Source organism: Gordonia ajococcus (assembly GCF_012974285.1).
In the GTDB taxonomy this organism is placed as follows: Bacteria; Actinomycetota; Actinomycetes; order Mycobacteriales; family Mycobacteriaceae; genus Gordonia; species Gordonia amicalis.
Map to the genome: position 1 here is coordinate 2,243,374 of NZ_CP052884.1, position 115,343 is coordinate 2,358,716.

Annotated in this window: 107 protein-coding genes, 3 pseudogenes and 1 riboswitch (1 of these 111 running past the window's edge); of the genes and pseudogenes, 45 read left to right on the plus strand and 65 right to left on the minus strand. The window is 67.5% G+C overall.

What is annotated here, in order from left to right:
* The 4 genes from GAA2_RS10190 to GAA2_RS10205 form a co-directional block, all read right to left on the minus strand.
* On the minus strand, positions 1-890 hold the 5' portion of the coding sequence (locus GAA2_RS10190) for a cation diffusion facilitator family transporter (RefSeq protein ID WP_024497440.1). 184 nt of this gene lie to the left of the window's left edge; only the first 890 of its 1,074 coding nucleotides appear in the window; its start codon is at positions 888-890; its stop codon lies off the left edge, out of view.
* A gap of 3 nt (positions 891-893) precedes the next feature.
* Entirely contained in the window at positions 894-1,292 is a 399-nt protein-coding gene (locus GAA2_RS10195) for an ArsR/SmtB family transcription factor (RefSeq protein WP_024497441.1), read from the minus strand.
* 25 nt (positions 1,293-1,317) lie between these two features.
* A complete protein-coding gene (locus GAA2_RS10200; RefSeq protein WP_024497442.1) occupies positions 1,318-2,370 on the minus strand; it encodes a fused (3R)-hydroxyacyl-ACP dehydratase subunits HadA/HadB in 1,053 nt (350 codons plus the stop codon).
* Between the two features lie 81 nt (positions 2,371-2,451).
* Entirely contained in the window at positions 2,452-3,723 is a 1,272-nt protein-coding gene (locus tag GAA2_RS10205; RefSeq protein ID WP_191834941.1) for an oxygenase MpaB family protein, read from the minus strand.
* A 139-nt stretch (positions 3,724-3,862) separates the two neighbouring features.
* On the opposite strand from GAA2_RS10205, the gene GAA2_RS10210 reads away from it, so the two are divergent.
* The gene (locus GAA2_RS10210; protein ID WP_159405969.1) at positions 3,863-4,504 is read left to right on the plus strand and encodes an MBL fold metallo-hydrolase; all 642 of its coding nucleotides are present in this window, start codon (positions 3,863-3,865) and stop codon (positions 4,502-4,504) included.
* A gap of 5 nt (positions 4,505-4,509) precedes the next feature.
* Here GAA2_RS10210 and poxB read toward each other — a convergent pair whose 3' ends face one another.
* Positions 4,510-6,246 (minus strand): ubiquinone-dependent pyruvate dehydrogenase, encoded by a 1,737-nt coding sequence (poxB, locus tag GAA2_RS10215; RefSeq protein WP_159405968.1) that lies wholly within the window; start codon positions 6,244-6,246, stop codon positions 4,510-4,512.
* Positions 6,247-6,442: 196 nt separating this feature from the next.
* On the opposite strand from poxB, the pseudogene GAA2_RS23150 reads away from it, so the two are divergent.
* Positions 6,443-6,752, plus strand: a pseudogene (locus tag GAA2_RS23150) (LLM class flavin-dependent oxidoreductase); the annotation flags it as partial.
* 116 nt (positions 6,753-6,868) lie between these two features.
* On the plus strand, positions 6,869-7,288 hold the full coding sequence (locus GAA2_RS10220; RefSeq protein ID WP_024497447.1) for a hypothetical protein: 420 nt from the start codon (positions 6,869-6,871) through the stop codon (positions 7,286-7,288).
* An 84-nt stretch (positions 7,289-7,372) separates the two neighbouring features.
* Here GAA2_RS10220 and GAA2_RS10225 read toward each other — a convergent pair whose 3' ends face one another.
* Positions 7,373-8,227 (minus strand): SDR family NAD(P)-dependent oxidoreductase, encoded by an 855-nt coding sequence (locus GAA2_RS10225; RefSeq protein ID WP_159405967.1) that lies wholly within the window; start codon positions 8,225-8,227, stop codon positions 7,373-7,375.
* A gap of 167 nt (positions 8,228-8,394) precedes the next feature.
* Here GAA2_RS10225 and GAA2_RS10230 point away from each other — a divergent pair, with 167 nt between their 5' ends.
* Entirely contained in the window at positions 8,395-9,276 is an 882-nt protein-coding gene (locus GAA2_RS10230; protein WP_159405966.1) for a helix-turn-helix domain-containing protein, read from the plus strand.
* Here the strand turns inward: GAA2_RS10230 and GAA2_RS10235 are convergent.
* A complete protein-coding gene (locus tag GAA2_RS10235) occupies positions 9,234-9,857 on the minus strand; it encodes a maleylpyruvate isomerase family mycothiol-dependent enzyme (protein WP_024497450.1) in 624 nt (207 codons plus the stop codon). The genes GAA2_RS10230 and GAA2_RS10235 overlap by 43 nt on opposite strands.
* Positions 9,858-9,929: 72 nt before the next feature.
* Between GAA2_RS10235 and GAA2_RS10240 the strand changes: the two genes are divergently transcribed.
* Complete coding sequence (locus GAA2_RS10240) at positions 9,930-10,367, plus strand: MarR family winged helix-turn-helix transcriptional regulator (RefSeq protein WP_159405965.1); 438 nt, start codon at positions 9,930-9,932, stop codon at positions 10,365-10,367.
* Here GAA2_RS10240 and GAA2_RS10245 read toward each other — a convergent pair.
* From GAA2_RS10245 to GAA2_RS10295, 11 genes are all read right to left on the minus strand, one after another.
* The gene (locus GAA2_RS10245; RefSeq protein WP_024497452.1) at positions 10,358-10,984 is read right to left on the minus strand and encodes a GyrI-like domain-containing protein; all 627 of its coding nucleotides are present in this window, start codon (positions 10,982-10,984) and stop codon (positions 10,358-10,360) included. The two genes, GAA2_RS10240 and GAA2_RS10245, sit on opposite strands and share 10 nt — an antisense overlap.
* A gap of 22 nt (positions 10,985-11,006) precedes the next feature.
* On the minus strand, positions 11,007-11,810 hold the full coding sequence (locus GAA2_RS10250; protein ID WP_191834942.1) for an ABC transporter permease: 804 nt from the start codon (positions 11,808-11,810) through the stop codon (positions 11,007-11,009).
* Positions 11,807-12,793, minus strand: coding sequence for a daunorubicin resistance protein DrrA family ABC transporter ATP-binding protein (locus GAA2_RS10255; RefSeq protein WP_024497454.1), 987 nt, complete (start codon positions 12,791-12,793; stop codon positions 11,807-11,809). The genes GAA2_RS10250 and GAA2_RS10255 overlap by 4 nt, the downstream gene beginning before the upstream one ends.
* A complete protein-coding gene (locus tag GAA2_RS10260; protein ID WP_024497455.1) occupies positions 12,790-13,302 on the minus strand; it encodes a GbsR/MarR family transcriptional regulator in 513 nt (170 codons plus the stop codon). Before GAA2_RS10260 ends, GAA2_RS10255 begins: the two co-directional genes overlap by 4 nt.
* A gap of 429 nt (positions 13,303-13,731) precedes the next feature.
* Positions 13,732-14,217 carry a PPOX class F420-dependent oxidoreductase gene (locus GAA2_RS10265; RefSeq protein WP_024497456.1) on the minus strand — a complete coding sequence of 162 codons (486 nt, stop codon included), beginning with the start codon at positions 14,215-14,217 and terminating at the stop codon, positions 13,732-13,734.
* 22 nt (positions 14,218-14,239) lie between these two features.
* Positions 14,240-15,415, minus strand: coding sequence for a serine hydrolase domain-containing protein (locus tag GAA2_RS10270; RefSeq protein WP_024497457.1), 1,176 nt, complete (start codon positions 15,413-15,415; stop codon positions 14,240-14,242).
* An 81-nt stretch (positions 15,416-15,496) separates the two neighbouring features.
* The gene (locus GAA2_RS10275; protein ID WP_024497458.1) at positions 15,497-16,801 is read right to left on the minus strand and encodes a polysaccharide pyruvyl transferase family protein; all 1,305 of its coding nucleotides are present in this window, start codon (positions 16,799-16,801) and stop codon (positions 15,497-15,499) included.
* Positions 16,802-16,864: 63 nt separating this feature from the next.
* Complete coding sequence (locus GAA2_RS10280; RefSeq protein ID WP_024497459.1) at positions 16,865-18,496, minus strand: FAD-dependent monooxygenase; 1,632 nt, start codon at positions 18,494-18,496, stop codon at positions 16,865-16,867.
* A gap of 151 nt (positions 18,497-18,647) precedes the next feature.
* The gene (locus GAA2_RS10285; RefSeq protein WP_024497460.1) at positions 18,648-19,043 is read right to left on the minus strand and encodes a hypothetical protein; all 396 of its coding nucleotides are present in this window, start codon (positions 19,041-19,043) and stop codon (positions 18,648-18,650) included.
* A gap of 61 nt (positions 19,044-19,104) precedes the next feature.
* Positions 19,105-20,532: an FAD-binding oxidoreductase gene (locus tag GAA2_RS10290; RefSeq protein WP_024497461.1), complete on the minus strand. Its 1,428-nt coding sequence runs from the start codon at positions 20,530-20,532 to the stop codon at positions 19,105-19,107.
* A gap of 123 nt (positions 20,533-20,655) precedes the next feature.
* Positions 20,656-23,877 (minus strand): BTAD domain-containing putative transcriptional regulator, encoded by a 3,222-nt coding sequence (locus GAA2_RS10295; RefSeq protein ID WP_159405963.1) that lies wholly within the window; start codon positions 23,875-23,877, stop codon positions 20,656-20,658.
* A gap of 76 nt (positions 23,878-23,953) precedes the next feature.
* On the opposite strand from GAA2_RS10295, the gene GAA2_RS10300 reads away from it, so the two are divergent.
* Entirely contained in the window at positions 23,954-24,517 is a 564-nt protein-coding gene (locus GAA2_RS10300; protein ID WP_024497463.1) for a mismatch-specific DNA-glycosylase, read from the plus strand.
* Between the two features lie 63 nt (positions 24,518-24,580).
* Here GAA2_RS10300 and GAA2_RS10305 read toward each other — a convergent pair whose 3' ends face one another.
* The 4 genes from GAA2_RS10305 to GAA2_RS10320 are packed head-to-tail and all read right to left on the minus strand — an operon-like array spanning position 24,581 to position 27,121.
* A complete protein-coding gene (locus GAA2_RS10305) occupies positions 24,581-24,877 on the minus strand; it encodes a DUF503 domain-containing protein (RefSeq protein WP_024497464.1) in 297 nt (98 codons plus the stop codon).
* A 10-nt stretch (positions 24,878-24,887) separates the two neighbouring features.
* Positions 24,888-25,718: a polyphosphate kinase 2 gene (gene ppk2 / locus GAA2_RS10310; protein ID WP_024497465.1), complete on the minus strand. Its 831-nt coding sequence runs from the start codon at positions 25,716-25,718 to the stop codon at positions 24,888-24,890.
* Positions 25,719-25,745: 27 nt separating this feature from the next.
* Positions 25,746-26,729, minus strand: a complete 984-nt coding sequence (locus GAA2_RS10315; protein WP_024497466.1) for a malate dehydrogenase — start codon at positions 26,727-26,729, stop codon at positions 25,746-25,748.
* A complete protein-coding gene (locus GAA2_RS10320) occupies positions 26,726-27,121 on the minus strand; it encodes an META domain-containing protein (protein WP_024497467.1) in 396 nt (131 codons plus the stop codon). Before GAA2_RS10320 ends, GAA2_RS10315 begins: the two co-directional genes overlap by 4 nt.
* A gap of 149 nt (positions 27,122-27,270) precedes the next feature.
* Here GAA2_RS10320 and GAA2_RS10325 point away from each other — a divergent pair, with 149 nt between their 5' ends.
* Entirely contained in the window at positions 27,271-28,506 is a 1,236-nt protein-coding gene (locus GAA2_RS10325; RefSeq protein ID WP_024497468.1) for a hypothetical protein, read from the plus strand.
* 3 nt (positions 28,507-28,509) lie between these two features.
* Here GAA2_RS10325 and GAA2_RS10330 read toward each other — a convergent pair whose 3' ends face one another.
* Positions 28,510-30,048 (minus strand): hypothetical protein, encoded by a 1,539-nt coding sequence (locus GAA2_RS10330; protein WP_024497469.1) that lies wholly within the window; start codon positions 30,046-30,048, stop codon positions 28,510-28,512.
* Between the two features lie 181 nt (positions 30,049-30,229).
* On the opposite strand from GAA2_RS10330, the gene secA2 reads away from it, so the two are divergent.
* The 8 genes from secA2 to gcvP all read left to right on the plus strand — a co-directional run bounded on the left by secA2 (position 30,230) and on the right by gcvP (position 39,951).
* Complete coding sequence (gene secA2 / locus GAA2_RS10335; protein ID WP_159405962.1) at positions 30,230-32,569, plus strand: accessory Sec system translocase SecA2; 2,340 nt, start codon at positions 30,230-30,232, stop codon at positions 32,567-32,569.
* Positions 32,566-33,195, plus strand: a complete 630-nt coding sequence (locus GAA2_RS10340) for a CDP-alcohol phosphatidyltransferase family protein (protein ID WP_024497471.1) — start codon at positions 32,566-32,568, stop codon at positions 33,193-33,195. The genes secA2 and GAA2_RS10340 overlap by 4 nt, the downstream gene beginning before the upstream one ends.
* A gap of 20 nt (positions 33,196-33,215) precedes the next feature.
* Positions 33,216-33,620, plus strand: a complete 405-nt coding sequence (gene gcvH / locus GAA2_RS10345; RefSeq protein WP_024497472.1) for a glycine cleavage system protein GcvH — start codon at positions 33,216-33,218, stop codon at positions 33,618-33,620.
* A 349-nt stretch (positions 33,621-33,969) separates the two neighbouring features.
* Complete coding sequence (garA, locus tag GAA2_RS10350; RefSeq protein WP_005199386.1) at positions 33,970-34,422, plus strand: glycogen accumulation regulator GarA; 453 nt, start codon at positions 33,970-33,972, stop codon at positions 34,420-34,422.
* A 42-nt stretch (positions 34,423-34,464) separates the two neighbouring features.
* Positions 34,465-35,151, plus strand: a complete 687-nt coding sequence (locus tag GAA2_RS10355) for a MerR family transcriptional regulator (protein WP_024497474.1) — start codon at positions 34,465-34,467, stop codon at positions 35,149-35,151.
* Positions 35,152-35,308: 157 nt separating this feature from the next.
* The gene (locus GAA2_RS10360; protein WP_159405961.1) at positions 35,309-35,821 is read left to right on the plus strand and encodes a bifunctional nuclease family protein; all 513 of its coding nucleotides are present in this window, start codon (positions 35,309-35,311) and stop codon (positions 35,819-35,821) included.
* Between the two features lie 253 nt (positions 35,822-36,074).
* A complete protein-coding gene (locus GAA2_RS10365) occupies positions 36,075-36,716 on the plus strand; it encodes a MerR family transcriptional regulator (RefSeq protein WP_006435497.1) in 642 nt (213 codons plus the stop codon).
* A gap of 99 nt (positions 36,717-36,815) precedes the next feature.
* Positions 36,816-36,911: riboswitch (glycine riboswitch) on the plus strand.
* Positions 36,912-37,080: 169 nt separating this feature from the next.
* Positions 37,081-39,951, plus strand: coding sequence for an aminomethyl-transferring glycine dehydrogenase (gene gcvP, locus GAA2_RS10370; protein ID WP_159405960.1), 2,871 nt, complete (start codon positions 37,081-37,083; stop codon positions 39,949-39,951).
* Between the two features lie 198 nt (positions 39,952-40,149).
* Here gcvP and GAA2_RS10375 read toward each other — a convergent pair whose 3' ends face one another.
* The 9 genes from GAA2_RS10375 to GAA2_RS10415 form a co-directional block, all read right to left on the minus strand.
* Positions 40,150-41,382, minus strand: a complete 1,233-nt coding sequence (locus tag GAA2_RS10375; RefSeq protein ID WP_159405959.1) for a hypothetical protein — start codon at positions 41,380-41,382, stop codon at positions 40,150-40,152.
* Between the two features lie 133 nt (positions 41,383-41,515).
* Complete coding sequence (locus GAA2_RS10380) at positions 41,516-43,708, minus strand: malate synthase G (protein ID WP_159405958.1); 2,193 nt, start codon at positions 43,706-43,708, stop codon at positions 41,516-41,518.
* Between the two features lie 74 nt (positions 43,709-43,782).
* A complete protein-coding gene (locus GAA2_RS10385; protein WP_159405957.1) occupies positions 43,783-44,691 on the minus strand; it encodes a 3-methyladenine DNA glycosylase in 909 nt (302 codons plus the stop codon).
* On the minus strand, positions 44,688-45,761 hold the full coding sequence (locus GAA2_RS10390; protein WP_024497480.1) for a hemolysin family protein: 1,074 nt from the start codon (positions 45,759-45,761) through the stop codon (positions 44,688-44,690). The genes GAA2_RS10385 and GAA2_RS10390 overlap by 4 nt, the downstream gene beginning before the upstream one ends.
* Entirely contained in the window at positions 45,754-47,175 is a 1,422-nt protein-coding gene (locus GAA2_RS10395; RefSeq protein ID WP_159405955.1) for a hemolysin family protein, read from the minus strand. Before GAA2_RS10395 ends, GAA2_RS10390 begins: the two co-directional genes overlap by 8 nt.
* Before the next feature lies 1 nt (position 47,176).
* Positions 47,177-48,610, minus strand: coding sequence for a GuaB1 family IMP dehydrogenase-related protein (locus GAA2_RS10400; protein ID WP_024497482.1), 1,434 nt, complete (start codon positions 48,608-48,610; stop codon positions 47,177-47,179).
* Between the two features lie 16 nt (positions 48,611-48,626).
* The gene (gene gndA, locus GAA2_RS10405) at positions 48,627-50,084 is read right to left on the minus strand and encodes an NADP-dependent phosphogluconate dehydrogenase (protein WP_024497483.1); all 1,458 of its coding nucleotides are present in this window, start codon (positions 50,082-50,084) and stop codon (positions 48,627-48,629) included.
* Between the two features lie 109 nt (positions 50,085-50,193).
* The gene (locus GAA2_RS10410) at positions 50,194-51,144 is read right to left on the minus strand and encodes a M56 family metallopeptidase (protein ID WP_159405954.1); all 951 of its coding nucleotides are present in this window, start codon (positions 51,142-51,144) and stop codon (positions 50,194-50,196) included.
* Between the two features lie 47 nt (positions 51,145-51,191).
* On the minus strand, positions 51,192-51,590 hold the full coding sequence (locus GAA2_RS10415; protein ID WP_024497485.1) for a BlaI/MecI/CopY family transcriptional regulator: 399 nt from the start codon (positions 51,588-51,590) through the stop codon (positions 51,192-51,194).
* A gap of 319 nt (positions 51,591-51,909) precedes the next feature.
* Between GAA2_RS10415 and GAA2_RS10420 the strand changes: the two genes are divergently transcribed.
* The 7 genes from GAA2_RS10420 (at position 51,910) to GAA2_RS10450 (ending at position 57,125) form a co-directional block, all read left to right on the plus strand.
* Positions 51,910-52,332: a PaaI family thioesterase gene (locus GAA2_RS10420; protein ID WP_006435508.1), complete on the plus strand. Its 423-nt coding sequence runs from the start codon at positions 51,910-51,912 to the stop codon at positions 52,330-52,332.
* A 173-nt stretch (positions 52,333-52,505) separates the two neighbouring features.
* Positions 52,506-52,808 (plus strand): urease subunit gamma, encoded by a 303-nt coding sequence (locus GAA2_RS10425; protein WP_006435509.1) that lies wholly within the window; start codon positions 52,506-52,508, stop codon positions 52,806-52,808.
* 44 nt (positions 52,809-52,852) lie between these two features.
* The gene (locus GAA2_RS10430) at positions 52,853-53,245 is read left to right on the plus strand and encodes an urease subunit beta (RefSeq protein WP_024497487.1); all 393 of its coding nucleotides are present in this window, start codon (positions 52,853-52,855) and stop codon (positions 53,243-53,245) included.
* 1 nt (position 53,246) lies between these two features.
* Positions 53,247-54,965, plus strand: a complete 1,719-nt coding sequence (locus GAA2_RS10435) for an urease subunit alpha (RefSeq protein ID WP_159405953.1) — start codon at positions 53,247-53,249, stop codon at positions 54,963-54,965.
* Positions 54,965-55,639, plus strand: a complete 675-nt coding sequence (locus tag GAA2_RS10440; protein ID WP_159405952.1) for an urease accessory protein UreF — start codon at positions 54,965-54,967, stop codon at positions 55,637-55,639. Before GAA2_RS10435 ends, GAA2_RS10440 begins: the two co-directional genes overlap by 1 nt.
* 53 nt (positions 55,640-55,692) lie before the next feature.
* Positions 55,693-56,379, plus strand: coding sequence for an urease accessory protein UreG (gene ureG / locus GAA2_RS10445; protein ID WP_006435513.1), 687 nt, complete (start codon positions 55,693-55,695; stop codon positions 56,377-56,379).
* A gap of 2 nt (positions 56,380-56,381) precedes the next feature.
* Entirely contained in the window at positions 56,382-57,125 is a 744-nt protein-coding gene (locus GAA2_RS10450; protein WP_159406170.1) for an urease accessory protein UreD, read from the plus strand.
* A gap of 36 nt (positions 57,126-57,161) precedes the next feature.
* Here the strand turns inward: GAA2_RS10450 and GAA2_RS10455 are convergent, their stop codons facing one another.
* Both GAA2_RS10455 and GAA2_RS10460 read right to left on the minus strand, forming a co-directional pair.
* Positions 57,162-58,703: an NAD(P)/FAD-dependent oxidoreductase gene (locus GAA2_RS10455; RefSeq protein WP_159406171.1), complete on the minus strand. Its 1,542-nt coding sequence runs from the start codon at positions 58,701-58,703 to the stop codon at positions 57,162-57,164.
* A gap of 216 nt (positions 58,704-58,919) precedes the next feature.
* Positions 58,920-59,528, minus strand: a complete 609-nt coding sequence (locus GAA2_RS10460) for a GNAT family N-acetyltransferase (protein ID WP_159406172.1) — start codon at positions 59,526-59,528, stop codon at positions 58,920-58,922.
* Positions 59,529-59,618: 90 nt separating this feature from the next.
* On the opposite strand from GAA2_RS10460, the gene GAA2_RS10465 reads away from it, so the two are divergent.
* The 4 genes from GAA2_RS10465 to recD are packed head-to-tail and all read left to right on the plus strand — an operon-like array spanning position 59,619 to position 68,883.
* Entirely contained in the window at positions 59,619-60,095 is a 477-nt protein-coding gene (locus tag GAA2_RS10465; RefSeq protein WP_035760182.1) for an acyl-CoA thioesterase, read from the plus strand.
* 24 nt (positions 60,096-60,119) lie between these two features.
* Complete coding sequence (gene recC / locus GAA2_RS10470; protein ID WP_159406173.1) at positions 60,120-63,566, plus strand: exodeoxyribonuclease V subunit gamma; 3,447 nt, start codon at positions 60,120-60,122, stop codon at positions 63,564-63,566.
* Positions 63,563-67,015: a UvrD-helicase domain-containing protein gene (locus tag GAA2_RS10475; RefSeq protein WP_159406174.1), complete on the plus strand. Its 3,453-nt coding sequence runs from the start codon at positions 63,563-63,565 to the stop codon at positions 67,013-67,015. Before recC ends, GAA2_RS10475 begins: the two co-directional genes overlap by 4 nt.
* Positions 67,012-68,883 (plus strand): exodeoxyribonuclease V subunit alpha, encoded by a 1,872-nt coding sequence (gene recD, locus GAA2_RS10480; RefSeq protein WP_159406175.1) that lies wholly within the window; start codon positions 67,012-67,014, stop codon positions 68,881-68,883. The genes GAA2_RS10475 and recD overlap by 4 nt, the downstream gene beginning before the upstream one ends.
* Before the next feature lie 122 nt (positions 68,884-69,005).
* On the opposite strand, the gene GAA2_RS10485 is transcribed toward recD, so the two are convergent.
* Entirely contained in the window at positions 69,006-69,761 is a 756-nt protein-coding gene (locus GAA2_RS10485; RefSeq protein ID WP_024497497.1) for a PIG-L family deacetylase, read from the minus strand.
* 211 nt (positions 69,762-69,972) lie between these two features.
* Between GAA2_RS10485 and htpG the strand changes: the two genes are divergently transcribed.
* Positions 69,973-71,958: a molecular chaperone HtpG gene (htpG, locus tag GAA2_RS10490; RefSeq protein ID WP_159406176.1), complete on the plus strand. Its 1,986-nt coding sequence runs from the start codon at positions 69,973-69,975 to the stop codon at positions 71,956-71,958.
* A 34-nt stretch (positions 71,959-71,992) separates the two neighbouring features.
* On the plus strand, positions 71,993-72,976 hold the full coding sequence (locus GAA2_RS10495) for a hypothetical protein (RefSeq protein WP_159406177.1): 984 nt from the start codon (positions 71,993-71,995) through the stop codon (positions 72,974-72,976).
* A 14-nt stretch (positions 72,977-72,990) separates the two neighbouring features.
* On the opposite strand, the gene GAA2_RS10500 is transcribed toward GAA2_RS10495, so the two are convergent.
* A complete protein-coding gene (locus tag GAA2_RS10500; protein WP_024497500.1) occupies positions 72,991-73,467 on the minus strand; it encodes a nitroreductase family deazaflavin-dependent oxidoreductase in 477 nt (158 codons plus the stop codon).
* A gap of 99 nt (positions 73,468-73,566) precedes the next feature.
* On the opposite strand from GAA2_RS10500, the gene GAA2_RS10505 reads away from it, so the two are divergent.
* The gene (locus GAA2_RS10505; RefSeq protein WP_159406178.1) at positions 73,567-74,496 is read left to right on the plus strand and encodes an N-acetylglucosamine kinase; all 930 of its coding nucleotides are present in this window, start codon (positions 73,567-73,569) and stop codon (positions 74,494-74,496) included.
* 31 nt (positions 74,497-74,527) lie between these two features.
* On the opposite strand, the gene GAA2_RS10510 is transcribed toward GAA2_RS10505, so the two are convergent.
* On the minus strand, positions 74,528-75,370 hold the full coding sequence (locus GAA2_RS10510; RefSeq protein WP_159406179.1) for a crotonase/enoyl-CoA hydratase family protein: 843 nt from the start codon (positions 75,368-75,370) through the stop codon (positions 74,528-74,530).
* Between the two features lie 71 nt (positions 75,371-75,441).
* Between GAA2_RS10510 and GAA2_RS10515 the strand changes: the two genes are divergently transcribed.
* On the plus strand, positions 75,442-76,101 hold the full coding sequence (locus GAA2_RS10515) for a PaaI family thioesterase (protein WP_159406180.1): 660 nt from the start codon (positions 75,442-75,444) through the stop codon (positions 76,099-76,101).
* Between the two features lie 23 nt (positions 76,102-76,124).
* On the opposite strand, the gene GAA2_RS10520 is transcribed toward GAA2_RS10515, so the two are convergent.
* The 4 genes from GAA2_RS10520 to GAA2_RS10535 all read right to left on the minus strand — a co-directional run bounded on the left by GAA2_RS10520 (position 76,125) and on the right by GAA2_RS10535 (position 80,771).
* Positions 76,125-76,679 (minus strand): dihydrofolate reductase family protein, encoded by a 555-nt coding sequence (locus GAA2_RS10520; protein ID WP_159406181.1) that lies wholly within the window; start codon positions 76,677-76,679, stop codon positions 76,125-76,127.
* Entirely contained in the window at positions 76,679-77,677 is a 999-nt protein-coding gene (locus GAA2_RS10525; protein ID WP_410471359.1) for a helix-turn-helix domain-containing protein, read from the minus strand. Before GAA2_RS10525 ends, GAA2_RS10520 begins: the two co-directional genes overlap by 1 nt.
* 75 nt (positions 77,678-77,752) lie before the next feature.
* Positions 77,753-79,507: an alpha/beta hydrolase gene (locus GAA2_RS10530; protein ID WP_159406182.1), complete on the minus strand. Its 1,755-nt coding sequence runs from the start codon at positions 79,505-79,507 to the stop codon at positions 77,753-77,755.
* A gap of 163 nt (positions 79,508-79,670) precedes the next feature.
* A complete protein-coding gene (locus GAA2_RS10535) occupies positions 79,671-80,771 on the minus strand; it encodes a diacylglycerol kinase (RefSeq protein WP_159406183.1) in 1,101 nt (366 codons plus the stop codon).
* 134 nt (positions 80,772-80,905) lie between these two features.
* Here GAA2_RS10535 and GAA2_RS10540 point away from each other — a divergent pair, with 134 nt between their 5' ends.
* Positions 80,906-81,640 (plus strand): glucose 1-dehydrogenase, encoded by a 735-nt coding sequence (locus GAA2_RS10540; RefSeq protein ID WP_024497508.1) that lies wholly within the window; start codon positions 80,906-80,908, stop codon positions 81,638-81,640.
* Here the strand turns inward: GAA2_RS10540 and GAA2_RS10545 are convergent.
* The gene (locus tag GAA2_RS10545) at positions 81,615-82,583 is read right to left on the minus strand and encodes an arsenic resistance protein (protein ID WP_191834943.1); all 969 of its coding nucleotides are present in this window, start codon (positions 82,581-82,583) and stop codon (positions 81,615-81,617) included. The genes GAA2_RS10540 and GAA2_RS10545 overlap by 26 nt on opposite strands.
* A gap of 67 nt (positions 82,584-82,650) precedes the next feature.
* On the opposite strand from GAA2_RS10545, the gene GAA2_RS10550 reads away from it, so the two are divergent.
* On the plus strand, positions 82,651-83,361 hold the full coding sequence (locus tag GAA2_RS10550) for a CPBP family intramembrane glutamic endopeptidase (protein WP_024497510.1): 711 nt from the start codon (positions 82,651-82,653) through the stop codon (positions 83,359-83,361).
* 10 nt (positions 83,362-83,371) lie between these two features.
* Here the strand turns inward: GAA2_RS10550 and upp are convergent, their stop codons facing one another.
* The 5 genes from upp to GAA2_RS10575 form a co-directional block, all read right to left on the minus strand.
* Positions 83,372-84,001 carry a uracil phosphoribosyltransferase gene (upp, locus tag GAA2_RS10555; protein WP_159406185.1) on the minus strand — a complete coding sequence of 210 codons (630 nt, stop codon included), beginning with the start codon at positions 83,999-84,001 and terminating at the stop codon, positions 83,372-83,374.
* Positions 84,002-84,021: 20 nt separating this feature from the next.
* Positions 84,022-85,278 carry a URC4/urg3 family protein gene (locus GAA2_RS10560; protein WP_159406186.1) on the minus strand — a complete coding sequence of 419 codons (1,257 nt, stop codon included), beginning with the start codon at positions 85,276-85,278 and terminating at the stop codon, positions 84,022-84,024.
* Positions 85,275-86,525 carry a GTP cyclohydrolase II gene (locus GAA2_RS10565; protein WP_159406187.1) on the minus strand — a complete coding sequence of 417 codons (1,251 nt, stop codon included), beginning with the start codon at positions 86,523-86,525 and terminating at the stop codon, positions 85,275-85,277. The genes GAA2_RS10560 and GAA2_RS10565 overlap by 4 nt, the downstream gene beginning before the upstream one ends.
* 189 nt (positions 86,526-86,714) lie before the next feature.
* Positions 86,715-88,928, minus strand: a complete 2,214-nt coding sequence (katG, locus tag GAA2_RS10570) for a catalase/peroxidase HPI (RefSeq protein ID WP_159406188.1) — start codon at positions 88,926-88,928, stop codon at positions 86,715-86,717.
* A gap of 143 nt (positions 88,929-89,071) precedes the next feature.
* Positions 89,072-89,491: a Fur family transcriptional regulator gene (locus GAA2_RS10575; protein WP_006357517.1), complete on the minus strand. Its 420-nt coding sequence runs from the start codon at positions 89,489-89,491 to the stop codon at positions 89,072-89,074.
* A 128-nt stretch (positions 89,492-89,619) separates the two neighbouring features.
* On the opposite strand from GAA2_RS10575, the gene GAA2_RS10580 reads away from it, so the two are divergent.
* Positions 89,620-90,531, plus strand: coding sequence for a hypothetical protein (locus GAA2_RS10580; RefSeq protein ID WP_024497515.1), 912 nt, complete (start codon positions 89,620-89,622; stop codon positions 90,529-90,531).
* A 45-nt stretch (positions 90,532-90,576) separates the two neighbouring features.
* Here the strand turns inward: GAA2_RS10580 and GAA2_RS10585 are convergent, their stop codons facing one another.
* Positions 90,577-91,131: a DUF4334 domain-containing protein gene (locus tag GAA2_RS10585; RefSeq protein WP_006357519.1), complete on the minus strand. Its 555-nt coding sequence runs from the start codon at positions 91,129-91,131 to the stop codon at positions 90,577-90,579.
* A gap of 49 nt (positions 91,132-91,180) precedes the next feature.
* Positions 91,181-92,086, minus strand: a complete 906-nt coding sequence (locus GAA2_RS10590) for a hypothetical protein (protein ID WP_159406189.1) — start codon at positions 92,084-92,086, stop codon at positions 91,181-91,183.
* A gap of 105 nt (positions 92,087-92,191) precedes the next feature.
* Here GAA2_RS10590 and GAA2_RS10595 point away from each other — a divergent pair, with 105 nt between their 5' ends.
* Both GAA2_RS10595 and GAA2_RS10600 read left to right on the plus strand, forming a co-directional pair.
* Positions 92,192-92,623 (plus strand): PPOX class F420-dependent oxidoreductase, encoded by a 432-nt coding sequence (locus GAA2_RS10595; protein ID WP_006357521.1) that lies wholly within the window; start codon positions 92,192-92,194, stop codon positions 92,621-92,623.
* 64 nt (positions 92,624-92,687) lie between these two features.
* A complete protein-coding gene (locus GAA2_RS10600; protein ID WP_159406190.1) occupies positions 92,688-93,125 on the plus strand; it encodes a VOC family protein in 438 nt (145 codons plus the stop codon).
* 25 nt (positions 93,126-93,150) lie between these two features.
* On the opposite strand, the gene GAA2_RS10605 is transcribed toward GAA2_RS10600, so the two are convergent.
* Positions 93,151-94,809 carry an alkaline phosphatase D family protein gene (locus tag GAA2_RS10605; RefSeq protein ID WP_024497518.1) on the minus strand — a complete coding sequence of 553 codons (1,659 nt, stop codon included), beginning with the start codon at positions 94,807-94,809 and terminating at the stop codon, positions 93,151-93,153.
* Positions 94,810-94,861: 52 nt separating this feature from the next.
* Here GAA2_RS10605 and GAA2_RS10610 point away from each other — a divergent pair.
* Positions 94,862-95,092, plus strand: a pseudogene (locus tag GAA2_RS10610) (DNA alkylation repair protein); the annotation flags it as partial.
* A 236-nt stretch (positions 95,093-95,328) separates the two neighbouring features.
* Positions 95,329-96,072, plus strand: coding sequence for a DUF2332 family protein (locus GAA2_RS10615; RefSeq protein ID WP_394854769.1), 744 nt, complete (start codon positions 95,329-95,331; stop codon positions 96,070-96,072).
* Here the strand turns inward: GAA2_RS10615 and GAA2_RS10620 are convergent.
* Positions 95,986-97,254, minus strand: coding sequence for an MFS transporter (locus tag GAA2_RS10620; RefSeq protein ID WP_024497521.1), 1,269 nt, complete (start codon positions 97,252-97,254; stop codon positions 95,986-95,988). The genes GAA2_RS10615 and GAA2_RS10620 overlap by 87 nt on opposite strands.
* A gap of 24 nt (positions 97,255-97,278) precedes the next feature.
* Between GAA2_RS10620 and GAA2_RS10625 the strand changes: the two genes are divergently transcribed.
* Positions 97,279-97,878 (plus strand): TetR/AcrR family transcriptional regulator, encoded by a 600-nt coding sequence (locus tag GAA2_RS10625; RefSeq protein ID WP_024497522.1) that lies wholly within the window; start codon positions 97,279-97,281, stop codon positions 97,876-97,878.
* Between the two features lie 78 nt (positions 97,879-97,956).
* Here GAA2_RS10625 and GAA2_RS10630 read toward each other — a convergent pair.
* From GAA2_RS10630 to GAA2_RS10650, 5 genes and pseudogenes are all read right to left on the minus strand, one after another.
* Positions 97,957-98,314: pseudogene (locus GAA2_RS10630) on the minus strand (hypothetical protein); the annotation flags it as partial.
* Positions 98,315-98,442: 128 nt separating this feature from the next.
* Complete coding sequence (gene gdhA, locus GAA2_RS10635; protein ID WP_024497524.1) at positions 98,443-99,801, minus strand: NADP-specific glutamate dehydrogenase; 1,359 nt, start codon at positions 99,799-99,801, stop codon at positions 98,443-98,445.
* Positions 99,802-99,885: 84 nt separating this feature from the next.
* Positions 99,886-100,491 carry a hypothetical protein gene (locus tag GAA2_RS10640; RefSeq protein ID WP_024497525.1) on the minus strand — a complete coding sequence of 202 codons (606 nt, stop codon included), beginning with the start codon at positions 100,489-100,491 and terminating at the stop codon, positions 99,886-99,888.
* Positions 100,492-100,539: 48 nt separating this feature from the next.
* Entirely contained in the window at positions 100,540-101,025 is a 486-nt protein-coding gene (locus tag GAA2_RS10645) for a GreA/GreB family elongation factor (RefSeq protein WP_159406191.1), read from the minus strand.
* 45 nt (positions 101,026-101,070) lie between these two features.
* Positions 101,071-101,418, minus strand: coding sequence for a hypothetical protein (locus tag GAA2_RS10650; RefSeq protein ID WP_232512991.1), 348 nt, complete (start codon positions 101,416-101,418; stop codon positions 101,071-101,073).
* Between the two features lie 508 nt (positions 101,419-101,926).
* Between GAA2_RS10650 and GAA2_RS10655 the strand changes: the two genes are divergently transcribed.
* Positions 101,927-102,373 carry a hypothetical protein gene (locus tag GAA2_RS10655; protein WP_232512990.1) on the plus strand — a complete coding sequence of 149 codons (447 nt, stop codon included), beginning with the start codon at positions 101,927-101,929 and terminating at the stop codon, positions 102,371-102,373.
* Positions 102,374-102,428: 55 nt separating this feature from the next.
* Here GAA2_RS10655 and GAA2_RS10660 read toward each other — a convergent pair whose 3' ends face one another.
* Positions 102,429-103,430, minus strand: a complete 1,002-nt coding sequence (locus GAA2_RS10660; protein WP_024497529.1) for an alpha/beta hydrolase — start codon at positions 103,428-103,430, stop codon at positions 102,429-102,431.
* A gap of 299 nt (positions 103,431-103,729) precedes the next feature.
* Here GAA2_RS10660 and GAA2_RS10665 point away from each other — a divergent pair, with 299 nt between their 5' ends.
* Positions 103,730-105,106 (plus strand): NAD-dependent succinate-semialdehyde dehydrogenase, encoded by a 1,377-nt coding sequence (locus tag GAA2_RS10665; protein WP_024497530.1) that lies wholly within the window; start codon positions 103,730-103,732, stop codon positions 105,104-105,106.
* 20 nt (positions 105,107-105,126) lie between these two features.
* Here GAA2_RS10665 and GAA2_RS10670 read toward each other — a convergent pair whose 3' ends face one another.
* A complete protein-coding gene (locus GAA2_RS10670) occupies positions 105,127-105,600 on the minus strand; it encodes a winged helix-turn-helix transcriptional regulator (RefSeq protein WP_024497531.1) in 474 nt (157 codons plus the stop codon).
* A gap of 124 nt (positions 105,601-105,724) precedes the next feature.
* Between GAA2_RS10670 and GAA2_RS10675 the strand changes: the two genes are divergently transcribed.
* Positions 105,725-106,897: an acetyl-CoA C-acyltransferase gene (locus tag GAA2_RS10675; RefSeq protein ID WP_024497532.1), complete on the plus strand. Its 1,173-nt coding sequence runs from the start codon at positions 105,725-105,727 to the stop codon at positions 106,895-106,897.
* Positions 106,898-106,919: 22 nt separating this feature from the next.
* Here the strand turns inward: GAA2_RS10675 and GAA2_RS10680 are convergent, their stop codons facing one another.
* A complete protein-coding gene (locus GAA2_RS10680) occupies positions 106,920-107,666 on the minus strand; it encodes an MBL fold metallo-hydrolase (protein WP_159406192.1) in 747 nt (248 codons plus the stop codon).
* A 40-nt stretch (positions 107,667-107,706) separates the two neighbouring features.
* Positions 107,707-107,856, minus strand: coding sequence for a hypothetical protein (locus tag GAA2_RS10685; protein WP_232512989.1), 150 nt, complete (start codon positions 107,854-107,856; stop codon positions 107,707-107,709).
* 310 nt (positions 107,857-108,166) lie between these two features.
* Here GAA2_RS10685 and GAA2_RS10690 point away from each other — a divergent pair, with 310 nt between their 5' ends.
* Positions 108,167-109,030, plus strand: a complete 864-nt coding sequence (locus tag GAA2_RS10690) for a sulfurtransferase (protein ID WP_024497534.1) — start codon at positions 108,167-108,169, stop codon at positions 109,028-109,030.
* Positions 109,031-109,251: 221 nt separating this feature from the next.
* Positions 109,252-109,743, plus strand: a complete 492-nt coding sequence (locus tag GAA2_RS10695) for a GyrI-like domain-containing protein (protein WP_024497535.1) — start codon at positions 109,252-109,254, stop codon at positions 109,741-109,743.
* Here the strand turns inward: GAA2_RS10695 and GAA2_RS10700 are convergent.
* From GAA2_RS10700 to GAA2_RS10720, 5 genes are all read right to left on the minus strand, one after another.
* Entirely contained in the window at positions 109,641-110,570 is a 930-nt protein-coding gene (locus tag GAA2_RS10700) for a cytochrome c oxidase assembly protein (protein WP_159406193.1), read from the minus strand. The genes GAA2_RS10695 and GAA2_RS10700 overlap by 103 nt on opposite strands.
* On the minus strand, positions 110,567-111,106 hold the full coding sequence (locus GAA2_RS10705; RefSeq protein WP_191834944.1) for a DUF2243 domain-containing protein: 540 nt from the start codon (positions 111,104-111,106) through the stop codon (positions 110,567-110,569). The genes GAA2_RS10700 and GAA2_RS10705 overlap by 4 nt, the downstream gene beginning before the upstream one ends.
* A 70-nt stretch (positions 111,107-111,176) precedes the next feature.
* Entirely contained in the window at positions 111,177-111,338 is a 162-nt protein-coding gene (locus tag GAA2_RS10710; RefSeq protein ID WP_159406194.1) for a GMC oxidoreductase, read from the minus strand.
* 428 nt (positions 111,339-111,766) lie between these two features.
* Complete coding sequence (locus GAA2_RS10715) at positions 111,767-112,705, minus strand: IS3 family transposase (protein ID WP_094601264.1); 939 nt, start codon at positions 112,703-112,705, stop codon at positions 111,767-111,769.
* Positions 112,702-112,992: a transposase gene (locus GAA2_RS10720; RefSeq protein ID WP_005195137.1), complete on the minus strand. Its 291-nt coding sequence runs from the start codon at positions 112,990-112,992 to the stop codon at positions 112,702-112,704. The genes GAA2_RS10715 and GAA2_RS10720 overlap by 4 nt, the downstream gene beginning before the upstream one ends.
* On the opposite strand from GAA2_RS10720, the gene istA reads away from it, so the two are divergent.
* Complete coding sequence (gene istA / locus GAA2_RS10725) at positions 112,951-114,552, plus strand: IS21 family transposase (RefSeq protein WP_316249318.1); 1,602 nt, start codon at positions 112,951-112,953, stop codon at positions 114,550-114,552. The two genes, GAA2_RS10720 and istA, sit on opposite strands and share 42 nt — an antisense overlap.
* 5 nt (positions 114,553-114,557) lie before the next feature.
* Positions 114,558-115,337 carry an IS21-like element helper ATPase IstB gene (istB, locus tag GAA2_RS10730; protein WP_024498877.1) on the plus strand — a complete coding sequence of 260 codons (780 nt, stop codon included), beginning with the start codon at positions 114,558-114,560 and terminating at the stop codon, positions 115,335-115,337.
* Positions 115,338-115,343: the final 6 nt, after the last annotated feature.

Here is a 115,343-nt window from a genome sequence, read left to right on the forward strand (position 1 = left end):
GCATGGAGTCGATGTCCGATCCAGCGCATTCGGATACTACGGACGGCCAGCACCCCCGGACGTTCGGCGAGGGTCTTCTCGGCGGTCTCGACGAGGTCGGGATCCACGCCGTCGAGCAGACGGCGGAAGACGTCGCGCACCGCGGTGCGCAGAACCGCGAGGATGGCGACGGTGATCAGCAGCCCGACGATCGGATCGGCGAGCGGAATCCCGACAGCCACGCCGCCCGCGGAGAGCAGCACGGCGAGGGACGTGAAACCGTCTGTGCGCGCGTGGAGTCCGTCGGCGACGAGGGCGGCCGAACCGATGCGTCTGCCGACTCGAATGCGGTACAGCGCCACCCACTCGTTGCCGATGAAGCCGACGAGACCGGCAAGCGCCACCCAACCGACGTGTTCGATGGGTCGGGGATCGAGGAGCCGTCCCACGGCCTCGTATCCGGCGATGAACGCCGACAGGGCGATCATCGCGACGACGAACAGTCCGGCCAGGTCCTCGACGCGTCCGAACCCGTAGGTGTAGCGCCGAGTGGCCGACCGGGTGCCCAGGGCGAAAGCGATCCAGAGCGGTACCGCGGTGAGGGCGTCGGAGAAGTTGTGAATCGTGTCGGCAGCCAGCGCGATCGAGCCCGAGGCAGCGACGATCCCGGCCTGTGCGACAGCGGTGACGCCGAGGACCAGCAGGCTGATCTTCACTGCGCGGATGCCTGCCTTCGAGGACTCCAGTGCGGAGTCGACGCTGTCGGCCGCGTCGTGGGAATGCGGCGCGAAGATCTCGGCGACGATTCCCCGGAAGCCGTGCCGGTGCGCATGGTCGTGGTGATGCGGATGGCGGTGCGCGTGATCGTCAGGGTGGTCGTGCCGATGGGGGGCGCGAGGCAGATGCGTCATCTCTCACGCCTCCCGGGCCGGTCCCGGATCGACGGCGCGAAGTGCGGGATCGCCGCGATGGTGTGGGGGTACACCCGGGCCGGCGTGTTCGGCGTTGAACACCGCATCGGTGACGAGACGCTGGACGTGCTCGTTCTCGAGACTGTAGAAGATCGTGGTCCCGGCGCGGCGGGTGCGGACGAGCCGCGCCATCCGGAGCTTGGCGAGATGTTGCGACACGGAGGGCCCGGGCTTGCCGACCGCGTCCGCGAGTTCACTGACCGACATCTCGGTGCCGGACAGTGCCCACAGCAGTTGGATGCGGGTCGGGTCGGCAAGCATCCGGAAGACCTCGACCACCAGCCGCGCCTGATCCTCCGCGATGGGAGAGCGCGCGACCGGTGAATGCTTATCTGCATTCATATGCAGATAGTAGCGCTCTGATCGGTCAGGCGAAACGGATGTTCATGGTCGCGAGACCGAACACCTTCCGGCCACCCGATTTCGCGACGATGATGACGACACCGGACCTGGTCTCGGGGTCCAGCGACTTGATGCGTCCGCTGAATTCGATCTCGCCGCCGTCGGACGCCGAGACGGGAACGGTCTGGGAGAGCCGCACCGAGTAGCGGGTGACCGCGCCGGGATCGCCGGACCACGAGGCGACGAAGGCCGCGCCGAGACCCATCGTGAGCATCCCGTGTGCGATGACGTCGGGCAGCCCCGCGAGCTTGGCGACCGCCTCGTCCCAGTGGATGGGGTTGGCGTCGCCGGCGACACCTCCGTAGTTGACCAGGTCGCCGCGGGAGATGCGGACGGTGTGCATCGGCAGTTCGTCGCCCACCGAGAGCTCGTCGAAGGAGCGCGCGCCGGACGGACGGCTCGCGCCGTCGGCGACGCGGATCTCACCCTCGGGCCGGACGGTCTTCTCGTACAGGTGGTGGGTGTCCTCGTGGCTGAAGATGTTGACGTCGTGCATCATCACCTTGCGCACCGCGGGGCCGAGAGTCGGATCGACCTCGTCGGCGGTGACCCCGACAACCGTGGTGTGCATCGTGTGCACCTTCTCGCCGGCGGCGTCGGTCATGGTGTTGGTCACGGTGATCAGCTCACGGCCGGCGACCTTGCGCACGCTCGACAGTTCGACGTCGGTGACGAGCTCGTCCCCGGCCACGATCGGCCGGTGCTGCTCGAAGACCTGCTCGGTCTGCACGTAGGTGTCGTAGCCGACGATCACGGACTCAAACAGCTCCCGGTTCGCGGCCATCGCCGGGATGGAGGTGAACGTCAGCGGTGCGACGAGTCCCGAGTATCCAAGGGCAGCAGCGGCTTCCGGCTCCCAGTGGGCAGGGTGGTAGTCCTGGACCGCGCGGGCGTATTCGCGGACCTTCTCGCGTCCCACCTCGTAGGAGCCGTCGAGGACGTAGTAGTGGCCGACGCGCGTCTCGAGGTCGGGCGCCTCACCGGCTGCCGTCGGTTCCGTGATCGGGGGTTGGGTCATTTCGACAACGCTAATCGCGCGGGTTCCGCAGGCAAAACCGTGGCATCCTCCGGTCCCGCGCTCTACGACACGGCCTGGACGTCAGCGTCGCAGCCCCTTGCCGTGGGCGAACTCCGCCGGGCGCCCCGAGGACTGCCAGCGGTGCCAATTCTCCCGGTGGCGACACATCACCTTCTCGTGCAGTCGGCGGAACGTCGGGGAGACCCGGCGCAGTGTCTCGATGAGCGTCACGGCGGGCAGTCGCAACAGGATCAGCGCGAGACCCGGGACCGGATTGGGCATGTCGTAGCGAAAGCGCGTCGTCGGCATCATGTAGATCGTCGAGTACGCGGCGTACATCATGGCGTTGTACTTGCCGCGGATGCGCTCGAGGCCCTTCGCGTTCGCGCCGGCGAACGCAGCCGGGAACGACTCGATGAGTTCGGCGCCTTCCGCACCCGCGTCGTAGCTGCGGGTCGTGTTGACGAAGGCCAACAGTCGTAGCGAGTCGGCGATGGTCTCGGGGAACCACTGGGTGCGCACGCCGAGCAGATGCCCGAGGTAGCGCTGATAGTGCAACAGCACCCGGATCTCGCGAGGCGTGGTCTGGACGCCGGTCAGCCACAGTGCCGACGCGGGCACGACGCTGCCGCCGAGCAGGGTCAGCAGCTGATACGACTGACTGATCGGCTCGCCCCATCGCTCCACGTCCCATTCGGGGTGCTTGGCGACGGTGCGTCGAACCCACACATGCATCACTCGGACCCGCATCGCCGTCGCCCGTCCGGCCGACCCCGGGGTCAGCAGCGCGCCGGGCTGGGAGACGTCGATCCAGAACCGGGACGTCTCCAGGAATCGGCGTAGCGCGTTGTCGCCGGCGTATCCGCCGGCCAGTGACAGCGGCTTGGCAACCGCGGCTTCCGTGTACATCTCGAGCGTGATCCCGCCGGCGACACTGAACAGGCCGGTGCCCCAGCGACGCCAGATCTCCTCGCCCTCCGCGATGAGCTCCGGGTCGACCCAGTCGGGAACCGTCTCGAATTCCTCGAACAGTTCGACCAGCGCCGGCGGGGGGTTCTCGATGCTGTCGAGCCCGTCGGTGAGTGCTTTGTCCAGCAGCGCCCGGGCGGCCTCCGGGCCGAGCGTGCCGTAGACCTCGTCGACGAACCGCTCGGCCACCGGGTCGGTGCGAAACATGTCCTCGGCGAAGGTGCGCAGCTGCTCGGGCTCGGGGTAGAGGTCCTTACCCGTCGCCCTCCGGACAAGGGCGCGTGCGCGCTGCAGTCGGCGGTTGGACGTCGCGGCGTCGTAGGTGACGGCGCTCGGGAAGGCGGGATCGTCGTCGGTCGAGCGACCCGACAGCACTGCGGACACGGGAACCCCCAAGTATTGAGACGAATTCCCTCATGTGTATCACCCGTCGGGTGGAAGGTGCACGCCGCCTCCTTGACCTCGAGTGCACTTGAAGTTGCACCGTGGGTGGAAGTGACCGCCCTCACCGAGGAGAACCCCGATGCGACAGGTGCTACCCGACCTCTGGGAGACCGCCACCGACAATCCATTCCCCGGCCTCACCACGCATGCCTACCTGTGGACGTCGGACCGCAACGCGTTGTTCTACTCGGTGGCGTCCGACGCCGAGTTCGCCGACTTGGAAAAGCTGGGTGGCGTCGATGACCAGTACCTGTCCCATCACGATGAGGCCGGACCGATGCTCGGCCGCATCGAGGACCGGTTCGGGGCGACGCTGCACGCTCCCGCCCCCGAGGTCGGCCGGATCGGCCGGTATGCGCGCGTGGACATAGCGCTCGCCGAAAGGTACGTCGACGACAACGGTGTCGAGGTGATCCCGACACCCGGGCACACACCCGGCAGCACGTGCTACCTCGTGCCGGGTGACGACGGCCTCCGGTACCTGTTCACCGGGGACACCCTGTACCTGAGCGAATCCGGCGAATGGACGGCCGGATATCTGCCGAGTTTCAGCAACGCACACACTCTTGCGGAGAGCCTGCGTCTGCTGGCGACACTGACCGTCGATGTGGTGATCTCGAGTGCGTACGCCGGGGATTCAGCGGTGAATCACATTGTCGCCCAGGAATGGCCGGATCACATCGATCAGGCTCTCACCGGACTCTCGGCCGCGCAGCGTTAGGGCGGTCAGTCGAACAGCCGCCGGAAGACGTTGGTCTCCGCCAGATCGACCAGTTCGTCCCCACGACCGGACAGCACGGTACGCAGGGCGTAGAGGGTGAAGCCCTTGGCCTGGGCGGCGGTGATGGTCGGTGGGATCGACAGTTCCTGACGGGCCGTCGTCACGTCGAGCAGCGCCGGGCCATCGTGGGCGAGGAAGTCGTCGACGGCGCCGGCGAGGTCGTCGGCCTGCTCGACCTTGCGTCCGCGGATGCCGACGGATTCGGCGAGCTTCGCGAAGTCGGGGTTCTCCAGATCGGTGCCGTAGTTGACGAATCCGGCTGCCTTCATCTCCACCTCGACGAAGTTCAGCGACGAGTTGTTGAAGACGACGATCTTCACCGGCAGCTCGTTCTGGGTGATGGTGAGCAACTCCCCGAGCAGCATCGCCAGCCCGCCGTCGCCGGCCAGGGCGATGATCTGTCGCCGAGGGAATGCCGTCTGCGCGCCGATCGCCTGCGAGACCGCATTCGCCATCGACCCGTGGGTGAACGAGCCGATCAGTCGGCGGGACCCGTTCATGGTCAGGTACCGCGCGGCCCACACGACGGGCGAACCGACGTCGGGGATGAAGACGGCATCCGCGCTTGCCTTTTCGCTGATGAGTCGGGTGAGGTACTGCGGGTGGATCGGGGACCGGTTGCGGTCGTTGTCGGCCAGGTCGTCCAGGCGTCGACGCGCCTTTGTGTAGTGGGCGAGTGAGGTCGTCAGGTGTTCGGGATCGCGGTCGGCCGAGATCAGCGGGAGCAGTGCGCGCACCGTGTCGCCGACATCGCCGACCAGCGGCACGTCGACCGGACAGCGTCGACCGATCTGTTCGCCACGGATGTCGACCTGGATGATGGTCGCCTTGGACGGATAGAACTGCGGATACGGGAAGTCGGTCCCCAGCATGAGAAGGGTGTCGCACTTCTCGATCGCGCGATACCCCGACGAAAAGCCCAGCAGGCCGGTCATGCCCACGTCGTAGGGGTTGTCGTATTCGATGAACTCCTTGCCGCGCAACGCATGCACGATCGGTGCCTGCAACGCGTGGGCGAGTCCGACGACCTCGTCGTGAGAGCCCTGGACACCGGCACCCGCGAGGATCGTGACCCGCCGAGCGGCGTTCAGAGTGTCTGCGGTGCGGGTCAACTCCGCGTCGGTGGGACGGACCACCCGTGGTACCTGCCGGATCGGGGCGCCCGCACGACGTTTGGGGCACGGTTTGAGGAACAGCTCGCCGGGGATCACCAGAACGGCCACGTCGCGTCGTTCGACCGCCGTGCGCAATGCGACGTCGAGCAGCCGGGGCATCTGCTCGGGGGTGCTGACCATCTCGCAGAAGGCGCTGCACTCGCGGAAGAGCTGTTCGGGATGGGTTTCCTGGAAGTAGCCGCTGCCGATCTCGGGTCCGGGGATGTGGGCCGCGATCGCGAGGACCGGCACGCGGCTGCGGTGAGCGTCGAAGAGCCCGTTGATCAGGTGGAGATTGCCGGGGCCGCAACTGCCCACGCACACCGCGAGTTCGCCGGTGAGTGCGGCTTCGGCGGAGGCTGCGAACGCAGCCGCTTCCTCGTGCCGGACGTGTTGCCAGGTGATGGCCTCGGTGGTGCGCAGGGCGTCGGTGAGACCGTTGAGTGAATCACCCGGAAGCCCGTGCACACGCTGCACTCCGGCACGGTCGAGCTCTTCGACAATCCTCTCGGCGACTGTTGTCGGCATGGTGATCCGTTCGGTCGAGTCGGTGTGCACCCGACTATAGACGCGACTCGAACGGCACCGACCTCGTCGAACTTTCGCGCACCATGATTCTCGGTGACCGGTGGTATCGCCGGTGACACAATCTGTCCATGCCGCAGCGTGGTGAACCACTGCAGAATCTCGGCTTCCTGACTATCGGACGATTCGACGAGAACGGGGTCTGGAGAATCCGCTGCGGTTGGCCGAAGATCTCGCCACCGTCGACCTACTCAGTGACGGACGAATCAATTCCGGAGTCTCCGTGGGTGTTCCGATGCGGTACGACGACTTCACGAGGTCGCTGTACCCGGAAACCCATGACGTCGAGAACTTCTCCAAGATCGGGTCGTCGGCTCCTGGACAACCTGCGCGGCGAACCCGTCAGCGGCTTCGAGGGCACCGTCGGCATCGAGCAGTACTCCCGTCGCGTGCAACCTCATTCACCGGGCCTAGGGCCCGGACCTGTGGATGTCTGGCCGGGCTGTGGATGGCGTCGTCGGCCACGGCGCTGATTGTCGGGGCCGTTCGTCACCGTGGGTCGCACCACGCCGGGCGGCGTGGGCCTCGCGTTCTGCGAGGTGGTTTCGACACATCGGAGTCGCTCATGAAAGTCCTGACCGCCACCGCATCCGGTGCCACCCGGCACGATGACTTCTGCCACGCCGTCGAAGGCGAGATCGTGCTGCCGTCGTGGGTGGTGTGCGATTCCCGGACCTGCGGATGCGACCGCGCGTTCGGCGGACTCAACTCCCACCGGGCCACCACGACGATCATGGTCCGCGATCTGGAACTGACCGTCGAGGACCTCACGACAGCCACCTTTGGATATCTCGAGTCCGCGGGATGGGCGGAACTGCTGAGGGCCGACGCAGACGCCGGCGATTCGACCGATCCGGTCGCGGCATACGCCTTGGAGCTCCTGGTGCCGACGCTGGTGCTGGCTGCGCAGCTCGATCCCGGGACCATCATCCGGGTCGCCTACAACCGCCGAGCCGACGCGTGGGAGTACGCCCTGGCGAGCTGATCGTCCGGACTTCTCGCCGGCCGAGTCTGCTTCGGTGATGCGACTTCGATCGAGGTCGCATCACCGATGCGGAGTCGCATGGACTCAGTCCTGGTGATCGGAGGTCACCGCGAGCTCCTTCGCGGCGTCGAACTCGGTACGCAGCGCCTCCAGTCGGGCGTCGGCGAACTCGAGGGAGTCCGATCCCAACAACTGATGAAGTGGCGCGCTGCCCTCGACGGCGACGGTGATGATCGCCGACGCGGCGCGGCCCGGAGCGCCGAGCTGGGTGCCGGGCATCGCCTGGTGCGCCTGGGTCATCTCGCGGATGGCGGGGTAGGCGTCGACCGTGGACTCCGGCAGGCCCAGCGACGTGGGGCGCAGGAAGTCGGTCCGCATGTAGCCGGGTTCGATCAGGTTGACGGCGATGTCGAAGTCCGAGACCTCGGCGGCCAGCGACTCGGTCAGCCCCTCCAGCGCGAACTTGCCGGCGCAGTACAGGCCCCAACCGGGGAACGTCGTCAGGCCCAGGATCGACGACACGTTGATGATGTGGCCGCGGCGGCGTGCCCGCATCTGCGGGAGCGCGGCACGTAGTACGTTCCAGACCCCGAAGATCTGGACGTCGAACATCTCGCGGGCCTCGGCGTCGGTCACTTCCTCGACCGCGGCGAGGAAGCCGTAGCCCGCGTTGTTCACGACCACGTCGATGCCGCCGAAGCGTTCCTCGGTGGCCGCGACCGCGGCCTTGACGTCGGCCTCGTCCGCGAGCGAGACCTCCAGCGGGAGAAGACGGCTCGTGTCGACATCGGCCAGGGCCCCGGTCAGCCGACCGGCGGAGCGGGTGGTGGCCGCGACGTTGTCGCCGCGCTGCAGCAGCTGGGTGACCAGCTCCAGGCCGAGGCCGCGCGAGGCGCCGGTGACGAACCAGGTTGCCGGACGATCGGTGGGGTAGCTCATGATTGTCTCCTGTGGGGTCGCGGTCCGTCAGTCGAACCGGTGACACCAGAATCCCGCGCCGAAAGGCACTGTGGGAAGGCATAACTGACCATTCCGGACCCAGGATCGGCCAACCTAGGACTGCAAGACCCAGGCACGGCCCACCTCGGACGCGCATGATGGTGGTCATGACCGATCTGAATCGAGAACTCGCGGACTTCCTCCGCCGTGCTCGTGCCGGGCGCGACCCTCAGGAGGCCGGACTCCCCGACGACGGGCGGGTCCGGCGCGTCAAGGGTTTGCGGCGCGAAGAGGTGGCCCTGCTGGCCGGGGTGTCCACCGACTACTACACGAGGCTGGAACAGGGGCGGCGCATCGTGCCGTCGACGCAGGTCAGCGACGCGATCTCGCAGGCGCTCGGGCTCGACGACGTGGGCCGCACCCATCTGCACGACCTCGTCTCGTCGACGCGGGCGCCGCGGGCGGCGGCCCGATCCCGGTCGGCGGCGCAGCGCGTCCGCCCCGCACTTCGCCGGCTCCTCGATTCGCTCGACGCACATCCCGCGCTGGTCCTCGGCCGCCGGACCGAGGTGTTGGCGGCCAACCGGATGGCGTGCGCGTTGTTCGCCGACTTCGAACGCATGCCCGGACGTGAACGGAACTATGCACGCTGGATACTGCTCTCCGACGACGCGCGCTACCTGTTCGTCGACTGGGAGTTGCAGGCCCGCAACGCCGTCGAGAGTCTTCGCCTCGAAGCCGGACGGTCACCGGAGGATCGCGACGTCGTCGAACTGGTCGGGGAGTTGTCGGTGTCGAGCCCGGAGTTCCGGCAGTGGTGGTCGGAGCATCAGGTCCATCAGCGCACCTTCGGTTCCAAGCGGTTGGTGCACCCGGTCGTCGGCGAACTCACCGTCGACTACGAGACCTTCGTGTTGCCCGGCGACAGCGACCAGGCGCTGTATCTCTACACGACGGAGCCGGAATCGCCGTCCCGTCAGGCGATCTCGATCCTTGCGAGCTGGAGTCAGCCGGCGCGGGAACCGGAGTCCGAACCGTCCGAGGGATGAAGGGAACTCGCCGGGACCCGCCCGCTGAAGCACATCAGCACCTCACGGATCGGCGCTTCGACGACCCGCCCCGACCCGGCCACGAAGTCGACGTCGGTGGCCACAAAACGTAGACCCCGATTGTGGCGACGGGCGAAGAAGGGAAATGTCATGTCCCAGATCTCCTGTGCCGCGGCTGCTGCGGCGTCGACCGGCATCGGACGATCGATCCCGAGCGGAACGGTGATGTCCTGGCCGTGCAGCAGGGAGTCGATGAGGGGTGCTCGCTCGTTGGTCCCGAACGGATGGCGACGTGACCCGACCATCGCACGCAGTTTCTGCGCCGCTTCGGGTGGGGTCGTCCGGTCGCGGATCGCCATGTTGCGGATCATCGTGTTGAAGCGGAAGCCGTATCGGATGGCTTCGGGGATCACCTGACGCGCGTCGGCGTGCGATTGCGTGAGGTGCACCGCGACGTCGCGCACGGTCCAGCCTGCGCACAGGGACGGCGTGCCGAGCTGCTCGTCGGAGAGGGATTCGATCAGTGCGGCCAGGTCGATTCGCTGTTCGTCGACGTGGTTCCAGAGAGTGTCACTGTCCATGACGTGCTCCCGTTACGAATTGGTCAGGATGCCTGACCATATTAGTCAGGGTTCCGTACTAAAGTCAATGGCATGACCGACGAACGGCCGGCCCTCGGCGTCCTGATGTTCGTGGCCCACCGGTCCATCGAACGGCGGGTGATGGCGCGTCTCGCCGACGCCGGGGCCGACGACATCACCCTCGCGCAGAGTCGGGTGGTGCAGAGGCTCGCACCCGAGCCGATGCGCCTGACAGATCTTGCCGAACAGGCGGGCGTCACCAAGCAGACCGCCGGTGGCATCGTCGATCAGCTCGAGGCCGCGGGGTACCTGATGCGGGTGCCGGATCCGTCGGATCGTCGGGCACGGCTGGTGACCCTCAGCGACCGCGGCGTCGAGTTGTGTGAGATCGCCGCGCGGGAGGTCGACGCCATCGAGCTGGAGTGGCGAGATCAGCTGGGCGCCGACGACTATGCGGCGCTGGAGAGATCGCTGATCCGCCTGCGGGAGATCACCGATCCCTACCGGTGAGTCCTCTCGACCGGCTGGCGCAGGATCGTACGGAGCTTCGCCGGTGCCACCTTGCGGAAGTCGCTGAAGTAGATCTCATGGTGGTGCCCACTCATGCGTAGGTCATTGGCGGGGATGAACTCCTCGTGCATGCGATTCAGGACGGGTGCCTCGTCGTCGAAGGAACCGAGGTGCAGGGTCTGTACGCAGAGTCCCTCGTCGAGGGTCGCGGTGCGAAGGTCGTCGAGCCGGGGCGGTGGCTTCTTCGTGCCGACCGTCTCGATCACCGAGGCGATCATGTCGTCGGTCAGCCACGACGGAACCATGATCATGAGTGTCCAGCTCCACCTGGTTTTGTCGCGCGCCCCGGTGAACAACTCCATGTCGTCGGCCCACCATCGGCCTTCAAGGGGCGGCACCACATAGTCGCGACCGAGTCCGCGGCTGCTGGCGAACTTGAGCTTGTAGGCGACCGGATACAGGGTCTCGATCGCAGCGGCGAAGTCGGGGGAGTCGTTGGGGTCGCCCTGGCCGTCGATCATCAGGTATCGCATGGAGGGGACTTCGAGGATGCGGAACTCGCCGCGTCTGGCCTGATAGGAGTCGAGTGTCTTCTTGAAGTCGACCTTGTCGCTCACAGGGTTCCGCTCCGGTTGTCGGCTAGGAGGTGATGGCTCGCCGTTCATAGGTGCGCAGGGCGAGTCCGTAGGATACCGCGCCGATGCCCAGGCTCCAGGCAATTGCCGCGATCACGCTGCCGGTGGGAACCGTTGCGGCGGTGAGAGCTCCACGGAGGACCTCGATGACCGGGGTGAACGGCTGGTACTCGGCGAATTGCTTGACCCCGACGGGCAAGGAGTCGGCGGGAACGAAACCGGTGCTGAGAAACGGCATGATCGTCAGGAACATCGGCGAGTTGCTGGCGGTCTCCACGGTGTCCGCGGCGAGGCCCAGGTAGATCGCCAGCCAGATCAGGGCGACCGAGAACATGACCGTGATACCCAGTGCGCCAAGCCATCCGAGGGGGTCCACGGTGGGGCGGAAGCCGAGGGCGATCGCCACCGCGAGGACGATCGCGATGCTGAACAAGGCTTGGATGAGGCTGGCGAGGACATGCCCGACGAGCACGGAGGATCGTCCGATGTCCATGGTGCGGAACCGGTTGATGATCCCCGATGTCATGTCCATCGCGACCACGATCGCCGATCCCTGCACCGCGGACGCGATCGTCACGAGGATGATGCCGGGAATGACGTAGTCGAGGTACGCGGCGCGGCCGGTGGCTCCGGTGGATGTGGTCATCCCGGCGCCGAGCTGGCCGCCGAAGACGAAGACGAACAGCAGCAGGAACACGACCGGCAGGCCGACCAGCATGATGGTCAACGACGGGTACTTGACGAGCCGTCGGAGATTGCGGCGCAGCATGACCCGCGAGTCGGTCACGGGGTAGGTCAACGCGGTCATGACGCGGCTCCCGAGGTGTTGCTGTCGTTCTCGACGGCGTCCGCCGGTGCCGACCCGGTGAGGGCGAAGAACACGTCGTCGAGGGTTGCGGTGTGGACGTGGACGTCGGCCACCTCGACGTCGGCGGCGTCGAGGAGGTTGAGCGTCGTGCGGATGGTGGAAACGGTGTCGTCGGTGGCGATGTCGAGCCGACGGGACTCGACGATCGGCCGGGCGGAGGGGAGCAGCCGCCCGGCGGAGTCGAAGGCGTCGTCGTCGGCGAACGTGAGGCGCACCTCGGAATCGTGCACCCGTTTCTTCAGTTCCGCCGCGGTGCCCTCGGCGACGATGTGACCGTGGTCGAGCACCGCGATGCGGTCGGCGAGCTGGTCGGCCTCCTCGAGGTACTGGGTGGTGAGGAAGATCGTGACCCCGCCGGCGGCGAGGCCGGTGATGATGTCCCACAGCACCCGTCGGCTGCGCGGGTCGAGTCCGGTCGTCGGCTCGTCGAGGAAGATGACGCGCGGTGTGGAGACGAGCGTCATCGCCAGGTCGAGGCGGCGACGCATACCGCCGGAATAGGTCGACACCGCACGGTCCGCAGCGCCCACGAGATCGAACTGTTCGAGCAGATCGTCCGCACGACGTCGACCAGCGGCGCGTCCGAGGTGGCGGAGATCGGCCATCAGGGTCAGATTCTCGCGGCCGCTGAACAGGTCGTCGATGGCGACATACTGGCCGGTGACGCCGATCATCGAGCGCACCGCGCGGGCCGCTGCCACGGTGTCGTGGCCGTCGATGGTCACGGTGCCGGAATCGGCCGGGAACAGCGTCGAGGCGATGCTCACCGTGGTCGTCTTGCCCGAACCGTTGGGGCCGAGCAGCGCGGTCACCGACCCGGCCGGGACGGTCAGGTCGATACCATCCAGAACCTTTTGCTCGCCATAGCTTTTCGTGAGTCCGCGGATGCAGATCTCGGCGCCCGCGGTGCGGCTGAGGGTCATGCGCTCGGCCCTTCTGACGGAGAAGCGGGGATCTCGCCGGCCGCGATCAACACCTCGCGTTCCTTTTGCCACTCGGCGTACAACGCCGGGATCCGATTGGTGAGGAACTCGGTGAACGCCGCGATCTCGCTGAGGACCGCGCGACGCTCCGGAGGTGCGTCGCGAAGGACGTCGAGTCCCTCTCGTGCGAGTGCCCCCAGTTCTTCGTATTCGGCATTGTCCATCCCGAGGCCACGTGCCGAGGTGATGTCGATCGAGATGCGGTCCATCCGTTCCCCGGCGGTGCGCGTCCGCATCACCTGGCCCACGGATTCCAGCGTGGCGATGGCGTTGGCGATCGCCGAGCGGCTCGCGAGCAGGGCGTCGCTCAGCTCGGCGATCGTCGGGGCAGGCGAATCGCACACCGCCAGATAACCGAGGACGCGTCCGACCATCGGCGGGTAGCTGTAACGACGCGCGCAGAATCGCGCCATGTGATCGGCGAACGTCAGTTGCGCGTCGAGTGCCATACGTCACAGTGTGCGCGCATGACTGAGATGACACAAATCTGTGTCATCTGATCGCCCTTTTCTGAGGAATCGGTCTGTCGGACTTCATTTCGACGTAGCGACTTCGATCGAGGTCGCAACGTCGAAACGAGGTCTGGAAGTGGAAGTGCCAATTTTCGCGTAACCCGTTGCCGCACAACCCCTGGTCACCCCGTCTGTGGATGGACATCTGTTCTTGTCGGTGATCGGGTCTACATTGGGGTTACCGACGCCCCGAGTGATCACCGGGGACGACGCCCCCTCCACCAACCGGCTTGCCAACAAGCACGCACGCCGGCGGGCAGAACGTGCCCGCAACAAGATGCAGAGCCTCACCGACCAGGCAGACCCGCCGCCGTTCTGACGGGTCACGTGTCCTGCGTCGTCGCGCGTGAGTCGTCGAACTCGAGCTCAGCTGTCCTGCGCGTCCAGCTTCGCCGCGACGTCGGCGGGGAAGCCGCCAGAGGCGATCGGGCCCCATCGTGTCGGGGTGATGCGGATCAGCGACTTGCCCTGCATGCGCATCGCGGCACGGTACTCGTCCCAGTCCGGATGTTCGCCAGAGATGCTGCGGAAGTAGTCGACGAGGGCGTCCTCGGCCTCGGGCATGTCCAGGACCTCCGCGTCTCCGTCGACCTGGACCCAGGCGCCGTTGAACTCGTCGGACAGCACGACGACGCTCGCCACCGGGGTGGAGCGGAGGTTCGTCGCCTTCGCGCGACCCGGATAGGTCGAGATCACGATGCGGCCGTCGGCATCGACGCCGCCGGTCACCGGCGACAGCTGCGGGCTGCCGTTCGATCGGACGGTGCTCAGGATCATCTTGTGACGGGGCCGGATGAAGTCCAGCAGTCCGGCACGGTCGACGGCATCGGCTTTCGCAACGGTTCTGGCCATGCCGACGACCTTACGCCGACGTCTACGTCGGCAGTGCGGCGATCAACCCGGCGAGGATCGCCGACACCGGTGGTTCCTGCTTGCCGTCGACGGTGATGTCGTCGTCACTGTTCACCAGGATGATGATGGTCGTGTCGGAATCGTAGTTGTGGAACAGCGACGAGTTGAAGCCCGGGAAATCGCCGTCGTGGCCCCACCAGCCGTCCCGGTCGCCGATACCGATGCCATACCCGGCGGTGGCGGTGTTCGGCGGCGGAGACGTGAGGATCGAGTCGCGACGCAACTGCTGGGTGGACGGGTTGAGCACCGCCCGACCGGTGAAGAGGGCATCGCCCCAGCGCTGCAGATCGTCGAGGGTCGAGATCACCGCGCCCGCGGTGAAGGCGAAGGACGGATTCCAGTCGGTGGAGTCGACGGTCTTTCCGGCCGGCTGACCCTGGCTGGTCACGCCGTCGACGTGGGGATCGGGAATGTCGACGGATCCGCCCGGCCAGGACGAGTCGTCCATGCCCAGCGGGCCGAAGATCCGTTCGTCGAAGACGTCGCGGATCGGTTGCCGCAGGACCCTCTCGATGAGGAGCCCCAGCAGCACGTAGTTGGTGTTCGAGTACTGCCAGCCGTCCCCGGGCGCGAAGGCCGGTGGCAACGTCTTCGAGGCGTCGACGAGTTCGGTTGGCGCCCAGTCATATCCGGGATCGGAGAAGAATCTCTGCGTGAAGGTGTCGGACAGGGTGTACGACGGGATGCCACTGGTCATGTCTGCGACCTGACGAACGGTGGCGTTCCCGTTCGGGGCGTCGGGGATGTACTTGCTGATCGGATCATCGAGCGAGACCCGCGCGTCCTGGACGAGTTGCAGCAGGATCGTCGCGGTCATCGTCTTGGTGAGCGAACCGATACGGGTGTGATCGGACGCGGTGATCGGCCGATCCCGTCCCTTGACAGCCGTGCCGGCCGTTCCCGTCCAGATACCCGACGGTGAGATGACGCGAGCGATGACGCCGGGGAAGCCGCCGGCGGACTGGAGGTCGTCGAGCACCTTCTGGAACGCGGCGCTGCTCTCGGCCGACACAGATGAGGGGGTGCCCGACCCGTCGGAAGCCGTCTGGGACGGCGAGCAGGCGGCGAGGCCGAGCACCGCTATCACGCCGAACACCAGGACTCGTAGGACAGCGGGGCGCACGGGCCGACGGATCATCCCGTGATGATCGCTCGCCGACGACTGGAACAGCCAGTCCATCTCGGTATCTGGCGCAGAATTCGCGCTGTCCGGTTTACCTCAGACCCGATGCGCGAAGAGAGCCGCCACCGGATAGATGTCGAGTGCGGTGGCGACCTTGGCCTCGATGGCCCGTTGCCGCTGCATCGTCCCGAAACCGCCGGCGGTGGGCCGGTCGGGGATCGTGTCTCCCGAATCGACGACACTCCAGGACGATCCGGCCTCGACGAGGGAACGGTGCTTGATCGAGTAGTAGACCCGCATCGGCACGACCGCGACGCCCGGGTCCCCGGCGGCAGCCGCCATCAGGTGGGGGTGGAATCGCGTGCTGATCCAGGTGTTGCCCTGCCCTGCGGGCAGCCCCTCGAGCCAGACGTCACGAAAACTGAGGATGCGTGCGCCGTCGAGTCGGGACCCGAGACGGAACGGGACCTCGTAGTCGTGTCCCGGGATTCCCTCGACGACGGTGACCCCCGTTCCCGGTACCTCCCAGGCGTCGAGGGTGTCGTGCACGAACCCGGCGAGCGCCTCCGCGCCGGTTCCGTGTGAGCCGGTGAACTTCTCGGTGAGGTCCGATTGCAGGCACAGCACCACACCGTGACCGTGACCCGGTGCGTCGGCGGCCGTCTCGTCGCGGTAGATCGCCGGTTGCGGACGGTTGAGTGCGAGCCAGGCGTCGTCCCCGGAGTTCCGCACGCCCACGACCCCATCGAGCGCCTGCGCCGACGGCGTGTCACGCACATCGACGATGTCGAAGGTGCCCAGCGCCGTGGCCAGGGCGGTCCACGCAGGTTCGGCGACGGTGGGCACCAGTCCCTGCCCGGTGGCCACGGCCCTCGCTCCCGATCTGCCCGATACCGCGGCGGCCCCCACGAACAGCGAAACATGATGCGGCCACACGGTGTTCACGTATCCGCCGCCGAGCAGGTGGATGGTGGTCGCCGTGTGGAGGAGGTCGATACCGGCGCTCAGCCGCGGTGCCAGGCCGGAGTCGAGGACAGCCCGGCCGACCCACGCCCACGGGGCGTCGGGTTCGATGCCGGCGGCGTGGTTCGTGAGTTGCCAGAGCGTGTCGACGACGCGCAGGTTCGGGTGCGCGTCGCCCATCAAGGCGGTCGCCGGCCCGGGGTTGTGGCAGTCCAGGATCACCGTCGCGTGGGGACGGATGCGCGTGAGGTGGCGCAGCCAGGTGCGCGCGATGAGTTCGTCGCCGTAGTTGGGGTATCCGGTCGGTGCGATCAGGTAGATGACCTCGCCGGAGCCCAGGGCGCGTCCGACGTAGGACTCAGCGGCTCGGCGTCGTGTCGATGCCCCCACGCGGCTCGCCAGCCCGCGAAGTCGCGGCACCTGCCCCCATTCCCTCATGGTGAGAGATTACGGCGGCGGGGCGGCGGCGCGACTCGGCGCTTCGCGAGAGGCGATCCCGGTTCACGCGAATGTGGCGCGGAGGTACGCGAGGACCGCGGCGGTGTCGTCGAGCGGGCCGCGGTAACCGAGATAGCCATCCGGGCGGATGACGAAGGCCGTCGAACCGTCCGGCCGATATCCGGCGGCGAAGAGGCCTTCGGTGTCGCGGAGCAAGGGCAGGTCGGTGCTGCCGACCTGCGCGGTCGGTGCCGCCACCACGTGTACGGTCATGTGCCCGCGTGCCGCCGCGGTGATCTCCGCGGCCAGGCCTTCGAGCACGGCGACGTCCTCGGCACCCGAGGTCGCGTCGGCGTACAACACGAGCGAGTGGTCGACGCCGCCCAGCAAGGAGAACAGCCGGAGCGGGTGATTCACCGATTCGCGACCGAGTCCTGCGGCGTCCGGAGCCCGTTCCCCTGCCCGCGGTGCCGACGGCGTGCTGGGGACCGTCGAACCCGCGGTGATCGGGCTGTCGGCGTAGGAGATCAGCAACTGGGCTTCGCGGCGCGTCACGAAGTCGACGTCGGTGGAATCGGTGCCGATGCCCTCCCGAGCGTCGCGGACGGTACGGCCGACGACCTCCTCACCGACCGGTCGTCGTTCCAGGTCATAGCTGTCGAGCAGGCCGGGTGCCGCGACGCCATCGACGGCCAGCGCCAGCTTCCACGCGAGGTTGTGGGCGTCCTGCACACCGGTGTTCATTCCCTGAGCGCCGGTGGGCGGATGGATGTGCGCGGCATCGCCGGCCACGAACACCCTTCCGCGACCGTAGGAATCGACGATCCGATGGCTGATGCGGAACACCGACGACCAGCGCATGTCCGACACGGTGGCGGGTTCGGGCGACAACCGGTCGACGACGGCCTGGATGTGGGACAGCTCGGGCGTGCGGGTGCCCTCGAAACCATGCGCGACACCGTCCCCGCCGGAGGTCTCGCCGATCGCGAGTTCGTCGGGCACGAGCATCGACATGCGATACCGTCCGCGGCCCGGTAGCGGGATGCACACCAGCAGGTCGTCGGTTGTGCCGTCGTCGGCCTGATGCATCGCGCGGATCGCGTAACCACGGGGCATCGACCAGTCCACGGCCACGTCGCCCAGCATGTACTGCTCGGCAAATGCACCGCCCTCGAAGCTCAGACCGAGACCCTTGCGAACCGTGCTGTGCGCGCCGTCGGCGCCGATCAGATATGACGCGCGGACCTGGGTCTCGCCACCGTCCGCCTCGGCCAGCGTGACGGTGACGCCGTCGACGTCCTGCTCGAACGCCGACACCCGCACGCCGCGTTCGATCTCGGCATCGAGGTCGGTGAGCCGGTCTCGCAGGACGCGCTCGGTGGCATATTGCGGCAGCAGGTGGAAGCGAAAGGGAACATCGTCCGGCGTGGACAGGTCGATCCGTGACACCTCAGAACCATTGACGAACACCAACTGCCCGCGCATCTCCATACCCGCGTCCAGGATCGGCTCGAGCACCCCGATGCCCTCGAACACCTCGAGGGTCCGTGGCTGAATCCCAACGGCCTTCGCGTAGTGGGGAGGGTCGAGAAGGGGGTCGACGATCCGGACCCGGACCCCTCGCCGGCGGAGTTCGATGGCAGCGGTCAGACCGATCGGGCCCGCGCCCGCGACCAGTACGTCTACGTCATTCACACCGAACCCCTTTCGTCGGTCGGCGAGTGCCGACACTCGCAGGCATTATTCGCCGTGCGGCCGAACTCGGGCGTGGGACTGGGAAAACGCGGCACACCTTCGATTCTCGGCACTGCATTGTCGGATGTCCGGCACCGCGGGCCGACCGGGATCAGCGCGGGATCGACGACGGTCCGAGGGTCTCGGCCCCCAGCGCGGTGACCCGCGCGCGGAGTTCGCGGTCGGCGGTGACGACCACTCGACGACGGTCGGGGTGCCGGCCCACGACGTCGACGATCATGTCGTCGCCGACCGCCGGCGCCTCCACCACCGTGACCCCGGGGACCGATGCGATCCCCCGAGCCCTGCCCTCGACGACGAGCATGATCGCGAGCGGACCGGTCAACGCCTCGATACCCGGGGCAGCGAGTTCAGCGAGACGATCCCGCAACCGCTCCGCCGCACCCCGACGGTCTCGCCACCATCCGTCCGGCACCGATCCGACGACATTCGCACCGTCCACGACGAGCAGCGGGATGTCGAGGTGCGACGGCGTCGGGTCGGTCATGACCCCATCAGTCCACGGATCGGCGTGGTTGCGCAACCCCCGTCGGCCGACTGCCCGGGTGTCAGACGATGTCGCCGTGGCAGAACCTGTCGTGCGGGTCGAGCGTCGCCTTGATCTCCAGGAGCCGACGACGGTGCTCGACGCTGTAGGACTCCGCGGCGCGGCCGGCGCGTTCGGCTCCCGACGTGAAGTTCAGGTACGTCGCACCCGTGACATAGGGCGCGAGCTCGGTGCGGGTGACGCGCAGCGTCGATTCGACGGCCAGCGCCACATGGGGATCGGGGACGATCGAGATGAGTTCGAGGAGGAACCGTCCGGAGCGTGCCCGATCGTTCGCCGCCCGGGCGGCTCCGCGCGCGATTGCGCCGCCGGCGTGGCGGATCTCGGCGGAGACGATGAGCGGTGCCGAACCCGGTGCCGGCCGGCTGCGTCCGGCGATGACGTCGATCGCCTCGTCCTGCAGGTCGTCGAACCATTCGGTGGTGACCATGACCGGCATCGGTTCGGTGGGGTCCATGCTGATCGCGTCCGCTGCCGCGAACGGCATCTCGTCCCACAGGTCGACGAGGGGTGTCCGCCAGTCCCGCCACTCGTCGACGATCGCGCGGCCGGCGGCGGTGTCACCGGACCAGCAGCCACGCAACACCGCAAAACTGCCGCCGCGCAACGGTTCCGGAACGTCGTCGGTGGGGGGGAGATTCAGGATGGTGACCGCCGAGGTCAGTTCCTCGCGCTGGGCCGGTGCCCAGTCCCGGAACCGGCGCATGATCTCCTCGGCCTCGGCGACCGGGTAGAACAGGTTGCCCGCGTACACGGTCGCGACGTCGGCGAGGGCGATCTCCATCGAGGTGACGACGCCGAGGCTGCCGGCTCCACCGCCCTTCAGCGCCCAGAAGATGTGCGGGAAACTCGCGTCGCTGACGCGGATCGGGGTGCCGTCGGGGGTCACGAGATCGAAGGCGCGCACTGCGTCCGACCCCAGACCGAAGCGGCGTCCGAGCCAGCCGAAACCGCCGCCGAGGGTGTAGCCGACCGCGCCGACGATGCTCGCCGAACCCATCAGGGGTGCGAGTCCGTACGGGACCGCGGCGTCGAGGACCATCTTCCAGGTGGCGCCGGCGGCGACCCGGGCGGTCCGCGCGATGGGGTCGACGGCCACCGACGTGAGGCGGGACGTGTTGATGAGGAGACCGCCGTCGGCCGGTACGCCGGTCCCGTGACCGGTTGCCTGGACCGTGACCCGCAGATCTTCCTCGGCGGCGAACCGCACGGCTTCGACCACGTCGAAGTGGTTGGCCGGGATCGCGATCACCGATGGTCGGTGGATGACGAGCCGGTTGAAGCCGGCGCGGGCCTCGCGGAAACCCGCATCTCCGGGGCCGAGTACCTCGCCGGCGATCCGGTGGCGCAACTGTGCGAGCACCGAGGTGCGGGTGCGGACGATCAACCGTTCGGGTCGGCCGGTCGGTGAGGTGGGTGTCGGGGTCATTCGGTGAGTCCTCGGGTGTGGCCGGCTCGGCCGGCGCGGGCGTTCTCTGGTCTCCGGTCGGCCCGGATTCGCAGACCAGATTTCCCGACGGGGCTTGGAGGCGACTTGAGGCGGACTTGGGCCTCACGCCGACGAGGACACGCCCCACTCTGCGGCGAGCGCGTCGATCCGCCCGACCAGGGCTTGTGCCTCTTGGACCATCGCGACGTCCCGAGCGCGTCCGAGCGTCGCGCCGAACACCGATGCCGGCCGCCCGTTGGCGTACTCGTAGCGGGCGCGGACGAGAAGACGGTGCGCGTCCCCGTAGCGCTCGCCGGTCCGCTCGGCGAAGTCGTCTGCCTGGTCCAGGAGGGCGGCCGCGTCGGTCAGCTTGCCCGCGGTGACCAGTACCTCGGCGTGCAATCCGAGCCAGAATCCCTCACCGGTGCGCGGAGGGTCCGCACTGCCGGGTTCGCCGGTTGCGGGTCCGCCGGTGTCCAGCTGATCGATTCGGACCAGGGCGTCGTCGAGATCACCGGTCATCGCGCGCGCCCACCAGTACATGCGTTCGCCGCCGCGACGCAGATATGCGAGCGGACCCGGACCCTCGGAGTCGATGATCTGTCCGGCGTCGAGCGCCCACTCCGCGTCACCGATCATCGCCGCCGCGCCGACCGCGAAGATCGCCGTACCCAACCGCGATCTGGGATCCGGGCGGGCATCGGACATGGTCGCGAACAGGCCGCGGCCGGTATCACCGCCGACGTGGATCGTCGCCGCCCAGATCCGGAAGCCGCGTGCCATCGTCAGTTGGTCGTCGCGGAGCCCGTCGACGTCATCGAGGGGACCGTAGGTGTCCAGGATGCGATGAGCCGCACCGAAATTGCCGCGCGTGAACTCGTCGATCCCGGCCACCTGCATGCCGAGGTGAACGACCACGGCGTCGTCCGACCGTTCGGCACGCGCACGTAGGTCGTTCGCGAGCCGGTGCCCCGTGCGTACGTCGGCGACCTGGATGTGCGCGGCGCAACGTGCGTAGTCGAGGGCGGCCAGCAGTCGCCGGTCGTCGAGTGCGGTCGCCAGTGTGCGGGCGCGTTCCTGGAGGTCGGGGTCGGCGGCGAAGTACCCGTGAGTGGAGACCTCACCCGCGAGCTGGGTGGCGATCGCCCGCAGTTCGGCCTGCTGATCCCCGGTGGCCCGCGCCAGCGTCGACGCATCGCCGAAATGGCGTTTCGCGCCGTCGAAATCGTAGGTGCGCAGAGCGATGTCGCCCGCCGTCAGAAGGGCGCTGGTCGTGCGCTCACGGTCGGCGAGGGGACCTGCCGACCACAGGTGGCGAGCGACCCGGGTGACCGCGTGCGGTGACGAATTGCCGGCCAGGGCGTCGGCGATGGCCAGGTGGATGCGTCGGGCGCGCATCGAGGGGATCGCGTCGGCGATCGCCTCACGGATGATGTCGTGGCTGAAACTGAATCCGAACGGATCGTCGGGTCCGAGATCGATGACCCCGGCGGCGGAGGCGGCTTCGAGGGTGTCGAGCGCGTGGTCGACCGGCCGTCCGGCTGCGGTCGCGAGCAACACCAGATCCACCCGGGTGCCGATGAGCGCCGCGATGTCGAGGAGTTCGGTTGTCTCCGTGGACAGTCCGAGCAGCCTTTGACGCACCACGTCGCGCACGCCGGACGGCACGGCGTTACCCGCGATCGACCCCTGGGCGGCGAGGATGCGGGCCAGTTCGCGGACGAAGAAAGCGTTACCGCCGGTGCGCCGCTCGATCGAGCTCACCGTAGCGACCTCCGGCCACTGCTGGGTCTCGCGGCGGATCAGCTCGGAGATGTCGTCTCCGCGGAGTGGACCGACCTGGATACGGCGGTGTTCGGGCAGCCGGGCCAACGTCGCCAGTGTCGAGGCGACGACCGGCCGGTGGGTCGGCGACCGCAGGGAGGCGAAGAACGTGACGCCCGGGGTCCTTCGAGAAGTCATGTGCGCGAAGAGTTCCAGTGAGGCACCGTCTGCCCACTGGAGGTCGTCGAGGACGATGATCAGCTTCGAGGTCTCGGCGACGCCGTCGAGGAGATCGGCGGCCTGATCGTAGAACTGGAAACGTGCTGCGGCGTCGGGCATCTGGCGCGGTGGCGGGATGACGTTGACGCCCTCGGTGACCATACGGCCGAGTGAGCTGTCCAGGAGCCGCTCACGGTCGGCCGGATCGAGCTGGGGGAGGACCGTGCCGAGGATCTGGACCCACGGCCACATCGACGGTGCCGCGGGATCGTCCACGCACCGACCCCACAGCACCCGCAGGTCGGCGGCACCGGCCGCACGACGGCCGGCTTCGTCGATCAGGGCCGTCTTGCCCGCTCCGGGTTCGCCTTCCACCACGACGACCCCACCGTGTCCGGTCATCGAGGCGAGTACGGCGCGGTGCAGCGCGGCCAGTTCGTCGGTGCGCCCGACGAGCGATGGCGCATCGTCCGCGGGGTCGAGGGGATCGGCTTCGGGCGTCCGATTCTCCGCGTCGTCGCTCGCCGGATGCTCGACGACGCCGCTGCCGGCTCGCTCGCTCATGGTGATCGCCGCGCGCGGTGCGGTCGGCGCGTCGAGATGTGGGGCGTGGTCGAGGATGTCGCGTTCCAGTTCGCGGAGTCTCGGTCCGGGGTCGACGCCGATCTCGTCGGCGAGGATGCGGCGCGCATTGGCGATCGCCCCGAGGGCATCGGACTGCCGCCCGAGTCGGTACAGCGCGGTGGCGAGCAGGACCCAGAGGCCTTCGTCGAGCGGCGATCGTTCGACGGCGCTGTCGAGTTCGGTGACCAGGAGCCGATGGTCCCCGGCAGCCATCCGCGCCTCGAAAGACATCTCCCGCGCCGCGCCGAGCATGCGGTCGAGATGATCGGCGGCCTCGTCGCGGAACGCCAGCCCCTCGAATTCCGGGAGAAGGGGACGGTAGGAGTCGAGGACCTCCTGCAGGATCGGGGCCGCGGCGGCGGTGTCGCCGTGCTGCATCAGGGTCCGCGCCGAGGTCAGGTCGGTGGTCAGACGCCGCAGGTCGACCTGTTCAGGCTCCGTCGGGAGGCTGTAGCCGGTGCCGTGGGTGAGCAGCACGGTCGAGGGACTGCGCGGTTTGCGGTCGGGTTCGAGGGCCTTGCGGAGCCCCGAGATGTAAGACTGCAGGGACACTTCGGCACGGTCGGGCGGCGAGTCGCCCCAGATTCCCTCGATCAGCCGATCTGCACGCAGCGGCGCGCCCTCCGCCAGCACGAGCTGCGCGAGTGTGGCACGTTGCTTGCGGGTGCCGAGTTCGACGGGATCGGAACCGATCTGAGCACCGAGCCCGCCCAAGACCGTGTACGAGAGTCCGAGCATCAGCGTGAGTGTAATGGTCTGGACACCTCTGGCGCGGGGTTGTCGGTCTCGAAGGCCGGCCGTTTAGCCTCGGGGGATGGGATTCACCAGGGCCGAACTCCTCGAATACCGGGACCGCACCGTCGAGGACCTGGTCGGTGACGGTTGCCGGTTACTGTTCGTCGGCATCAACCCGGGACTGTGGACCGCCGCCACCGGAGCTCACTTCGCGCGGCCCGGAAATCGCTTCTACCCGGCACTGGCACGCGCCGGGATCGTCGACCGGGTGATCGACGCGTCGCGCGGCATGTCCGAGGCCGACGCCGAACTGCTGACCAGACGGGGGATCGGCATCACCAACGTCGTTGCCCGGGCCACCGCAACCGCCGCAGAACTCACGGTCGACGAGTTGCGGGACGGTGGTCGTCGGCTTCGGGCGCGCGTGCGGGAGATCGGGCCCCGGGTGGTGGCGGTCGCCGGGATCACCGCCTATCGCAGTGCCTTCGGGCGGCGAGACGCGGTGACCGGCCGCCAGGAAGAGACCTGGGACGGGGCGCAGCTCTGGGTGGTTCCGAACCCCAGCGGACTCAATGCGCACGAGACCGTCGACTCGCTGGCCGCTGCGTACCGGGAGGCGGCGGTCGCGGCCGGCGTGGTGTGAGCAGAGCACCCTGGAAAAGGGAGCGCTTTCCGGCTGTGGCTTCCGCCGGGATGTAGTTCGGTCTCAGAGGTCTTCGGAATTGAGAATCCGGCGGCGCATCGACAAGAGTTCGACCTCGGGATGGTTGGCGGCGGATCTCTCGACCGCGTCGAGCACATCGACGACGTGCGTCCGGTCGGCCGCCACCACGCTCGTGCCGATCATCGCGCGCCGATGCATGTCGAGGTGCCCGACCTCGGCCACCGAGACCGCGAACCGTCGGCGTAGTTCGGCGACGATCGGCCGGACGATGGAACGCTTCTGCTTCAGCGAGTGCACATCACCGAGGCGATAGTCGAACTCGGCGAACCCGATCCACATCAGAACCCGATCAATGGTCGGTGCGGATCAGCGTCGCCACGTGGTCGGGCACGTACTTGGACAGGGAACGCGGCGGCCGGTGGTAGTTGCCCGTCTCGACCGGCTTCTTCGGCAACGTCACCTGCGGACGGGGCACCTCGCCGTAGTCGATGCTGTCGAGCAGATGCGCGATCATGTTGAGCCGCGCGTGCTTCTTCACGTCGGATTCGACGACATACCAGGGGCTCAGCGCAGTGTCGGTGTGCACCATCATCTCGTCCTTGGCGCGCGAGTAGTCTTCCCAGCGGTAGACCGACTCGAGATCCATCGGACTCAACTTCCATTGCCGCACGGGATCTTTCATGCGCTGGCGGAACCGCTTGAGCTGTTCGTCGTCGGAGACGGAGAACCAGTACTTGCGCAGGATGATGCCGTCGTCGATCAGCATCTGCTCGAAGATCGGCGTCTGCCGCAGGAACCGTGTGTGTTCCTCGGGCGTGCAGAAACCCATGACCTTCTCGACTCCGGCACGGTTGTACCAGGACCGGTCGAACAGCACGATCTCGCCGGGCGCCGGCAGATGCGCGACATAACGCTGGTAGTACCACTGCCCGCGTTCGCGGTCGGTGGGTGCCGGAAGCGCAGCGACCCGCGCGATGCGAGGACTCAGATACTGGCTGATCCGCTTGATGGTGCCGCCCTTGCCCGCGGCGTCGCGTCCCTCGAAGACCACCACCACGCGAGTGCCGGTCTCACGCACCCATTCCTGGAGTTTGACCAACTCGGTCTGCAGCCGGAACAACTCCGCCTCGTAGACCTCGTCGGCGATCTTCTCAGGTTTCCGCGTGTCCTTCTTGGCCATGGGAAGAGAGTACGGGCTGCTGACCGGTCAAGGGGTCAGAGCGGCATCGCGTTCGGCTTCGAGTTCGACGATCGACGCGTCGATCCGGGCGCGCGAGAACTCGTTGATGTCGAGCCCTTCGACGATCTCCCACTCGCCGGCGACCGATCGCACCGGGAACGAGCAGACGATGCCCTCGGGCACGCCGTACACGCCGGGCGATGGCAGTGCGGTGGACGTCCAGTCGTCGGCAGGGGTCCCCAATACCCAGTCGTGGACGTGGTCGATCGTCGCGTTGGCCGCCGACGCCGCCGACGACGATCCGCGTGCCTCGAGAATCGCGGTGCCGCGGCGGGCCACGGTCGGGATGAACTCGTCGACGAGCCACTCGCGGTCGGCGGCGAGATCGGCGCCGCTTCGCCTGCCGACACGAGCGTGGAAGATGTCGGGGTACTGCGTCGCCGAGTGGTTGCCCCAGATGGTGACCCGGCTGATCTCGCCGACCTCGACCCCGGCCCGGTGGGAGAGTTGGGCGATCGCGCGGTTGTGGTCGAGACGGGTGAGCGCGGTGAATCGCTGCGGCGGCACCTCGGGTGCGTGTGCCGAGGCGACCGCGGCGTTGGTGTTGGCGGGATTGCCCACCACGATCACCCGGATGTCGTCGGCGGCAACCTCGTTGATGGCCGCGCCCTGCACGGCGAAGATGTCGGAGTTCGCCGCGAGCAGATCAGCGCGTTCCATGCCCTTGGACCGTGGACGAGCACCGATGAGCAGCGCGAAACCAGCGCCGTCGAACGCCTTTCGCGGATCGTCGAAGACGTCGACCGACTTCAGCAGACCGAAGGCGCCGTCGTCGAGTTCCATCGCGGTGCCCACGGCGGCGGGAACCGCCTGGGGTAACTCGAGGAGCCGGAGGGCGATGGGCTGGTCGTGACCAAGCATCGCGCCGGCGGCGATGCGGAACACGCTGGCATATCCGATGCTCCCGGCCGCACCGGTCACCGTGACGACCGCCGGTGTGGAGGTGCTCACGAGTACTTTTCCATCAGCAGGACCTGGGTGCCCTCTGCGGTGAGCACGAGCGCGTGGCCCACCGAATACCAGGTGAGGGGTTCCTTCGTGAACGTGTTGATCCAGTCGTCGGCGCCCGAGCGGGGACCGGGGCACGCCATCATCGTCGAGGCGAGCGAGGCGAGGCGCAGGACCGAACCGTCGACCGTCATCTCGCCGACGTGCCGGTTGCATCCGGCGAACAGTGAGATGCGGTTGGCGGCGGGGAAGGTCACCTGCAGCGGCCCTCCGCCCGGGATCTGGGGGCCGGTGACCGCTGTGGACGAGTACGACTTGCCGACAAATGGTGGAGTTGCCGGCGCGGCGACACCCGGGCCGGCGCTGAATGCGCCGATACCTGACACGAACAACACCGCGCTGACCACCGCGACAATGCGTAAGCTGATGCGATGGTCGCGGGCTGGGTGGAGTACGCGTGCCGTCTGACGGCGATACCCGGAGCTCACGATCCTTACGGTAGCCGACCGGATGGGGGATGCGATATGGCCTTCGGGGGTGAGATGTGGTTCCGGTAACGTGCCGGACCGAGTATCTGACGGCCCGCCATCACCGTTCCGCGAGCGCCGCGTGGATCGTGATGATGGTCGCGCTGGTCGGGCTCGTAGGGCTCAACATCGCCGGCGTCGACGGTCTGGTCATCTCGGCAGTGGTCGCCGGACTGCTGGCCTTGTCTCTGTTCGCCGCGGCGTACGGCCGACTGGGCAAGCGGGGGGCGGTGCTGCTGACCGTCGACGACGACACCGTGTACTTCGGCGACGAGGACCGCACGCTGGTGTCCTACCCGCTGACCGCACTACGATCCTTCGCGATCGGTGGTCCGGCGGACGACACCTCGCCGATGGCCGGACAGCGGGCCCAGCACCTCACCGTCTTCGGGCAGAAATACCTCGAACTGACCTTCGCGCGTGAGCAGCCGCGCGTCGGCACGGGGGTGGACGAAGATCTCGACTCCGACTTCTGGAGGGTCGCGATCATCGAGGGCGATCCGGCGGCCGCTGTCGTCATCGATCGACTGAAACAGTATGCGCCACAATGTGTTTCGACCCAGAAGGGTTCGACGCAGAAGAGTTCGACGCAGAAGAGTTCGACGCGACCGAGAGCTGCCGCCGAGCAGCGGGAGAAGGTGTCGGTGGCGTCGGTGTCGCCTGACCACGACGCCTCGTCCGACGACCACTCACCCGTCGATCTGCGCCGCCCCCGTATCGCCGACGCCGGATCGGATGAGGCCGCGCAGCGGTTGTGGGAGGAGGCGACCCGGCGCCACGACGAGATCCTCGGCGTCTACGGCAGCTACGAACTCGACCCGGCGCTGCTGCTGAGGTATCCGGCCGTCACGGATGTGACCGTCGAACAGACCCAGACCTTCCATCTCGCGCTCGACGAGGCCACCGCGCTGCGCACCGACGCCTACCCGGGCAACCGCGGTCGCGCCGACGCCTACCAGCAATCCGTCGCCGCGCTCCGGCGGGCGTGGATCGCGTGCGAGAAGCACGGACGACGCATCGGGGCCGGTTATCTCGAACCCGCCGACCGGGATGCCCTCGACACCGCCCTCAAGCTGTACAAACACGCCGAGGCCAGCAGCACGCCCGCCGAGCAGGCGACCTATTACGGTCGCGTCCGCGACATCGTCACCACGATGTCCGATCGCGGGGTCCTTCATCCGCCGGAGGCTGCGGTCGCCGAATTGCATGCCGTCACGCGGCGCGCACTGGAGGCAGGTACGCCGCAGGTGTGAGCGTCAGTAGTGCGCGGCTTTGATGAGTTCTCCGTCGAGTGTGTACATGCCCTTCGATGCTTCGACCCGGGCCATCTCGATGCGGACCACGTGACCCGGGGCGTCGTCGAGCAGAGGCTCGGACACATCCATGGCGACGGCCCCGCGATCGTATTCGGGAACCGAGCCGCGCTTCATCGCGTCGTCGCGAACGCGGTCGAACAGCTGCGGTGAGATCCCGTCGAAGTCGAAGCCGTCGGGCCGGTGGCGCCCCACCCTGTCCGTGACCTCCGGGAACTTCCCGGGCGCGATCACCACCTGTCCGCTGCGGGTCGGGGTCGTGTACCGGATCAGGACACCGCCGCTGTTCTGGATGCTGCTGGCGCTGATGATCGGGGTGTTGTCGGCGATGCCGCGGATCACGAACTCGTCGAGGACAGGTGCGTCCGGCGCGATGCCGGCGAGCGACAGTGCGTCGCGGGCGATCGTGAAGGCGGTGTCGAAATCCGCAGGGTCGAAGAACTCCGCGACGGTTCCGTCGGTGTGGGCCTCGATCTCGACGTCGCGGACGAAGGCGTCTCCGGGGTCGAAGGTGCCGGTGATGACCACCGGCTCGTTCGGCGCGGGTCGTTGGATCTGCACCCGGTCGAGTTCTGTCTCGGCCACCGCGGGGGAGACCTCCGCCGACATCGAGTGGGTGATGTCACCGAGCGAGCCGGGATTGATGGTCGCGGCGTCGAAGGTCTTGTCCGCCCGGTCCATGTTGGGCACCGCCGACGCGTTGGAACCGCCGTCCCAGACGTTGATGCTCGTCGCGCGGCCGTTCGTGGGATCGAACACGATCGCCTGGTCGGAGGACGAGTCGAGGTTGTAGTTCAGGCGCAACACGTTTCGGGTGGCATCGGGCCCCAGCCGGTCGACGATCTCGTCCAGGAGCCGCTGGTGGCGCTCGGCGAGTGCGGCCTCGTTCTCGTCCGCATCTCCGTCCACGGCCGAACCGAACGACGGGAACGAGGGGCCGGAGATCTTCCAGCTCCCGGCGACGCCGAACAGCAGGGCGAGAGCGACCAGCAGTGTCACCGCGGGGTAGATGACCGCCCACCGGCCGGGATGGTCGTCGAACTCCGGGGTGTCGGTCTGGTCGCGGGGCGGCAGTTGATCGGGTGCGAGTGTCGTGAACGGGCTCGATACCAGCGCCTGGAAGTGGCCCTTGCCCATGGAGGTGATCCACCGCGCCTCGTAGGAGGTGTCATTCGGCGGGCTGACGGTGGCGGTGACCATCGTGGGCTGCAGGTCGTCGGCGCCGAGACTGCTGCGGGTCAGTGCCTCGACCTCGATCTGCGGGGCGTCCCGGGTGACACCGCGCCGGAACTCCGTCAGTTCGGACACCCGCGACGCGCGCGGACCGATCGCGATACCCAGGAAGACCAGCGGAACGCCGATGGACAGAGCGACCCACCAGGCGTTGAACGCGCCGAGACCGACGCCGGTCGCCAGCACCAGCCCGGCCAGAACGGCCCGGACCAGACGCAGGCGTGTCCTGTTCGGGAAGGTCACGCTCATCGGCCGTCCTAGGGTCGGGGAAGCAGAGGGCGAAATGCGGGCGGGGCAGAACAGGTGGACCGATCATAATGTCGGCGACCCCGCTCTACCAGGGGCCGCGTACCGTTGTTGCTGACCTGACGGGGCCGAGTGGCGCGACGGGTCGTGTAGTGGCCGGGAAACGATCAGGAGAAGTGTTTCGGTGGGAAAGCTGACCAACAGCATGTGGCGACTTCTGGGTGCCCAGTCGACTCGCAATCAGTCGAAGTCGCTGAGTGTGATCAAGGAGGCCGAAGCCCACACCGATTGGGCAGCCGAACTCGACGACGACGCCTTCGTCGGCGAGGCCGAGAAGCTCGACCTCGGGGCGAAGGCCGGCGACCGGGCCAAGTTCCTGGCGCTCGTCCGCGAGGCCGCGGATCGCTCGATCGGACTGCGCCCCTTCGATGTTCAGCTGCAGGGCGCGCTGCGTCTCCTCGAAGGCGACATCGTCGAGATGGCCACCGGTGAGGGCAAGACACTCGCCGGCGCCATCGCGGCGATCGGGCATGTGCTCGAAGGCCATCAGGTCCATGTCATCTCCGTCAACGACTACCTCGCCACCCGCGACGCGGAGTGGATGAAGCCGCTCTTCGCCGTCTTCGGCATTGCGGTGCATGCCATTTCGGAGAGCTCCAGCCGCGAGGAGCGTCGACGCGCCTACGCCGGCGACGTCACCTACGGCTCGGTCAACGAGATCGGATTCGACGTCCTCCGCGACCAGCTGGCCCTGTCCGAGGCCGACCTCGTCTCGCCCAAGCCGGACGTGGCGATCATCGACGAGGCCGACTCGGTGCTCGTCGACGAGGCGCTCGTGCCGCTCGTGCTGGCCGGATCGACCGAGACCGAGGTTCCCGACCAGGCCATCCACGACGTGGTGTCGCGGATGAAGAAGAAGCACTACGAGGTCGACGCCGAGGGCCGCAACGTGACGCTCACCGACGAGGGGGCGGCCTTCGTCGAGGAGGAGCTCGGCGGGATCGACCTCTACAGCGAGGAACACGTCGGGTCCACGCTCGTGCACGTCAGCATCGCGATGCACGCGCACTATCTGCTCGAGCGCGACATCCACTACATCGTCCGCGACGGCGGCGTCCACCTGATCAACGCCTCGCGTGGTCGGGTGGCGCAGCTGCAGCGCTGGCCGGACGGCGTCCAGGCGGCCGTCGAACTCAAGGAGGGTCTCGCCCAGACCGACTCGGGCGAGGTCATCGACACCATCACCGTGCAGGCGCTCATCGGTCGCTACCCCAAGGTGTGCGGTATGACCGGTACCGCACTCGCGGCCGGCGAACAGTTCCGGCAGTTCTACGACCTGCGGGTGTCGCAGATCCCGCCGAACACCGAGAACATCCGTACCGATCTGCCCGACCGGGTCTACGACACCAAGGCCAACAAGGTCGAGGCGATCGTGGCCTACGTCAAGGAGATCCACGAGACCGGACAGCCGGTCCTCATCGGCACCCACGACGTCGCCGAGTCCGAGGAACTCGCCTACTTCCTCGAGAAGGCCGGCGTGTCGTCGGTGGTCCTCAATGCCAAGAACGACGCGCAGGAGGCGAAGATCATCGCCGAGGCCGGCGCGCGTGATGCCGTGACGGTGTCCACTCAGATGGCCGGCCGCGGTACCGACATCCGGCTGGGCGGCTCGGCCGACGACTCCGCGGCCCGCGACGCGGTCGTCGAACTCGGCGGTCTGTGCGTGGTCGGTACCGGACGACACGACACCGAGCGGCTCGACAGTCAGCTGCGGGGTCGCGCGGGCCGTCAGGGCGACCCGGGTACGTCGGTCTTCTTCTCCAGCCTCGAGGATCCGGTCGTCACCAAGAACCTCGCGTTCAAGCGCGATCCGGTGTCGCCCAACGACGACGGTTCGATGGGCAGCAAGGGCATCGACCTCATCGAGCAGGCGCAGCGGATCGCCGAGGGCGTCCGCCTGGAATTGCACGCCAACACCTGGCGATACAACAAGCTCGTCAATCAGCAACGCGACATCATCGTCGGCCGACGCATGAAGATCCTGACCTCCGACACCGCGCTCGAGGAATTGTCCGAACTCGAACCGGAGCGGTACGCCGAACTGACGGGGGAGAAGTCCCCGGCGGAGACCGACGACGAGGTCGCCGTCGAGTCGGTGCCGCGTGACGTGCTCGGCCAGGCGGCGCGGGAGATCGTGCTCTACCACCTCGACCGTGCGTGGGCGGACCATCTCGCCTTCGTCTCCGATGTCCGGGCGAGCATCCACCTGCGGTCGCTAGGCAAGGAGAGCCCGCTCGACGAGTTCCACCGGATGATCCTCGCCGAGTTCGCCGACCTGCCCGCGCAAGCGCTGGAGAAGGCGCGGGAGACGTTCCGCGAGGCGAAGATCACCGCCGACGGCGTCGATCTCGGATCGTCGGATCTGCACCGTTCGACGACGACATGGACGTACATGGTCCACGACAACCTCTTCTCCTCGGGCGGGGCGAAGACGCTGCAGGGCATCATCGGGATCTTCCGGTGACCGAGCCGGAGGCGGCCCCCGCGCCGGCTCCGGACCGGATCGTGACCGTGCCGAACGCGCTCAGCGTGCTCCGGCTCGTCCTCATCCCGGTCTTCGTGTGGTTGCTGCTCGTCGAGAAGTCCGACGGGTGGGCATTCGCGGTCCTGATGTTCTCGGGATTCTCGGACTGGGCCGACGGGAAGCTGGCTCGACTGCTCGATCAGTCGTCGCGGATCGGGGCCCTGCTGGACCCGGCGGCCGACCGGCTCTACATCGTCATCATCCCGCTGGCGTTCGGCGTGCGTGAGTTCCTGCCGTGGTGGCTCATCGGTGTCATCGTCGGCCGGGATGTGCTGTTGTTCGCCACGGCGCCGTTGCTGCGTACTCGCGGTGTGCTGGCACTGCCGGTGCTCTACATCGGCAAGGCCGCGACCTTCGCGCTGATGAGTGCGTTCCCGTGGCTGCTTGCCGGACAGCTCGATTCGGTCGTCGGCGACATCGCGTACCCGGTCGGGTGGGCGTTCATGATCTGGGGCGTGGGGCTCTACCTGTGGTCCTTCGTCCTGTACTGGTATCAGACGATCCTGGTGATGCGACACATGCCGTCGCGCCGTCAGGCCGACACCTCGTCAGACAGTAGAGTCTGACGGGAACGAGAGGGGCTCATGTGACCGACAGCAAAGTGCCAGAGGACCTGCGCTACACCGCAGAGCACGAGTGGATCGAGAAGACCGGGCCGACGACCGTGCGCGTGGGCATCACGGACTTCGCGCAGGATGCGCTCGGTGACGTGGTGTTCGTGCAGTTGCCCGACACCGGGGCGGAGGTCACCGTCGGCGAGTCCTTCGCCGAGGTGGAATCGACCAAGAGTGTCTCCGACATCTTCGGGCCGCTGACCGGTACCGTCAGCGCGGTCAACGACGCACTGGACGCCTCGCCCGAACTGGTCAATTCGGACCCGTACGGCGAGGGCTGGCTGGTGGAGATCGAGGCCGCCGACGAGGCGACCCTCGAGGAGCAACTGGGAGATGGTCTCGACGCCGCGGGCTACCGCGCCGTCATCGAAGGGTAGGACATCCCGCCGATACCACCCGGTGGCTCTGATCGACCTGGCTGATCGCCCCGGTGACGATATGATCGACCGTGCCGGAGTCGACTCGCTCGCCGGTGCGATCGACATGACCGGTACGGTTACGGCAGTGGGAATGAGGCGTGACGTGAGCGGACTTCGCGATCATGCACCGAGATCTACCCGTCCGCACACGTCATGTAGATTCAACCGGCCATCGTGGCGAGAGCCGATTCCGAACCGACGCGAGACCGCGATCGGGACCGGAGACGTGGACGGCCGGACAGTGCGGTTGGCCGAACAGTGCGGTGTGCACTGACAGTGCGATTGCACTGACGACGACGAAGGAGAAGTGGTGAGCGAAAACGACAGGGACTTCGAGGCGCCGGTGGAGACCACCTCGGTGTTCCGGGAAGAGTTCATCAATGAACTCGATGCCGGGACCAGCACCTCGAGTGAGCCGGCCGAGACGGGAGTCGAGCGACTCGCTCCCGGGACCGCGCTGCTTGTCGTGAAGCGGGGGCCCAACGCGGGATCGCGGTTCCTCCTCGACCAGCCGACGACCTCAGCGGGTCGGCATCCCGACAGCGACATCTTCCTCGACGATGTGACGGTCAGCCGTCGTCACGCCGAATTCCGACTCGGCGACAACGAGTTTCAGGTGGTCGACGTGGGCAGCCTCAACGGCACCTACGTCAACCGGGAACCCGTCGACACCGCATCGCTGAGCAACGGCGACGAAGTCCAGATCGGCAAATTCCGTCTGGTCTTCCTGAGCGGTCCGCGCGACGAAGCAGACGCCTGAGAAGTCGTGACGGCGTCCACGGCCCCTCGCGGCGAGGGATCGATGTCGATCGGCACGGTCCTCGCCCAGTTGCGTGATGACTTTCCCGACATCACGATTTCCAAGATCCGGTTCCTGGAATCGGAGGGTCTGGTGACCCCGGAGCGGGCGCCGTCCGGCTATCGGCGATTCAGCGAAGCCGACTGTGAACGGTTGCGCTTCGTGCTGACCGCCCAGCGGGACCGGTATCTCCCGCTGAAGGTCATCAAGGAACAACTCGATGCGATCGACAACGGGAACGGCGGCTTCGGTTCCGGCGGGACCGTGGCGTTGTCCACGGCTCGCGGCACCGTGGCCCCCGCAACCGATTTCGGTGCGCGTGCCGGTCGGGTGTCCCGGGAGTCGCTGATCGAACGGACCGGCGTCGACTCGGCGTTCGTGACCGAACTGCAGCGAAACGGGCTGCTGATCCCGGGCCCGGCCGGGTTCTTCGACGAGGATGCCGTGCGCCTCGTCGAAGCGGCCGCGGCACTGGCCAGCTATGGCCTCGAGACACGCCATCTTCGTGCCTTCAAGGTGTCCGCGGACCGGGAAGCCGGCCTGGTCGCCCAGATCGCCAACCCCATCGCCAAGGGCAAGGGGACCGGTGCCCGGGACCGTGCCGAAGAACTCGTTCGCGAGATCGCGGCGCTGTCGGTGACCCTGCACACGCAGTTGGTCAAGGCCGCCGTCCGCGACGTGCTCGACTGAACACTTTCTCGACCAGCGCACTCCGGCCTCCTCGGTGTCCGCATCGGGCCGAAGTGATCGTGCCGCCCAGCAGCGAGTCGGCCGCCGTGTGTCGCCTGAGCGGTGTAGCGTCGAGGTCATCAATCGATCGCCCTACGAGGCGTCTGGGAGGTGCGAGATGAGCGAGATGCGTGTGGTGGGCATCAGGGTCGAGCCCCCGCAGAGTCAGCCCGTGCTCCTGCTCCGCGAGATCGACGGCGAGCGGTACCTGCCGATCTGGATCGGACAGAGTGAGGCTGCGTCAATTGCCCTGCGTCAGAAGGGAATCGAGCCGCCGCGCCCGCTGACCCATGATCTGATCGTCAATCTCATCAGGGAGTTCGGCCAGACGCTCCTCGAGGTGCGCATCGTCGACATGCAGGAGGGCACCTTCTACGCCGAGATGATCTTCTCGGGCGATCTCCGCGTGTCCGCGCGGCCGTCGGATTCCATCGCCGTCGCGATGCGTGCCGAGGTGCCGATCATCGCCGACGAGGAGGTCCTCGCCGAGGCCGGCCTGCTGATCCCGGAGGAAGAACCCGAGGACGCCACCGCCGAGCCGGTCGACGAGACCAAAGAGGACGAGGTCGAGAAGTTCAAGGAGTTCCTCGACAACGTCTCGCCCGACGACTTCAAGGCCAGCGGCGCCTGAGCTGTCCGTGGTCACGGAACGGCAACCGATAGGTCACCGTTTGTCTCAATCTCAACTTGAGGTTGAGCCTCATGGCGCGTCGCGTTGATCCGGTGTCCCCCGCGGCATAGCGTCAATCCCGACATCGCGCACCATTCAGGGGCCGATGAAGATGTGATCGGCTGACCCGAGCAGGGCCTGGACCGCGTACTGTAGACGTGGATGTCAGGCATGTGATGCGGCATCCGGTCCGAGCTCTGCAAGGGAGACAGAAGTGGGCGATCGTCCGGTCGACAGTGAAGTGACGTCGAGCGACCCGTCACCCGACCACGCTGTGACCGATCGTCCCGCGGGTCCCACCCAGGGCAGTCTCGAGGAGATCGCACCCGGGCTCTTCCCCGACGACACCGTTCCCGACGAACTGGTCGGCTACCGCGTGCCGAGTGCCTGCCAGATCGCCGGCATCACCTACCGCCAGCTCGACTACTGGGCCCGTACCTCGCTGGTCGTCCCGTCGATCCGCGGCGCCGCGGGCTCGGGTAGCCAGCGCCTGTACTCGTTCAAGGACATCCTCGTCCTCAAGATCGTGAAGCGACTCCTCGACACCGGCATCTCGCTGCAGAACATCCGTGTCGCCGTCGACCACCTCCGGAAGCGCGGGGTCGAGGACCTGGCCAAGATCACCCTGTTCTCCGACGGCACCACCGTCTACGAGTGCACGTCGGCCGAAGAGGTCGTCGACCTCCTACAGGGTGGACAGGGCGTCTTCGGCATCGCGGTCAGCGGCGCGATGCGCGAACTCACCGGCACCATCGCCGACTTCCCGGGGGAGCGGGCCGACGGGGGTATCAGCGAGACGGCACCCGAGGACGAACTCGCCGCTCGCCGCAAGAATCGCACCCGCCGTACCGGCTAGCATCCGCACTCTGCCCGCACCCCGCCACGTGATCCTCACGACTCTCGCGATGTCGTCTGGACCAACGGGACGTGGAACTGCGTAGACTGGTGCGCGCGTCGCTACGCCACGGGAGAGCGTCACCGAACACAGGTGACCGCCGAAGGAGCAATACCTCTCCGTCAAACTCTCAGGCACCCGGACCGTGGTGGTGACGGCGTCTCTGGAAAGTGACGATTCGTCGTCCGCCCACGGTGAAAGGTCGTCACGCAACCGCGTGACACCGAATCTCTCAGGCGTCGTCCGGCCCCGGCCGGTGACATGACAGAGGGGGAGGGCGAGCCTGCCGGCACCGAGCCGGCGCCTGCGAGAGGTTGCCCTCACCATGCCCTCAGCCGACACGTCGTCAGCGCCAGTCACCTTCGTGGACCGCCATGTCGGTCCCGACCCCGACGAGACGCAGCGCATGCTCTCGGTGATCGGTGTGTCGTCGCTCGATGAACTCGCCCATCGCGTCATCCCCGCGGTCATCGCGGATGAACTCGACTCGAACGTGCTGGGGGCTCTGCCCAGCCCGCAGAGTGAGAGTGAGGTCCTGGTTGAGCTCAGCGGTCTCGCCGCCCAGAACACCGTGGCCCGTTCGATGATCGGTCTCGGCTACTACGGCACCCACACGCCCGGCGTCATCCTCCGCAACGTCCTGGAGAACCCGGCCTGGTACACGGCGTACACGCCCTACCAGCCGGAGATCAGTCAGGGACGCCTCGAGGCCCTGCTGAACTTCCAGACCATGGTCGCCGATCTCACCGGGATGGAGGTGGCGAACGCGTCGATGCTCGACGAGGCCACCGCGGCGGCCGAGGCCATGACACTGCTGCGCCGCGCCGGCAAGTCGAAGTCGTCGCGCATCGTCGTCGACGCCGATCTCTTCCCGCAGACCCGCGCGGTGATCGAGACCCGCGCGGAGCCGCTCGGCATCGAGGTCGTCGAGGCATCGCTGCATCCGGAGCTGCCGAACCAGGGGCTTCCCGAAGGCGACTTCTTCGGTGTGATCCTGCAGGTTCCAGGTGCTTCGGGTCGGATCGTCGACGCCGCGCCGATCATCGCCGCCGCACACGAGCGCGGTGCACTGGTGGCGGTCGGCGGCGACCTGCTCGCGCTGACGCTGATCACGCCGCCGGGGGACCAGGGAGCCGACGCCTGCTTCGGCACCACCCAGCGTTTCGGCGTTCCCATGGGCTTCGGTGGTCCGCACGCCGGTTACCTGGCGGTCGGTTCGAAGCACGCCCGCCAGCTGCCGGGCCGTCTGGTCGGCATCTCCAAGGACGCCGACGGCAACCTCGCCTATCGCCTCGCCCTGCAGACCCGTGAACAGCACATCCGGCGGGAGAAGGCCACCAGCAACATCTGCACCGCGCAGGTCCTGCTGGCCGTGATGGCGGCCATGTACGCGTCGTACCACGGGCCGGACGGGCTCCGGGCCATTGCGCGCCGCACCCACGACGCCGCGGTTCGTCTGGCGAATTCGCTTGCGGCGGGCGGCTTCTCGGTCACGCACGCCTCGTTCTTCGATACCATCGAGGTCCGCGCCACGGGGCAGGCCGACGTGATCGTCGCCCGGGCTCGTCGTGAGGGCATCGACGTGCGCCGCGTCGACGCCGACACCGTCTCGATCGCCTGCGACGAGACCACCACGGAGGCCGACCTCGAGGGTGTGTTGCGTGCCTTCGACGCCGCCGGTGTGCAGCCCCTCGATTTCGCGCAGCCGATCGAGAACCGCACCAGCGAGTACCTCACCCATCCCGCATTCAACCGGTACCGCACCGAGACCGCGATGCTGCGCTATCTGCGCGCTCTGTCCGACAAGGACATCGCGCTCGACCGCAGCATGATCCCGCTCGGTTCCTGCACGATGAAGCTCAACGCGACCACCGAGATGGAACCCATCACGTGGCCCGGGTTCGCCGGACTCCACCCGTTCGCGCCGGTCGAGGACACCGTGGGCATCCGCGAGCTGATCTCCACGCTCGAGGGCTGGCTCGTCGCCGTCACCGGCTACGACCGGGTGAGTCTGCAGCCGAACGCGGGTTCGCAGGGCGAGTTCGCCGGACTGCTCGCGATCCGCGGCTACCACCGGAGCCGGGGGGATCTCGACCGTGACGTCTGCCTGATCCCGTCGAGCGCCCACGGCACCAACGCCGCGTCGGCGGTCATGGCGGGCATGCGCGTCGTGGTGGTCGGCTGCCGGCAGAACGGCGACGTCGATCTCGAGGATCTGCGCGCGAAGATCGCCGCGAACGAGGGCCGGATCGCCGCCATCATGATCACCTACCCGTCCACGCACGGCGTGTTCGAACACGACATCCGCGAGGTCTGCGGCGCGGTCCACGACGCCGGCGGACAGGTCTACGTCGACGGCGCCAACCTCAACGCACTGGTGGGCGTGGCACGTCCGGGTCACTTCGGCGGCGATGTCAGCCACCTGAACCTGCACAAGACCTTCTGCATTCCGCACGGTGGCGGCGGACCGGGCGTGGGTCCGGTGGCGGTGCGCGAGCATCTCGCTCCGTTCCTGCCCGGACACCCGCTCGCCGACGAACTTCCGGGCACGGCGACCATCGCCGCGGCACCGTACGGTTCGGCGACGATCCTGCCGATCACCTACGCCTACATCGCCATGATGGGTGCGGCCGGTCTGCGCCGGGCGACACTGACGGCCATCACCGCCGCCAACTACGTCGCCAAGCGACTCCGGGACCACTTCCCGGTGCTTTACACCGGTGAGGGCGGTTTCGTCGCCCACGAGTGCATCCTGGACCTGCGCACGATCACCAAGGAGACCGGCGTCACCGTCGACGACGTGGCAAAGCGCTTGGCCGACTACGGTTTCCACGCTCCGACAATGAGCTTCCCAGTGGCCGGAACCCTGATGGTCGAGCCGACCGAAAGCGAGAACCTCGACGAGATCGACGCCTTCTGCGACGCCATGATCGCCATCCGGGAAGAGATCGACCGGGTGGGCAGCGGCGAGTGGCCGGTCGACGACAACCCGTTGCGCGGTGCGCCGCACACCGCCGAGGCGCTGGTGGGCGAGTGGGACCATCCGTACTCGCGGGAGGTCGCGGTCTACCCGCAGGGACTGCCGTCGGCGGGCGCCCGCGCGAAGGTCTGGCCCTCGGTGCGTCGCATCGACGGCGTCTACGGCGATCGGAACCTGGTGTGCAGCTGTCCCCCGATCGAGGCCTACAGCAGCTGATCGCTCCGGTCGACGAGTCGGTGGGTGGCGCGGCGACGAGCGCGATCCCTGCTCGTTGAGTAGGTGAGGAGCGCAGCGACGAGCGCGATCCCTGCTCGTTGACTAGGTGCGGAGCGCAGCGACGAGCGCGATCCCTGCTCGTTGAGTAGGTGAGGAGCGCAGCGACGAGCCGTATCGAAACGACTCGAGCCATCCGGTCTATCCGCCGGCGGTTCCCGAAGGCGCCGGCGAGACCGCAGAACTCGCCGGCAGACTCGTGGGTCCGTAGACCACGCGGTTGATCGCGACGATCGCGCCGTTCTCCGGTGTGGGCATCGGATCAGGGGTACGCGGGAAGGTGACCGTCGCGGTGGCTGCCGGCATCGGGGCGTCGCCGCGGAATCCGAGTTCGGTGAGCAGCTTCAGCTGCTCGGGCTGCGACGCGTAGGCGATGAACTCCGCCACCGCATCAGCCGCCACGTCACTCACCTCCGGCCCGGAGAGACGGATGATCGGGTAGTCCGCGATCGGCGTCGGTCCGCCCGGTATCACCTCGGCCAGACGCGCCGGATCGTCGGACTTGGTCATCTGGAAAAGTCGCTGTTCGGTGATCGGGACGACGTGGATCTCGCTCTTGGCCGGGTCGGCGGCGTTGGCGATCGCGGTCGCCGCGCCCTGCGGGGTGCCGTCGGGGGAGAGCGGTGCGCCGTTGAGCATCGCCTTCACACTCGACGTCACACGCGGTGATTCCGCGTCGGCCGTGGTCAGGGGGCCGGTCGTGCGCGTCACGCGGGTGGCGACGGCCTGCGCCGCGAGCGCGCTCGCGTCGGATTGGGCGCCGACCGGCATGGCCATGCGCAGTGCCCCCCAGCCCTGCAGGCCGAACTCGGTGAGCGAGGCGTCGCGTCGTTGCAGGGTCGGGATCTGGGACCAGTCGAGCTGGTCGCCGGCGGCCCGGGCGAATTCCGGCGAGACCGCGAGGACCACCGGGGTCGAGACGAGCGATCGGTTGCTGCCCTCGATCAGATCGGGTTGGGCCGAGGCCAGGTCTGCCGACCACACCGAGGACTGCGGTACCCACGCGGCCGGGTACGCGCCCATCGATTCGGCTTCCCAGGTACCGGTGAGGCCGTCGAGGGTGATCTTCGCGTCACCGGGACGGACTGCGACGGTGATGCAATGGTCGCGGACCACGGGCTTGGTGTCGGCGAAGGCGGTCGCGATCGCGGCGAGACCGGGCGCGATGTCGGGATCGGCGACGATCGGAACCGACGCGGCACCCTCGACACACTGGGCGGCCGCGTCGTCGGCCTGTCGGTTGATGCGGTCGCCGAGGTCCTGCCAGGCCACCACGATGGCGGCGACGAGCAGGATCGAGAGCAGTGCGAATACGACACCTCGGCTGACGCCACGGTTGCGGATGCTCTCCCCGCGGTTCCGATGATGTGCCAACGCCGATGCCCTCCCTGCCGTGTGCGCCGGGATCGGGTTTTCCCCGGTCGATGTCCAGCGCAGGGTACGACGATACGCCGTGCCGGTCCACCGGGGACCGGCACGGTCGTATCAGTGCGTCGTGACCGCGGTGTCAGCCGGCCGCGTTGGCGGCCTTGTACTCGCGACGGCGGCGGTGCAGGATCGGCTCGGTGTAGCCGCTGGGCTGCGTCGTGCCCTCGAGGATCAGCTCCTTGGCCGCCTGGAAGGCGATGTTGGAGTCGAAGTCGGGAGCCATCGGACGGTAGGCGCTGTCGCCGGCGTTCTGGCGGTCGACGACGGGAGCCATCCGCTCGAGCGAGGCGACGATGTCGGCCTCGCTGACGATGCCGTGGCGCAGCCAGTTCGCCAGCAGCTGGCTGGAGATACGCAGCGTGGCGCGGTCCTCCATCAGGGCGACATCGTGGATGTCGGGCACCTTCGAGCAGCCGACACCGTGATCGATCCAGCGGACCACATAGCCCAGGATCGACTGGCAGTTGTTGTCGAGCTCCTGCTGCTTCTCCTCGTCGGACCAGTCGGTCTTCGCCGCCAGCGGCACCGTGAGGATGTCGTCGACCGTGGCCGGATCGCGCTTGGCGATCTCGTCCTGACGCTCGAAGACGTCGACCTGGTGGTAGTGCAGCGCGTGCAGGGTTGCAGCGGTCGGCGAGGGCACCCACGCGGTGGTGGCACCGGCCTTGGGGTGACCGATCTTCTGCTCGAGCATGTCGGCCATCAGGTCCGGCATGGCCCACATGCCCTTACCGATCTGTGCCTTGTGCTGGAGTCCCGCGTGCAAGCCGGTGTCGACGTTGAAGTCCTCATACGCCGCGATCCACTTCTGCTGCTTCATCTCGGCCTTGCGGACCATCGCACCGGCCTCCATGGAGGTGTGGATCTCGTCGCCGGTGCGGTCGAGGAAGCCGGTGTTGATGAAGACGACGCGCTCGGAGGCGGCCTTGATACACGCCTTCAGGTTCACCGTCGTACGGCGTTCCTCGTCCATGATGCCGACTTTGAGGGTGTTCTCGGGCAGGCCGAGGACCTTCTCGACGCGGCCGAACAGCTCGACGGTGAACGCGACCTCGTCGGGGCCGTGCATCTTCGGCTTCACGATGTAGACCGAGCCGGTCCGCGAGTTCTGGAGGCCCTCACTGCTCATGCCGTGGATACCGATCAGCGAGGTGACCAGGCCGTCGAGGATGCCCTCGGGGACCTCGTTGCCCTCGGCGTCGAGGATCGCGTCGTTGGTCATCAGGTGACCGACGTTGCGGACGAACAGCAGCGAGCGGCCGTGGAGGTCGAAGGTGGTGCCGTCGGGGGCCGTGTACTCGCGGTTGCCGTTGAGCACGCGGGTGAAGGTCTTGCCCCCCTTGGTGACCTCTTCGGCGAGATCGCCCTTGTTCAGGCCCAGCCAGTTTCGGTAACCGGTGACCTTGTCCTCGGCGTCGACCGCGGCGACCGAGTCCTCGAAGTCCATGATCGTGGTGATCGCCGACTCGACGACGACATCCTTGATGCCGGCCGGATCGGTGGAACCGATCGGCGACGCCGGATCGATCTCGATGTCGAGGTGAAGGCCGTTGTTGCGCAGCAGGATCGAGGACGGCGAACCGGCGTCTCCGCGGTAGCCGACGAAGGCGGCCGGATCGGCCAGCGTCGAGGTGGCGCCCCCGTCGAGGGTCACCTGAAGGGCGCCGTCCTGAACGGCGAACGATCGCACGTCGGTGTAGCTGCACTGTTCGAGCGGAACGGCCTTGTCCAGGAAGTCCTTCGCGTAGGCGATGACCTTGTCGCCACGGACCTTGTTGTACGACGACCCCTTCTCGGCGCCGTCGGTCTCCGGGATCGCGTCGGTGCCGTACAGGGCGTCGTAGAGCGAACCCCAGCGGGCGTTCGACGCGTTGAGCGCGAAGCGCGCGTTGAGAACCGGGACCACGAGCTGCGGCCCGGCGGTCTCGGCGATCTCGCGGTCGACGTTGCCGGTGGTGATCTGGAAGTCCGCGGGCACCTCGGCGAGATAGCCGATCTCGGTGAGGAACGACTTGTAGGCGTCGAAGTCGGCGGTGCCGGGCTTCAGATCCGCGTCCTTGTGGTCACGGTGCCACCCGTCGATCTTGGTCTGGAGATCGTCGCGGACGGCGAGCAGCTCGCGGTTGCGCGGGGCGAGGTCGGCGATCACCGATGCGGCACCCGACCAGAAGGCGTCGGTCTCTACACCGGTGCCGGGCAGCGCCTCGTTGTTGATGAAGTCGTACAGGACGGAAGCGACCTGCAACCCGTTGACGGTGATCCGGTCCGACATGATTGCCTTTCTCGAGCGAATGAAGACACATCTATGCTACTCGCCGGTAACGCCGAACCGTACAGGCGTCCTGTTTAGGCGTGGCGCGCGATCCCGGCCAGGTGCGTACACCGTCGTAACACCTCCGCGCGGAGTTGTGTTCCGGCATCGGCGATGGCCGATTGCTCGCGGACGTACTCTGCTCGTCCGGCCGGTGTCTCGATCGGGACCGGCTCGTAGCCGAGGTCACGCAGATCGTAGGGGCTGGCCCGCATGTCGAGGTCCCGAGCGCGTAAGGCCAACTCGAAGCAGTCGACCGTCAGGCCGGCGGGCAGCAGTGGCGCCAGAGTGAAGCAGTGGCGATAGAGATCCATGGTGGCGTGCAAGCAGCCCGGCTGTTCGTGGTCGATCTGCGACGCGCGGCTCAGCTGGTTCTCGTTGCGCGGCCGGGCCGGCTCGGTGAAGAAGCGGAAGGCGTCGAAGTGTGTGCAGCGCAACGGCATCTGCTCGACGACGCGGTCGGTGCCCGCCCGGCCCAGCCGAAGTGGGACGTCGTGCCGGGCCTCGTCGGTGCGGTAGACCATCGCCCACTCGTGAAGTCCGAAGCATCCGAACCGAGCCGGGCGCGCGGCAGTGGCGCCGAGGAGGTCCACGGTGGCCCGTAAGGCGTCTCGACGGCGCCGGACATAGTCGAGACCCACGTGCACGCCGGACTCGGTGCGTTCGTAGCCGCGCAACGGCAGGAACTCGTCGGCGTCCTGGAGGACGACACCGAAGCCCGGATGCCAGCGCAGAACATGCGAGGGACGCGCTGAGTAGTAGGTGAACAGGAAGTCGATGACCGGGTGTTTGACGCCCTTGCGACGGGCGTCCAGATAGGGACCGATGAGCGCGTCGACACGGCGGCGGTGGTCGTCGCGTCGCGCGCGCCATTCCTGCCCGGTCAGTCGCTCCTTCTCGTTCGACCCGTCCTGCTGGTCCGGGTGCACGGTCACGGCGGTCATACGCGGTGGGTCTCGTCCCGGACGTTGCCGACGAACTCCTCGACGAGGTCGGCGAGCGGGACGATGCCGATGGTCCGGCCGTTGTCATCGACGACGGCGCCCAGATGCGAACTCGTGCGGCGCAGCACGGTCGTCGCCTCGTCGAGGGGCGTGGTCGAGGCGATGACCGGCAGCGGCCGGATCTTGTCGACACCGATGATGGTGTCTGGGCCGATGTGCTCGTCGAGAATCTCGTCGAGGACGTCTTTCAGGTGCAGATAGCCGGTGAAGGTGCCGTCCGGTCCGCGGACCGGGAAGCGGGAGAAGCCGGTCTCGCTGACGGCCTTCTCGACGGCGCCGAGCGTGGGCCCGATGCCGCCGGTCGCCGACACCTGAACCTTGACGCTGCGCATCTTGTCGAGGGGGATCATCACCTCGGTGACGGTACGGCCGATGGACTGCAGGGCCCGGGTCAGGCGCTCGTGTTCCTCGGCGTCGATGAGTCCCTCCTGCTTGGACTCGCCGAGCATCTGCGCCAGCTCGCCCAACGACACCGTGGACTCGAGTTCGTCCTTGGGCTCGACGCGCATCAGCCGCAGCGAGATGTTGGCGGTCCAGTTGTAGAAGGAGATCAACGGACGCACCAGACGGATGAACATCAGATGCACCGGGACCAGCAGCATGGCCGCCGATTCGGGTCCGGCGAGTGCGATGTTCTTCGGCACCATCTCGCCGAGCAGGATGTGCAGCACGACCACCAGGGACAGGGCGATGGCGAAGGAGATCGGGTGCAGCAGGGCGTGCGGCACGTGGGCGAGTTCCAGTGGCTTCTCGACGAGGTGGGCGACCGCCGGTTCGCCGACGCGGCCGAGCAGGATCGAGCAGATCGTGATGCCCAGCTGCGCCCCGGCCAGCATCAGCGACAGGTGTTCACCGGCTCGGATGACGGTCCGTGCACGACTCTTTCCGCTCTCGGCCAACGCCTCGAGGCGGTCGCGGCGCGCCGAGATCAGCGAGAACTCGGCACCGACGAAGAAGGCGTTGCCCGCCAGCAGCGCGAAGGCCAGCACGACCGCCCAGAGGTCACCCATCGGCGTCCTCCGGATGTCGTGGCTCGTCTCCGAGGGGCTCGCCGGACGGGGCCGGACGCAGTGCGACTACGTCGACTCGACGGCCGTCCATCTGGGCGACGGTGGCCCGCCAGGTGATGTCGTCGCGCGCCTCGGGCATCTCGGGTGAGCCGTCGCCGTCGCCGACGGGGGAGCGGCGCGGCAGGTCGACGAGGTCGTCGACAGTGGGAATGCGTCCGAGGCAGTACATGATCAGGCCGCCGAGGGTGTCATAGGGTCCGTCGGGAGCGTGGTAGCCGGTCGCGTCGTAGAGTTCGTCGATCCGCAGCAGCCCGGCACACAGGTAGCCGTTGCCGTCGATCGGGACGACATCCGCGCGTTCGTAGTCGTGCTCGTCGGTGACGTCGCCGAGGATCTCTTCGATGAGGTCCTCGGTGGTGACGATCCCGGCGGTACCGCCGTATTCGTCGATGACGACGCACAGTTCCATACCGTCGGCGCGGATGCGTTCCATCAGGGCGTCCCCGTCGAGGCTGGCGGGTACCCGCGGGACGCTGCGCGCGATCGACGTGACCCGGGTCGTGGCCTGGCGTTCGGGCGGGACGGTGAAGGCCTGCTTGATGTGGACCACGCCGACGAGATCGTCGAGATCTCCGTCGACGACGACCGGGAAGCGCGAGTGACCGGTACGCGACGAGGCCATCACGAGGTCGCGCACGGTGTCGTCGCGGTCGAGGGTGTCGATGGTGACGCGGGGGGTCATCAGGTCTTCGGCGGTGAGCTCGCCGAAACGCAGAGATCGGTCCACGAGCGTCGCGGTCTGCTCGTCGAGCGCGCCGCGCCGCGCTGAGTTGCGGACCAGGGACACCAGCTCCTGCGGTGAGCGGGCCGAGGCGAGTTCGTCGGTGGGTTCGACGCCGAGTCGGCGGACGACCCAGTTGGCGGTGCCGTTGAGTCCGTTGATCGCCCAGCGGAAGACAGCGGAGAAGGCGGTCATCGGACCGGACGTGGCGCGGGCGACGGCCAGCGACTTCGCGATCGCGAGGTTCTTCGGGATCAGCTCGCCCAGGACCATCGACAACGATGTGGCGATGACGAGCGCGAGGATGAGCGAGGTCGCCGAGGCGACCGACTCGCTCACCCCGGCCGCGGCCAGCGGTGGCTTGAAGATGCGGGCGAGGACGGGTTCGGCGATGTAGCCGGTGATCAGCGTGGTGATCGTGATGCCGAGCTGGGCGCCCGACAACTGAAACGACAGCGTCGAATGCGCGCGCTGCACGAGGCGGGAGCGACGGTCTCCGCGTTTGGCGACATCGGCGGAGATGGTGGATCGTTCGAGGGCGGTCAGGGAGAACTCGGCCGCGACGAACAGCGCGGTGCCCAGGGTCAGGGCGATGAACCCGACCAGGCTCGCGACGAGCAGCAGGACCCCCACGTCACCACCCGCCCGGCAGGGGACGCCCTTCGGCGAAGCCGGCGGGCGACTGGATCCCGAGGACGACCTTGTCGTGCAGCTCCCGCAGGTTTCGGGCCCCGGTGTACGTGGCGGTGCTGCGGATCCCGGAACAGATGTGGTCGATGAGGTCCTCGACGCCCGGGCGATCGGGATCGAGTCGAATACGCGATGTCGAGATGCCCTCCTCGAAGAGACTCCTGCGGGCGCGGTCGTACGGACTGTCGCCGGAGGTCCGGGCGGCCACGGCGCGTTTCGACGCCATGCCGAAACTCACCTTGTACGGACCGAGTTCGTCCTCGTGGAGGTCACCGGGCGATTCGTGCGTGCCCGCGAACCACGAGCCGACCATCACGTTCGACGCACCGGCCGCCAGCGCGAGGGCGACGTCCCGCGGATGACGGACACCGCCGTCGGCCCACACCGACGCTCCGTGACTCGCTGCGACACCGGCGCATTCGGCGACGGCGGAGAACTGCGGACGGCCCACACCGGTCATCATCCGGGTGGTGCACATCGCGCCCGGACCGACACCGACCTTGACGATCGACGCGCCCGCGGCGAGGAGGTCGAGGGTGCCCTCCGCCGAGACCACGTTGCCCGCTGCGATCGGGACCCCGAGTCCCGCGTCGGCCACCGACTTCAGTGCGCTGAGCATCTTCTCCTGATGGCCGTGAGCGGTGTCGATGACCAGGAGGTCGGCGCCGGCGGCGGCGAGCGCGCGGGCCTTGCCGGCCACGTCGCCGTTGATCCCGACGGCGGCGGCGATCCGCAGCGCGCCGGTGTCGTCGACGTTCGGCTCGTAGATCGCGTGGCGCAGAGCACCCACGCGGTTCAGGACCCCGGCCAGTCTGCCGTCCGCATCCACGAGCACTGCCACGCCGAGGTGGAGGTCGCCGAGCGCGTCGAACACCTCGCGGGGCGGGGTGTCGACGGGCAGGGTGACGATGTCGGGGTCGAGTACGTCGCGTACCCGGGTGAAACGGTCGACGTCGCGGCACCGTCTCTCGGTCACGACGCCGACCGGATGTCCGTCGTCGACCACGACCGCCACCCCGTGGGATCGCTTCGGGATCAACGCGATCGCATCGGTCACCGAGTCCGACCGGGTGAGCGTGACCGGGGTGTCGGCCACGAGGTGCCGTGATTTCACGAAGGCGATCGAAGCCGCGGCGGCCTCGATGGGGAGGTCCTGAGGGAGGACCACGAGTCCGCCGCGGCGCGCGACCGTCTCGGCCATGCGCTTGCCCGCGACCGCGGTCATGTTCGCCACGACGAGTGGGATGGTGGTCCCACTCCCGTCCGAGGTCGACAGATCGACATCGAATCGCGAACTGACCTCCGACCTGCTGGGGACGATGAAGACATCGTCGTAGGTCAGGTCGTGGGTCGGTCGATGGCCTTCGATGAATCGCACCGGTTCTCGCAGGCTCCTATTCGGTCACTTCCGAGCGGTCGCCGCTCCACAGCGTGTGGAAGGTGCCTTCCTTGTCCACGCGCTGGTAGGTGTGCGCACCGAAGAAGTCGCGCAGACCCTGGGTGAGAGCGGCCGGCAGGCGCTCGGCGCGCAGGCCGTCGTAGTAGGACAGTGACGATGCGAAGGCCGGCACCGGGATGCCGAGCAGCGTCGCGGTCGAGACGACGCGTCGCCAGCTGTCGATGCCCACCTCGACCGCCTCGCGGAAGTAGGGGGCCAGCAGCAGGCTGGGCAGGTCCGGATCCTCGTGGTAGGCCTCGCGGATGCGGTTGAGGAACTGCGCCCGGATGATGCAGCCGCCGCGCCAGATGGTCGCCAGCGAACCGCGGTCGACGTTCCAGCCGTATTCGGCGCTGCCTGCGGCGATCTGATCGAAGCCCTGTGCGTAGGCGACGACCTTCGAGGCGTAGAGGGCGGTCTTGATGTCGTTGATGAACTGCGCCTTGTCGGTGGGCGAGGCACCGAGGTTGCCCGACGACAGGCCGCGGGCCGCGACACGCTGATCGGTGGCGCTCGACAGTGCGCGGGCGAACACGGCCTCGGCGATGCCGGTGGTCGGGATCCCCAGGTCCAGTGCGGACTTCACGGTCCAGCGGCCGGTGCCCTTCTGGCCGGCGGCGTCGACGATCACGTCGACGAGGGGCTTGCCGGTCTCGGCGTCGACCTGGCTGAGCACCTCGGCGGTGATCTCGATCAGGTAGCTCTCGAGTTCGGTGCCGTTCCACTCACGGAAGACGTCGGCGATCTCGGAGACTGGCATGTCGAGGGCTTTGCGCATCAGGTCGTAGGCCTCACCGATGAGCTGCATGTCGGCGTACTCGATGCCGTTGTGGACCATCTTGACGAAGTGGCCGCTGCCGTCGGGGCCGATGTGGGTGCAGCACGGTTCGCCGTCGACCTGGGCGGCGATCGACTCGAGCAACGGGCCGAGCGATTCGTAGGACTCGGCGGGACCGCCGGGCATGATCGACGGGCCGTTGAGCGCGCCCTCCTCGCCGCCGGAGATGCCGGCGCCGACGAAGTTCAGTCCCCGGGCCGACATCGCGGCCTCGCGGCGGATGGTGTCGGTGTAGAGCGCGTTTCCGCCGTCGATGATGATGTCGCCCGGCTCCATCGCATCGGCGAGCTCGTTGATGACCGCGTCGGTGGCGTCGCCCGCCTTGACCATGATCAGGACGCGGCGCGGACGCTCGAGTGCGGCGACGAATTCGGCGACCGTCTCGGTGCGGATGAATTCGCCGTCGCTGCCGTGGTTCTCGAGCAGTGCATCGGTCTTGGCGACGCTGCGGTTGTGCAGCGCGACCGTGTACCCGTGACGGGCGAAGTTACGCGCGATGTTCGAACCCATGACGGCCAGACCGGTGACGCCGATCTGAGCTTTCCCGGACGGTGACGATCCCTCGACGTTGTTCATGCCCGACAGCCTATTGCCTCACGATCCGATCCGGCGATCTGCCTCACCTTTGGTGTATGCCCGGACGATGTTCACAGCAGTCGTCCAGAGCGCGGAGAGCGGACCGCTCTCACAACGCCGACATCAGGCGATTGAGTTCGGTGAGCCACGGGATCGCGACCGCGAGGGTCGGCAGGACCAGGATGCCGGCAGCGGTGACGTAGGCGCCGACCGCGATCCAGCGGGCGGGGCGGTCGTCGCGCAGACGGTGGACACGGGTGAGCGTGGTGGGTCCGCCGACGGCCATCGCGCCGCGAGGAGCGACCGCGTCGGCGCAGGCGACGAGTGCGCGTCCGAGGGTCGTCGGCGCGGTGGCGCGAACGGCCTGATCGTCGGCGAGCGCTTCGACGAGCAGTTCGGCGGCGCCGAGGGCGGAACTGGACCGGACGAACCGCGGGAAGGCCTCGTGCAGGGCGATGAACGCCTCGAGGACGAGGTCGTGGCGTGCGCGCAGGTGAGCCCGCTCGTGGGCGATGACGGCGATGAGCTCGTCGCGGGTCAGGCGATGGACGACGCCTTCGCTGACGACGACGCGTTGCCTCAGGCCGGGGAGGCAGTAGGCGAGCGGCTGCTCGACGTCGATCATCCGGACGTCGCGGGCGTAGAGCGGATCATCGGCGTCGGTCCGGTCGCAGCGATCGAGGATGTCGATCAGCTGGCGGTGGGCTTTGCGGCGGGCGCGGGTGCGCAGCCCGACGCGAATGGTCGTGTAGAAGAGGCGGGCGCCGACCAGCAGGGTGAGGACGAAGACACCTACGCAGGTCAGCCACAGGGGGAGGCCGAGGCGTTCCATCTCGTGCAGCGGATGTGTCGTCGGTGTGCCGTCGGCGCCGATCACCAGGAGGTTGGCCGCGATCGCCAGGCCACAGCTGAACGCCGACAACACGGCGGCGAGAGCGATGGCCTGCCACAGCGTCATCGCCGGGCGCGGGGCTCTGATCGGCCATCGTGCCCGGGACAGTGCCTCGGGTACAGGGCCGGCGAGCACCAAGCTGACGATGCCGAAGAGCAGGGCGGTCATCCGGTGGGCTTCCTCAAAGGGTGGGCTGTTGGGGGTGTGCCGCGAATCTAACCGGTCTCGCCGGTTCCTCGTGCGGCTTCGAGTTCATCGAGGGCCTCGCGGAGTGCGGCGGCCTCATCTGCGCCGACCCGGCCGACGAAGGACACGAGCGCGGCGTGCCGTGACCCCGGTGCGTCGGCCTCGCTGAGCGCGTCGACCATCAGGTTCGCGACCAGGTCCTCACGGGGGTGCGTCGGAACGTACTTGTGCGCGCGGTCGTCGCGGATCTGGGTCACGAGGTTCTTCTTCGCCAGCCGCTGCAGCACGGTCATCACCGTCGTGTAGGCGAGTGACCGATCCCGCGACAGTTCGGCATGTACCTGCCGCACGGTCTTCGGTTCGGATCCGGCCCACAACGTGTCCATCACCGCGCGCTCGAGGTCGCCTAGCCCAGTCATCTTTCGCATTTTACTGCTGTGCCTCCCGTTGTGTGTCTCTCGGCTCGCGTCTTCACCCGATCGACGCGTCCGCGCCGGCGATCGCGCCTCTCACGTGGCTTTTCACCACAGCCCTTGACACGTTGGTAAGGCTAGCCTACATTAAGTGACGTCGGACCGCGCGAGAGTCCTGAGGGCTGCAGAGACCCCCGGTCGACGCCACGGAAGGTCCCGCATCTCGACGAGGTGCGGGGCCTTCCGGTTTCTCTGAGGAGAGAACGCCGGCCCCGGCATCCGTGTTCCCGGGGCGGTATCGCCAACGGCGCGGAGCCGTGTCAGTGTTGACGCCATGACTGCGAACAGTGCGGACGAGATCCTCCAGAGCTCCTTCGGCAAGGGACTCGACGGCGTGCTCGGACTCGAGGTCGTCGAGGCCGGGCCGGACCGGATCGTCGCGACGATGGAGATCACCGAGAGTCACCATCAGCCGTTCGGGATCGTCCACGGCGGTGTCTACTGCGCGATCGGCGAGAGCGTCGCGAGCATGAGCGGGTTCTTCTGGCTGCAGGAGACGGGTATCGGGGGCACGGCGGTCGGGGTCAACAACAACACCGACTTCCTGCGGTCGGTGAGCTCGGGAACGGTCACCGCGACCTCGACGCCGATCCACCGCGGCCGGCGCCAGCAGCTGTGGGCTGTCGACATGGTCGACCAGGACGGCACGTTGCTCGCCAGGACGCAGGTGCGACTCCAGAACATCGAGGCCCGCTGACAGGTTTGCTGACCACGTCCCGGTGACGGCGGTCTCACCGCCGGAGGGCTGACCCGCGGCGTTCCGGGCGGCGGATCGGCGTCGGCGAGCCGTGGCCACGCCGACGTGGCAGGATGTCTCCACTGCCATCGACCACGACCTCCCGGGTCGGCGATCTGCGAGGAGCGATCTCGGTGCGACTGTCGCCGCATGAACAAGAACGGCTGTTGATCTCGTATGCGGCCGAACTCGCGCGACGACGGCAGGCCCGCGGACTCAGGCTCAACCATCCCGAAGCGGTTGCGCTCATCACCGACCACGTCCTCGAGGGTGCCCGCGACGGTCGATCGGTGGCCGAGCTCATGACCTCCGGTCGTGAGGTGCTCGGACGCGACGACGTGATGGACGGCGTGCCCGAGATGCTGCACGACGTCCAGGTCGAGGCGACGTTCCCCGACGGCACCAAGCTGGTGACCGTCCACGACCCGATCGTCTGACCGCTGCTCCGCCAACCGATCCGAGCTGCTGAAGAGAGACCGAGATGTCGGGTACGCCACCCACCGCAACACGCTCCTCACTCGTCCCGGGTGAGGTGATCCCCGCCGAGGGCACGATCGAGCTGAACGCCGGCGCCGACACCGTCGAGTTGACTGTGGTCAACACCGGCGACCGCCCGGTCCAGGTCGGGAGCCATGTGCACTTCCCGCAGTCCAATCCCGCGCTCGACTTCGACCGAGCGCTCGCGCACGGACGACGCCTCGATATCCCTGCCGGTACCGCAGTGCGGTTCGAACCGGGTATCGAGATGACCGTCGGCCTCGTCCCGCTCGGGGGAACCCGTGAGGTGTACGGGATCTCGCTGGATCCGCCGGGCGAATGCGGACCGGTGGGTGCTCCCGCTCCCATGACGGATCGCGCCGACGGGAGCAAGTGACATGGCAACACTCGGCCGCGATCGCTACGCGCAGCTCTTCGGTCCGACGACCGGCGACCTGATCCGCCTCGCCGACACCGATCTGCTCATCGAGGTCACCGATGACCTCTCGGGCGGCCCCGGGCGCGCCGGTGAGGAAGCAGTCTTCGGTGGTGGCAAGGTGATCCGCGAATCGATGGGCCAGAGCCGTGCGACCCGCGCCGACGGTTCACCCGACACGATCATCACCGGCGTCGTGGTCCTCGATCACTGGGGAATCATCAAGGCGGACCTGGGAATTCGCGACGGACGCATCGTCGCGCTGGGTAAAGCGGGAAACCCCGACACGATGGACGGCGTCCACCCCGGCCTCGTCATCGGACCCTCGACGGAGATCATCGCCGGCAACGGCAAGATCGTCACCGCAGGTGCCATCGACTGCCACGTGCACTTCATCTGCCCGCAGATCATGGACGAAGCACTCGGCAACGGCATCACGACGATGATCGGCGGGGGGACGGGCCCGGCCGAGGGGAGCAAGGCCACCACCGTCACCCCGGGTGCCTGGCATCTCGCGTCGATCCTCGCCGCTACGGACCACTGGCCGATGAACATCGCGCTGCTCGGCAAGGGCAACACGGTCAGCGCGGCCGCGATGCACGAACAGATCCGGGCGGGCGCTTCGGGTTTCAAACTGCACGAGGACTGGGGGAGCACACCGGCCGCGATCGACGCGTGTCTGCGGGTGGCCGAGGAGACCGGGGTGCAGGTCGCCCTGCACTCCGACACGCTCAACGAAGCGGGCTTCGTGGAGAGCACGCTCGGCGCGATCGCCGGCCGCAGCATCCACGCGTATCACACCGAGGGCGCCGGCGGTGGCCATGCGCCGGACATCATCACGGTCGCGGCATATGCGAATGTGCTTCCGTCGTCGACCAATCCGACGCGGCCGCACACCGTGAACACCCTCGACGAGCACCTCGACATGCTGATGGTGTGTCATCACCTCAACCCCACGGTGCCGGAGGATCTGGCGTTCGCGGAGAGCCGGATCCGGCCGTCCACCATCGCCGCCGAGGATCTGCTGCACGACCTGGGCGCGATCTCGATGATCGGTTCGGACTCGCAGGCGATGGGCCGTGTCGGCGAGGTGGTCTTGCGCACCTGGCAGACCGCCCACGTCATGAAACGCAAGCGCGGTGCGCTGCCCGGAGACGGTCGCGCCGACAACAACCGGGCCCGGCGGTACATCGCCAAGTACACGATCTGCCCGGCCGTCGCGCACGGCTTCGACGACGAGATCGGGTCGGTGGAGGTCGGCAAGCTCGCCGACCTCGTGCTCTGGGACCCCGCGTTTTTCGGCGTCCGGCCCGATCTGGTGATCAAGGGCGGTGCGATCGCGTGGGCGGCGATGGGTGACGCGAACGCGTCGATTCCCACGCCGCAACCGGTCCTGCCGCGTCCGATGTTCGGTGCCGCACCGAAACTGGCGGCCGCCACGTCGGTGAATTTCGTCGCCCCCGGCGCGGACCCCGACCTCGCCGAGCGGATCGGTGTCGATCGCCGACTGGTCCCGGTCAAGAACACCCGCGGGGTCGGCAAGGCCGACATGGTCAACAACGACGCGTGCCCGACGATCGAGGTCGATCCCGACACGTTCACGGTGAAGGTCGACGGCGAGGTGTGGGATGCCGAGCCGGTGTCCGAACTGCCGATGGCACAGCGGTACTTCCTGTTCTGATGTCCGACCGTTCGGAATCGTCCCCGTCCTCGCCCGCACACGCGCCGCTGGCGATGATGCTGGCGCTCGCCGACTCCCGGCTTCCCGTCGGCGGGCACGTGCACTCCGGTGGCGTCGAACAGGCGATCGCCGACGGATTCATCCGCACGGCAACGGATCTGGCGTACTTCCTGTATCGCAGGGTCACCACGAGCGGTCTCGTGGCGGCGTCGGTCGCCGCTGCGGTCGCCGATGGGGCACTGGAAGTCGGTGCGGCGCAACGTGAGGTGAATGCACGCACCCCGTCGGCCGCAGCCCGCAAGGCGTCGCTCGCGCAGGGCCGGGGAATGGTCCGGCTTGCGCGCCGCATGTTTCCCGACCACGACTGGACGGTGCACCGGCCGGCCACACATCTGCCGGTCATCAGCGGATCGATCGGCGCCGCGTCGTCCCTGTCCGGATTCCACACCGCACTGATTCTCGTCTACACGACGATGAGCGGCTCGGCGACCGCCGGCCAGCGCCTGCTCGCCCTCGATCCGGCGGATGTCTCGATCATGATCGCCGACCTCGGTGCCGAATGCGAACGAGTCGCGGCCGAGGCCGCCGTGGGGCTTGCGGACCTGTCCGACCCGGTCCTCGACATCTTCGCCGAACGCCATGAGCGACAATCGATGCCGCTCTTCATGTCCTGAAAATCCGGGTCTACCGGAAATCGTCCTGAAGCCCCGACCGAGAGGAGTCGACGATGCCCCCGCATCTCATCGACGGGCAGCCCCACAGCCACGACCACGACCGTCCCCGCCGGAAGCGTGAACCCGGTGAGGCGCTGCGCATCGGCGTCGGCGGCCCCGTCGGATCCGGGAAGACCGCACTGGTCGCCGCGCTCTGCCGCCAGCTGCGCGACGAGCTGTCGGTCGCGGTGCTGACCAACGACATCTACACGACCGAGGACGCGGACTTTCTGCGCCGCAACGCGGTCCTGCCCGACGAGCGGATAACCGCGGTCCAGACGGGGGGGTGCCCGCACACCGCGATCCGCGACGACATCACCGCCAATCTCGACGCCATCGACGACCTCGTCGAGGCGAATCCGCCGCTCGATCTGATCCTGGTCGAGTCCGGTGGCGACAATCTCACGGCGACGTTCTCGACGGGCCTCATCGACGTCCAGATCTTCGTGATCGACGTGGCCGGTGGCGACAAGGTGCCCCGCAAGGGCGGTCCGGGCGTCACGTTCTCGGATCTGCTGGTGATCAACAAAACCGATCTGGCCGAGCGCGTGAACGCCGACCTCGACGTCATGCGGCGCGATGCGGACAAGGTACGCGAGGGACGTCCGACGGCGATGATCTCACTGACCGACGATCCGGCGGCCACCGACGTGCTGGCCTGGGTCCGCGAGCAGCTCGCGGCACCCGTGACGACCGGCTAGCGATGCGTACCGACGTCGAGATCACCGCGACCGCCGACCGCGGTGTGCGGCACCGCGCGACCGGTGGTCTCGCCGTCCGGGTGACCGCACCCGGCCACGTGCAGTTGATCGGTACCGCAGCGACGCCGCTGGGTGGCGACGAGATCGCGGTCCGCATCAGGGTGGAGCCCGGCGCACATCTGAGCGTGGGCACCGTCGCCGCCACGATCGCGCTGCCTGCCCGGGACCGCGCGGATTCCCGGGCCCGGTGGGAGATCGAGGTGGGTGCGGGCGGTCGTCTGCGTCTCGATCCGCAGCCGACCGTGGTGGCCGGCGGCGCGGTCCACACTTCCGACGTCGTCGTCGAGATCGAGCCGACCGGGATTCTCGATCTGTACGAGCACGTGCAGATCGGCCGGGCTGTCCAGATCGACCGGGCGACGATCACGGATCTCGACCGGATCGACCGCGACCGAACCGGCTCCTGGACCGGTGGCCTACGGGTGACGGTCGGCGGTGAGGTCTGGCTGGCACATCGGGTCATGCTGGGCGCGTCGACACCCGCCGCCGCGATCGGTCATCGTGCGATGAGCAACGTCTTCCGTTTCCCGGATGACCGCCCGGAAGCCGTGCATCCGAGCGAGTTCGCGGCTCGGCTGCGCCTGGCCGGGGAAGCCACACTCACCAGCGCACTCGGCACGTCGGTGACGGCCACGCGCCGCCTGACCGACGCTCTCGACACCGCAGCGCTGGTCCCCAACGGTTAGGGGACCAGCGCTGCGGTAGGTCTGTCTGCCCGGGCCTCAGCTGGCCTCGGCTTCGGACTCCTTGCCTGCAGGATCCTTGCCGGCGGCGTCCTTGCCCTCGGTGGGCACCGAGCCGGATGCGTCGGTGGCCTTCGAGTCCACGGTCCCCGTGTCGGTCTTCGCGGCCTCGGCGTCGGGTCCGGCTCCGTTGCTCTCCGCGGCCTGCTTCTCCAATGCCGACAACTGTCCGATCGCGGTGCGAGCGTAGACCTGCTGTTCGGTGACGGCGAGCTGCGAGCGGCCGCGGGTGGTGAACGCGAAGAACCAGTTGATCAGCGTGTTCAGCCGGTTGCGGAAGCCCACCAGGTAAACGAGGTGCAGCGCGAGCCAGCCCAGCCACGCGAAGTAGCCCTCGGTCTCGAAGGGCTTCTTGAAGCCCGGGATCGGGACCTGCATCACCGCGGAGTACCGCGAGATGGTCGCCATCGAACCCTTGTCCCAGTAGCTGAACGGCTTGCGCTGGTCCGGCGTCTGGCCCTTGAGCTCGGCCTTGATCGCATCGGCGGCGTAGCGACCACCCTGGATCGCACCCTGTGCGACACCGGGCACGCCGTCGACGGCCATCATGTCGCCGACCACGAAGACCTCGGGGTGACCCGGGATCGTCAGGTCCGGTCCGACCTTCACCCGGCCCGCGCGGTCGAGTTCGACACCGGACTGTTCGGCGAGTTGCTGGCCGAGCGGGCTGGCCTGGACACCGGCCGACCACACCTTGCACTGCGACTCGATGCGACGGGTGGTGCCGTCTTTTTCCTTGACGACCAGACCGTCGTAGTCGACGTCCACGACCATCGCGTTGAGCTGGATCTCCACGCCCATCTTCTCGAGACGGGCCGCGGCCTTCCCGCCGAGCTTGGGGCCGAACGGCGGCAGCACGGCGGGGGCCGCGTCGAGAAGGATGACGCGGGCCTCGGTGGGGTCGATGTTGCGGAAGGCGCCCTTGAGGGTCTTGTCGCTCATCTCCGCGATCTGCCCGGCGAGTTCGACACCGGTCGGACCGGCACCGACGACCACGAAGGTCAGCAGCTTGGCGCGTTCGGCGGGGTCATGGGACAGCTCGGCCTGCTCGAAGGCGCCGAGGATTCGTCCGCGGAGCTCGAGCGCGTGGTCGATGGTCTTCATGCCCGGTGCGTACTCGGCGAAGTGGTCGTTGCCGAAGTACGACTGATCGGCGCCGGCCGCGACGATCAGGTCGTCGTAAGGGGTGACCGTGATGCGTTCGAGCAGTCGCGAGGTGACCGTCTTGGCCTCGAGGTCGATGTCGAACACGTCGCCCATCAGCACGGAGGTGTTCTTCTGTTTGCGCAGCACGACGCGGGTCGCCGGGGCGATCTCACCTTCGGCGACGATGCCCGTGGCGACCTGGTAGAGCATCGGCTGGAAGAGATGGTGGGTGGTCTTGGCGATCAGCGTCACGTCGACGTCGGCCTTCGCCAGACGCTGGGCGGCGAACAATCCGCCGAAGCCGGAGCCGATGATGACCACTTTCCTGCGGTCGGTGGCCGCTACAGCGGGGGCCTGGACGGCGGGGCTGCTCATCTCCAGACATCTCCTTCTCGCTCGTTGGGGGACGATTGTGCTTCGGCGCCGTGCAGGGTCCGTGTCGTCACGTGACCGAACCGCGTCGGGCGACGGTCGAGGCAAAACCGTACTTGCCCACAACGGTAGTCAATGATGCGCGACCCGGCGCGACCAGGACGGTGCAGCCGGGCCGGTAGCCGAGGTCACGTTCGGTCGGCCGAGCCCGCCTCACCGTCATGCGGTGAGGTCACCCGCCGATGACCAGCGCAGAGATCGTCGCTGCCACTCGGCCAGGAGGATCTGATACTCCACCTCGTACCGGTCGGGACCGAGGTGCAGCGGATGCGGGGTCATGCCGGAATCGTCGGTTTCGTCGCCCACATGTATTGCCGACAGTGTCATGCCGAGCTTCTCCATGACCCGCCGTGAGGGGGTGTTGCCCGCGACCGTGCTCGCGAAGACACGTTCGGTCGCGAGGTGGTCGAAGGCGAAGGCCATGAGGGCGAACGCGGCCTCGGTGGCCAGACCGCGTCCCCAGACCGTCCGGCGGATGCGGTAGCTCAACTCGAGTTCGGGGCGACGACTGTGTCGCGGGGTGCGCAACGACGCCCAGCCGAGGAACGCACCGGTCGCCGGGTCGCACAGCACCCACGTGCCGGTTCCGTACAGACGCCGCTCCGACTCGGCGCGCGGAAGGACCCAGTCCTCGATGACCGTCCGCGGGGTCGGTGTGCCGCCGCTCACGAAGCGCATGACCTCGGGGTCGCTGTCGAGGTGGACGAGGTCGTCGATGTCCATCGCGGACACCGGGCGCAGACGTGCCCGTGCCGTGTCGATGTTCACCCGAGGCCCCTCACTTTCGGCGATCCGGGCGCGATTCTACGGTCTCGACACGGTCGGCACCGCAGTTCACGGTGCGCGTGTCCCGCCGTTATGGTTGCTGCCGTGGCTTCTGAATCCCCGGCACCGGACTATGTTCTCGAGATCCCCGTCCATCTGCGGTGGGGTGACATGGACATCAACAACCACATCAACAACGTGCAGATCTCGCGCCTGTTCGAGGAGGCGCGTGTCCGGTCGTTCCATGAGTGGATACCGGACCGTCCGCGGGACTTCTCCTTCCTCGTCGCACGCCAGGACGTCGAGTTCTCGGCGCCCGTGCACTACTCGACGCACCCCGTCCTGGTGCGTTCCTGCGTCGGCCGGATCGGCCGTTCGTCGTTCGTGATGGCACTCCGCCTGTACGACAAGGAAGGGGTCCTGTGCGCCACGGCCGAGACGACGATGGTCGTCGTGGATCCGGCGGCGGGTCGGCCGGCGCCGATACCCGACGACCTACGGGACGTCCTGACCGCGGCCCTCGGCGAGCCGGCGCGGTTCCATGCGCCACGCACCGCCACCGCGAACTGACCCCGGACCCCCGGGCCTGACCGGATGCTGATCCTTCACCGCGCCGAGCGCACCGATACGTTGGCCGAGGCGTTGGCCGACGTCCTCTCGACACCGCTCGACGATCCGATGCGTACCGAGATCGTGTCGGTCCCGGCGGCCGGTGTCGAACGCTGGCTCGCACAGCACCTCGCCCGCCGACTCGGTTCTGGTGCGGGACTGTCGGACGGCATCGCCGCCAACATCGACTTCACCGGTCCCGGACGGCTGGCCGACGCCATCTCGACCGCGGTGCTCGCCGGTGACCGGTTCACGGCCGACACCCCGTTGTCGGCCGTGAACCCCTGGCGCGCAACGGAATTGACCTGGCCAGTGCTCCGGATTCTCGACGAACGGATCGACGACCCCGATCTGACGGTGATCGCCCGTCACATCGGTGCGGGTGACGCCGAGTCGCCCCGGGTCGGACGCCGCTATGCGACGGCACGCCACCTGGCCGAATTGTTCGAGCGATACGGACGTTCCCGACCGTCGATGATCGCCGGCTGGGCCGCCGGGGACGACCTCGACGGCGCGGGTGCTCCGTTGCGCGACGACCTCGCCTGGCAGGCGGGGTTCTGGCGCGCGGTGGGTGCCGAGATCGGGCAGCCGCATCCGGCGGAGGTCCTCGGCGAGGTGTGTGAGCGCCTGCGCACCGATCCCGGCGCCGCCGACCTCCCCGGCCGGTTGTCCGTGTTCGGCCCGACGCGGATCACCGAGTCGTTCCGGAACATCATCTCCGCGGTGAGCGCGCACCACGATGTCCACCTGTTCGTCCCGCACCCGAGTCCCCGTCTGTGGGAGGAGCTCCGAGCCATCGGCGGAGGAGTGTCCGCGGCGACCTCGACGGTGGGTGTCCCGCCCCGGCGGCGCGGGCGCCCGGTACCCGAACTCCGGAATCCGTTGCTGGCCGGGCTGTCCCGCGATCTCCAGGAACTGCAATTGCGTCTGGGGGATGTCGTCGACCGGGACGTCCACCATCCGCCGGCCACCCCGCTGCCCGACACGCTGCTCGGCGCCCTGCAGGCGGGTATCCGCGACGACGCAGGGGCCCGCGACGACACCGGAGTGTCCCCGCCTGCCGAATGCGCCGACGACGGGTCGGTCGAGGTCCACGCGTGCCACGGTCCGGAACGGCAGATCGAGGTGCTCCGGGACCGACTGCTGCACCTCTTCGCCGACGACCCGACCCTCGAACCCCGTGACGTCCTGATCATGTGCCCCGACGTGGAGACCTTCGCGCCCCTCATCCGAGGTGCCTTCGGGCAGGCCGGATTGCCGCATCCCGCTTTCGATCTGCGCGTCCGCCTCGCCGACCGCGGCGTGCGTCAGGTGAACCCGGTCATCGACACCGTCGTCGGCGTCGTCGAACTCGCGGCCGGTCGGGTGACCGCGGGCGACGTCCTCGATCTGCTCGGGGCCGAACCCGTCCGGACACGTTTCGCGATGACCGACGACGACCTGGACCTGGTCCGGGAATGGCTGGGCCACAGCAATGTCCGCTGGGGACTCGGAACCGCGGAACGTGCGCGGTTCGGTCTCGAACGTTTCCGGCAGGGCACCTTCGACGCGGGTCTCGACCGCATCGCCCTCGGTGTGGTCGCCGAGGAGACCGACGACGAATGGCTCGGCACCGCCCTGCCACTCGCCGGTGTGGAGAGTACCGGTATCGACCTCGTCGGCCGGCTCGACGAATTCCTCGACCGGCTCGGCCGAGTCCTCGCGGACCTGACCACGACCGCGCCCGCCCACCGTTGGGCCGAGACCCTCGTCGAGGCCGTCGGATCGCTCACCGCGACCGCTCCCGCCGACGATTGGCAACGAGCACAGGCCATCCGGATGCTCGAGGACGCCTTCGGCACCACCGAGGAGGTCCTGCGTCTCGCCGACGTGCGTGACCTGTTGTCGGCCCTGATCGCCGGGCGACCCACGCGATCCAATTTCCGGACCGGTGAGCTCACCGTATGCACCATGGTGCCGATGCGTTCGGTGCCCCACCGGGTCATCGTGCTGCTCGGCATCGACGCCGAGGTCTTCCCGCGCGTGCAGCGTATCGACGGGGACGACGTGCTCGGTGTCGATCCGCTGGTGGGCGAACGCAATCCGCGCGACGAGGACCGCCAGTGCTTCCTCGACGCGATCGGTGCGGCGCAGGACAACCTGCTCGTCTTCTACAGCGGAGCCGACCCGGTGTCGGGCCGGCACATCCCGCCCGCCGTGGTGGTCAGCGAACTGATCGACACCGTCGACGGTCTCACCGGTTCGGACCGGCCGACGATCGTCCGGCGGCACTCACTGCACCGCTTCGACGCCCGCAACTTCGTGGACGGGGGTGTTCGCGGTATCGCCGGACCGTTCAGCCACGACGCCTCGCTTCTGGCCGGGGCGACGGCCCTGCGCGGACCGGCCGATCCGGTCGTCCCGTCCGCCCGGGAGATCCTCCCCGCACCCGAGCCGACCCTTGAACTCGCCGACATCGACCTCGCGTCGCTCATCGACTTCCACGTCGATCCGATCACCGCCTTCGTCCGGCAACGCCTGGGCGCCCGGATACCCGACGACGAGACACCTCACGACGACCAGCTCGACGTCGAACTCGACCCACTCGACAAGTGGGGGATCGGCGACCGTTTCCTCACCCGGATGCTGGCCGGGGTTTCCATCGTGGACTGTGAAGCTGCTGAACTGCGCCGTGGGACGCTGCCGCCCTTCGCCTTCGGTACCCGGGAGCTGGCGGCCATCTCGCGAGCGGTCACGCGGCTGCACGGCGTCGTGGCGCCACTGCGTCCGGGATCGCCGGAAACCCTCGACATCCTCGTGACACTGCCCGACGGACGGCGCGTGCACGGCACCGTCGGCGAGGTGTTCACCGCCGACGACGGACAGGCCCGGCTGGTCCGCGCGACGTACTCGCGCCTCAAGGCGAAACAGCAACTGAGCGCCTGGATCACGCTGCTCGCGGTCGCGGCGGCCGCGACCCAGGGCAACGCCGGCGCGGGGAAGGTCGGGTCCGCGGTGTCCGTCGGTCGCGCCGCCCGTGGGGGTGGAACCACCACGCTCACCCTTCGACGCCCGGAGGATCCGGTGCCGCTCCTCGACCAGCTCGTCCGCTTACGGGACGAAGGTCTGCGCCGTCCGCTGCCGTTGCCGCTGGAACCCGCGTTCACGTTCGTCGACAACGACGGTCCCGGTCGCCGGAGCCACTGGGCCCTCAACAGCGCGCGCAAGGTGTTCGACGACACCTTCGGTCCCCGCCACGATCGCTACCTCAAACTGGCCTTCGGCGGCGACGTCCTGACCGACGTCGAGTTCGACGCCCTGCTCGAGGAGCGGGCACCGGCCGACCGCGCCCTCGGCGGGGTGGAATTGGCCGTGGCAGAGGACGAGCCGCTGTTCAGCGGACTCGCCCGGGCGGTGTGGGTCCCCGTCGGACAGCACCGGGAGGGCTCATGAGACGTCCGGAGACCTTCGACATCACCGCCGAACTCCCGGAACACACCACCGTGCTCGAGGCGAGCGCCGGGACGGGCAAGACGTACGCGATCGTGGGACTCGCGGCACGGTATCTCGCCGACGGTGTGCCGATCGCGGAGATGCTGCTCGTCACGTTCAGCCGGGCGGCGACAGCCGAACTGCGCGAACGGATGCGGGCGCGTGTGCGGGAACTGCTCGACGCCCTGGCCGATCCCGCGGAGGTCCTGTCCGGCTCCGCTCAGGCAGGCGACGCGTTGTTGCGGCAGTTGGCGAGCGGCACACCCGGGGAGGTCCTCGCGCGCCGACGGAATCTCGCCCGCGCACTGAGTGACTTCGATGCGTCCACGATCGCCACCACCCACACGTTCTGCAACCGGATGCTGGAGGCGCTGGGATTCCTCGGCGAACGGGAACTCGTCTACTCCATCGTCGAAGAGGTCGACGAACTCACCGAGGAGGTCGCGCTCGATCTCTACCTGCGCGGTTTCTGGGCCAGTGACGCACCGGAATTCAGCTTCGCCGACGCACGGGAGATCGCGCGCGACGCGGTGCGTCAGGCGACGGTCGAACTCGCACCGGACACGAGCGAGCCGTCCGGGGGGTCGGCCGCCGACGACGTCGCGGCACGCCGGGTCAGCTTCGCCAAGGCGGTCCGGCAACACGTCGAGACCCGCAAACGGGACGCCCGCGTCCGTACCTACGACGACCTCCAGGCGATCCTGCACCGCATCGTCAACGATCCGGTGGTGGGCGACCGTGCCTGCCAACGGATCCGCGACACGTTCACCGTGGTGCTGGTCGACGAGTTCCAGGACACCGATCCGTTGCAGTGGGACATCCTGCGCCGCTGCTTCCACGGCCACCGCCGGATGATCCTCGTCGGCGATCCGAAGCAGTCCATCTACGGTTTCCGCGGTGCCGAGGTGCTGAGCTATCTCGCGGCGGTGTCGTCGGCCGACACACTCCGGGCGCTCGACGTGAACCGCCGGTCGGACGGCGCACTCGTCGAAGCACTGCAGCACCTTTACGGCGAAGCGACCCTGGGGCATCCGGACATCGTTGCGCGTCCCGTCCGGGCCGCATTCGCCGGCAGCCGGCTCGAGGGCCGCCCGCCGCTGCGGCTCCGAGCGTTTCTCCGCGGCGACTTCACGTCTCTCAACTCGTTCAACCTCCCGGGTGTCAAGGAGGTGCGATCGCGCATCGCCGCCGATGTCGCCGACGACATTGCGACCGCGCTGGCGCGGGGAGACCGGATCGACATCGACGGGGTGTCCCGGCCGGTCGATCCCGGGGACATCGCGATCCTGGTGCGGCTCAACAGCACGATCGAACCGCTGCAGGCCGAACTCGCCGAACGAGGCATCAACTCGGTGATCGGGTCGGGCATCAACGTCTTCTCGACCTCGGCCGCCCAGCACTGGCTGTGGGTCCTGCGCGCCGTCGAACAGCCGTCACGCCCCGACCGGGTGCGGATGGCCGCACTGACCACGCTCTTCGGCTGGTCCACCGAACGGGTCGCGACCGCCACCGAGCCGGAGGTCGCCGAACTCGGTGCCGAACTGTCCATGCTCGCCAGGGTTTTCGCGCAGGGCGGATTCGCCGCGATGGCCCAACGACTGTTCGACGCGCATGAGGTGGCCGCCCGGGTTCTCACCGTCGAGAACGGGGAACGAACCCTCACCGATCTCATCCAGGTGTCGGCGTTGTGCAACAAACATGTGGTCGAGACCGGCGAGGGACTGAGCGCGCTCGTCGAGTGGCTGACCGAGCGGATCGCCGACACCTCGTCACGCCGGCGCTACGAGGATCAGAGTCGTCGTCTCGACCGCGACACCCAGGCCGTCCAGATCATGACCGTGCACGCGAGCAAGGGGCTGCAGTTCCCGATCGTGTACGTGCCCTACGGGTGGGACGGCACGTGGGTCAACGATCGCGGGAACATCACCTACCACGACGAATCGGGGACCCGTCGGCTCGATGTGGGAGGACAGCAGGCACCGGATCGTGCCGCCCGACGCCGACGTTATGCCGACGAGGTCGCGGGGGAGGACCTGCGGCTGCTCTACGTCGCGCTCACCCGCGCCCAGTCACAGGTCGTCGCCTGGTGGGCGCCGTCGCGGAACACCACGACCGGACCACTGCACCGGTTGATCTTCGGACGCGAGAACGCGGTGCGGTCGTCGACCGGAGAACCGGAATGGACGGTTGCCGGGGAGGTGCCCATTCCGGAGGCCGACGTCGACTGTGTGGGTGTTCTGCGCACCCTCACCGAACGTGATCCCGCGATCTCTGTCGAACCGGCCGGCCGGCTCGATGCGGATGTCGTGGCGCCACCCGCCGGCGACGGGGAGGGTGCTGATGCTCTGGGCATCGCGCACTTCGATCGCCGGATAGACCAGGACTGGCGTCGAACCTCGTATTCGGCACTCACCGCCGACGTCGCGCATGGTGCGCACGGTGCACCCGGAGGGCCGCCGACCTCCGTCGTGGAGACCGGCAGCGAACCCGACGACGAGGTGACCGACATCCTCGACGACGAGCCGATCGCCCGGCCGGACGACGTGGTCGACGACGCCGGAACCGATTCGGACGCACGTCGTCCGGGGATGGCATCGCTGATGAACGGGCTACCGTTCGGCGCGGCCTTCGGCACCCTGGTCCACGAGGTCCTCGAGTACGTCGACACCTCTGCGCCCGACATCGAAGCGCATGTCCGGGAACTGTGTTCTCGGGAGCTCGGCGCGCTGTCCGGTGACATCGACCCTGACCGGCTCGTCGCCGCGCTGGTCGGCGTGCTCACCACACCTCTCGGTTTCGGGGATCTGTGGAGCATCGATCCGCGTGATCGCCTCGCCGAACTCGATTTCGAACTGCCGCTCGGCCCCGCGGACGAGCGGACATCCGGCGGGGGAACGACGCTCGGGCGCCTCGCCGATCTGATGGAATTGCATCTGCCGGAATCGGATCCGCTGCGAGTGTACGCCACGCACCTGCGCGCGGTGCCCGGTCGGCGTCTTCGTGGTTTCCTCACCGGCAGTATCGACTCGGTGCTGCGGATCCCCGACGGCCGTTACGTGATCGTCGACTACAAGACCAACCGCATCCGCCCGGGCGACCTCGTGGTCGAGGACTTCGACGCCGAGGCGATGGCCGGTGAGATGATCGCCGCCCACTATCCGTTGCAGGCGATGTTGTACTCGGTTGCGCTGCACCGGTATCTGAGGTGGCGGTTGCCCGGTTACGACCCGGATCGTCACCTCGGTCCGGTGCAGTACCACTTCGTGCGCGGCATGGCCGGACCGGACACTCCGCCCGGATGCGGTGTCTTCGAATGGGTGCTGCCCAGCGGTCTCGTCGCCGGCCTGTCCGACGCACTGGCCGGGGTGGAGCCGAACGCGTCCGCCGGAACCGGGGGGAGAGGTCGATGAGCACACCCGATGTCCAGCACGTCGATTCGGCGACCGGCACCCTGGCCGACTGGAACGCCGCGGGCCTCCTTGCCGCCGCGGATCTGCACATCACCGACCGGTTGATCCGGATGTGCGCTGAACCGGTGTCCGTGGAGGCCCGACTCGGCGCCGCCCTCGCCGTTCGGGCCGTGCGCCTGGGCTCCACCTGCCTAGCCCTGGACCGCATCGGCGAACTGACGACGGGGGACACCGCCGAGGTCGAGATGCCCTCGCCTCGTGATGTTCTGGACGCGCTGGTCGCAAGCCCACTCGTCACCGGCAGCGCGGCCGGACCGTTGCGCCCGCTGGTGGTCCGGGATTCCGTCGACGGACCACTCGTCTACTTGCAGAAGTACTTCCGGCAGGAACAGACGATCCGGGAGATCCTCGACCGGCGGGCCCGGACATCACCCGCCGTCGATACGGAGGCGCTCGGCGAGGCCATCGCGACGGTCTACTCCTCGCCCGACGACGGCGCCCTGCAGAAGCTGGCCGCTGCGGTGGCGGCGACGCGCTGGACGACGGTCCTCGCCGGCGGTCCGGGAACGGGCAAGACGTACACCGTCGCCCGCATCCTCGCCGTCCTCGACCGTCTCCAAGGACCGGGTCTGCGCATCGGGCTGTGTGCACCCACCGGACGCGCGGCGGCACAGCTGCAGGCCTCGGTCGAGTCCGAGTCCACCCTGCCGGTCACGGCTCACGCGGTCACCCTGCATTCGCTGCTCGGCTGGCGCCCCGGCTCGAACCCCCGGTACGGGCGCGGGCGCACGCTGCCCCACGACGTCATCGTCGTCGACGAGACGTCGATGCTGTCGATGACCGCGATGAGCCGGCTGCTCGACGCCGTCCGCCCCGATGCCCGTGTCGTGTTCGTCGGCGATCCCCACCAGCTGGCCTCGGTGGAGGCGGGTGCGGTGCTCGCCGACCTCGTCGAACGGACCGACCTGCCGGACACCGGGGCCGAGGATGTGCCGCTGACGACACCGACGCAGGCGTTCGATGCGGTGGGCCTCGATCCCGCCGCCGAGGACCTCGATCCCGACGACGTGGCGCGGCTGGCCGACGGCGTCATCACCTTGCGCACGCAGTTCCGGTTCGGCGGCGGCATCTCGCAGGTCGCGGCCGCCGTCAACGCGGGCGATCCCGACGCGGTCCTCGAACTCGTCACCTCGCCGGACATCGACGATGTCGAACTGGTGGCGCCCGACGAACTCGACGACGTGGCCGGCGACATCCTGGCCTGGGGTCGGGATCTGCGCGCGGCCGCCCGGAAGGGTGATGCGACCGGTGCCCTGGACGCGCTCGACAGTCATCGGGTCCTGTGCGCGCACCGCGAGGGTTCGTGGGGTGTGCGCGGATGGACCACGCGCATCACCGACTGGCTGGGGACCACCGAGGCCGAGCACACGGGTTGGTATGTGGGACAACCAATCCTGGTGACGGCGAACGATCGCCAGACCGCCACCTTCAACGGCGACACAGGTGTGGTGATCGTCGATCCGGACTCGGATGCGCAGACGTCGAATCGATCCGGTTCGCCGGAAGCGATCCGGGTGGCGTTCCGCCGGGGCGGCGAAACCCGGCTGCTCCACCCGACCCAACTCGCCGACGTCGTTTCGGTCCATGCGATGACCATCCACCGCAGCCAGGGCAGCCAGTTCGATCGAGTGACCGTCGTGCTCCCGCCGGCCGGCTCGGAGCTCCTGACCCGCGAACTCCTGTACACCGCCATCACCCGCGCCCGAAGTCGCGTGCGCATCGTCGGAACCGCCGAGGTCCTCGCGGCGGCCGTCAACCGACGCGTGCAACGCGCCAGCGGGTTACGCTCCGCGGTCACCGCGATCTAACCGTGAAACCCTCGGATTGATCCCTGAGGTGCGAGCGAAGCGACATCGAACTGCTCCCTGAGGTGCGAGCGAAGCGACATCGAACTGCTCCCTGAGGTGCGAGCGAAGCGAGCCTCGACGGGTCAGAACAGGTCACATCCACCCGGGACGAGATCGCGGCGCTGATAGCACTCGACGCCGAGCAACCTGTCCTGAAGCTCCTCGGGGAGCGACATGAATCCCGCGATCGCGCGACTGCGGGCGATCTCCGACCGGTGTGCGACGACACCCGCCTTCTTGCGTGCCGCCAGGTCGGACACGTCGACGACCACGTCGATCTCGGAATCGGGTGTACCGGGTAGTTGTTCGCGAGGGATCTCGGGGAACAGGCTCGGTGCGAGCAGGTCCATCATCCATTCGGGGATCGTGGCGAAGTACAGGGACCGGACCCGCCAGGCCGGCCCGGCCCGGTGATAGAGCTTCGTCGAGGCGGCGGCGTCCGCGGCGGCACAGGCCAGACGGTGGGCGTGGACGTGGTCGGGGTGTCCGTAGATGCCGAGAGCGTCGTAGGTGACGACGATGTCCGGCTGGAGTTCACGGATGTGCTTGGTGAGTGCCCGGACCTGGTCGTCGAACGACGCGGCACACAGCCGTGGGGCGTCGGGAGCCGACTCGGGCCGGCGGTCGTCGGCGTAGCCGAGCATGATCGGCGGGCGCGGCATGCCGAGGATGTCGACGGCGTCGGTCAGCTCCCGGTGCCGGATCGTGCCCTCCGCCCAGGTGCACATCACGAGGTCCGCCTCGCCGCCGGAGTCGACGTGACGGGCGGTGAGTCCGCCGGTCCACAGTGACTCGTCGTCGGGGTGTGCGTGCACCAGCAGCAGTCGAGGCGTACCCATCCACCTGGCTTCCTGATCGTTCCCCGCGTGTGATGCCTCTCGGGCACCATCCGCAACGGGGGTAGTCGGTCCCCGACCCAGGGTAGCCACACCGGCGCTCGGTAAAGTCGGTGTCCGTCACGACGTGTCGTCGCGTCGGGCCTGTGCCCGGCGCCGGACGCGTGCCACCGAAACCACACGAACACGCGAGAACAGAACATGGAGGTCTGCGATGAGCGCTGCGCCCGAAGTTCACGAGTTCCAGGCGGAGACCCGGCAGCTGCTGGATCTCATGGTCCACTCGATCTACTCCAACAAGGACAGCTTCCTGCGTGAGCTGATCTCGAACGCATCCGATGCGCTCGACAAGCTGCGCCTGGAGTCGTTGCTGGACAAGGACCTCGACGTCGACACGTCCGACCTGCACATCACGCTCACCCCGGACTCGGACGCGCGCACCCTCGTGGTCGCCGACAACGGCATCGGCATGACGCGCGACGAGGTCGTCGGACTCATCGGCACCCTGGCCCGATCGGGCACCGCCGAACTACGCCGATCGCTCGCCGAGGCCCGCGAGAAGGGCGTCTCCGACGCCGCCGCCGAGGAACTCATCGGACAGTTCGGCATCGGCTTCTACTCGACGTTCATGGTCGCCGACAAGGTCAGCCTGGTGACGCGCAAGGCCGGCGAGACCACCGGTACCCGCTGGGAGTCGACCGGTGACGGCACCTACACGATCGACGACGTGCCGGACGCGCCGCAGGGCACCTCGGTCACGCTGGCACTGAAGCCGGTCGACACCGAGGACCACCTGTACGACTACGCCGACAAGTCCAAGCTGCGTCAGCTGGTCAAGCGCTACTCCGACTTCATCGCGTGGCCGATCCGCATGGACGTCGAGAAGACGGTCCCGGTCGAGACGCCCGACTCCGACACCGAGTCCGACGAGGACAAGACCCCCGAGACCAAGACGGTCGTCGAGACGGAGACCATCAACTCGATGAAGGCCCTGTGGGCCAAGTCGCGTTCGGAGGTGTCCGACGAGGAGTACCAGGAGTTCTACCGGCACGTGTCCCACGCCTGGGATGCGCCGCTGGAGACCATCACCCTGCAGGCCGAGGGCACCTTCGAGTACCAGGCGCTGCTGTTCATCCCGACGCAGCCGCCGTTCGACCTGTTCATGCGCGACAGCAAGGTCGGCATCCACCTGTACGTCAAGCGCGTGTTCATCATGGACGACTGCGCCGAGCTGATGCCGGAGTACCTGCGCTTCGTCAAGGGCGTCGTCGACGCCGCGGACCTCTCGCTCAACGTGTCGCGCGAGATCCTGCAGCAGGACCGGCAGATCCGCGCGATCCGTCGTCGCCTCACCAAGAAGGTGATCTCGACGGTCACCGAGATGCGCGACAGTCGGCCCGACGACTACCGCACCTTCTGGGACGGCTTCGGCCGCGTGTTCAAGGAAGGCCTCGTCAACGATCCGGACAACCGCGACGCACTGCTCAAGGCGTCGTCGTTCGCGAGCACCCACTCGGAGGAGGAACTGACGACGCTGGCCGACTACATCGGCCGGATGAAGAGCGGCCAGGACACGATCTACTACATGACCGGCGAGTCCCGGCAGCAGATCGTCAACTCCCCACACATGGAGGCGTTCCGCGCCAAGGGGATCGAGGTGCTCGTCCTCTCCGATCCGGTCGACGAGATGTGGGTGTCGGCCGGTGCCGAGTTCGACGGCAAGCCGTTCCAGTCGATCGCCAAGGGCGCGGTCGATCTCGGCGCCGACGACGAGGAGTCCGACGACACGTCGAAGGAGGAGCAGAACAAGGCCTACGCCGACCTGCTGTCGTGGCTGACCACCACTCTGTCCGACGACGTCAGCGAGACCCGGTTGTCGTCGCGGCTGACCGAATCGCCGGCCTGCCTGGTGGGGGACACGTTCTCGATGTCGCCGCAGCTGGAGAAGCTGTACCGGGCATCGGGACAGCAGTTCCCGAAGTCCAAGCGTGCGCTCGAGCTCAACCCCGATCATCCGCTGGTGGAAGCGCTCAACAAGGCCTACGCCGCCGGGGACCACGACAAGCTGGTCCCGACCGCGAAGCTCGTCTACGGCATGGCCGTGATCGCCGAGGGCGGCGAACTCGAGGATCCGGCGGAGTTCGCGAAGCTGCTCGCGGGCAGCCTGACCGAGTCGTTCGGGGCCGGATCGGATTCCTGATCGGGTTCCCGACGCACCGGACCGGTCGCCCGGAATGAATCGCCGAAGGTGGACGATCACCGTCGGCGTCGGGGCGCTGATCCTCGCCGTGGTGCTGGTGTCCGCTCTCCTCGTGGGGCTTTCCCGCGAGGACGAGCGGGCCCGCACCCCGGAGGACGCCGTCCGCACCTATCTGACTGCGCTCGCCGACGCCGACGCGTCGGCGGCCCTCGCCGTCATCGACCCACGCCCGGACACCCGGTTCCTCACCGACGGGGTCCTGCGGCAGCAGCGAACCGAAGCGCCGATCACCGACATCGAGGTCGACGATCCGGGGGAGTCCGGACGGAGTGTCCAGGCGCGGTATCGCCTCGGGTCACGTGACGTCGACATCCCGGTGAAGGTGAGGCGGGCCGGGGACGGCTGGGCGGTCGTCGACGGTGCGGTGGAGGTGCGCATCGAGTCGCTGTTCATGCCGAGCCCGAGGCTGTTCGGGGCTCAGGTCAAGGCAGGCGACACAGTCTTCCTCTTCCCCGGGCCCCAGCGTTGGGGTTCACGCGACGTCGACTTCGTCGGACACACCGTCGAGGCCGCGCCGTTCGGTCCGCATGAACCGATGTCGGTCCGGGTGGTGGCCGAGCTCAGTCCCACCGGCGTCTCGGCGGTGAGCGATGCGGTCTCGGCACAGCTCAGCCGGTGCGCCGCGTCGACCCGGTCCGATGCCGGTGCCGACGTGCCCGGATGCACGCAGCGACTATTCCGGTCTGCGGTGGACGGCAGCGTGCGGTGGACCGCTCCGCGCGACCTGTCGGGCCTGCGGTATCTGCTCCGGCGGCCGGCTCCGGGGGCCGACTCGGCACCGGACGAGAAAGATCTGGGCACGGTCGACGTCGCCGGTGCCGTCGAGTGGCGGGTGGCCTACACCCCGGCTTTCGACCGGACCGGACCCCGCGTCGAGACGACCGACACCCAATACCTGGTGGGGAGCGTCGACCTCACCGCCGGCACACCGACGTTCACCGCCGAACCGGCCACCTGACCTCGCCGGCTTGCCTATCCGGCCGGCGCCGGCCGCAACCGGAAGACCGGGATCCGACGTTCGGTGCGCTTCTCGTAGAGGTCGAAGTTCGGCCACACCGTACGCAGCTTCTGCCACGCCGCGTCGCGGTCGGCCCCGTCCAGTTCGGTCGGAACGGCGACGGAAACCTTTCCGCCGACGACGATCTCGATCGTGTCGGCGGCGCGGAGGTTGTACACCCATGCGGGCATCTTCGGCCCGCCGAAGTATGAGCCGGCGATCAGCCAGTCCTCGCCGTCGGGCACGGCGAGAAGTTGTGTGGTCCGCAGCTCGCCGGTCTTGCGACCAGCCACGCGGATGGTGATGTTCGGGAGATCGGCGATGTCGAGCAGGGTCATCCGATTGCCGGTGACGGTCTGAATGGCGTTGTCGCCCACCACGATCTGCGGGAGAAAACGAGGCATCCAGGGGATCGATCCGATCTTGATCGCAAGCCTGCGCCGCACCTTCATCCGCCTAGTGTGACATGACACCGTCCCCGGGTCGGCACGTTGCCCGGGGCACCGTGGTGAACCGACACGTCCGTGTCGTCCTCCGATAGCGTGCACATCATGGGCGGTCACATGGCGGGACGTATTCTGGTCGACGGCGGACAGACGGGAATGCGTCTGCGGATCGAGACGCCCGGCGGAAGCGACGACCGCGAACTCGGGCCGATTCGTACGGACCGGCCGGTCGTCGAACAGATCGGGGAGGCCGTCGGTGACGCCGGGATACCGCAGGGCACGTGGTCGCTGGCCGCAGGGGTCTCCGGACTCACACCGCAAGCGGCGAGGCCGTCGGCATTGCTCGCCGCGGTCGCCGATCTCGGGGTAACGGCGGTTGCACTGGCACACGATTCGGTGACCGCTTACCTGGCCGCGAATCGGGACGAGTTCGGTGTGGTCACCGCGGTCGGTACCGGTGTCGTGACGCTCGGCGTCGGACCCGCCGGAGTGCACCGTGTGGACGGTTGGGGGTATCTGTTCGGCGACGCCGGCAGCGCTTATTGGATCGGCCGCGCCGGGATCAGTGCTGCGTTGCGTGCCTTCGACGGTCGGGGGAGCGAGACGCTACTGCAACAGCGTGCCGCAGAGGTCTTCGGGCCGCTCGACGAGCTGTACATGGTGATCCAAGGAGATCCGGACCGCGTGGCGCGGGTGGCCGGATTCGCCCGGGTCGTCGACGCGGCGGCACAGGCCGGCGACGATGTCGCGCAGCGGGTCATCGACGGCGCCGCGGACGAACTCGCCGAGTCGGCGGTCGCCGCGCTGGAACGCAGTGGCCACCGACCCGGCGACGACGCTCGGATCAGCTGGATGGGAACGGTGATGACGTCCAACGACCGCCTGAGACGACGGTTCGTCGACGTCGTGGGCGAACGCGCGCCCGGCGTCGACATCGGGGCGCCGTACGGGCAACCGCTCGACGGAGTGCGGTTGCTCACGGATCTCGGCTACGCGCACCCATTGGCCGCCGAGGTTCACCGCAGCAACCTGTGAACACCGCCGCGAGCGTCAGGCGCCCGTGGGCTCAGCGACCCTTGAACTCCGGCTTGCGCTTCTCGAAGACGGCGGTGATGGCCTCGGACAGGTCCTCGCTGGGCAGGAATGCCGAGTTCCAGGCCGCGACGTAGCGCAGGCTGTCGTGGACGGCGGCGCTTCGCGAGTGGTCGAGGACATCCTTGATGCCGTGGACCACGAGAGGCGGGTTGTCGGCGATCTCCCGGGCGGTCACGCGGGCGAGCGTGAGAGCGGCTTCCTGGTCGTCGGCGACGTCGTTGACCAGGCCGATCTTCTCGGCGCGGGCGGCGTCGAAGTCCTTGCCGGTCAGCGCCAGTTCACGCATGTGCCCGTCGCCGATGACGAACGGCAGGCGCGCGAGCGTGCCGACGTCGGCGACCATGCCGACCTTCACCTCACGAATGCTGAACGTGGCGTCGGCGCTCGCGTAGCGGATGTCGGCCGCACAGATCAGGTCGACGCCGCCGCCGATGCACCAGCCCGAGATCGCGGCGACGACCGGCTTGCGGCAGTCCGCGACGGCGGTGATGCCGGCCTGCAGCTTGCGCAGCGACTCCAAGAACTCGGTGCGGGCCGCCGCCTTGGCGTTGTCGGCCAGGACGTTGGCCAGGGTGCCGCCCATCGCGACGAGGTCGAGTCCGTAGGAGAAGTGCTTGCCGGCGCCGGTCAGCACCACCGCACGCACGGCGGGATCGGCGTCGATGTAGCCGAACAGCTCCGGGAGCTCGCGCCAGAAGTCGGGGCCCATCGCATTGCCCTTGCCGGGGCCGGTGAGCGCGACCTCGGCGATGTGGTCGGCGACGGTGACGTCGAACGCGGTCCAGTCGCGGTCATTCCAGGCTTGGTCTGTCATGCGACGGAGCTTACTCGGCAGTCAGGACGTCCGGCGGGCGGACCGCCGGTGGCGCCCTGTTAGATGAACCCATGAGCGGATACATCCAGGAGGACATCGACCCCGAGGAGCTCGCACATCGTTCGGAGCTCGCGTCGTCGATCGCCGGGAGCGTGCGCGAACTGATCGACGCGACGGTGCGCACCGAGGTCGGCGAGGCCGACATCGCCGAGGCGCGGCGCCTCATCGAGGCCGCGACCGAGATCCTGCGCAAGGACCAGTTGCCCGGTGCCTACGGCATCCGGTTCAACACCGACGGCACCAAGCGGTCCTGGGGCAATGCCGTTCTAGGGCGGCGCAATCCGATCGCCCCGCCCGTCGAGCTGCATCACGAAGCCGAATTCAGTTGGACCGAAGTCGATCTCGGGGCGGCCTACGAAGGACCGGCCGGGCTCGTCCACGGCGGTGTTCTGGCATTGATCCTCGACCAGCTCCTCGGCTCGACCGCGGAGTTCCAGGGCGTTCCCGGCATGACCGGCACGCTCAACGTCCGGTATCGCAGTGCGACGCCGCTCGGCCGGATCCGCGGCGAGGCGCGGGTCGACCGTGTCGAGGGTGTGAAAACCTTTGTCACCGGCACGATCACGCGTGACGGCAAGGTCACCGCCGAGGCCGAGGGGATCTTCATCCTGCCCAAGTGGGCTCGCGGCGAGGTGTCCGACGTGCTGCGCAAATCGGTCGGCGAGGGCTGAGCGCTCGCGCCGGTCGTGCGGCGTCAGACCTCGGCGAGCGGCTTGCGTGCTCCGACGAGTGAGTAACGCGCGCAGAGGAAGGCACCGTTGCGGCCGAACTCCTGTAGTGCGAGGTCGTAGCGCCGGGGGAACAGGGGGCGCCCGGAACCGAGGGTGACCGGCGCGATCGAGACGATCATCTCGTCGAGCATCCCGGCCTCGGCGAACTGAGCGGCGAGATCGCCTCCACCCACCACCCAGACGTCCTTACCCGCAGCTGCTCCGGTCAGCAGGTCGCGATGGCGGGCGGGGTCGCCGTCCAGGACGGTGATCGAGTCGGCGACCGGAGTGATCGTCCGGTGGGTGAACACGAAGGACGGGATCTCATAGGGCCACGGCTTGCCGTCGGCCATCTCGTTGTCGAGAAGCCACTGGTAGGTGGTGTATCCCATCACGGCGGTGCCGATCCCGGCGAAGAAGTCGTCGTAGTTCATCGCGCCGCCGTCTTCGAGCGGTTGGGTCAGCAGCCAGTCGAGGCTGTCGTGATCGTCGGCGAGGTAGCCGTCGAGAGTGGTCGCGGTGTAGTAGCGGAATGCCATCAGAAACCTCCGGAGTGCTTGCGGTGCCACATGATCGGGTCTGGGTCGAGCGTCGTGACGTCGACGTCTGCGTCGCCCAGCATCCACCGCGCGAGTTGACGACGATGTGCGGAGAAGGTCAGGACGTGCGCGACGATCTGCGAGAGCAGGAACGATTCGGGTGGATCGCACAGTGCGTCGATGACGCGGTCCTGCCAGGCGTTACGGCGGTCGATGTCGCGGACCAGCGCGAGCCACCTCGGTGTCAGTTCGCGCTGGAGTTCGACGAGGGCGGACAGGTCCGACGGCGGACCGGGCGGCATGTCGGCACCCTCGATGGTCGCCAGCCAGGGTTGCTTGTCCGCGACGAGATGTGACATCACCTGTGCGAGTGACTCTTCCGGGCCGTTCCAGTGCAGCGGTTCATGGCCGGGAAGTCGTCGCCGCGTCCATTGCCGTTCGTCGACCCCCTTGGCGGCGTCCAGCAGGGTCTCGATGTCGTCGAGATCGTGCCTGACCATGATCATCAGGACATCGCCGGCGCTCTCGGTGGTGGGTGTACCGCTGTCGACGTAGAGCACTGTGGGCGAATGGAAGTGGATGCCGTTGGGTGCGGGCAGCCAGTGGCTGTGCTCGGTCGGTGCGGTACGCCCGGTCGAGGCCGCGCGACCCGGGCTGCGGCCGAAGGCCCGCGTGAACGCTCGTGCGAAACCGTCGACGGACTCATACCCGGAGTCGAAGGCCACCTCGGTGACGGTCTTGCCGTGTTGCAGCAGCCAGGCCGCGCGCTCGAGGAGTACTCGCCGACGGAGCGCGACCGGTGACTCGCCCGCACCCCGGCTCACCTGGCGGGAGAAGTGGAACGGTGACGAGAACGCGCCGGTGGCCATCTCGTCCAGAGTCGAATGCTCGTCGGCCAGCACGGCGTCGAGCAGTTCGCGCAACCGGTCACGGTCGCCGCCGGTACGGTCGTCGGCTGTCGGGTCGTCGGCTGTCGGGTCAGTGGGGCACGGGGTCACCCTACGAGTATGGGATGCCGGCGCCTGTTTCGACCCGACCGATCTTGCTCGCTTCCCGACGGCTCCCGCGTCGAATCAGTCGCGGGTCAGCAGCGGGATGAGTTTCTCGGTCTTCTCCGGGGTCCAACCGGGCGGCTGCAGGATCTCGGCCCAGGCCGCGGGGATGGCGGCGAGGTAGAAGTGTCCGTGACCGTCGGGCACTCCGGTCGATACTGCCATGTCCGCGCTGACCTGCAGGAATGTCACAAACGGAATCCACCGCATGGCCGGTAGGACATCTCGTCCCTTCTTCTCCTCCAGCCAGTCCGGCTCGCGCAAGATGAGTCGTGGCGACCACCACGAGATCGGATCGGAGGCGTGCTGCAGGTAGACCGCACGGCCCGGAACCCATTCTGCCGTCGGCGCATACAGGTCGGGGGCGTCGGCGATGAAGCGAACCTGTCGGCCGTCCTCGTAGGTCGGCTGCCATTCGGGGGTGCCCGCGTCGCGGTTGCCGGTCGTGTCGACCCACAGCTTGTTGTTGAAGGTCGGGCCGACGAACAGCGCTCCGTCGGTCCGGGCGTTGAGGGACGGAATCGTGCCGAAGGCCGACTCGGCGGCGAACGAGCCGAGGCTCTCGCCGAAGACCACGAGCTTGGGTCGCTGGGCTTCCGGGAGCGCGCGCACCCGTTCGGAGACGGCCTCGAACAACGCCTGCCCGGCCTGGCGCGCCCGCTCCTTGTCGACCAGGAACGACAGCCAGCTGGGCAGATACGAGTACTGCATGCTGACCGTGGCCGTGTCGCCGTTGTACATGTATTCGATGGAGTCCACCGTCGCCTGGTTGATCCAGCCGGTGCCGGTGGTCGAGGCGACCGCGACGACCTTCCGTTGCAGTCCGCCGGTACGGACGAGTTCGTCGGCCGCCAGTTGTGCGTTGGCGCGCAGGTCGTCGCCCGACCCGAGTCCCACATAGGCGCGGATGGGTTCCAACGCGGGGGCGCCGTTGAATGCCGACAGTTCCTCGACGGTCGGGCCGACCGAGACGAAGATCCGTCCCTGGCGTCCCAGTGAATCCCACGTCACCAGCGACCCTGGACCGCCGGAGCGAAGCGGTGACGTCGGGGGCGTGGAATCGGCGGTGGTCTCGTCGTTGACCGCGGCGAACGACGAGTTCAGCGCTTTCATGCCGTAGTTCGCGACCACGCCGTTGAGGACGAAGACGGTGATCAGAATCGCGACGACCAGCGCCGCGATCGCGGAGATCCGCGGCGGCGCAATGCGGTTGAGCTTCCGGACCAGCCAGACGACGCCGTCGCCCCACGCCTGACCGATCAGGGTGAGCAGGAGGAACACCACCACGCAGATGATCACGATCTGCGGATAGGCGGTCCAGGACAGGAAGTCGACGCCCATCATGGTGCGGATCTGATCCTGCCACCGCTGGAACATCACCAGCATGACCACGGTTCCGGCGACCGCGGCGAGGCCGAGCGCCACCCAGACCCGGTACATCGGCGCCGGCCAGGGTTTGTCGCGCGAGATCATGAAGCGGATCAGCCACGAGAAGAAGACTCCGAGCGAGTATCCGACTGCCGCGGACGCGCCGCTGACCACGCCCTGGAACAGTGCGCCACGGGGCAGCAACGACGGTGTCATCGACAGCCAGAGGAAGACGAGCGCGACACTCAGGCCCACACAGGAGAAGCGGTCCAGGCGGCGTCGCCACCATGCCGGACGCGCGTCATCAGCACCGCTCCCGGCGGGAGTGCGGGGCTCCTCGGCGGTTCCGGGCGAGGTATCGGCAGGAGGTTCGACGACGGGGTCGCTGGCATGGGTCGACGACGACACGTGGGTTCCTCTTTTCTCCAGAACCCGAAGAACGCTAGCAGCGAACCCTTCTCGGCGACATGGGCTGTGTCCACTTCGGCCCAATACTGTGCCTGGACGGCTACCGCCGGCGACCATACGTCGCCGACGCCGGGTCGGCGGCGTCCGGTTCGGTCGAGAAGTACTACTTCACTCGGACCGCATCACTCCGCAGGGGTGGTGTGAGCGCGGGTCCGGTGACCAGCGGCAGATCGAGGGTTGTGCGGAGTCCCGCGGGCCCTTCGACCACCGCCGGTATCGCATTGACGATGCGGCCCGCCGCCGCGACGATCGCCGCGTGGTTGTGATCGCCCTTGAGGCTGGTCGGGCAGATGTCGACGGTGTATGAGGGTTCGCCGGTGATCTCGACCCGGTAGCACCCGCCGGGTTGCGCGGGCTGGGCCCAGTCCGGACGCAGGTCGCCGCGTAGCCGGGTGACGTGTTCGATCACGATCGCCGGACGTCCCTCGACCTTGCCGATGATCTGGAAACGCACCGCCGCGCGGGTGCCTTTGGCGATCGGGCCCGCGGCGATGTCGAAATCCTCTGGTGCGGGATCGCTTTCGTGGAGTTCCTCGATCTCGTCGACCGTCACCCCGAGCCCCGCGGCGAGTTGCCGGATCGTCGTGCCCCAAGCCAGGCCCGGGACCCCGGGCAGGAACAGCATCGGCGTCTCCTCGAGGGGTTTGCCGAAGCCCATCACGTCGAACATGACCGTCGCGCCGTCGTAGGTGGCGTAGTCGGCGATCTCCATGCAGCGGACCTGCTCGATGCGCTGGCAGGTCCCGGCGAACACGAAGGGGATGAGATCGTTGGCGAACCCGGGATCCACGCCGGTCACGAACAGGCTCGCGCCGCTCGCCGCAGTGGTCTCCTCGATCTTGGTGATGGCCTTCTGGGGCATCACTCCCCACGGGTACTGCAGGGTGTTCGGCGAGGAGCCAACGACGTCGATCCCGGCTGCGAGGAAGCGCACCACATCGTTGAATGCCTCGACCGGCCGCGTGTCGCCCATGGCGCAGTAGACGACGCAGTCCGGTTTCGCGGCGATCACCGCGCCGAGGTCGTCGACCGCCCGGACGCCGGTCGGGGTCTCGAGGCCGGCGAGGGTCGCGGCGTCGACGCCGAGTTTCTCCGGCGTGGACACGCACACCGCAACGAGTTCGAATCGCGAGTCCTGGATCAACTGCGTGAGAGACAACCGGCCGACGTTGCCGGTTCCGACGAGGGCAACCCGAATGGGCATGGCGAGAGTCTCCTTGCGCTGGCATCCGCCGGACGGGTCATGTGAACACCTGTCCGGACTCATGTCTGTTCAGTAGACCATTTCTTGGTGGAACCTGTTCTATTTTCGCTACGACCGAGGTAGCGTGGCTCGCCATGGGACGCGTAGACGACAAGGTTGCAGTGATCACCGGCGGTTCGCGGGGGATGGGCGCCGAGCACGCCCGGGCTCTGGTCGCGGAGGGCGCCAAGGTCGTGATCGGCGACATCCTCGACGACGAGGGCAAAGCCCTGGCCGCCGAACTCGGTGCCGCGGCGCGGTACGTCCACCTCGACGTCACCTCACCGGAGGACTGGCAGACCGCCGTCACGACCGCGGTCGACGAGTTCGGGAGGGTCAATGTCCTCGTGAACAACGCGGGCATCGTCAACGGCTCGACGATCCAGCAGTTCCGCCTCGACAAGTGGAAGCAGATCCTCGACGTCAACCTCACCGGCACCTTCCTCGGCATCCAGGCGGTTGCGGATCTGATGATCGAGGCCGGCGGCGGGTCGATCATCAACGTGTCCTCGGTGGAAGGCCTTCGTGGAAGCCCGTGGGCACACGGCTATGTCGCCACCAAGTGGGGTGTCCGCGGACTCGCGAAGTCCGTCGCACTCGAACTCGCCCCGCACAACGTCCGGGTCAACTCGATCCACCCCGGTCTAGTCCGCACGCCGATGACCGAGGGCATCCCGGAGGACATGGTCAAGGTTCCGATGGGCCGGGCGGCGCAATCAAGCGAGGTGTCGACCTTCGTGGTGTTCCTCGCCAGCGACGAATCGTCCTACGCCACCGGTGCGGAGTTCGTGATGGACGGCGGACTCAGCGCCGATGTGCCGCATAAGTGAACACCCACACCAGGATCACCATCCCGATCAGCTCGACGAGCGTCTGAGTGATCACCGTTGCCGCGGCGAGTTCGGCACCGACCGGGAGTGCCAGCGCCAGCGGTAGCACGACAAGCGAATTGCGCGTCGCGCCGGAGAACACCACGGCCGTTCCGGAGGTCGGTGTGAGGCGACATCCGCGCACCACCACGAGACCGATGATCGTCATGAGCGCGAGGAATGCGACGTAGACCGGGATGACCCCGGCGATGTCGTCGAATCGTGAATCGATACGCGGGATCTGAGAACCCACCGCGGTGAACAGCACCGCCATCATCAGCGGCACCATCGTGGTCGAGGCCGCGTCGCCGGCACGACGTCCGACGTCGCTTCGCGCAGCCCATGCCTGCGTGACCCAGGCCAGCGCCAGCGGAACGACGATGAGGATTGCGAAGGCCCACAGGAACGGTTCCGGATCGATCGCTGCCCGGCCATCTCCGAGCAGGAGCGTCAGATACACCGGGACGATGAGCATCTGGGCGAGCAACAGCAGCGGCGTCGCCGCGAGCAGGCGCTGGTTGTCACCGCCTGCGAGCCCGGCGAAGACGACGACGTAATCGACACACGGGCACAGCAGGACGAGCAGAGCGCCCACCCGGATGGCGTCGTCCGCCGGTAGCAGCGGAGACAGCGCCGCGACCACCGCGGGCACGATGACGAAGTTCACCGACAACACCACTGCGAGGAACTTGCGGTCGCGGAGGGAGGCAGCGAGATCGGTCGCCTTCACCTGTAGGAAGGTGACGTAGAGAAGTGCGGCGAGCAGCGGGGTGACCGCCACGTCCATCGATTGGGCCGCCGAGGTCAGTGTCAGGCCGAGGCCGAGACCGGCGCCGATCGCGAGGAGATACAACGCGACCTGGTGCTGTTCGAGACGTTCGGGGACCGTGGCGGTGGCTTGCACTGCACCATTCTGGGCCACTGCCCGTCGTTCGGCGGCACCGGGCACGGTGCCGCGCGACACTCGACGGGTGACCGGATCTTCGAGACGCCACGACGCCGCACTCCTCGTGGTGGTGGTCGCGGTCCTGATCGCGGCCAACATCGCCGCACACCGGTCGGCCGGTGTGCTCGCGGTGGTGGTCATCCCGGTGGCGGCGATCGTGCTGTTGCTCGTCGCGCGGCTCGGCGGACTCGACTGGCGTGAACTGGGTCTGAGCCGAGCGGAACTACGGGCAGGTATCGCGTTCGCCGTGGCGTCGGTGATCGTGGTCGCAGCCATCGTGTCGACGGCCGTGGCAGTCCCTGCGACCCGGGACTTCTTCCTGTCCGATCGCTACGACGACACATCCGAGGCGCTGCTCGCCGCCTTCGTCGTCATCCCCCTGCAGACGGTGATCCCGGAGGAGCTGATGTTCCGCGGCGTCCTGCAGGGGACTCTCGGACGGCTGTGCGGGCCGAGGGCGACCCTGGTGTTCGGCGCCATCGCCTTCGGGCTGTGGCACATCCTGTCCTCGACGGGACTCACCGGAGGCAACGAGGGCCTGAGCGATGTCCTCGGATCGGGCACGGCCGCCCAGGTCGTCGGGATCGCGGGCGCGGTCGTCGCCACCGGCGTCGCAGGTCTCGTGCTCGGCTGGTTACGGCAGCGCACCACGAGTCTCCTCGCCCCGATCGCCTTGCACTGGGCTCTCAACGCCACCGGCGCCATCGGCGCGGCGGTGGCGTGGAATGTGTCGTGAGCCTGTCCTGTCAAGCCGTCCCGAACACCCGGTCGCCGACGTCGCCCAGCCCCGGGCGGATGAAACCGTTGTCGTCGAGCTCCCGGTCGATCCCGGCGGTGTAGATGGGGACCTCGGGGTGCGCCTCGTGCAACACGTCGATGCCCTCCGGGCAGGCGACGAGGCACACGAACTTGATCGATCGCGGCGAGTACTCCTTGATTCGATCGATTGCCGCGACCGCCGAAAAGCCGGTGGCCAGAAGCGGATCGACGATGACCACGTCGCGTTCATCCAGGTCCGAGGGCATCTTGAAGTAGTACTCGACCACCACCATGGTCTTGGGGTCGCGGTAGAGGCCGATGTGGCCCACGCGGGCACCCGGTACGACGGTCAGCATTCCGTCGGCGATTCCGGCGCCCGCCCGCAGGACGGCTGCGAAGACCAGCTTCTTACCGTCGATCACGCTCGCGGTGGTGGTCTCCAGCGGTGTGTCGATGGTGATCTCGTGCATCGGGGTGTCGCGCAGCACGTCGTAGGCCATGAGCGTGGAGATCTCGTTGAGCAGACGACGGAAGTCGTTGGTGGAAGTGTCCTTCCGGCGCATCAGCGTCAGCTTGTGCTGTACCAGCGGATGATCGATCACGGCGACGGTGCCCATGGTTCCCCTAATCGTGGTGCTCAGAAGACTGTTCCGGTGCTGCGGATCGACAAGGGCGGCAAACCGTTCCGCAACCGTGCCGCCAGTGCACGCCCGGCCGCCCAGGTGCCGCCCTCGAGTACGCAGGCCAGCGGCATCGCCGTCGAGTCGGTTCCGAGACGATCGCGGACCAGGTCGGCGATCTCGTCGAGCAATGCGACGGTGAGGGCACGCCATTCGACGACGAGTTGATCGCCGACCTCCCATTCGACGTCCACCCACTCCTCGTCCCGAAGCGCGAGAACGCCGGTGTCGAGGAAGAGCCCGCCATTGCGGTACTCGGGCAGGCCGGTCAACTCATCGATGCCGGTCACCTCCACGCCGGCCCACATGAACGGTTCGAGCAGCGAGTAGGTCAGCCACTGGGACAGCTTGTGGAACGGAATCCAGCCGGCGGTGGCGCCCGGACCGGTCACCGCCTCGTGCCGCCAGCAGTCGCCCAGCGGTACCGAGCCGATCCTGTTGTCCGACGGCCAGATCGGGCCGAGGAAGGTCAGGAGGGCGTCCAGGATCGCGGTGGCGCTCACGGTGCCGCGACCGTCTGCGATCAGGTGGTCGAAGAGGCCCCCGGGTCGGCCGGCGGGACCGAAGATCGCCGGCTGATCGGCGAGGGTGGTGCCGAGGCGGCGAAGCAGCTCCACGCGGCCCTCCAGTCCGGTGATCGGGTTACCCGCTGAGACCTGGAACGCGGCGCCCAGGCTCTCGACCGTCACCGCACGTAGGCCCGCGGCGTCGACCCGTGACGGTTGCGCAGCATCACCGGAGAACAGTCCGCCGACGAACGCCTCCCAGCTGGCGACGCCGAGTCCTTCCGAGCGGGTCAGGACCAGACCGGTCGACTCCTCCCGATAGGACCATTCGGGACCGGCTCCGGCGTCGAGGAGGACGCTGACCAGGACGACGTCGATGAGTGCGCGGATGTGGTCAGGGGAGTTCGCGGGCGGAAGCATGTCCCGGAGCGACCCGAGTCGGTCGATGCCGCCGGCTTCGAAATGGCGCCAGCGACTGTGGAGGGGGATCGCACCGTCGGGATGGCGTTCACGGGTGATCTCGACGACGATGTCGGCGGCGGAGGCGAGCGCGTCGTCGTGGACCGTGAACCAGGACGACCGGCCACCGCGCGTACGGTCGAGGAGCTGGCGGGAGCGTTCGCGAACCGCGGTGCTCGTTCGCAGCAGCGCGGCCGCGGTGGTTTCGGCGGTCGGGTCGTCGCTGTCCTTCTGCGCAGTGCCCCTCATTCGAGCCCCCGGCCCTTGACCTTTCGCAACGCCTCGGCGTCGGGAACCGGTCCGGGGGTGAAGTATCCGGCGGCCATCTTCGCGTCGATCTCCACACGGGCGTCGGCCGGGACGAGTTCGTCGGGGATGTTGACCCGCTCGCCGACCTCGATTCCCGAACCGGTGATCGCGTCGTATTTCATGTTGCTCATCGACACGAGGCGGTGGATCTTGGTGATCCCGAACCAGTGCAGGACGTCGGGCATGAGTTCCTGGAACCGCATGTCCTGAACTCCCGCAACACATTCGGTGCGGGCGAAGTACTGGTCGGCGGTATCGCCACCCGCTTGGCGTTTGCGTGCGTTGTAGACGAGGAACTTGGTGACCTCGCCCAACGCCCGGCCCTCCTTGCGGGAGTAGGCGACCAAACCGACGCCACCGCGCTGCGTGCCACGTATGCATTCCTCGATCGCGTGGGTGAGGTACGGACGGCACGTGCAGATGTCGGAGCCGAAGACGTCGGAGCCGTTGCATTCGTCGTGGACGCGAGCAGTCAACTCGACCGTGGGATCGGCGAGATCGCGGGCGTTCCCGAAGACATAGACGGTCTGCCCGCCGATCGGTGGCAGGAACACCTCGAGGTCGGAGCGCGTCACGAGTTCGGGATACATGCCCCCGGTCTCCTCGAACAGGACCCGCCGCAACTCGGCCTCGGAACAGCCGAATCGTTCGGCGACGCCGGGTAGATGCCAGACCGGCTCGACCGCGGCCTTGGTCACCAGGGCGGCGCCACTGGGCAGGAGCAATCTGCCGTCGGGGACGAGTCGGCCCTTGTCGATGGCCTCGGCGATCTCGGGGAGGATGACATGTGCCTTCGTGACCGCGATGGTCGGCCGGATGTCGTAGCCGGCGGCGATCTTGTCGGGAAAGCTCTCCGCGACCGTGGCGCCCCAGGGATCGAGGGAGACGATCGCCGTCGGATCTCCCCATTGTGGGTACGGACCGATGTGGTCGGTGGGCGAGGTGTTGGTCAGATCTGCGCGATGGTCTCGGGCCAGCGCGCCGGCGGCCACCGCGAGCGCGCGGTAGACACTGTATGAACCGCTGTGGGTGCCGATCACGTTGCGGTGGGCGCGAACTCCGGTCGTGCCGATGACCGGTCCCCGCTCGGCGGCGGTAGGCGCGCCCCAGTGGATGGGCGGGGCGTCGACGCCGCCGCTGTGCGAGGTCAGTCGGATGTGCCCCAGGGATGTGTGCTCGCCGGACATCGCGATCTCCTTCTGCCACGACGGTCACCCGCCACCTCGAGGAAAGCGCCAGCATAGTTCCGAATCCGCGATCCTGCCGGGCAGAACGGCACCCGCCGCCACAGACGACGATGCGGCGGCACCCGTACCGGGCACCACCGCATCGTCGTGTGAGAGGTGATCAGCGATTCAACTGATCGATGGATCGACTCAGATGTCGAACCGGTCCAGGTTCATGACCTTGTCCCAGGCCGCGACGAAGTCCTTGACGAACTTCTCCTTGGCATCGTCCGAGGCGTACACCTCGGCCAGGGCACGCAGCTGCGAGTTCGAGCTGAACGCCAGGTCGACGCGGCTGCCGGTCCAGGCCTGCTCGCCGGTGGCGCGGTCGGTGCCGACGAAGACGTTCACGTCGTCGGTCTTCGACCAAGCGGTCGCCATGTCGAGCAGGTTGACGAAGTAGTCGTTCGTCAGCACGCCCGGCTTGTCGGTGAGCACGCCCAGCGTCGAGTTCTGGTAGTTCGCTCCCAGCACGCGCAGGCCGCCGATGAGTGCGGTCATCTCGGGTACGCTCACGGTGAGGAGGTTGGCCTTGTCGAGCAGCTTGAACTCGGCCGGCTGCGTGAGACCCTTCCCCACGTAGTTGCGGAAGCCGTCCGCCGTGGACTCGAGGTAGGCGAACGACTCGACGTCGACGTCTTCCTGCGAGACGTCGGTGCGGCCCGGGGTGAACGGGACGGTGACCTCGACACCCGCATCACGAGCGGCCTTCTCGATCGCCGCGACGCCGCCGAGCACGACGAGGTCGGCGAAGGAGATCCTCGCGCCGGCCCCACCGGTGAACGACTCGGCGACACCCTCGAGCGTCTCGATGATGCCGGCGAGTTCCTCGGGCTCGTTGACCTCCCAGTCGGCCTGCGGCTGCAGGCGGAGACGACCGCCGTTGGCGCCACCGCGGAAGTCGCTGCCGCGGAACGAGGATGCGGCCGCCCACGCGGTCTTCACCAGCTGCGAGACCGACAGTCCCGACTCGAGCAGGATGGTCTTCAGTGCGGCGATGTCGGCATCGGAGACGAGCGGTCCCTCGTGCGCCGGGATGTTGTCCTGCCAGCCGTAGGTGACCTCGGGAACCAGCGGGCCGCGGTAGCGGATCGCGGGACCCATGTCGCGGTGGAGCAGCTTGAACCAGGCCTTGGCGAATTCCTCGGCCAACTCCTCGGGGTGATCCAGCCAGCGGCGGGTGATCTTGCCGTACTCGGGGTCGTAGCGCAGTGCGAGATCGCTGGTCAGCATCGACGGGTGGGTCGTGCCGTCGCCGAAGGCCTTCGGCACGGTGCCGTCGCCGGCGCCGTCCTTCGGACGCCACTGGTTGGCGCCCGCCGGGCTCTTGTACAGCTCCCAGTCGTAGCCGTAGAGGGTTTCCAGGAAGGCGTTGTCCCACTGGGTCGGCGTCGGGTTCCAGATGACCTCGAGGCCACTGGTGATCGCGTCGGCGCCGGTGCCGTCACCGTGTGAACTGCGCCAGCCGAGGCCGTTGTCCTCGAGTGCTGCGGCCTCGGGCTCCGGGCCGACCTGGCTCGCGTCGCCGGCGCCGTGAGTCTTGCCGAAGGTGTGGCCACCGACGATCAGTGCTGCGGTCTCGACATCGTTCATCGCCATCCGGGCGAAGGTGTCGCGAATGTCGGCGGCCGAGCCCAGGACATCCGGATTACCGTTGGGGCCTTCCGGATTCACGTAGATCAGGCCCATCTGGACGGCGGCCAGCGGCTTCTCGAGTTCGCGGTCGCCCTGGTAGCGCTGATCGGCGAGCCACTCGAGTTCGGGACCCCAGTAGACGTCGTCGGGCTCCCACTCGTCGACGCGGCCGAAGGCGAAGCCGGCGGTCTCGAAGCCCATCGACTCGAGAGCGACGTTGCCCGCGAAGACCAGCAGGTCGGCCCAGGAGACGGCCTGGCCGTACTTCTTCTTGATCGGCCACAGCAGGCGACGTGCCTTGTCGAGGTTGGCGTTGTCGGGCCAGCTGTTCAGGGGTGCGAAGCGCTGCATTCCGGCTCCCGCGCCTCCGCGGCCGTCCTGGACGCGGTAGGTGCCCGCGGCATGCCAAGACATGCGAACCATGAGGCCGCCGTAGTGACCGAAGTCCGCGGGCCACCAGTCCTGCGAATCGGTCATGAGGGCGGTCAGATCCGCCTTGAGGGCGTCGACGTCGAGGGACTTGAGGGCCTCGTGGTAGTCGAAATCCGCGTCGAGCGGATTCACGACATCCGGATTGTGCTGCAGGATCTTCAGATTCATCTGGTTCGGCCACCAGTCACGGTTGCCGCCACCCTCGGTGGGCTGCTTGGCACGATCGTGCATGACCGGGCAGCCGCCGGCCTTCGGTTCGGTGTTCGCCTCGGCGATCGGCGGGTGTTCCTGTGCCATGTCGTTCCTTTCGGGAAATGGTGATGGATGGTGACTGATGCAGACGTGACCGCGCCCGGTCCCCTTGATGTGGACCGGTCGGTCGGATGTGTTGATTTTCGGCGAACGGTGAACGGTGAATCGGTGGTGGATCAGTGCTGCGGTCAGGACCGGCAGTCGGGGCACAGGCCCCAGTAGACGACCTCGGCCTCGTCGATGACGAAGCCCTGGTCGTTGGACGCGGTGAGGCACGGGGCCGCGCCGACCGCGCAGTCGACGTCGCCGATCGCCCCACAGGAACGGCAGACCACGTGATGGTGGTTGTCGCCGATCCGCGATTCGTAGCGGGACACGTGACCCGATGGCTGGATACGACGGATGAGACCGGCAGATGTCAACGCCGCCAACACGTCATAAACGGTTTGCTGCGACACGTCGGGCACTTCGGTTCGCGTCTCGCGAAGCACCGTGTCGGTGTCGGCATGGGGATGCGCATGCACCGCACGCATGACGGCGACCCGCGGTCGGGTGACGCGGAGTCGTGCTGCGCGCAGCTTGGTGGCGCAGTCGTCGTCGGTGAGCATGACTCGAGTATGCACACTTTTCTGGAATGGTTCAAGTTTGGGTGCTGTCGATGTGTCGGATCGTGACGCGGGTACGACGTACGATCGGCTCATGTGGAAGCGACGTCCTGCCGGCCGTGGGTGACCTGATGTCTCGCTACGACGAGATCGTCGACGAACTGTACGGTCTGACGCCGGATCTGTTCGTGAAACGCCGAAACGAGCTCGCCAAGGAGGTCAAGGCCGAGGGGGAATCCGCTCTGGCCAAAAACATCTCGCAACTCCGTAGGCCCACGCAGGCTGCCTGGGCGATCAATCAGTGGGTCCGAGCGAATCCCGATGACTGCGGTCAGATCACCGCACTCGCCGCGGACCTGTCTGCAGCGCAACGGCGTTCGGCAGTGGACGCGATGCGCGAGCTGTCCCGCCGACGCCAGGAGTTGATCAATTCCGCCGCCGACGGGGTGGCCGGTACCGCAGACTCCCTCGGAGTACGGTTGTCCGACAGTGCGGTTCGCGAGGTTGCGGCAACGCTGCGCGCGGCGATCGCAGACGCCGAGACCCTGGAACGCTTTCGACGCGGCAGCCTCGTCACCTCCGCGGAGTACAGCGGCTTCGGTCCGGCCGGGGTGTTCGTCGTGCCCGATCTGCCGGCCGAGCCGGAACACGCGGCCGAGGACGGCGTGGATGCCTCGAGTGATGTCGACGCGGTGGCCGCCGGCGAGACCGACGAGACCGACGAGACCGGCGAGACCGACGAGGACGCCGCGGTCAGACGCGAACTCGAGGCACGCCTGTCCCGGGCCGAAGAGGACGAGCGGACGGCGCGCGACGGTCTCGGCGATGCGTCGACCGCGGTCGACGAGGCGTCCTCAGAGGTCGACGAACTCGTCGCACGGGCGCGGGAACTGCGCGAGCAGCTGTCGCGGGTCGAGGACTCACTGCGCTTCGCGCGTCAGCGACTGTCGACCGCCGAGCGGGGCCGGTCGGACGCCAAGGTGGCGCTGCGCGACGCGGTTGCCGAGTCGAACAAGCTGAGGGCCGCGGTCACGGATCTCTGAGGTCGCGTGCGCCGACGGTGCTCCACTTCCGGCGAGGTGACAGCCTCAGATCAGACGCAACGAGTCGTCGCGTCGAAGGACGAAGAAGTACGGCGCGGGCGAGCCCTTGAGGTCCATGGCGCCGATGACCGCATCGTCGGAGATGCGACGGAAGACGTCGTTGATGGGGAGTTGGTCGTACATCATCGTGGCGGTGTCGGTGCCGCGGTAGCGGGTGGTACGCAGCCGCGCGCGTGCCTTGCGGGTCTGGCTCAGCAGGCGGGTCGCTGCGATCGGTGTGGCGAAAGACATCGCTTTGACCTGTGGTGCCTTCTCGGCGATCGTGAGTCCACTGAAGGCGATCCCCGGGTTCATCGCCCAGAGAGCGGTGTGGTCGCGGGTGGGGAAGAGCAACGGGTGCACGGTCTCGGCGTCGACGAATTGCTTTCCCCACCAGCCGCTGGCGGCGAGGAACCCGTCGAGGGGGTGTCCGGTCGGCAGTTCCGCACCGCGCCAGGTGCCGATCATGAACTCCGGTTCGACCGCGTCGCAGGAGTCGAACAACTCGAGCGCCTCGGCGGTGTCGGTCGGGGTGGTGGTCAGCATCTCGCGCACGTCCATGGCACCGATCGTACGGGCAAAGACACAGATAGAGAAGAATGTCGCAACGTCATGGGGGTGAACCGGCGGTGAGTCCGCGGGCCGCGGCCCCGGACTCGGGTTTCGACGTGAGCCACGCGACGACGAACGCGCCGGCGATCGCTCCCGCGAAACCGACGTACGCGAGCCAACCGAGTCCGTCGACGGCGCGGTCGCCGAGGAACAGGACGCCGATCACCGATGGGATGCCCACCTCGCCCACGACCAGCACAGCGGTGACGGCGTTGACCGGTCCGAGCTGCAGCGCGACCGTCTGTACGTAGAACGCGACGGCGCCGGCGATGGCGATCGTCCAGGCCGCCGGGTCGGTGACGAGCGCCGCGGCGTCGAACGGATGAACGCCGTCCAGAACGCGAACCGCCACCGCCAAGGCGCCGTACATCGCGCCGGCAAGCGCTCCCGCCAGGATGGCGCCGCGTCGTCCCAGGAGATGCACTACGACCACACCGACCACGGCGACAGTGGTCGACACGATGAACAGCGCCCAGTGGAACGCCATGTCGTGCGCGGTCGCGGCTTCATGCGATGCCGATGCGCCGAGCATGCAGAGCGAGGCGACGACGACGCCCATCGCGGCCAGGTCCCGACCTCTCAGCGTCGTGCCGAGCAGAACGCTGCCGAGAAGCGCGGTGATGATCAGGTTCCCGGCGACGATCGTCTGTGCCAGGAAGAGGGGGAGAAGCCGCGCCGCGACGGCACCGCCGGCGAAACCGAGGATCACCATGAGCGTGCCGATGAGGAAGGCCGGATCGCGGAAGGTGTCGAGTGTGGAGCGCAGCGACGGTCCGCGCTCGGTCGTGACCGACGCGGTCTCGGTGGTACCGGCCGCGTTCCGTGCACCCAGTGCGCGCAGGACCGTCGACAGTCCGTAGGCCACCGCGGCGAGCGAAGCCGCCACCACTCCGATCGTGAACACCGTACGAAAGTACCGGTCCCCGTTGTCCGTCGCCGGGGTTCCGAACCGGGGTCGGTGTCGCCGTCGCACCGGAATAGTCGCCGATCTTCGGCAGTTGCCCAGACCATGACCACCTCGAAGTACGACCCGCGCGACCTCCTCGCCGAATCATCGCTCGGTGTTCTCGCCACGATCAAGTCCTCCGGCCTCCCGCAGCTGTCCCCGGTGACCGCGTACTACGACCGTGATGCCGACACGATCTACGTGTCGATGACCGAGGGCCGGGCCAAGACGGCAAACCTGCGGCGCGACCCGCGGGCAGCACTGGAGGTCACCGGGCCCGACCGCTACACGTGGGCGACGGCCGAAGGTGACGTCGTGTTGATCGGTCCCGGCACCGATCCCCACGGACCCGAGGTAGAGGCCCTCGTCGACTACTACCGGAAGGCCGCGGGGGAGCACCCGGACTGGGACGAGTACCGCAGCGTAATGGTCTCTGATCGTCGGGTGTTGATGGTGATGTCGGTGAAGCGCGTCTACGGCGAGCGGCTTCGCTGATTCGCCGGCGAAGTTCTTCGCGATGAGGACCGCAGTTGTCCTCGTTGTGCGCCACAGTGGAGGAATGTCCACAGAAATCCAGGTGACGTTCGATTGCGCTGATCCCGCGGCACTCGCCGCCTTCTGGTCCGAGGTGCTCGGGTACCGGATTCAGGCGCCGCCCACGGGGTTCGACAGCTGGGACGCCGCGCTCGATGCGATGGGTGTCCCGCCGGAACGCAGGAACGACGCGTCTGCGGTCACCGACCCCGACGGTCGCGGTCCACGGATCTTCTTCCAGCGCGTGCCGGAAGGCAAGACAGCCAAGAACCGGGTACACCTCGACGTCCGGGCCGCACCCGGCCTGAGCGGTGACGACCGCCTCGCCGCGCTCGAGGCGGAGTCGGCCCGCCTCGTGGTCCTGGGTGCAACTCGCGTTCGACGAGTTGAGCCGGAACCGCCTCTCGGTGCCGGGCACATCGTCATGCGTGATCCCGAGGGCAACGAATTCTGCCTGGACTGAGCGCATTTCGTAGCAGACGACGACGCTATGTCCCCACGCGTTCGACGGATTCGTCCGTCAGCGACATGTCGGCTGCGACGTGCAGGGTGCCGTCCAGGTCGGGCTGTTCGAACGTGACCCGCGCGTCCCGTCCGTCGACGATCAGGGAGGCGATGGTGTTACCGAACAGGGGGCCGAGCGCGTTGTGCCACGTGACGGGGAGTTGCGGCGCTCCGCGGGAACCGGCCCAGCGTCGGACGATCTTGGCAAGACGCGGCGACCAGCCGAGCCGGAACACGCCCTTCATGTACGGCGGTATGGCGTTGTGCACCGGTGAGCACACCAACTGATAGACCACCGCACCGGTGGTTTCGGCGAAATCCGCTCGCGCGGCATAACTGTGGTGGACGTCGCCCGACAGGACACTGATGGTCGCCGGACCGAGGGTTCGATCGCTGTTGCCGAGGCCGGCGACCCCACTGATCATCCGGCTCAGCCGGGTGAAGGAATCGAAGAAGGCGGGCCAGTGCTCCAGGTCGGCACCCTGCCGGATCTTCTCGGCCAGCTGTCCGACCCGGCCGTCGTGGCGGGCCCCGATCTCGTTGAGCGTCTCGACGTCGCTGAGGACGGGCGGGAGCAGCCACGGCAACGACGACCCGAGCACCAGGTGGTCCACCGACTCGACGTCGTCGTTGACCTGGTCTTCGATCCAATCGAACTCGGTGTCACTCAACATCTTCCGGACGCCACCGGCGAGAATGCGGCCGTTACGTGAATCGATCATCGTCAGTCGCGTCGCGCCGAGATCCCACCGGAAGCTGAACCGGATCCCTTTGACGCCGTCGGTTTCGGAATCGGCGCGGTCGGCGAGATCGACCAGATGCGGCCAGCAGTCCCCGTCGATCTCCCTCACCTGGCGGTAGTCGTCGGAGGCGTCCAGTTCCGCGGGGGACAGGTTGCCGAGGTGCTGATACACCCAGTACGACGCGAGTCCGGCGCGTATCCGGTCACGCCACCAGGGTTGGTCGTCCATCTGCCGGCGCCAGGTGTCCGAGGTGTTCCAGTCGTCGCGGATGTCGTGGTCGTCGAAGATCATCGCGGTCGGGACGGTGGACAGGATCCAGCGTATCTCCGGGTCGCCCCAGGTGTGCCGGTAGAGACCCTCGTACTCCTGGAAGCTCACCACCTCGTCAGACGGACCGGCGGTCGAGGTCCTGGTCGACTCGAGCTTCTCCTTGACCTGCGGCGTCAGTTCGTCGGCGTAGACCTGATCGCCGAGGAGGATGAGGGTGTCGGGCCATTCGTCGACGGGCAGGTGGCGCATGCGGACCGCATAACAGTCCAGTGCGTCGAGTCCGAGTTTTTCGTCGACCTTCGGGTCCTCCGCCTTGGGGTAGCGGCACGACCCGAAGACGAGCCGGTGATGGCGGGCGCTTTCGGGTCCGCGCGTCCGAATGATGCTGGGCGGAAAGTCGGAATCCGGCAGGGGCCATTCCCGAGAACCGTCGACGAACACCTCGTATTCGGTCGTGGTGTCCGGCGTCAGACCGGTGACCTCGACGAGCGCGTAGTGATTTCCGACGACCTCGAAGGTGTGCGAGCGGCTGCCGAGGACCTCCACCTCCGCGGGTCCGTCCGTCTGGACCCAGACCAGCGCGGATGTCTCGTCGACGTGCCGAAGGATCGGACCCAGTACCAACGCCATCCGCCCAGACTAGGCCCGTGGAACGGTGTCCGTGGGCCGATAACCTATCTGGGTGGAGACCGGAGACGTCGTGACCGAAACCGCCGACACCGAGGCTGCCGTCGCCCGGGTACTCGCGGAACTCGCCGAACTCGAGGACCCGAAGATCCGCGCGGTCAACGAGAGGCACGGAGACGACCACGGCGTCAATCTGACCAAGCTGCGGGCCGTCGCCAAACGTCTGAAGACCCAGCACGACCTCGCTTCGGCGTTGTGGGCTACCGGTGACACGGCCGCTCGACTACCCACCTGGATCACCGAGATGATAAAGCGACAGCAGGCGTGAGCGTCATGCGTCGGTGTACTGCACGGCGACGTCGGGGATCGCTGCCGGTCTGTGCGCTTCGCTCGCGCGATTCGATGCCGATGTCGAGGTGATCGGCCCGGAGGAGCTGCGGACGGCCTTCGCGACGCTGGCGGACCGGTCGGCACGAGCGTCCGGGGAGTCGCGTCAGATGGGGGCTCTCCCTGATGGTCTCGGTGAAGCTCTCAGATCACACCGGGCGGTACGCGGTCCTCTATCCGGCGATCGCCGAGGCGGCCCGACGCTGCGCCGCCGAGCGCGTGGGGCTGATCGATGTCGGCCGTCCCGCCGGTCTCAACCTCAACGTCGACCGCGTCGGCATCTTCTACGGAGACGATCAGACCCTTGGCGATGTGTCATCGCCCGTGCAGCTGGAGTGCTCGGTGGTGGGCGATCGTCGGATTCCGAGTGTGCCGATGCCGGATGTCGCGGCGCGGATCGTGGTCGACCGCGCGCCGCTAGACATGCGTAACCCTGAGCACCGGAATCGCATCCGGCTGGCCGACGACCGGTCACGCCATCTCGACGACGAGCTCGCTCTCGCAGAATCATTTCCACCGCAACAGATTTCGGGAGATCCGATCACGACGCTGTCGGATGCGGTCTCGTGTGTCCCGGATCGGGCGCTGCCTGTGGTCATCACCACCTGGTCGCTGTCGCGGTTCTCGCCGGAGAGACGACGCCGATTCGTGCATGCGTTGGAGGAGCTCTCCTCGGCGAGGAGGACTGCCTGGGTGTCGGTCGAAGGGGTCGGGGTCGCGCCCACCATTCCGACCCTCGGGGATCGTCCGGCGTCTGGGCACAGCATCATCGGGCTGACCGTGTTCGAGCCGTCAACCGCATTGCCGCGCTTCGATGTCGCCGGCGACGCGCTCGGCCGGTGCTGGTCCCGCGGACGGTTCATGTCCTGGTTCGCCTGAGTGGTCCGCGCGGTCCGCGGGCACCCGGTGACCGGTGCGGTCGAGTGCGGACACGGCGATGGACGCACTCGACACCACCGCGGCCACGACGAAGGCGAGCCCGTAACCCGCGGCGGTGATAGTGGCACCGAGGGCGGTGGCACCCACTGCCTGCCCGAACATCAACGCGATGAACAGGAGTGCGGTACCCGCAGCCGATCGTGCCGCATCGATGGTCGAGGTCCAGGCGATGAGCGCGGATGTCGCCGAGGTGAAACCCCACCCGAAGAAGAGGCAGCCGACGAGCGTGACCGCCATCTGTCCCGGAGCAGCGGCGACCAGGAGAATCCCGACCGTCATCGTTCCGCAGCTGAGTGTCCACGCCGAGGTCGCCGACCACCTCGCCAACGGTGTGGCGGTGAGAGCCACTGCGGCGCCGCCGATTCCGATCATGATCCACGCGATGATCGTGCCACGTTGGGATGATCCGCCGGTGTCGACGAGGATCGCACGGCCGTACGTCCACATGGCGCTCGACGCCCCGCCCAGCAGAACCGCGATGGTCAGTGCGGTGCCGTGGCGGCGGATCCACCCGACGGACAGGGCGTGCGACTGCTCGTCCTGGGCGGCGGAACCCGGCTGGTCGGTGATGAGGAGGGCGACCGCGATGACCGCGGTGACCACGCCGATGATCGCCCAGGTCAGTCGCCATTCGGGTAGGAAGGCGAGTGCCAGCGCCCCGGCGCCGACGAGTCCGGGTCCGGTGCCGGAGTTGACCATCGACTGCGCCCGGTCCACGCGATTCGCGGCGATGTTGCGCCGGACGACGCTCACCATAGCGGGCGACGCCAGGCCTGCTCCCGCAGAACTGATCACGGCGAAGAGTCCGAAGGTGAGCAGGTCCCCGGCGGCGGCCATGCCCCAGACCCCACCCGCCGCGGTGGCTGTGGCGACGACGATCAAGACCCGAGGATTTCGGCGTCCGTAGCGGAACCCGCACAACGCCGCGAGGCAGTAGACCAGCGACGACCCCGAGGAGATATACCCCGCACGGGCCGAATCGAGAGCCAGGTCCGCCTGGATGTCGGGTAGGAACAGCCCGTATGCGAGTCGCACCAGTCCGTAGGTCGCCGCGATGAAAGCTGTGCCGGCCACGATGACCGATGGCTCACGACCGAGACCAAACGAAAACGTGCGTTTCATATTTTCGAGTCTAGGCTGATTGCCATGCCGATGCGCAAGAGCTCCGAGGAGAAACTGCTCGACGCAGTTGATGACCTGGTGTTCTCGCGCGGAATCGAATCGACGCCCGTCGACGCCATCCTCGCGCGGGCGGGCGTGTCGGCGGCGACCCTGTACCGCGGCTACCGCAGCAAAGAGGCGCTGGTCGCAGCCTCCCTCGCACGACGACACGAGCGCTGGCGCGAGACGTGGGGGAGTCTCATCGCGGCTGCGCCCGACGCCGAGGGCCGGTTGCTGGCCATCTTCGACGCCATCGACGAGTTCGCCGCCCGACCCGACGGCGCGCGGTGGTGCGCGTTCCTGGGAACCGCTGCCGAGATGTCCGACCCGCCGCCCGAGATCGCCGACGCGGTCACGCGCGACACCGACCACATGCGACAGACCCTCCGCGAGCTCGCCGCGCAACTGCCGTGCGCGAATCCCGACCACCTGGCCGAGCAGATCCTCGTCGTGGTCACCGGCGAACTCGCGATGAGACTGCGTGACCGGCCCTTACGGAAGTCGACGGTGGGTCGGGAGATCGCGACGACACTCATCGCGACAGCGCAACCGTCCGCTGCAGCGCGACCCTGTACTACGGATTGAGTACTGATCGCGTACCGCGGTCCGAGTACGACCCGATCCGCTCAGTCGAAGTACGACGCCTACTCGCTGTAGGGCACTTGACCGTTGGGGCTGGGTAGGCCGACCGATAGAGCGCCAGCAGGGTGTCGATCGCCCCGTTGTTGCGCAGCCATGTACCGACGTAGCCGCCGGGAGCGATCAGCGAATTGACCTGTCGCGTGGGCGCGCTCGCGTTCGCGGGGCTCTGCAGCATGCCCTGTTTGTTCACGTACAGGCCGTAGCTTCCGACAACGGAGTTGTCGAACATCGGGCGACCGGTGGTGTTGGTCAAGATGATCAGGCAGGCGTCGATGATCCTCGCGGCGTCACGGCTGCCGCCGATCCCGCCACCGCTCAAGAATGCTCGGTATTGCTGTTCGGACAGTGCATCTTTCGGGGACAGGCCGATCGCTGCGGCCGGACAAACCGTCAGTGAGCACACTGAAGCGCCGGGGCCGGAGCGGTGTCAAGGGTCCGCTGAAAGCCGTATGACGTCGTACCCGGAAACCGGGCACAACGTCATACGGATTCAGAGCGGGTGGCGGCTCAGATCAGGCCGAGAGCCAGCATGGCATCGGCGACCTGGGTGAAGCCCGCGATGTTCGCACCCATCACGTAGTTGCCGGGAGCGCCGTACTCCTCGGCGGTGTGCAGGCAGTGATCGTGGATGGAGGTCATGATCTCGGAGAGACGATCCTCGGTGTAGCCGAACGTCCACGAGTCGCGAGATGCGTTCTGCTGCATCTCGAGTGCGCTGGTGGCCACACCGCCGGCGTTCGCCGCCTTACCGGGCGCGAAGCGGACTCCGGCTTCGCCGAAGATGCGCACGGCCTCCGGGGTGCATGGCATGTTGGCGCCCTCCGCGACTATGCGGACCCCGTTCTTGACCAGCTGGGTGGCGTCGGCACCGTTGAGTTCGTTCTGCGTCGCGCACGGGATGGCGATGTCGGTGGGCACGTTCCACAGGGAGCCGGTGGTGACGAGTCGCGCTGAGGGGCGGGCGTCCGCATAGTCGCCGATGCGACCCCGCTGGACGTTCTTGATCTCCTTGAGGAGCTCCAGGTCGATGCCGGCCTCGTCGACGATGTAGCCGCTCGAATCCGAGCAGGCGACGACACGGCCGCCCAGCTGCTCGATCTTCTCGATGGCGTAGATGGCGACGTTGCCCGACCCCGACACGACGACCGTCTTGCCGTCGAGTTTGTCGTCCACTGCTGCGAGCATGTCGCGGACGAAGAACACCGCGCCATAGCCGGTGGCCTCGGTGCGCACCTGTGACCCGCCCCAGGCGAGTCCCTTCCCGGTCAGGACGCCGGACTCGTACCGGTTGGTGATGCGCTTGTACTGGCCGAACAGGTAGCCGATCTCCCGACCGCCGACGCCGATGTCGCCGGCGGGGACGTCGGTGTACTCACCGATGTGGCGGTAGAGCTCGGTCATGAAGGACTGGCAGAACCGCATGATCTCGTGGTCCGAGCGGCCCTTGGGATCGAAGTCGGAACCGCCCTTGCCGCCACCGATGGGCAGGCCGGTCAGTGCGTTCTTGAAGATCTGCTCGAAGCCGAGGAACTTCACCACACCGAGGTAGACGCTCGGGTGGAAGCGCAGCCCGCCCTTGTACGGTCCGAGCGCCGAGTTGAACTCGACGCGGAAGCCGCGGTTGACCTGTACCTGGTTGCGGTCGTCGATCCACGGCACGCGGAAGATGATCTGCCGCTCGGGTTCGGTCAGACGCTTGATGATTCCGGCATCGGCATAGTGCGGGTGCTTGGCCAGGACGGGGCCGAGGCTGTCGAAGACCTCACGAACGGCCTGGTGGAATTCGGCTTCTCCGGGGTTGCGCGCAACCACCTGTTCGTACAGATCGCTGATCTTCTCGTCGAGCACGGCCACGGTGGCCACCACTTCCTTTTCGATACCTCTGGGAAAGGCGGTGGACCCCCAAATCGGTCACCGCCATCCTGCAGCCTATCGATCGACAGGAAGTATCTATAAATCCGGTCGGCGTTGAGCCCAGTCGATGATTGCCGGAAATGCCCCGGATGACCGGTCCGCTGCACTCGTCACGAGATAGAAAGCGGAGGTCAGGGGGTTGCCGTTGATGGCCGACTCGTAGTCGGCGGCGCGCGCGACGTGTCGGGCCCGTTCGCGGGCGACGCCGGTCTCGTGCGACGTGGAGGCCTCCGCGATCACCAGGAGCGCGAGCTTCCGGCTGTTCGACGCGGCGTCCAGGACCGCGTCGATCAGTGCGTCCTCGTGCTGCTTCTCGAGCCGGCGCCCTCGCCGGTCCCACCACGCGCGCCGGGGCCGGGATGCGGGATCGAGCAGCGCGACGCACGATCTGAGACCCACCGGGATGCGCCGGATCGATTCCGCGTCGCCGGCGTCGTCCCGGGACCCCGTGCCCGAGGACCGGACGTCCAAGACGTCCGTGCTCAGCCCTCGTTCACGGAGGACCCGGCGCAACCGGGTCATCAGCGCACCCGGTCGTCCGATCACCAGGACGTCGGCCGCGGGTGCGGAGTTCCGCGTCGGGAGTGGAGGCGGCCGGAGTCCGGTCTCCGGGACTTCGGCCGATCCTGCGACGACCCTCATCGGGACGCCGCCCGTCGGCCGTGACCGCGAGCCCACCGCGACGCTGCGTCAGAGAAGCTCGATCCGGTGCTCTTTCACCGCGACCGTGCACTCCTTTCCGTTGGGGAGGCGGTAGGTGCGAACGTCGCCGACGTCGGCACCCATGACCGCCTGACCGAGTGGTGAGTCGGGCGAGCAGACGTCGACGCCCACCAGGGCGTACTGCTCCGGAGGTCCCACCAGGAAGGTGGTGACGTCGGTCGGATCGTGATCGAAGGCGACGGTGACGATCGAGCCGACCTGCACGGTCCCGTCGGCAGACGGCTCGACCTCTGCGGTGGACAGCGCTGCGTACAGCTGTGCGATCCGCCGGTCGAGCGAGTCGAGTCGGGCCAGTGCGCGGTGGTAGGCGTCGTTGTTGTCCAGATCTCCGGCGGTACGGTGCTCGAGCACCTCCGCGCTGACGGAGGCTCGTTCGCGGCACCTCGCGGCCAGCTCGTTCTCGAGAAGCTCTCGGGTCAGGGGAGAGTTCGGGACAGGTGTGGCGGTGGTCATCGCTGACTCCTCTGCTTCGGTGACGAAATGTCCACGACGTGACGGTCAGGACGTCGTGATCAAGGGTTTCGCGCGTAGATCGAGCATCGGATGTCGTGCGGCGATCTCCTCTCGCGAGGCACGGTCCACATCGGTGCTCAGTGTGAGAATCCAGGGCACGGACTCGGCGGCCCCGCTCGTCGACGAACCGGCCGGCAACTCGGAGGCCCACGGGTCGAGCTCGAGATCGGCGAGGATGTCCCGCGACAGACTCTCGAGCTTCGACGCGGTGAGCCGACCCGAGGAGTCCGCGAACGCGAAGCAGACGTCCTTGCCCACCGGTACCCCGAAGTCGTCGACGTCATTTTCCCGATGCCACTGCCGACGCAGGAGCAGTGAGTCGGAATCTTCCACCACGAGTGAGTGCTTCACAGGATTCGGAAAAGCATTCAATGCCCGTGACGACGCCTGGTCGATGAATTCTCTGAGCCGCCCCGTCGATCCGCATACTCGTATACGGCATTCCATGACAACCGCTTTCACGGCCACTCTTCCTTTCGCTGAAAAACCGGCCTTCCGGGCCGGTCCCACGGACTCTAGCCGAAAAAAATGCAAAAGCCAGCTCGCTCGGGTTCGTCGTCGGAGTGGTGACTGAAATCCGCTGTTCTGCAGTAGATTCAGCAAAGTGTCGACCGCGCGCCGAGGGGTGGTCGGCGGCGACTGGACTTTTTTTCTTTCTGGGCTATGGTCACGGAGGTGAGTGGGTCCGAGACCCACTTTCATCAATCATGTCAGCGAGGAATCATGGCAGAGAAAAATTCAAGTTCGAAAAAGCGTCGCCAAGAATTGAAGTTGCGGCGGGAGAAAAAGCGCGCGAATGAAGACAATTCGATCATTCGGAAACGAAAGAATGTTGGATGACGTGGCACAGCACACGCGCCTCGTAGAGGTTCTCACCTATCTCCACGACCGCTTCTCGACCCTGGCGACGGTCGAGCGGCCGCAGTCCGAACTCCTTCGGGGGTTCCGGGCGGGCATGACGTTCGCCCGCATCTGCGTCCTCGACGAGATCACCACCGAGTCGCTCCGTCCCGATGCGTTCGTCGGCGCAGCTGTGCTCTCAGGGGGTCTGCGCCGGGACTTCGACGTCGTCCAGGGGCTGGTGGACCGGCTCGAGCGCGAGGGCCGGTGGGCTGCCGACGCCGACGACAGTGAGTTCCGGGTCGGTTATCACGCCGCGCTCGGCATCGCCCGCCACCACCTGGATGTGGCTCGTCGAACGCTCGACATCGGGGAGGCGCCGGCCGGCGTGCACCGCCCGGTCCGTAGCCAGTCCCGGCGAGCCGCAGCCGTCGCCGCAGGTCGGTGACCTACGCGTGGGACGGGCGCGCTGTGCCCGTCCCACGCGCGGGGACGAGGCGGCGTCAGCGCCGGACGCCGAGTCCCTTGGCAATGGTCGGCCACGCACGATGGAGATCCTGGTTCCAGTAGCCCCACGAGTGCAGCCCGGACCTGAAATCGTAGGTGACCTTCACACCGGCCGCGTCGGCTCGGCGCTTGAAGCTCCGCGTGCACTGGAGAACGACGCCCTCGAGAACGCCGCCCACCGGGGACGCGAGGCCTGCGATACCGAGCGACGGGTCGGGCAGTCCGTTGCCGACGGAGACATACATCGGCTTGCCGTCCAGTACCTCGATGTGTGCGGCCGGGTTGTGGTCATCCCAACTCGAGTGGCCCAACGGACCCCACATATTGTCGGGATTGCCGCCGCGGGTGGACACCGACGCGGCCGTGGCCTGACGGTACTCGGGTGAACCCTGGTCGAGACATCCACTGAACGCTACGACGCCGCGGTAGAGGTCGGGGTGGCGAACCGCGATCGACATCGCGCCCAGCGCTCCCATCGACAACCCGCCGATGACGTTGCGGCCGTTGCCATTGAAGCGTTTGTCGATCAGTGGGGGTAGTTCCTTCGTCAGGAATGTCTCCCACCTGTTCCGTCCCAGAACAGGATCGGTCTTCTGCCAGTCCGTGTAGTACGCGGCCATGCCGCCGATGGGCATCACGACGTTGACCGGTTTGTCAGCCATGAACTTCACGATGTCGGTCTGGAATGTCCAGCCGCTCTGCGTGTAGTTGGTGTAGATGCCTCCGTCGATCCCGTCCAGGAGGTACAGGGTCGGGCGACGCTTCTCGCGATCCGAGGGTAGGAGGACGCTGACCCGGACGGGTCGCTGCATCGCGGGAGAGTAGACCGTCACCGTTGCCCGCGTCGGGGTTGTCGGCGAAATCGACAGGACGCGTGCGACCTCATGAGCATTCGTATCGTGCGGCGCAGCTGCGACAGGCTCCGCGACGCCGAGGCTTCCGGTCATGGCGATGACGCCGGCGCACGCGAGCGCCACGGCTCTCGGCCATTTCGACACTGCTCCCCCCTTTGGGATCTTCCGACGGGTGCCCCCCGCTCCGCGCCGGCGATGACTTGCTCAATGATGGCGTAGTCGCGGCCGAACCGCCGAGGTATCGGACCGGTCTCGGCGCGTCGCTGCAGGGTGGTTCGCAGATTTTCGACCGAACGGACGAGTCAGTCTGGCGGGAGTGGGCTCCTGGCTCGTGTTTGCGCAGAGGTCGCGCGGGTACCCGACCGAGAGGCTGGCCGTGCCCCATCGAGTGGGTTCATCAACGCAGCCGATCAGAACCACCGACATCGGAAGGACGGCTCTCTGTGAGCACCTATGTCACCGCGAATCCCACCACAGGAGGGACCGAGCAGGAGTTTCCCGGACTCGCCGACAACGAGATCGACGGGCTCGCGGCGCGGTCCCTCGAGGCGTTCGACAGCTGGCGGCGCACCGAGGTGGCGGAGCGTGCCGACATCCTGTCCCGGACTGCGGACCTCTACGAGAAGCGTGCGGAGGAACTGGCTTCGGCGATCACGACCGAGATGGGCAAGCCGGCGAAGGAGGCGGCCGGCGAGGTCCAACTCGCCGCCGACATCTACCGGTGGTATGCCGAGCACGGTCCGGATCTGCTGGTCAGCGAGGAACTCGATCCACAGGGTGCGCAGTCCTCGATCGTGCAGACGGCGCCGATCGGACCGCTCGTCGGGGTCATGCCGTGGAACTACCCCTACTACCAGGTGGCACGGTTCGCCGCGCCGAACCTGCTGGCCGGTAACACGATCATCCTCAAGCACGCGTCCATCTGCGCGGCATCATCGGCGCTGATGGCCGAGATCGTGCACGACGCCGGGGTGCCGCCGGATGTCTACGCGAATGTGTACGCCAGCAGCGAGCAGGTCGCCCAGCTGCTGGCGAATCCGGCCATCCGTGGGGTCTCGTTGACCGGCAGCGAGGGCGCCGGCGCGGCTGTGGCCAAGGTCGCCGCCGAGAACCTCAAGAAGTCGGTCCTGGAGCTGGGCGGTTCGGACCCGTTCATCCTCCTCGACTCCGCAGACCTGGACCGCACCACCACGATCGCCGCTCGGGCGCGGCTGTCCAACGCCGGGCAGGCCTGCAACTCGCCCAAGCGCTTCATCGTCACCGACGAGCTCTACGACGATTTCGTGCGCGGGCTGGTCGAGAAGTTCGAGGCCACGGAGGTGGGGGACCCGGCTGATTCGTCGACCCGGATGGGGCCGCTGTCATCGATCTCCGCGCGAGACACCGTCGCCGAACAGGTCAAGACCGCTGTCGACCAAGGAGCAACGCTGCGGACCGGGGGCTCTCCGATCGACCGCGACGGTGCCTTCTTCCAGCCGACCGTGCTGACCGACATCACCCCGGACATGGACGCCTACTCCGAGGAGATCTTCGGGCCGGTGGCCATGGTCTACAAGGTGTCCTCGGCGGATGAGGCCGTCGATCTGGCGAATGACGTGCAGTTCGGTCTCAGCGGTTCGGTGTGGAGCAACGACATCTCGAAGGCCGAGCAGGTCGCCGACCGACTCGAGGTGGGGATGGCCTACGTCAACGAACACGGCACCACGCTGCCGGGTCTGCCGTTCGGCGGGGTCAAGCGTTCCGGCTACGGCCGTGAACTGGGACGTTGGGGTCTGGGCGAATTCGTCAACACCAAGCTGCGTCGGACGGCTGCCGGGTAATACGGCGACGGGGGCCGGATTCAGCTCGACCGGCGGGTGACCCTCACCTCGACATCCTCGGGGCCGAGGGTCTCCTGCTCGCCGGTCACCACGCCGACCCGGATCGGGTTCCGGGACGTGTCGGTGACGGTGAGCGGCGGGCCATCGGGCTGGAGATGCTCGTTGCCCCACTGCATCAGCGACATCACGACCGGAAACAGATCGCGCCCCATGTCGGTGAGCAGGTATTCGTAACGGACCCGCTGGCCGGGCTCCTGATACGGGACCTTGGTGAAGATGCCGGCCTCGGTCAGCTCTTTCAGCCGGGCGGACGCGACCGCGTCGGTGATCCCCACGCGACGGGCGAACTGGTCGAACCGGGTCGCGCCGTAGAAGGCCTCGCGCAGGATGAGAATCGCCGACCGCGTGCCGACGAGTTCGACCGCTTTGGCGATCGAACAGTGCGTCGCCTCCCACCGGTCACGTTCCGCGAGCGGGCCCACCAGCTTCATCATCCGTCCATTCTAGCCTGACTTGACAAGACTATAGTCAGGGCGTAGACCTCTGACTATGGCAGGCAAAAGTCAGCCACGTTCGGACCGTCCGCGGACGGTCCAACCCACAGATGGAGGGGCAGTCATGGCAACGGCAGTCATCGTGGACGCGGTGCGCACACCGATCGGCAAGGGGAAGCCGTCGGGCGGCTTGCACGACGTTCACCCCGTCGACCTTCTCGCGCACAGTTTCCGGGCCATCGTCGACCGCACGGGGATCGATCCGGCCGAGATCGACGACGTGATCACCGGAGTCGTCAGCCAGGTCGGCGAGCAGAGCCTCAACCTCGCACGTCGTGCCCTGCTGGCTGCGGGCTACCCGGAGTCGGTGCCCGGCGTGTCGGTCGACCGTCAGTGTGGCAGCGGACAGCAGGCGATCGCGTTCGCCGCCCAGGGCGTCATCGCGGGGACCTACGACGCGGTCGTGGCCGCAGGAGTCGAATCGATGTCACGAGTACCCATGGGCTCGGCCGCGGTCGGCGCCTCGGACCTCAACGGCATCGCGTTCGACACGCGTTATCCCGACGGGCTGGTCGGGCAGGGCATCTCCGCCGAACTCATCGCCGCACGATGGAACATCTCTCGTGCCGAGATCGACGAATTCTCCCTGCGTTCTCACGAACTGGCGGCCCGGGCGACAAAGAACGGACTGTTCGACAACGAGCTCGCGCCCATCTCCGGTCTGACCGCCGACGAGGGAATCCGGCTGGGCAGCACCCTCGACGGACTGGCCGGCCTGCGGCCCGCCTACTACGACGAAGTGATCGCCCGGCGATTCCCGGAGATCGACTGGCGGATCACCGCGGCCAGTGCAAGCCAGATCAGCGACGGTTCGGCGGCCGTTCTCGTCATGAGTGAGGAGAAGGCCGCCGAACTCGGATTGCGTCCGCGCGCACGGATCCACACCATCGCGGTCGCCGGGGACGATCCGCTGCTGATGCTCACCGCGATCATCCCGGCAACCCGTAAGGTGCTCGCGCGCAGCGGGGTCGATCTCGCTGACATCGACCTGTTCGAGGTCAACGAGGCCTTCGCCCCGGTCGTCCTGGCCTGGTCCCGCGACCTCGGCGTCGACCTCGCCAAGGTGAACGTCAACGGCGGAGCCATCGCGCTCGGTCATCCGCTGGGTGCCAGTGGTGCACGCTTGACGACCACGGGACTGAACGCGCTGGAACAGCGTGGTGGACGTTATCTGCTGCAGACCATGTGTGAGGCAGGCGGTCTCGCCAACGCGACGATCTATGAACGCCTCGACTGATCCGTGGTGACGCCGCCCGCTGTCAACCGTCGGTGTGGCGTGCGCGCGCGACGGCCGCCGCCACACCGTGGTGCCACGGGACACCGTGCCCGGGTAGGACGGACTTCGCGCCGGTGGCGGCCAGCGCGTCGAGCGAGGCGCGGTTTCGCTCGAGGTCGGCGGTCGCCGAGCCGGCGATCATGCGGGGGCCCTGCGCGGCGGTGTAGGGGTCGAGGGTGACCAGTGCGTCACCGGCGATGACCGCGTCGCGGTCGGGGTAGTGCAGCGACACATGGCCGAAGGTGTGGCCCGGGGTCGGCACCACCTCGGCCGCTCCCGGGAGCACGGCGTCGTCGTCGAAGACGGACACATGCGCGGCGTCGATTCCCCGAACGGTGAATGCTCCGGCAAATGCCATGCGGCTCAGTAACTTCCACGATGGCGGGTTGCGCAGTGGGACCCCGAACCGGGTGGCGTTCTGATGCGCGTACCGGTAGGGATGGGCGGCGAGCCACGCATCGTCTCGGTGGACGTACACGGGGATGTGCAACTGCTTGGCCAGGCGTCGCGCGGTGCCCACATGATCGAAGTGTCCGTGGGTGATGATCAATGCCGACACCGCGTCGACGTCATGGCCCAGGTGGTGGATCGCCTCGACGAGCGGCCCGTAGGAGCGGGGCAGTCCGGCGTCGACGATCACGAGCCGGTCGTCGTCCTCGACGAGGTACTGGTTGGTGTACGCATGCTCGAGGCGATGGATTCCGGGTGCGACGTCGCGTTGGAAGACCATGACCCAGCGTAACCCCGCAGCCGGACGCTCGAACCCGCCTTCACCAGGGGAGTATGCCGTTCTCGTCCTGCAGCGTCCCGGTGGGTCCGTCGGGGCCGATCGTCGCCGGCCGAACGACGGTGCGTGCACTGTCCGCCACGGGACGCCCGCCGGTCATCCCGGCCCAGAACGATCCCATACTGCTCGACACGGTGTGCCGCCACCGATGGTCGTGGTCTCAGTCATGGGCGTCTGGTCTCCGCTCTTCGGCGACGCGATGCGATGTCGACGGAGTGCGCGGTCGGCGACTGCGCACCGATGTCGAGTGAACGGACCGGTATGACGTGGATCACGCAATCCGTGCGCGCGCCGAGGCCCACTGCGGTGTCAAGGGTTCGATCTCCGGTGATCGAAACGCCGAGATCCAGCGATCTGAATGCTGTGGAGTGTGTCTTTGCCGCATACGATCTGGGCTGCTCTGCAGTCGCAGGACAAGACAACTCAGAAGGATTGCCGAACCGATGACGACCCACCCTCTCCTCGTCGACGCCGCATGGCTCACCGAGCACCTCAACGATGAGAACGTGCGGGTTCTCGACGCGACGGCCGAGCGCGGACACCCCGATGGCTCCGGCCGTCCCGTGCCCTCTCTCGGCCCGGCTTTGTACGCGCGAGCGCATATCCCCGGTGCGGTGCACGCCGATCTGGATCGGGACCTCGCAGACCCGGATGCGGCGGTGCCGTTCATGGCCCTCGACAGCGAGACCTTCGCCGAACGCCTCGGCGCATTGGGCGTCGGTCCGGATTCCCACGTCGTGATCTATGACCAGGGAGGCAACATCTGGTCGTCACGTCTCTGGTGGAATCTTCATCTCGAAGGATTCGACAGCGTCTCCATCCTCGACGGAGGGTTGCCCGCCTGGCAGCTCGCTGGGCAACCCACCCGACCAGGGGTCGAGTCCTATCCCGTGGCCACTTTCAAGGCGTCGCGACGACACGAGCTGTACGCCGACAAGGAGACAGTGCTCCGAGCCATCGACGACGACGGTGTTCTCCTGGTCAATTCGCTCGATCCCGCGACCTTCCGCGGAGAGACCGACACCTACGGTCGGCCCGGTCGCATCCCCGGAAGTGTCAACCTTCCGTATCCCGATCTCATCGACGCGACAGGACTGCTCCGGCCGCTCGACGAGGTGCGCGCCGACTACGAGAAGATCGGCGCACTGGATTCCGGCAAGAAGGTCATCACCTACTGCGGCGGGGGCCTCGCCGCGAGTTTGCTCGCCTTCGAGCTCGCCATCCTGGGCCGCGACGACGTCGCGGTCTACGACGCGTCGATGTACGAATGGGGTGCAGACGAGTCGTTGCCGCTCGAAGTCGACTAGATAGCCGAGAGCCTCCACGGCCCGACGGCCGGCGTCAGGTGGACGGCGCGCGAGTTGCCCTGGCGGAGAACGGCGGCGGGTTCCACGCCGATGAGGAAGCGGCGTGTGCCATCGCCATCCGGCGGAAGCCGACCTCGGCGCGGTCGCGACGGACCGAACGAATCCCGAACAGTTGACCAATGGCCCTGTGACCGGTTGCTCCGCAGAGCGATCCTGTGAGAATGCAGGACTATGAGGTACATGAGGAGTCCCGGATAGCCCAGGTGACAGCAGTCGTCAGGTCCACGCTCGCAGTCGAGGAGATCGGGCCGTGGCTGAAGAAGAGCTACGGGGACATCGATCGCGTGCTGTCGGAACGTCAGGCAGGTCCCACCGGGCCGCCCTTCGCTCGCTATCGCATGCTCGGGGGTGGCCGATTCGAGATCGAGGCAGGGTTTCCCACGACGTCGCCGATCGATCCGGTCGGCGACGTCGGGCCCTCTGAGCTACCGGGCGGGCAGGTCGCCGTCACCGTCCACGTCGGGCCCTACGACGCGATGGAGCCGGCGTACAAGGCGCTCGAGACGTGGGTGAACGAACACGGCGGCAAGGTCGGCGATCCCTGGGAGGTCTACTTCAGCGATCCCTCCACCGACCCGGCGGGTTGGCGAACCGAGATCGTCCAGCCCTTTCGACCCGCCGAACCGGAGTTGCCGGCCGGCGACGGTCGGTGAGGCCGGAGGTCGGTTGCGCGCCGCGGCGACGACTTCGGGTGGTTTCGTGCCCTCGAGCGAGCGCCGAATCCGCGGTGGTCCGGACGCCAGGTGAGCAGAAGTGCCAGGGCCAACAGGATCTCGGCGATGTCACCCCAGTAGTACATGAGGGATCCACCGGCCCGAAGTTCGTCGGGCGGTGCATCGACCGCGACGAACAATCCGGCGTACAGCAGCTGGGCGATGACGGCGTGGCCGAGGATGGCGAGGCCGAGGACCACCAGACGCATGCGGACCGACGGACGGTCAGGTCCGGGGTCCGGACCGGCGATCATCCACGCGAACAGATAGCCGGCCACGAAGAAGTGGGCGTGAACGACCATGTGGAGGGCTCCGTGGCGTTCGGTGAGCGTGAACAGCGGGGTGAAGTAGAGTGCCGCGAGGCCGCCCACCGTCGCGATGAAGAGTACCGCGGGATGAGTGGCGATCCGCGCGGGTCGCGAACGCAACAGATGCACAAGTGGTTTGGCCACCGAGGCCGGAGTGGTCCGCAGTGCCAGAGTCATCGGTGCGCCGAGAACGAGGGCCAGCGGTGCAAACATGCCCAGCAGCAGGTGGCCGAGCATGTGATCCTGGAACGAGTCGGATGTGCTCGGACGCAGTGCCATACCCAGGATGACCAGTCCGACGATGAAACTCGCGGTGCGCCAGTGGTTCCATCCGCGCGGCTGTCGATGATATCGCTGGGCGGCGATGAGGTAGACGATCGCCGGCAGAGCTAGTGCACCGATCGCCGGCAGGACACCGGCGGAGATGACACCGGAACCCGCTTCATGAGCAGTGTTCACGACGTCGGGTTGCGCTGCTCTGTCCGCGGGGGCGCCGTGAGTGGTGTTGCGGTCCGCTGTAGGGCCCATCCGATGGCTACGAGGACTGCACCGAAGATCAGAAAGCCGATGTCCCAGAGGGTTTGGTGGTCACCGCTCCGGACATGGTGGATTGCCAGGATGTGGTGATCGATGATTCCTTCGACGAGGTTGAACAGTCCCCATCCGACCAGGACCCAGCCCCACAGTGATCGTGAAGTCCACAACCGCTGTCGTGCACGGGTGACACGCGAATACAGCAGGGCCAAGCCGATCAGCACGGCCAGCCAGGTGAAAGTGTGGAACAGTCCGTCCCAGAGCGTGTTGATCTCCAGTCCGTGGACCGTATCGGCAGGGTAGTAGGCGACGCCGACGCGGTCGTCGTCGGTGCTCGTCAGCATGTGATGCCACTGCAATATCTGGTGGAGCAGGATGCCGTCGACGAATCCACCGAGACCGATGCCGAGGACGACTCCCGGCAGAGCGAGCGAGGTACTCGTGTCGTGGTGTGTGTTCACCGGTGAGTTGCTACGCACCCGACGGGCGTACCCGGGACGTCGGAGAGTCCAAACATCAGCCGTGTAGACACTACGCGCCCCGGGAGAGGATCTCGGCGCCTCGGTGCGCGAGCATCATCGTCGGCGCGTTCGTGTGCCCCGACGGCAGAGTCGGCATCACGGAAGTGTCGACGACGCGCAGACTGGAAGCGGGAGAGCTCGACGAGGTGACGCGCTGGGCGGAAGTGATCATCGATCTTGCTGCCGGTGATCCGGCCAAAGGCGTAGGTTTCGGACTCGGATCGCCGTTGGCGACCGCGACTGCCTTCCGAGGTCTGGTCGGGTGGGTCAAGGGCCGTTCAGGTTGGCGACAAGACCTCGATTGTCAGTTGCCACCGTGAAGGGACCACCGTGAGCTGATTTTTGCCACGAGGATGGGACCACCTGGATTGCCAGTTATGGGACCACCGGCGCGTCGCGTCGGTGGTCCCTTCGTTTTGCTCGTTGACTCAACTGCAAGATTCGCAGGAGGGGCGGCGGGCATGGGCTACCGGGAGGTTGCAGTGGAAGAGATCAGAGAAGTACTGCGTTTGTGGCTGGGCCTGGCGGTGGGATTGCCCTCGCCGGGACTACGCACGATCGCCGCTCACTGTGGTTCCCCCGGAATCGTGGAGGACTCCTCTATGCGGCTTCGGGCTCGGTGACTGCGGTGTTCTCGTAGTCGACCGGACTCATCATCCCGATCGCGCTGTGGCGACGCTGGTGATTGTAGAAGCCGTAGCACCACTCCAACACGACCGCCTGCGCCTCCATGATAGTATGGAACTCGTTGCGTGACAACACTTCCCACTCCAAAGAAGAGAAGAATGCCTCCGCTGCGGCGTTGTCGAAACACGATCCGACCCGGCCCATCGACTGCCGGATACCCATCTTCTGGCACAGCCTGGTGAACCGTTTCGCGGTGTACGTCGACCCACGATCGGTGTGGAAAATCAGCTTCTGCGCATCGTCATCACGCCATATCGCCTGCATACCGCCCCGCGTGGCGACCGCCATCTCGATCGCCGCACACGCCAACGCTGCATCCGGGTGACGACTGGTGGCCGCCCCCAGCAGGCGGCGACTGTAGAGGTCGATGACCGTGGCCAGATACAGCTTGCCCGCCGCGGTCGGGATCTCGGTGATGTCGCCGACCCACCGCTGATCGGGGCACTGTGCGGTGAAATCGCGACCCAACAAATCGGGGAACTTCGGGGCGGTCTTGTCCTGACGGGTCAGCCCGTTGCGCCGGCGGATCCGCCGCGCGACCAGGCCCTGACGACACATCGAATCAGCGACAGTCTTCTCGGTCACCGTCCACCCGTCAGCACGCAGATCCGCATGCAGGCGCGGTGACCCGTGCAGGCCGCGGGCCTTGTCGAACGCCACCGCCACGGCCCGGTCGATGGTGTCCCGGCGATAGTCGCGGGTGGTGTGCAAACCCGTTGCCGCACCCGGCGATTGGGTCCGCTTATGCCATTTGTAGAACCACGCCTCGCTGACCCCGAGCAGCCGGCAGGACACCGCGTGTGGCACCCGATAGCTGGTCCTCTGGTCGGCGATAAAGCGTGCCACGCTCACTTCGTCGCCTCCTTCACCCACAGGACCACTGATCGCTTGAGGACATCACGCTCCATGCGCAGCTCGGCGACCTCGTCACGCAACCGTTTGAGCTCAGCAGCGTCATCAACGGTCAGCTCGCCGCGGCCCTCCCGCTCGGCGCGCGCCCGGTTGACCCAGTTACCCAAGGTGCCCTCGTTGACCCCCAGGTCTCGAGCGACCTGGGCGATCGGCTTACCTGTCTCCTCGACGATCCGGACCGCCCCATCACGAAACTCCCGGTCGTACTTCTTCCGCTTCTCTGGCATCGTGCTCCTCATTATCGATGCCTCTACGGTTCGGGGGGAACCTCACACGCCGGAGTCGACCGCAAGACGGTGCGACGGTATGTACAGGCCGCGCAAGCGGCAGGATTGGTCCACGGCGCCGGTGCCGACGCGTTGACCGATGAGCTGATCGGGAGAATCGTGACCGCGGTACGCCCGGTCCGGCCCAACGGGCACGGGCAGGCATGGGAACAACTGGCCGGGTTCACCGATCAGATCAGAACCTGGGTCGCCGGTGATGGCGACCAGAAACCGTTGACACTGACTAAAATTCACATCCTGCTTGCCCGTCAGGGATGCCAGGTGCCCTATCGGACGTTGGTGAGGTTCGCGACCGAGCAATGCGGGTACCGGCGAACAACATCCACCGTGCGCGTGGACGACTGCGCTCCGGGTGCAGAATGTCAGCTCGATTTCGGGTACCTCGGGCTGCTCGATGACCCTGCCAGCGGCAAACGCCGCAAGGTCCATGCCCTGGTGATCACCGCGGTCTACTCGCGGCACACGTTCGTGTGGCTGACCCATTCACAAACCCTGGACGCGGTGATCACCGGCTGCCAAGCGGCGTGGGAATTCTTCGATGGGGTGTTCGCCGTCATCATCCCCGACAACATGAAACCCATTGTCGCCCAGGCTGATGCAGTCAACCCACGGCTGAGTCGGGGATGGCTGGACTACGCAGCCCATGCCAGGTTCGTCACCGATACCGCTCGGGTGCGCACCCCGCAGGACAAACCCCGGGTCGAACGCACCATCCAGTACGTGCAGAAGAACTTTTGGGCCGGGGAAACCTTCACCGACCTCGACCATGCCCAGCAAGCAGCACGCACCTGGTGTGCTCACACCGCCGGCATGCGGGTGCACGGCACCACCGCAACCCAACCCGCGGTCGTCTTCGCCGCCGAGGAACACCGGCATCTGCTGCCGGTACCCCAGCAGCCCTACGATGTTCCGGTCTTCAAACAAGTGAAGGTGCACAAAGACTTTCACGCCTGTGTGGGTAAAGCGTTGTACTCGCTTCCAGAAACGTGGATCGGTACCACCGTCGATGTTCGCGCCGACTCCGAGACGGTGAAGTTCTATCACCGCGGCGAGCTGATCAAACAACACCCCCGACAAGGCGCGGGTGGTCGCAGCACCGATCCGGCGGACTACCCGGCAGATCTGGGTGCCTACGCCACCCGCAACATCACCGCCCAGCTGCAGCAATGCGAACGCTACGGCCCACATATCGGTCTCTACGCTGCGCGCATCGTTGATGACCCTCGCCCCTGGTCGCGCATGCGGGCGGTATACGCACTGATCGGGTTGGTCTCGACCTACGGAGCCGCACCAGTAGATGCGGCCTGCCAGTCAGCCCTCGCTCTCGATGTCATCGCGGTCACCAAGATCCGTTCCATGCTCGAACGTGGCACCGAAACCACCAGCCCAGCACTGCCCCGAGCCGCCGGTCACGCCCCCACCAGATTCACCCGTGACCCTTCCGAATTCGCCGCTGCCACAGCAGCACTGACCCTCATTCCAGGCACCAAGGAGAACTAGAGACCATGACCACCCAACCAATCGGTGCTGACCTGCTCCGCTCACTCAAAGCCCTCAAACTCGGTGCGCTCGCTGACACCCTCCCGCAACGCGCCGCGTTGGCACGGCAACACAAAACCTCACACATCAACTTCCTCGAACAGCTACTTGCCGACGAAGTCTCACGCCGCGAATCACGCTCTGCCGCACTGCGATCAATCAAAGCAGGCCTGGACCCAGCCATGCGCATCGATAGCTGGCGGGCCGAACACGACCTGCGTTATGACCGGGAACTACTCGAAGAACTGGCCACACTGCGATTCATCGAAGCCAAACAGTCAGCCATCATCCTCGGACCCGTCGGGGTCGGCAAAACACACCTAGCAACAGCTTTGGGCCACATGGCAATCGGCCGACGCCACACCGTCCTGTTCGCCCGCGCAGACAAACTGTTTCACCGACTCAAAGCCGCGCGCCTGGACAACAGCACCGACGCCGAACTCCGCAAACTCACCACCACCGAAGTCCTCGTCATCGACGACTTTGCCCTACGGCCCCTCGACGCCACCGAAACCAACGACTTTTACGAACTCATCGTCGAACGCCACCACACCAAGACCACCATCATCACCTCGAACCGAGAGCCCGCCGAGTGGCTGACCATGACCACCGACGCACTGCTGGCCCAATCGGCCATCGACCGATTGACCTCTCGAGCTCACACGCTGGTCGTGGAAGGCCCCTCGTACCGCCAGCGCCAACGCCCCGGACTTGACCGCCACGACCCCACCGCGCATCCTCAATAACGCGCC

Coding starts and splice junctions, on each gene's coding strand:
- GAA2_RS10220 (WP_024497447.1), top strand. CDS start 6,869: ATGAAAGTCCTGACCGCCACCGCATCCGGTGCCACCCGGCACGATGAC.
- GAA2_RS10535 (WP_159406183.1), bottom strand. CDS start 80,771: ATGCCCATTCGGGTTGCCCTCGTCGGAACCGGCAACGTCGGCCGGTTG.
- ureG (WP_006435513.1), top strand. CDS start 55,693: ATGCCCCCGCATCTCATCGACGGGCAGCCCCACAGCCACGACCACGAC.
- GAA2_RS10510 (WP_159406179.1), bottom strand. CDS start 75,370: ATGACAGACCAAGCCTGGAATGACCGCGACTGGACCGCGTTCGACGTC.
- GAA2_RS10640 (WP_024497525.1), bottom strand. CDS start 100,491: ATGAGGGTCGTCGCAGGATCGGCCGAAGTCCCGGAGACCGGACTCCGG.
- GAA2_RS10435 (WP_159405953.1), top strand. CDS start 53,247: ATGGCAACACTCGGCCGCGATCGCTACGCGCAGCTCTTCGGTCCGACG.
- GAA2_RS10455 (WP_159406171.1), bottom strand. CDS start 58,703: ATGAGCAGCCCCGCCGTCCAGGCCCCCGCTGTAGCGGCCACCGACCGC.
- GAA2_RS10240 (WP_159405965.1), top strand. CDS start 9,930: ATGACCGACGAACGGCCGGCCCTCGGCGTCCTGATGTTCGTGGCCCAC.
- upp (WP_159406185.1), bottom strand. CDS start 84,001: ATGGGCACCGTCGCCGTGATCGATCATCCGCTGGTACAGCACAAGCTG.
- GAA2_RS10415 (WP_024497485.1), bottom strand. CDS start 51,590: ATGCGAAAGATGACTGGGCTAGGCGACCTCGAGCGCGCGGTGATGGAC.
- GAA2_RS10265 (WP_024497456.1), bottom strand. CDS start 14,217: ATGGCCAGAACCGTTGCGAAAGCCGATGCCGTCGACCGTGCCGGACTG.
- GAA2_RS10720 (WP_005195137.1), bottom strand. CDS start 112,992: ATGCCAGAGAAGCGGAAGAAGTACGACCGGGAGTTTCGTGATGGGGCG.
- GAA2_RS10680 (WP_159406192.1), bottom strand. CDS start 107,666: ATGGTCTTCCAACGCGACGTCGCACCCGGAATCCATCGCCTCGAGCAT.
- GAA2_RS10230 (WP_159405966.1), top strand. CDS start 8,395: ATGACCGATCTGAATCGAGAACTCGCGGACTTCCTCCGCCGTGCTCGT.
- GAA2_RS10225 (WP_159405967.1), bottom strand. CDS start 8,227: ATGAGCTACCCCACCGATCGTCCGGCAACCTGGTTCGTCACCGGCGCC.
- gndA (WP_024497483.1), bottom strand. CDS start 50,084: ATGAACAACGTCGAGGGATCGTCACCGTCCGGGAAAGCTCAGATCGGC.
- htpG (WP_159406176.1), top strand. CDS start 69,973: ATGAGCGCTGCGCCCGAAGTTCACGAGTTCCAGGCGGAGACCCGGCAG.
- GAA2_RS10690 (WP_024497534.1), top strand. CDS start 108,167: ATGACGACCCACCCTCTCCTCGTCGACGCCGCATGGCTCACCGAGCAC.
- GAA2_RS10360 (WP_159405961.1), top strand. CDS start 35,309: ATGAGCGAGATGCGTGTGGTGGGCATCAGGGTCGAGCCCCCGCAGAGT.
- GAA2_RS10305 (WP_024497464.1), bottom strand. CDS start 24,877: ATGTGGATCGGGTTCGCCGAGTTCGACTATCGCCTCGGTGATGTGCAC.
- GAA2_RS10600 (WP_159406190.1), top strand. CDS start 92,688: ATGTCCACAGAAATCCAGGTGACGTTCGATTGCGCTGATCCCGCGGCA.
- GAA2_RS10625 (WP_024497522.1), top strand. CDS start 97,279: ATGCCGATGCGCAAGAGCTCCGAGGAGAAACTGCTCGACGCAGTTGAT.
- GAA2_RS10695 (WP_024497535.1), top strand. CDS start 109,252: ATGCAGGACTATGAGGTACATGAGGAGTCCCGGATAGCCCAGGTGACA.
- GAA2_RS10385 (WP_159405957.1), bottom strand. CDS start 44,691: ATGACCGCCGTGACCGTGCACCCGGACCAGCAGGACGGGTCGAACGAG.
- GAA2_RS10540 (WP_024497508.1), top strand. CDS start 80,906: ATGGGACGCGTAGACGACAAGGTTGCAGTGATCACCGGCGGTTCGCGG.
- GAA2_RS10605 (WP_024497518.1), bottom strand. CDS start 94,809: ATGGCGTTGGTACTGGGTCCGATCCTTCGGCACGTCGACGAGACATCC.
- GAA2_RS10300 (WP_024497463.1), top strand. CDS start 23,954: ATGGGATTCACCAGGGCCGAACTCCTCGAATACCGGGACCGCACCGTC.
- gcvP (WP_159405960.1), top strand. CDS start 37,081: ATGCCCTCAGCCGACACGTCGTCAGCGCCAGTCACCTTCGTGGACCGC.
- GAA2_RS10620 (WP_024497521.1), bottom strand. CDS start 97,254: ATGAAACGCACGTTTTCGTTTGGTCTCGGTCGTGAGCCATCGGTCATC.
- GAA2_RS10475 (WP_159406174.1), top strand. CDS start 63,563: ATGAGACGTCCGGAGACCTTCGACATCACCGCCGAACTCCCGGAACAC.
- GAA2_RS10495 (WP_159406177.1), top strand. CDS start 71,993: ATGAATCGCCGAAGGTGGACGATCACCGTCGGCGTCGGGGCGCTGATC.
- GAA2_RS10645 (WP_159406191.1), bottom strand. CDS start 101,025: ATGACCACCGCCACACCTGTCCCGAACTCTCCCCTGACCCGAGAGCTT.
- GAA2_RS10505 (WP_159406178.1), top strand. CDS start 73,567: ATGGGCGGTCACATGGCGGGACGTATTCTGGTCGACGGCGGACAGACG.
- GAA2_RS10290 (WP_024497461.1), bottom strand. CDS start 20,532: ATGACCCCGACACCCACCTCACCGACCGGCCGACCCGAACGGTTGATC.
- GAA2_RS10585 (WP_006357519.1), bottom strand. CDS start 91,131: ATGGACGTGCGCGAGATGCTGACCACCACCCCGACCGACACCGCCGAG.
- GAA2_RS10255 (WP_024497454.1), bottom strand. CDS start 12,793: ATGACCCTCAGCCGCACCGCGGGCGCCGAGATCTGCATCCGCGGACTC.
- istB (WP_024498877.1), top strand. CDS start 114,558: ATGACCACCCAACCAATCGGTGCTGACCTGCTCCGCTCACTCAAAGCC.
- GAA2_RS10440 (WP_159405952.1), top strand. CDS start 54,965: ATGTCCGACCGTTCGGAATCGTCCCCGTCCTCGCCCGCACACGCGCCG.
- ppk2 (WP_024497465.1), bottom strand. CDS start 25,718: ATGGCCAAGAAGGACACGCGGAAACCTGAGAAGATCGCCGACGAGGTC.
- GAA2_RS10465 (WP_035760182.1), top strand. CDS start 59,619: ATGGTTGCTGCCGTGGCTTCTGAATCCCCGGCACCGGACTATGTTCTC.
- GAA2_RS10355 (WP_024497474.1), top strand. CDS start 34,465: ATGTCGATCGGCACGGTCCTCGCCCAGTTGCGTGATGACTTTCCCGAC.
- GAA2_RS10575 (WP_006357517.1), bottom strand. CDS start 89,491: ATGCTCACCGACGACGACTGCGCCACCAAGCTGCGCGCAGCACGACTC.
- GAA2_RS10710 (WP_159406194.1), bottom strand. CDS start 111,338: ATGATCACTTCCGCCCAGCGCGTCACCTCGTCGAGCTCTCCCGCTTCC.
- GAA2_RS10675 (WP_024497532.1), top strand. CDS start 105,725: ATGGCAACGGCAGTCATCGTGGACGCGGTGCGCACACCGATCGGCAAG.
- GAA2_RS10275 (WP_024497458.1), bottom strand. CDS start 16,801: ATGAGGGAATGGGGGCAGGTGCCGCGACTTCGCGGGCTGGCGAGCCGC.
- GAA2_RS10520 (WP_159406181.1), bottom strand. CDS start 76,679: ATGGCATTCCGCTACTACACCGCGACCACTCTCGACGGCTACCTCGCC.
- GAA2_RS10380 (WP_159405958.1), bottom strand. CDS start 43,708: ATGTCGGACCGGATCACCGTCAACGGGTTGCAGGTCGCTTCCGTCCTG.
- GAA2_RS10235 (WP_024497450.1), bottom strand. CDS start 9,857: ATGGACAGTGACACTCTCTGGAACCACGTCGACGAACAGCGAATCGAC.
- GAA2_RS10260 (WP_024497455.1), bottom strand. CDS start 13,302: ATGGCACTCGACGCGCAACTGACGTTCGCCGATCACATGGCGCGATTC.
- GAA2_RS10390 (WP_024497480.1), bottom strand. CDS start 45,761: ATGGGTGACCTCTGGGCGGTCGTGCTGGCCTTCGCGCTGCTGGCGGGC.
- GAA2_RS10210 (WP_159405969.1), top strand. CDS start 3,863: ATGCGACAGGTGCTACCCGACCTCTGGGAGACCGCCACCGACAATCCA.
- GAA2_RS10670 (WP_024497531.1), bottom strand. CDS start 105,600: ATGATGAAGCTGGTGGGCCCGCTCGCGGAACGTGACCGGTGGGAGGCG.
- GAA2_RS10565 (WP_159406187.1), bottom strand. CDS start 86,525: ATGTCCGGCGAGCACACATCCCTGGGGCACATCCGACTGACCTCGCAC.
- recD (WP_159406175.1), top strand. CDS start 67,012: ATGAGCACACCCGATGTCCAGCACGTCGATTCGGCGACCGGCACCCTG.
- GAA2_RS10200 (WP_024497442.1), bottom strand. CDS start 2,370: ATGACCCAACCCCCGATCACGGAACCGACGGCAGCCGGTGAGGCGCCC.
- GAA2_RS10430 (WP_024497487.1), top strand. CDS start 52,853: ATGTCGGGTACGCCACCCACCGCAACACGCTCCTCACTCGTCCCGGGT.
- katG (WP_159406188.1), bottom strand. CDS start 88,928: ATGGCACAGGAACACCCGCCGATCGCCGAGGCGAACACCGAACCGAAG.
- GAA2_RS10195 (WP_024497441.1), bottom strand. CDS start 1,292: ATGAATGCAGATAAGCATTCACCGGTCGCGCGCTCTCCCATCGCGGAG.
- GAA2_RS10330 (WP_024497469.1), bottom strand. CDS start 30,048: ATGAGCGTGACCTTCCCGAACAGGACACGCCTGCGTCTGGTCCGGGCC.
- GAA2_RS10560 (WP_159406186.1), bottom strand. CDS start 85,278: ATGAGGGGCACTGCGCAGAAGGACAGCGACGACCCGACCGCCGAAACC.
- GAA2_RS10250 (WP_191834942.1), bottom strand. CDS start 11,810: ATGACCGCGTTGACCTACCCCGTGACCGACTCGCGGGTCATGCTGCGC.
- poxB (WP_159405968.1), bottom strand. CDS start 6,246: ATGCCGACAACAGTCGCCGAGAGGATTGTCGAAGAGCTCGACCGTGCC.
- GAA2_RS10420 (WP_006435508.1), top strand. CDS start 51,910: ATGACTGCGAACAGTGCGGACGAGATCCTCCAGAGCTCCTTCGGCAAG.
- recC (WP_159406173.1), top strand. CDS start 60,120: ATGCTGATCCTTCACCGCGCCGAGCGCACCGATACGTTGGCCGAGGCG.
- GAA2_RS10285 (WP_024497460.1), bottom strand. CDS start 19,043: ATGACCGACCCGACGCCGTCGCACCTCGACATCCCGCTGCTCGTCGTG.
- GAA2_RS10270 (WP_024497457.1), bottom strand. CDS start 15,415: ATGATCCGTCGGCCCGTGCGCCCCGCTGTCCTACGAGTCCTGGTGTTC.
- GAA2_RS10500 (WP_024497500.1), bottom strand. CDS start 73,467: ATGAAGGTGCGGCGCAGGCTTGCGATCAAGATCGGATCGATCCCCTGG.
- GAA2_RS10410 (WP_159405954.1), bottom strand. CDS start 51,144: ATGACCGCCCTGCTCTTCGGCATCGTCAGCTTGGTGCTCGCCGGCCCT.
- GAA2_RS10515 (WP_159406180.1), top strand. CDS start 75,442: ATGAGCGGATACATCCAGGAGGACATCGACCCCGAGGAGCTCGCACAT.
- GAA2_RS10450 (WP_159406170.1), top strand. CDS start 56,382: ATGCGTACCGACGTCGAGATCACCGCGACCGCCGACCGCGGTGTGCGG.
- GAA2_RS10485 (WP_024497497.1), bottom strand. CDS start 69,761: ATGGGTACGCCTCGACTGCTGCTGGTGCACGCACACCCCGACGACGAG.
- GAA2_RS10580 (WP_024497515.1), top strand. CDS start 89,620: ATGTCTCGCTACGACGAGATCGTCGACGAACTGTACGGTCTGACGCCG.
- GAA2_RS10595 (WP_006357521.1), top strand. CDS start 92,192: ATGACCACCTCGAAGTACGACCCGCGCGACCTCCTCGCCGAATCATCG.
- GAA2_RS10295 (WP_159405963.1), bottom strand. CDS start 23,877: ATGCTCGGACTCTCGTACACGGTCTTGGGCGGGCTCGGTGCTCAGATC.